Source organism: Rhodococcus erythropolis R138 (assembly GCF_000696675.2).
Lineage (GTDB): Bacteria > Actinomycetota > Actinomycetes > Mycobacteriales > Mycobacteriaceae > Rhodococcus_F > Rhodococcus_F erythropolis.
Map to the genome: position 1 here is coordinate 173,014 of NZ_CP007257.1, position 115,343 is coordinate 288,356.

The 115,343-nt window shown below is 60.8% G+C and carries 93 protein-coding genes and 7 pseudogenes (2 of these 100 only partly in view); 58 read left to right on the forward strand and 42 right to left on the reverse strand.

Translation table 11 applies throughout. The features are described 5' to 3' along the window. The 6 genes from H351_RS29870 to H351_RS29895 all read left to right on the forward strand — a co-directional run. Positions 1 to 550: the 3' portion of a LysR family transcriptional regulator gene (locus H351_RS29870; protein ID WP_029256898.1), read on the forward strand. Its footprint begins 365 nt before the window's first position; the window shows 550 of its 915 coding nt (coding positions 366-915); its start codon lies off the left edge, out of view; it ends in the stop codon at positions 548 to 550. An 81-nt stretch (positions 551 to 631) separates the two neighbouring features. Further along, positions 632 to 2,950 carry an FdhF/YdeP family oxidoreductase gene (locus H351_RS29875; protein WP_029256897.1) on the forward strand — a complete coding sequence of 773 codons (2,319 nt, stop codon included), beginning with the start codon at positions 632 to 634 and terminating at the stop codon, positions 2,948 to 2,950. Beyond that, a complete protein-coding gene (gene fdhD, locus H351_RS29880) occupies positions 2,950 to 3,798 on the forward strand; it encodes a formate dehydrogenase accessory sulfurtransferase FdhD (protein ID WP_029256896.1) in 849 nt (282 codons plus the stop codon). The genes H351_RS29875 and fdhD overlap by 1 nt, the downstream gene beginning before the upstream one ends. A 64-nt stretch (positions 3,799 to 3,862) precedes the next feature. Next, positions 3,863 to 4,177 carry a transposase gene (locus H351_RS29885; protein ID WP_029256895.1) on the forward strand — a complete coding sequence of 105 codons (315 nt, stop codon included), beginning with the start codon at positions 3,863 to 3,865 and terminating at the stop codon, positions 4,175 to 4,177. Further along, entirely contained in the window at positions 4,129 to 5,067 is a 939-nt protein-coding gene (locus H351_RS29890) for an IS3 family transposase (protein WP_144440155.1), read from the forward strand. Before H351_RS29885 ends, H351_RS29890 begins: the two co-directional genes overlap by 49 nt. Before the next feature lie 79 nt (positions 5,068 to 5,146). Further along, a complete protein-coding gene (locus tag H351_RS29895; RefSeq protein ID WP_029256893.1) occupies positions 5,147 to 5,584 on the forward strand; it encodes a CBS domain-containing protein in 438 nt (145 codons plus the stop codon). Positions 5,585 to 6,137: 553 nt separating this feature from the next. Here the strand turns inward: H351_RS29895 and pabB are convergent. From pabB to H351_RS29960, 12 genes are all read right to left on the reverse strand, one after another. After that, complete coding sequence (gene pabB, locus H351_RS31715) at positions 6,138 to 7,916, reverse strand: aminodeoxychorismate synthase component I (RefSeq protein WP_029256892.1); 1,779 nt, start codon at positions 7,914 to 7,916, stop codon at positions 6,138 to 6,140. A gap of 273 nt (positions 7,917 to 8,189) precedes the next feature. Beyond that, positions 8,190 to 8,987 (reverse strand): hypothetical protein, encoded by a 798-nt coding sequence (locus H351_RS29905; protein ID WP_029256891.1) that lies wholly within the window; start codon positions 8,985 to 8,987, stop codon positions 8,190 to 8,192. Then, complete coding sequence (locus H351_RS29910) at positions 8,987 to 10,837, reverse strand: hypothetical protein (protein ID WP_029256890.1); 1,851 nt, start codon at positions 10,835 to 10,837, stop codon at positions 8,987 to 8,989. Before H351_RS29910 ends, H351_RS29905 begins: the two co-directional genes overlap by 1 nt. 28 nt (positions 10,838 to 10,865) lie before the next feature. Beyond that, positions 10,866 to 11,165: a type II toxin-antitoxin system PemK/MazF family toxin gene (locus tag H351_RS29915; protein WP_029256889.1), complete on the reverse strand. Its 300-nt coding sequence runs from the start codon at positions 11,163 to 11,165 to the stop codon at positions 10,866 to 10,868. Beyond that, positions 11,165 to 11,401: a hypothetical protein gene (locus H351_RS29920; RefSeq protein WP_029256888.1), complete on the reverse strand. Its 237-nt coding sequence runs from the start codon at positions 11,399 to 11,401 to the stop codon at positions 11,165 to 11,167. The genes H351_RS29915 and H351_RS29920 overlap by 1 nt, the downstream gene beginning before the upstream one ends. A gap of 457 nt (positions 11,402 to 11,858) precedes the next feature. Further along, positions 11,859 to 12,485, reverse strand: coding sequence for a TetR/AcrR family transcriptional regulator (locus H351_RS29930; RefSeq protein WP_244891533.1), 627 nt, complete (start codon positions 12,483 to 12,485; stop codon positions 11,859 to 11,861). A 106-nt stretch (positions 12,486 to 12,591) separates the two neighbouring features. After that, complete coding sequence (locus H351_RS29935; RefSeq protein ID WP_029256885.1) at positions 12,592 to 13,566, reverse strand: DUF2637 domain-containing protein; 975 nt, start codon at positions 13,564 to 13,566, stop codon at positions 12,592 to 12,594. Positions 13,567 to 14,189: 623 nt separating this feature from the next. Next, on the reverse strand, positions 14,190 to 14,342 hold the full coding sequence (locus H351_RS32685; RefSeq protein ID WP_007733689.1) for a hypothetical protein: 153 nt from the start codon (positions 14,340 to 14,342) through the stop codon (positions 14,190 to 14,192). Positions 14,343 to 14,500: 158 nt separating this feature from the next. Beyond that, a complete protein-coding gene (locus tag H351_RS29945) occupies positions 14,501 to 15,283 on the reverse strand; it encodes a ParA family protein (RefSeq protein WP_029256883.1) in 783 nt (260 codons plus the stop codon). A gap of 4,275 nt (positions 15,284 to 19,558) precedes the next feature. After that, positions 19,559 to 19,816, reverse strand: coding sequence for a hypothetical protein (locus H351_RS29950; protein WP_029256882.1), 258 nt, complete (start codon positions 19,814 to 19,816; stop codon positions 19,559 to 19,561). A 721-nt stretch (positions 19,817 to 20,537) separates the two neighbouring features. Next, a complete protein-coding gene (locus H351_RS29955; protein WP_029256881.1) occupies positions 20,538 to 21,485 on the reverse strand; it encodes a phospholipase D family protein in 948 nt (315 codons plus the stop codon). A gap of 637 nt (positions 21,486 to 22,122) precedes the next feature. Then, complete coding sequence (locus H351_RS29960; protein ID WP_144440156.1) at positions 22,123 to 22,386, reverse strand: hypothetical protein; 264 nt, start codon at positions 22,384 to 22,386, stop codon at positions 22,123 to 22,125. 52 nt (positions 22,387 to 22,438) lie between these two features. Between H351_RS29960 and H351_RS29965 the strand changes: the two genes are divergently transcribed. Beyond that, positions 22,439 to 22,705 carry a hypothetical protein gene (locus tag H351_RS29965; RefSeq protein WP_029256879.1) on the forward strand — a complete coding sequence of 89 codons (267 nt, stop codon included), beginning with the start codon at positions 22,439 to 22,441 and terminating at the stop codon, positions 22,703 to 22,705. 531 nt (positions 22,706 to 23,236) lie between these two features. Here H351_RS29965 and H351_RS32690 read toward each other — a convergent pair. From H351_RS32690 to H351_RS29990, 4 genes are all read right to left on the reverse strand, one after another. Beyond that, entirely contained in the window at positions 23,237 to 23,527 is a 291-nt protein-coding gene (locus H351_RS32690; protein ID WP_029256877.1) for a hypothetical protein, read from the reverse strand. 754 nt (positions 23,528 to 24,281) lie between these two features. Further along, a complete protein-coding gene (locus H351_RS29980) occupies positions 24,282 to 25,097 on the reverse strand; it encodes an adenylate/guanylate cyclase domain-containing protein (protein ID WP_029256876.1) in 816 nt (271 codons plus the stop codon). A gap of 33 nt (positions 25,098 to 25,130) precedes the next feature. Then, entirely contained in the window at positions 25,131 to 25,322 is a 192-nt protein-coding gene (locus H351_RS29985; RefSeq protein ID WP_029256875.1) for a hypothetical protein, read from the reverse strand. Next, the gene (locus tag H351_RS29990; protein WP_029256874.1) at positions 25,319 to 25,882 is read right to left on the reverse strand and encodes a TetR/AcrR family transcriptional regulator; all 564 of its coding nucleotides are present in this window, start codon (positions 25,880 to 25,882) and stop codon (positions 25,319 to 25,321) included. Before H351_RS29990 ends, H351_RS29985 begins: the two co-directional genes overlap by 4 nt. 93 nt (positions 25,883 to 25,975) lie before the next feature. Between H351_RS29990 and H351_RS29995 the strand changes: the two genes are divergently transcribed. Continuing rightward, positions 25,976 to 26,818: an alpha/beta fold hydrolase gene (locus H351_RS29995; RefSeq protein WP_029256873.1), complete on the forward strand. Its 843-nt coding sequence runs from the start codon at positions 25,976 to 25,978 to the stop codon at positions 26,816 to 26,818. A gap of 1,427 nt (positions 26,819 to 28,245) precedes the next feature. Here H351_RS29995 and H351_RS32885 read toward each other — a convergent pair. Beyond that, positions 28,246 to 28,638: a hypothetical protein gene (locus H351_RS32885; RefSeq protein ID WP_338051107.1), complete on the reverse strand. Its 393-nt coding sequence runs from the start codon at positions 28,636 to 28,638 to the stop codon at positions 28,246 to 28,248. A gap of 989 nt (positions 28,639 to 29,627) precedes the next feature. Between H351_RS32885 and H351_RS30010 the strand changes: the two genes are divergently transcribed. Continuing rightward, positions 29,628 to 30,557 (forward strand): trypsin-like serine peptidase, encoded by a 930-nt coding sequence (locus tag H351_RS30010; protein ID WP_158510661.1) that lies wholly within the window; start codon positions 29,628 to 29,630, stop codon positions 30,555 to 30,557. A gap of 522 nt (positions 30,558 to 31,079) precedes the next feature. Here H351_RS30010 and H351_RS30015 read toward each other — a convergent pair. Beyond that, positions 31,080 to 31,652, reverse strand: coding sequence for a TetR/AcrR family transcriptional regulator (locus tag H351_RS30015; protein WP_029256870.1), 573 nt, complete (start codon positions 31,650 to 31,652; stop codon positions 31,080 to 31,082). Positions 31,653 to 31,852: 200 nt separating this feature from the next. Here H351_RS30015 and H351_RS30020 point away from each other — a divergent pair, with 200 nt between their 5' ends. From H351_RS30020 to H351_RS32695, 5 genes and pseudogenes are all read left to right on the forward strand, one after another. Continuing rightward, entirely contained in the window at positions 31,853 to 32,866 is a 1,014-nt protein-coding gene (locus H351_RS30020; protein WP_029256869.1) for an AurF N-oxygenase family protein, read from the forward strand. A gap of 81 nt (positions 32,867 to 32,947) precedes the next feature. Further along, positions 32,948 to 34,198 (forward strand): MCE family protein, encoded by a 1,251-nt coding sequence (locus H351_RS30025; protein WP_059016428.1) that lies wholly within the window; start codon positions 32,948 to 32,950, stop codon positions 34,196 to 34,198. A 141-nt stretch (positions 34,199 to 34,339) separates the two neighbouring features. Further along, positions 34,340 to 36,109, forward strand: a complete 1,770-nt coding sequence (locus tag H351_RS30030) for a phytoene desaturase family protein (protein WP_051636537.1) — start codon at positions 34,340 to 34,342, stop codon at positions 36,107 to 36,109. A gap of 19 nt (positions 36,110 to 36,128) precedes the next feature. Further along, positions 36,129 to 36,422, forward strand: coding sequence for a hypothetical protein (locus tag H351_RS30035; RefSeq protein ID WP_144440157.1), 294 nt, complete (start codon positions 36,129 to 36,131; stop codon positions 36,420 to 36,422). A gap of 33 nt (positions 36,423 to 36,455) precedes the next feature. Next, positions 36,456 to 36,623: pseudogene (locus tag H351_RS32695) on the forward strand (helix-turn-helix domain-containing protein); the annotation flags it as partial. An 88-nt stretch (positions 36,624 to 36,711) separates the two neighbouring features. Here the strand turns inward: H351_RS32695 and H351_RS33010 are convergent. Continuing rightward, positions 36,712 to 37,203: a MerR family transcriptional regulator gene (locus H351_RS33010; RefSeq protein WP_420876505.1), complete on the reverse strand. Its 492-nt coding sequence runs from the start codon at positions 37,201 to 37,203 to the stop codon at positions 36,712 to 36,714. Between H351_RS33010 and H351_RS32005 the strand changes: the two genes are divergently transcribed. The 9 genes and pseudogenes from H351_RS32005 to H351_RS30085 all read left to right on the forward strand — a co-directional run bounded on the left by H351_RS32005 (position 37,105) and on the right by H351_RS30085 (position 42,468). Further along, positions 37,105 to 37,437 carry a hypothetical protein gene (locus H351_RS32005; protein ID WP_162492725.1) on the forward strand — a complete coding sequence of 111 codons (333 nt, stop codon included), beginning with the start codon at positions 37,105 to 37,107 and terminating at the stop codon, positions 37,435 to 37,437. The two genes, H351_RS33010 and H351_RS32005, sit on opposite strands and share 99 nt — an antisense overlap. Positions 37,438 to 37,697: 260 nt before the next feature. Continuing rightward, the gene (locus tag H351_RS30045) at positions 37,698 to 37,955 is read left to right on the forward strand and encodes a hypothetical protein (RefSeq protein ID WP_029256865.1); all 258 of its coding nucleotides are present in this window, start codon (positions 37,698 to 37,700) and stop codon (positions 37,953 to 37,955) included. Positions 37,956 to 38,455: 500 nt separating this feature from the next. Beyond that, positions 38,456 to 38,704 (forward strand): hypothetical protein, encoded by a 249-nt coding sequence (locus H351_RS30050; protein ID WP_244891550.1) that lies wholly within the window; start codon positions 38,456 to 38,458, stop codon positions 38,702 to 38,704. A 55-nt stretch (positions 38,705 to 38,759) separates the two neighbouring features. After that, positions 38,760 to 39,011, forward strand: coding sequence for a hypothetical protein (locus H351_RS30055; RefSeq protein WP_029256863.1), 252 nt, complete (start codon positions 38,760 to 38,762; stop codon positions 39,009 to 39,011). 611 nt (positions 39,012 to 39,622) lie between these two features. Beyond that, positions 39,623 to 39,811 carry a hypothetical protein gene (locus tag H351_RS30065; RefSeq protein ID WP_029256861.1) on the forward strand — a complete coding sequence of 63 codons (189 nt, stop codon included), beginning with the start codon at positions 39,623 to 39,625 and terminating at the stop codon, positions 39,809 to 39,811. Between the two features lie 51 nt (positions 39,812 to 39,862). Beyond that, positions 39,863 to 40,451: pseudogene (locus tag H351_RS30070) on the forward strand (type 1 glutamine amidotransferase domain-containing protein). A 253-nt stretch (positions 40,452 to 40,704) separates the two neighbouring features. Next, complete coding sequence (locus tag H351_RS32395; protein WP_007734736.1) at positions 40,705 to 40,860, forward strand: DUF6131 family protein; 156 nt, start codon at positions 40,705 to 40,707, stop codon at positions 40,858 to 40,860. Between the two features lie 188 nt (positions 40,861 to 41,048). Then, positions 41,049 to 41,678: a hypothetical protein gene (locus H351_RS30080; protein WP_059016431.1), complete on the forward strand. Its 630-nt coding sequence runs from the start codon at positions 41,049 to 41,051 to the stop codon at positions 41,676 to 41,678. A gap of 416 nt (positions 41,679 to 42,094) precedes the next feature. Then, positions 42,095 to 42,468, forward strand: a pseudogene (locus H351_RS30085) (hypothetical protein). Here the strand turns inward: H351_RS30085 and H351_RS30090 are convergent. Then, complete coding sequence (locus H351_RS30090) at positions 42,447 to 42,746, reverse strand: MerR family transcriptional regulator (RefSeq protein ID WP_051636615.1); 300 nt, start codon at positions 42,744 to 42,746, stop codon at positions 42,447 to 42,449. The pseudogene H351_RS30085 and the gene H351_RS30090 overlap by 22 nt on opposite strands. A 363-nt stretch (positions 42,747 to 43,109) precedes the next feature. Here H351_RS30090 and H351_RS32010 point away from each other — a divergent pair, with 363 nt between their 5' ends. The 3 genes from H351_RS32010 (at position 43,110) to H351_RS30105 (ending at position 45,075) form a co-directional block, all read left to right on the forward strand. Next, positions 43,110 to 43,388 (forward strand): hypothetical protein, encoded by a 279-nt coding sequence (locus H351_RS32010; protein WP_144440160.1) that lies wholly within the window; start codon positions 43,110 to 43,112, stop codon positions 43,386 to 43,388. A gap of 139 nt (positions 43,389 to 43,527) precedes the next feature. Beyond that, on the forward strand, positions 43,528 to 44,319 hold the full coding sequence (locus tag H351_RS30100; RefSeq protein ID WP_029256858.1) for a SigB/SigF/SigG family RNA polymerase sigma factor: 792 nt from the start codon (positions 43,528 to 43,530) through the stop codon (positions 44,317 to 44,319). 576 nt (positions 44,320 to 44,895) lie between these two features. Further along, positions 44,896 to 45,075, forward strand: a complete 180-nt coding sequence (locus H351_RS30105) for a hypothetical protein (RefSeq protein ID WP_029256857.1) — start codon at positions 44,896 to 44,898, stop codon at positions 45,073 to 45,075. 371 nt (positions 45,076 to 45,446) lie between these two features. Here H351_RS30105 and H351_RS30110 read toward each other — a convergent pair. From H351_RS30110 to H351_RS30125, 4 genes and pseudogenes are all read right to left on the reverse strand, one after another. Beyond that, positions 45,447 to 46,558 (reverse strand): annotated as a pseudogene (locus H351_RS30110) (IS3 family transposase); the annotation flags it as partial. Beyond that, entirely contained in the window at positions 46,453 to 47,037 is a 585-nt protein-coding gene (locus H351_RS32015; protein ID WP_144440161.1) for a hypothetical protein, read from the reverse strand. The gene H351_RS32015 and the pseudogene H351_RS30110, both read right to left, overlap by 106 nt. Positions 47,038 to 47,054: 17 nt before the next feature. Then, on the reverse strand, positions 47,055 to 49,049 hold the full coding sequence (locus H351_RS30120) for a primary-amine oxidase (protein WP_037119999.1): 1,995 nt from the start codon (positions 49,047 to 49,049) through the stop codon (positions 47,055 to 47,057). Positions 49,050 to 49,277: 228 nt separating this feature from the next. Beyond that, positions 49,278 to 50,036, reverse strand: a complete 759-nt coding sequence (locus H351_RS30125) for an SDR family NAD(P)-dependent oxidoreductase (protein ID WP_029256854.1) — start codon at positions 50,034 to 50,036, stop codon at positions 49,278 to 49,280. Positions 50,037 to 50,501: 465 nt separating this feature from the next. Between H351_RS30125 and H351_RS30130 the strand changes: the two genes are divergently transcribed. The 5 genes and pseudogenes from H351_RS30130 to H351_RS31730 all read left to right on the forward strand — a co-directional run. Beyond that, entirely contained in the window at positions 50,502 to 51,815 is a 1,314-nt protein-coding gene (locus tag H351_RS30130) for an NtaA/DmoA family FMN-dependent monooxygenase (RefSeq protein ID WP_029256853.1), read from the forward strand. Positions 51,816 to 51,886: 71 nt separating this feature from the next. Beyond that, entirely contained in the window at positions 51,887 to 52,648 is a 762-nt protein-coding gene (locus H351_RS30135) for a TetR/AcrR family transcriptional regulator (protein ID WP_144440162.1), read from the forward strand. A 726-nt stretch (positions 52,649 to 53,374) separates the two neighbouring features. Next, positions 53,375 to 53,832: pseudogene (locus H351_RS30140) on the forward strand (NADPH-dependent FMN reductase). Beyond that, entirely contained in the window at positions 53,829 to 54,326 is a 498-nt protein-coding gene (locus H351_RS30145; RefSeq protein WP_029256851.1) for a flavin reductase family protein, read from the forward strand. Before H351_RS30140 ends, H351_RS30145 begins: the two are co-directional and overlap by 4 nt. Next, positions 54,292 to 54,485 (forward strand): annotated as a pseudogene (locus H351_RS31730) (3,4-dihydroxy-2-butanone-4-phosphate synthase); the annotation flags it as partial. The gene H351_RS30145 and the pseudogene H351_RS31730, both read left to right, overlap by 35 nt. A gap of 959 nt (positions 54,486 to 55,444) precedes the next feature. On the opposite strand, the gene H351_RS30150 reads toward H351_RS31730, so the two are convergent. The 7 genes from H351_RS30150 to acs form a co-directional block, all read right to left on the reverse strand. Continuing rightward, positions 55,445 to 56,434: an ABC transporter ATP-binding protein gene (locus tag H351_RS30150; RefSeq protein WP_029256850.1), complete on the reverse strand. Its 990-nt coding sequence runs from the start codon at positions 56,432 to 56,434 to the stop codon at positions 55,445 to 55,447. Next, positions 56,434 to 57,531 carry an ABC transporter ATP-binding protein gene (locus H351_RS30155; RefSeq protein WP_059016408.1) on the reverse strand — a complete coding sequence of 366 codons (1,098 nt, stop codon included), beginning with the start codon at positions 57,529 to 57,531 and terminating at the stop codon, positions 56,434 to 56,436. Before H351_RS30155 ends, H351_RS30150 begins: the two co-directional genes overlap by 1 nt. After that, complete coding sequence (locus H351_RS30160; protein ID WP_003943581.1) at positions 57,528 to 58,628, reverse strand: ABC transporter permease; 1,101 nt, start codon at positions 58,626 to 58,628, stop codon at positions 57,528 to 57,530. Before H351_RS30160 ends, H351_RS30155 begins: the two co-directional genes overlap by 4 nt. Further along, positions 58,615 to 59,571, reverse strand: a complete 957-nt coding sequence (locus tag H351_RS30165) for an ABC transporter permease (RefSeq protein WP_003943571.1) — start codon at positions 59,569 to 59,571, stop codon at positions 58,615 to 58,617. Before H351_RS30165 ends, H351_RS30160 begins: the two co-directional genes overlap by 14 nt. Before the next feature lie 619 nt (positions 59,572 to 60,190). Then, entirely contained in the window at positions 60,191 to 61,003 is an 813-nt protein-coding gene (locus tag H351_RS30170) for an SDR family NAD(P)-dependent oxidoreductase (RefSeq protein ID WP_030003151.1), read from the reverse strand. A 67-nt stretch (positions 61,004 to 61,070) separates the two neighbouring features. Then, positions 61,071 to 62,483, reverse strand: a complete 1,413-nt coding sequence (locus tag H351_RS30175) for an ABC transporter substrate-binding protein (protein WP_244891534.1) — start codon at positions 62,481 to 62,483, stop codon at positions 61,071 to 61,073. A gap of 1,926 nt (positions 62,484 to 64,409) precedes the next feature. Beyond that, a complete protein-coding gene (gene acs, locus H351_RS30185; RefSeq protein WP_059016410.1) occupies positions 64,410 to 66,341 on the reverse strand; it encodes an acetate--CoA ligase in 1,932 nt (643 codons plus the stop codon). Positions 66,342 to 66,600: 259 nt separating this feature from the next. On the opposite strand from acs, the gene H351_RS30190 reads away from it, so the two are divergent. Continuing rightward, positions 66,601 to 68,082, forward strand: a complete 1,482-nt coding sequence (locus H351_RS30190; protein WP_030003148.1) for an aldehyde dehydrogenase — start codon at positions 66,601 to 66,603, stop codon at positions 68,080 to 68,082. A 765-nt stretch (positions 68,083 to 68,847) separates the two neighbouring features. Here H351_RS30190 and H351_RS30195 read toward each other — a convergent pair. Beyond that, a complete protein-coding gene (locus H351_RS30195; RefSeq protein ID WP_051636678.1) occupies positions 68,848 to 70,011 on the reverse strand; it encodes a CaiB/BaiF CoA transferase family protein in 1,164 nt (387 codons plus the stop codon). A gap of 969 nt (positions 70,012 to 70,980) precedes the next feature. On the opposite strand from H351_RS30195, the gene H351_RS30200 reads away from it, so the two are divergent. The 5 genes from H351_RS30200 (at position 70,981) to H351_RS30220 (ending at position 77,064) form a co-directional block, all read left to right on the forward strand. After that, positions 70,981 to 71,328, forward strand: coding sequence for a hypothetical protein (locus tag H351_RS30200; protein ID WP_030003145.1), 348 nt, complete (start codon positions 70,981 to 70,983; stop codon positions 71,326 to 71,328). A gap of 40 nt (positions 71,329 to 71,368) precedes the next feature. Then, positions 71,369 to 71,962, forward strand: a complete 594-nt coding sequence (locus H351_RS30205; protein WP_338051109.1) for a Dabb family protein — start codon at positions 71,369 to 71,371, stop codon at positions 71,960 to 71,962. A gap of 814 nt (positions 71,963 to 72,776) precedes the next feature. Next, on the forward strand, positions 72,777 to 73,886 hold the full coding sequence (locus tag H351_RS30210; RefSeq protein ID WP_030003143.1) for an NDMA-dependent alcohol dehydrogenase: 1,110 nt from the start codon (positions 72,777 to 72,779) through the stop codon (positions 73,884 to 73,886). Positions 73,887 to 74,104: 218 nt separating this feature from the next. Next, positions 74,105 to 74,590: a hypothetical protein gene (locus H351_RS30215; protein ID WP_030003142.1), complete on the forward strand. Its 486-nt coding sequence runs from the start codon at positions 74,105 to 74,107 to the stop codon at positions 74,588 to 74,590. 1,055 nt (positions 74,591 to 75,645) lie between these two features. Then, on the forward strand, positions 75,646 to 77,064 hold the full coding sequence (locus tag H351_RS30220; RefSeq protein WP_051636677.1) for an MFS transporter: 1,419 nt from the start codon (positions 75,646 to 75,648) through the stop codon (positions 77,062 to 77,064). Positions 77,065 to 77,341: 277 nt separating this feature from the next. Here H351_RS30220 and H351_RS30225 read toward each other — a convergent pair whose 3' ends face one another. The 4 genes from H351_RS30225 to H351_RS30240 form a co-directional block, all read right to left on the reverse strand. After that, positions 77,342 to 78,328 carry an alpha/beta hydrolase gene (locus tag H351_RS30225; RefSeq protein ID WP_051636691.1) on the reverse strand — a complete coding sequence of 329 codons (987 nt, stop codon included), beginning with the start codon at positions 78,326 to 78,328 and terminating at the stop codon, positions 77,342 to 77,344. A gap of 809 nt (positions 78,329 to 79,137) precedes the next feature. Beyond that, positions 79,138 to 80,226: an acyl-CoA dehydrogenase family protein gene (locus tag H351_RS30230; RefSeq protein WP_030003140.1), complete on the reverse strand. Its 1,089-nt coding sequence runs from the start codon at positions 80,224 to 80,226 to the stop codon at positions 79,138 to 79,140. Next, the gene (locus H351_RS30235) at positions 80,223 to 81,380 is read right to left on the reverse strand and encodes an acyl-CoA dehydrogenase family protein (protein WP_051636690.1); all 1,158 of its coding nucleotides are present in this window, start codon (positions 81,378 to 81,380) and stop codon (positions 80,223 to 80,225) included. The genes H351_RS30230 and H351_RS30235 overlap by 4 nt, the downstream gene beginning before the upstream one ends. After that, a complete protein-coding gene (locus H351_RS30240; protein ID WP_030003138.1) occupies positions 81,377 to 82,195 on the reverse strand; it encodes an enoyl-CoA hydratase-related protein in 819 nt (272 codons plus the stop codon). Before H351_RS30240 ends, H351_RS30235 begins: the two co-directional genes overlap by 4 nt. 126 nt (positions 82,196 to 82,321) lie before the next feature. On the opposite strand from H351_RS30240, the gene H351_RS30245 reads away from it, so the two are divergent. Further along, positions 82,322 to 83,080: an SDR family NAD(P)-dependent oxidoreductase gene (locus H351_RS30245; RefSeq protein WP_030003137.1), complete on the forward strand. Its 759-nt coding sequence runs from the start codon at positions 82,322 to 82,324 to the stop codon at positions 83,078 to 83,080. Between the two features lie 1,769 nt (positions 83,081 to 84,849). Here the strand turns inward: H351_RS30245 and H351_RS30255 are convergent. Continuing rightward, positions 84,850 to 85,641, reverse strand: coding sequence for an IclR family transcriptional regulator (locus H351_RS30255; RefSeq protein WP_030003135.1), 792 nt, complete (start codon positions 85,639 to 85,641; stop codon positions 84,850 to 84,852). Positions 85,642 to 86,003: 362 nt separating this feature from the next. On the opposite strand from H351_RS30255, the gene H351_RS30260 reads away from it, so the two are divergent. The 10 genes from H351_RS30260 (at position 86,004) to H351_RS30305 (ending at position 98,682) form a co-directional block, all read left to right on the forward strand. Continuing rightward, positions 86,004 to 87,197 carry a 3-ketosteroid-9-alpha-monooxygenase, oxygenase component gene (locus H351_RS30260; protein WP_030003134.1) on the forward strand — a complete coding sequence of 398 codons (1,194 nt, stop codon included), beginning with the start codon at positions 86,004 to 86,006 and terminating at the stop codon, positions 87,195 to 87,197. Positions 87,198 to 87,245: 48 nt separating this feature from the next. Then, positions 87,246 to 88,430, forward strand: coding sequence for an acyl-CoA dehydrogenase family protein (locus tag H351_RS30265; protein WP_030003133.1), 1,185 nt, complete (start codon positions 87,246 to 87,248; stop codon positions 88,428 to 88,430). A gap of 49 nt (positions 88,431 to 88,479) precedes the next feature. Continuing rightward, positions 88,480 to 89,448, forward strand: a complete 969-nt coding sequence (locus H351_RS30270; RefSeq protein ID WP_051636676.1) for a VOC family protein — start codon at positions 88,480 to 88,482, stop codon at positions 89,446 to 89,448. A gap of 157 nt (positions 89,449 to 89,605) precedes the next feature. Next, positions 89,606 to 91,225 carry a flavin-containing monooxygenase gene (locus tag H351_RS30275; protein ID WP_244891536.1) on the forward strand — a complete coding sequence of 540 codons (1,620 nt, stop codon included), beginning with the start codon at positions 89,606 to 89,608 and terminating at the stop codon, positions 91,223 to 91,225. A gap of 1 nt (position 91,226) precedes the next feature. Then, the gene (locus tag H351_RS30280; protein ID WP_030003130.1) at positions 91,227 to 92,189 is read left to right on the forward strand and encodes an alpha/beta hydrolase; all 963 of its coding nucleotides are present in this window, start codon (positions 91,227 to 91,229) and stop codon (positions 92,187 to 92,189) included. Between the two features lie 113 nt (positions 92,190 to 92,302). After that, positions 92,303 to 93,190 (forward strand): SDR family NAD(P)-dependent oxidoreductase, encoded by an 888-nt coding sequence (locus tag H351_RS30285; protein WP_030003129.1) that lies wholly within the window; start codon positions 92,303 to 92,305, stop codon positions 93,188 to 93,190. A 6-nt stretch (positions 93,191 to 93,196) separates the two neighbouring features. After that, a complete protein-coding gene (locus H351_RS30290) occupies positions 93,197 to 94,114 on the forward strand; it encodes an SDR family NAD(P)-dependent oxidoreductase (protein WP_051636675.1) in 918 nt (305 codons plus the stop codon). After that, entirely contained in the window at positions 94,111 to 96,102 is a 1,992-nt protein-coding gene (locus tag H351_RS30295; RefSeq protein ID WP_030003127.1) for a flavin-containing monooxygenase, read from the forward strand. The genes H351_RS30290 and H351_RS30295 overlap by 4 nt, the downstream gene beginning before the upstream one ends. Next, on the forward strand, positions 96,099 to 96,440 hold the full coding sequence (locus H351_RS30300; protein ID WP_030003126.1) for a hypothetical protein: 342 nt from the start codon (positions 96,099 to 96,101) through the stop codon (positions 96,438 to 96,440). The genes H351_RS30295 and H351_RS30300 overlap by 4 nt, the downstream gene beginning before the upstream one ends. 1,405 nt (positions 96,441 to 97,845) lie before the next feature. Then, positions 97,846 to 98,682 carry an SDR family NAD(P)-dependent oxidoreductase gene (locus H351_RS30305; RefSeq protein WP_030003125.1) on the forward strand — a complete coding sequence of 279 codons (837 nt, stop codon included), beginning with the start codon at positions 97,846 to 97,848 and terminating at the stop codon, positions 98,680 to 98,682. Positions 98,683 to 99,206: 524 nt separating this feature from the next. On the opposite strand, the gene H351_RS30310 is transcribed toward H351_RS30305, so the two are convergent. Beyond that, positions 99,207 to 99,842 (reverse strand): TetR/AcrR family transcriptional regulator, encoded by a 636-nt coding sequence (locus H351_RS30310; protein WP_051636674.1) that lies wholly within the window; start codon positions 99,840 to 99,842, stop codon positions 99,207 to 99,209. A 115-nt stretch (positions 99,843 to 99,957) separates the two neighbouring features. Next, positions 99,958 to 100,794 carry an IclR family transcriptional regulator gene (locus H351_RS30315; protein ID WP_037121678.1) on the reverse strand — a complete coding sequence of 279 codons (837 nt, stop codon included), beginning with the start codon at positions 100,792 to 100,794 and terminating at the stop codon, positions 99,958 to 99,960. Between the two features lie 586 nt (positions 100,795 to 101,380). Here H351_RS30315 and H351_RS30320 point away from each other — a divergent pair. Then, positions 101,381 to 102,829, forward strand: a complete 1,449-nt coding sequence (locus H351_RS30320; RefSeq protein WP_030003122.1) for a DHA2 family efflux MFS transporter permease subunit — start codon at positions 101,381 to 101,383, stop codon at positions 102,827 to 102,829. Between the two features lie 77 nt (positions 102,830 to 102,906). On the opposite strand, the gene H351_RS30325 is transcribed toward H351_RS30320, so the two are convergent. After that, positions 102,907 to 103,530, reverse strand: coding sequence for a TetR/AcrR family transcriptional regulator (locus tag H351_RS30325; RefSeq protein ID WP_030003121.1), 624 nt, complete (start codon positions 103,528 to 103,530; stop codon positions 102,907 to 102,909). Between the two features lie 117 nt (positions 103,531 to 103,647). On the opposite strand from H351_RS30325, the gene H351_RS30330 reads away from it, so the two are divergent. Both H351_RS30330 and H351_RS30335 read left to right on the forward strand, forming a co-directional pair. Then, a complete protein-coding gene (locus tag H351_RS30330; protein ID WP_030003120.1) occupies positions 103,648 to 104,433 on the forward strand; it encodes an SDR family NAD(P)-dependent oxidoreductase in 786 nt (261 codons plus the stop codon). Positions 104,434 to 104,617: 184 nt separating this feature from the next. Beyond that, positions 104,618 to 105,499, forward strand: a complete 882-nt coding sequence (locus tag H351_RS30335) for an LLM class flavin-dependent oxidoreductase (protein WP_030003119.1) — start codon at positions 104,618 to 104,620, stop codon at positions 105,497 to 105,499. Between the two features lie 770 nt (positions 105,500 to 106,269). On the opposite strand, the gene H351_RS30345 is transcribed toward H351_RS30335, so the two are convergent. Next, a complete protein-coding gene (locus H351_RS30345; protein ID WP_081051246.1) occupies positions 106,270 to 106,938 on the reverse strand; it encodes a TetR family transcriptional regulator in 669 nt (222 codons plus the stop codon). Positions 106,939 to 107,132: 194 nt separating this feature from the next. Here H351_RS30345 and H351_RS32020 point away from each other — a divergent pair, with 194 nt between their 5' ends. After that, entirely contained in the window at positions 107,133 to 107,318 is a 186-nt protein-coding gene (locus H351_RS32020) for a hypothetical protein (RefSeq protein ID WP_144440164.1), read from the forward strand. Positions 107,319 to 107,667: 349 nt separating this feature from the next. After that, positions 107,668 to 108,348, forward strand: a complete 681-nt coding sequence (locus tag H351_RS30350) for a GntR family transcriptional regulator (protein WP_030003116.1) — start codon at positions 107,668 to 107,670, stop codon at positions 108,346 to 108,348. Positions 108,349 to 108,458: 110 nt separating this feature from the next. Here the strand turns inward: H351_RS30350 and H351_RS33015 are convergent. Then, positions 108,459 to 108,821 (reverse strand): annotated as a pseudogene (locus H351_RS33015) (transposase); the annotation flags it as partial. A gap of 1,180 nt (positions 108,822 to 110,001) precedes the next feature. Here H351_RS33015 and H351_RS30355 point away from each other — a divergent pair. The 5 genes in view from H351_RS30355 to H351_RS30375 are tightly spaced (at most 60 nt apart) and all read left to right on the forward strand, a layout consistent with a single transcriptional unit that may run on beyond the window. Next, positions 110,002 to 111,426: an ABC transporter substrate-binding protein gene (locus H351_RS30355; protein ID WP_030003115.1), complete on the forward strand. Its 1,425-nt coding sequence runs from the start codon at positions 110,002 to 110,004 to the stop codon at positions 111,424 to 111,426. 60 nt (positions 111,427 to 111,486) lie between these two features. Beyond that, positions 111,487 to 113,745, forward strand: coding sequence for an ABC transporter permease (locus H351_RS30360; protein WP_030003114.1), 2,259 nt, complete (start codon positions 111,487 to 111,489; stop codon positions 113,743 to 113,745). Next, the gene (locus H351_RS30365; protein WP_030003113.1) at positions 113,738 to 114,481 is read left to right on the forward strand and encodes an ABC transporter ATP-binding protein; all 744 of its coding nucleotides are present in this window, start codon (positions 113,738 to 113,740) and stop codon (positions 114,479 to 114,481) included. The genes H351_RS30360 and H351_RS30365 overlap by 8 nt, the downstream gene beginning before the upstream one ends. Continuing rightward, positions 114,478 to 115,251, forward strand: coding sequence for an ABC transporter ATP-binding protein (locus H351_RS30370; RefSeq protein ID WP_081051248.1), 774 nt, complete (start codon positions 114,478 to 114,480; stop codon positions 115,249 to 115,251). Before H351_RS30365 ends, H351_RS30370 begins: the two co-directional genes overlap by 4 nt. A 2-nt stretch (positions 115,252 to 115,253) precedes the next feature. After that, positions 115,254 to 115,343, forward strand: partial view of a hypothetical protein gene (locus H351_RS30375; RefSeq protein WP_037121664.1) — the 5' portion only. Its footprint extends 279 nt past the window's final position; only the first 90 of its 369 coding nucleotides appear in the window; the start codon lies at positions 115,254 to 115,256; its stop codon lies beyond the right edge, outside the window.

A 115,343-nucleotide genomic window follows, 5' to 3' on the forward strand; every position in this document is an offset into this window, starting at 1 on the left:
TCTCACTGAGGACCTCGCATCGAGCGACATCACAACCAGAATCGATCGTTTCGAACTCGACGGCGGCATCACCTATCTCGACGACGACATCACCTCGCGCTACCAAATCTTCCCGCTCTACCGCGAGTACTACGCATTGTTAACCGCCGACGATCCCATGCTCCCCCGACGCTCCGACATCTCCTGGCAGGAAGCCTCGAGATTGCCGATGTGCACCTTGCCGTCGATCATGCGAGGCAGACGCATCCTTGACGAATACTTCGCCGACGCCGGAGCTTCTCACACCGCACAAATCGAAACGGACTCGTTTGCCTCTCTTTATGCTCACGTCAAGACCGGTCAGTGGGCTGCAGTGATTCCGCACGTGTGGCTGAAGGTATTCGGCGAGCCGCCAGGTCTTCGATGCACCCGACTTGCCGGGGGCCGAGAAGCTCCGACGATCGGGTTGATCACCCGCGCGGACGGTCCGGCGTCCGTCCTTGTTCAAGCCCTCGAAGCCACTGCGGTGGGCCTCGACCAGACATCATCGGGTACGCCTATCGACCAGTAGGCCCGACGTCTTGGACACAGCTGCCCGGAGTGGGGCACCCTCGTGCAACTGGTTGTATTTTCTGGGAAGGCTTCACTGCGGATGGCTCGTCGAGACACGTACGAATACGACGAGAACGCTGTCGTCGTCACCAAAAACAAGCAGTACGCCGCCGGCGTGCCCGCTGTCCTCGTTTCGTTGCAGCGTGGCATCGAACAGATGGGAGTCGCACGTACTGCACTCTCGCTCGCAAAACTCAATCAGCGCAAGGGGTTCGACTGTCCCGGCTGCGCGTGGCCGGAAACGCCCGGCCACCGCAAACATGCCGAGTTTTGCGAGAACGGCGCCAAAGCCGTCGCCGAGGAAGCCACAAAACGCACCGTCGGTCCCGACTTCTTCGCGGCGCACTCGATCGCGGACCTCCTCGGGCGCACCGAGTACTGGCTCGGACAACAAGGACGCCTCACACACCCCATGGTGCTACAACCCGGCGCCACGCACTACGAACCGATCGACTGGGCCGACGCGAACCGCATCATCGCCGACGAGCTGACCGCACTCGACAGTCCCCACGACGCAATCTTCTATACCTCAGGCCGCACCTCCAACGAAGCAGCGTTCCTATACCAGTTGATGATTCGCGCATACGGCACCAACAACATGCCCGACTGCTCCAACATGTGCCACGAATCATCCGGCAGCGCATTGACCGCATCGATCGGCATCGGCAAAGGCTCGGTATCGATCCCGGACATCGAAAACGCCGACCTCATCCTCATTGCCGGCCAGAACCCGGGCACCAACCACCCCCGCATGCTCTCCACCCTCGAGAAAGCCAAAGAAAATGGCGCCCGAGTGATCGCCGTCAACCCGCTCCCCGAAGCCGGACTTCTGCGATTCAAGGATCCGCAGAAGGTGCACGGAGTCATCGGCGACGGGGCCACAATCTCCGACGACTTCCTGCAAATCCGCATCGGCGGCGACATGGCCCTGTTCCAAGGCCTCGCCAAGATGCTCGTCGACGCAGAAGACGCCGCACCGGGCACCGTGCTCGATCGAGCCTTCATCGACACCCACACCGCCGGGTTCGACGAATGGCTTGATCACATCCGCCGAGTCGACCTGGACATCGTCCTCGAAGCAACCGGACTGAAACTACGCCAGCTGCAAGAGACCGCACGGGCATTGATCGACTCGAACGCCACCATCATCTGCTGGGCGATGGGCCTGACTCAACAGACCCACGGCGTCGCCACCATCGAAGAAGCAGTAAACCTTCTACTGATGCGAGGGATGATCGGCAAACCCGGAGCGGGCGTCTGCCCCGTGCGCGGGCACTCCAACGTCCAAGGCGACCGAACCATGGGCATCTGGGAAAAGATGCCCGAAACATTCCTCTCCGCACTCGACACAGAATTCGGCATCACGTCACCACGCGAACACGGCCTCGACGCCGTCGAAGCGATACGCGCGATGCGTGACCGCCCGGGCACAGTGTTCATGGCCATGGGAGGTAACTTCGTCTCCGCCACCCCGGATACCGGCGTCACCGAAGCGGCACTGCGCGGATGTTCACTGACAGTGCAGGTTTCGACCAAACTGAACCGTAGCCACCTCGTGCACGGACGTACAGCCCTGATCCTCCCCTCGCTCGGCCGCACCGACACAGACATCCAAGCAACCGGAAAACAGTTCGTCACCGTCGAAGATTCGATGTCTATGGTTCACCGATCCCGCGGCGCCCTCACCCCCTCCAGTCCGCACATGCGCTCCGAGGTCGCCATCATCTGCGGCGTTGCCGAGGCGTTGTTCGGCTCGGATCACCTCGTGCCGTGGAACTCGTTCGCCGCCGACTACGACCTGATCCGAGACTCGATCTCACGCGTCGTCCCCGGCTTCGAGAACTTCAACACCAAAGTCCGGCAGAAAGAAGGATTCGGACTCCCCCACCCGCCTCGCGATTCCCGCACCTTCGAAACCAACACCGGAAAAGCGAACTTCGCAGTCAACGACCTTGTGTGGCTGCCGGTACCCGCCGGCCGACTCATGTTGCAAACCATACGAAGTCACGATCAATACAACACCACCATCTACGGCCTCGACGATCGCTACCGCGGCGTCAAAGGCGGTCGTCGCGTGTTGTTTATCAACTCTCGAGACATCGAAGCCCTCGGATACCGCGACGGCGACCACGTCGATCTCATCTCGGAGTGGACACGCCGCGACGGGTCGATCGAAGAACGGCGAGCCGACAATTTCCGGCTCGTCGCCTACCCCACGCCGGTCGGTAACACCGCCGCCTACTACCCGGAAACCAACCCCCTCATCCCCCTCGACCATGTCGCAGACAAGTCCAACACCCCGGTGAGCAAAGCCATCCTGATTCGGATCGAGCCCTGCACCTTCACGAATCGAAATTAATGGGACGCATCACAACCCGGCGGTCTATCGTGCGGGTACGGGGCGGGCACACAACGTCGCGGCCGGACACGCTTGTCGTCGAGGAACCACTCGAGATCCGCGTCAACGGTTCGCCGCTTGCCGTCACCATGCGCACCCCCGGCCACGACGTCGAACTTGCACACGGCTTCCTCCTCACCGAAGGTGTCATCAACAGTGCCGACGACGTCACCGCCGCCCGTTACTGCGAAGGCCTCGACGACGACGGCCTCAACACCTACAACGTCCTCGACGTCACCCTCGCCGAAGGAGTGCCTCCACCGCAAATAGGTGTCGAGCGCAATTTCTACACAACATCCTCGTGCGGAGTGTGCGGAAAAGCATCACTCGACGCGGTCCGAGTCAAAACCTCCCACTCTCCAGCCGACGACCAGGTAACGATCGACGTGCACACGCTGGCGACGCTTCCCGACCAACTACGAACAGCACAGAAAGTCTTCGACGCTACAGGCGGCTTGCACGCAGCCGCACTCTTCGACAGCAGTGGCCGGCTATTGGTTCTCCGCGAAGACGTCGGCCGGCACAACGCCGTCGACAAAGTCATCGGCTGGGCTACCGCCGCGTACCGAATACCCTTGGCAGGCATCATTCTGATGGTCAGCGGGCGAGCCTCGTTCGAGCTCGTACAAAAAGCAGTCATGGCCGGGATCCCGATACTGTCCGCTGTCTCCGCTCCCTCGTCACTCGCCGTCGACCTCGCCTCCGAAACGGGGCTCACACTGATCGGCTTTCTCCGCGGAACAAACATGAACCTCTACACCCACGACCATCGCGTACGACCAGAGTCGGTGGAGCCAACACGCGAGTGAGGTTCACCCCGGATGGTGGACACCGAGATAGCGGGACCGAGGGTCCCGCTGGAAGGATGTCCTCATGTCCCGCACGCGCAGATCGTTCACGACCGAGTACAAGGTCGAGGCTGCCCACAGGGTGATCGATTCCGGCCGCACTATCGCCGAGGTCGCCCGCGAGCTGGGTATCAACGAAGCACTCCTCGGCCGGTGGGTCGCTGACGAACGACGACGTATCGAGGTCGCGACAGTGTCCGGTGATCAACCGCTCACCGCCGCCGAACGTGCCGAACGTGCCGAACTCGCCCGCTTACGCAAGCAGGTCACCGAGCAGGAGAAAGACCTCGCATTCCTGAAAAAAGCGTCCGCGTACTTCGCAGCCAATCAACAAAAGTAGAGCTCTACGCGTTGATGGCCGTGGAGTGCGCGAACTCCGCCGTTCACCGGATGGCACGTCTACTCGAGGTGTCGACCTCCGGCTTCTACAAACACCAAGGTCGCAGTGTGACAACTCGATTGGGGGAACGGAAGCAACGCAGAGTAGATCTGGAGGTGAAGATCCTCGCGATCCACCACGAGTCGAAAGGCGTCTACGGGGCGCCGCGGATCACCGCTGAGCTCCACGGCCGCGGTGAAGTGATCACCGAGAAAACAGTTGCGAAGATCATGCGATCACTCGGTGTCGTCGGGATCAGTCCGCGCACGTTCAAGGTCCGCACCACCGTCGTCGACCCGTTTGCGTCCTTTCCTGACGATCTGGTGCAGCGACGCTTCGATCAGGGGCGCCTCGATGCGGTCTGGACATCTGACATCACCTATCTAACCTGCGGTGACGGCGACATGTACCTGTGCGCGATCAAGGATGAGCACTCGAAAAAGGTTCTGGGATGGTCGGTTGCGGATCACATGCGCACCGAACTGGTCATCGCAGCCTTGGTCATGGCTGTCGCAGCTCGCGGCGGTGACGTAGCCGGCACAATCATGCACTCGGACAGAGGAACTCAATACACCGCGGAGATCATGAAGCAGGCATGCGAACGGTTCGGGCTGCGTCGCTCTATGGGGGATACCGGGATATGCTGGGACAACGCCGGTGCCGAGAGTCTGTGGTCGACGTTCAAACACGAGTACTACTACCGTCACACTTTCGCATGCGCCACTGATTTGGTTGCTGCAGTTGACAACTGGATGAGCTTCTACAACACTCGCCGCAGGCACTCCACGATCGGGATGCTCAGCCCCACCAATTACGAACAGTCACTGACCGCGCCCCAAATGGCCGCGTAACCACTGTCCACTTTTCGGGGTGAACCTCAGAGTGACGCTTACCCCGTACAGGTAGAGACGAAAGACCAGGACACCACAGGTGAAGGCGAATCGAAAGGCCCGAGACGAAAACTATTTGGCGGGCAAGCAAGTTCGCGATGTCATGATCAACTACCCCAAGCGCGTCGACTCGACGATCACCATAGGGCAGGCGGAAGAACTCTTCACCGACGAGCACGTGCACATGCTGCTATTGGTAGAAAATCAACAGCTCGTAGGAACCCTGCTCAGGACCGACTTACACAACACGCCCTTGCCTGCGGAACTTCCGGCCAAACCTTTCTCCGTCCTGAACGGACGCTGGATTCATGCAGATCACGATGCGGTCGACCTGTTGGCATGGATGTCCACTCAAAGGATCCGTCGTCTCGCAGTCGCCGACGAGACGCTCAACCTGAAAGGCTTGGTATGCCTCAAACGCACCGGCACAGGATTCTGTAGTAACGCAGACGTGCAAGGGCGGGCTTCCTCCGCCTAAAGGTGCGAACCGAGGCCAGGAGGAAGTTCACCTTCGAGCGGTCAGACCCGACAAGGATCCCGTCCTCGGCATCTTCTTTTCGCGTCTGCCCATGGTGGATCAAGTGCCCCGCACCCCAGTCCCACTCAGCAATGAGAGACTTGACTGAATCATGCAGCAGACCCACGGGTTTCACCGAGGTGTTGTACTGCGCGGCCCCTACACAGCTCTTGTCTCGACAGATCGATGCATCCGATGACTCACGCGAAATGCCCATTGTCGAGATTCGGATAGACCGAGACACTGATTCAATCAGATCCAGACGAACCTCGATTCTCCGTTTGAAGTGGACTTCGATCGCGAACCTGAGCTGCAAACGGATCCGGCCGCCCTGGCAGAACGCCGAGATGCGGATCGAGGAGGAATGCGCCCATCCAGTGCTCGACGTTCCGCTCCAAGCGCCATCTCACCTTGGGACAATATGGGTGGCGCGCCTCCATGATTGTGGGAGTGCCTGTGCGGAGCGACGTAGTGGATGTGAGGGGCAGCATCTTTATCAAGGGATCAAGCGAGGTCACCCGTTCACAGGCTTCTGGGCAACCACGAAAGCTGAGCGCCACCCGCGTAGCGAGTTGATCACCGCCACTCTCGTAGCCTGATGCAAGTCTTCGTCGGTCATCGTCTGCTCGCGCAGGGTTCCATTGTCCAACAACCGAAGTCGCTCAACTCCCGGCAGGCATCCGCTGTCGAGTGGCGGCGTGACCCAGACATCGTCGACCATGACCGCGAGGTTCCCTGTACAAGTTTCCATGATTTCACCGCGTTCATTCTGCAGTATGACATCGTCGAAGTCCGGTAACGCTGCCTTGCGCTGGGTGTACGGCTCACGGCGGCTGGTCTTGTGTCTGGACCAGCAGGTCGCCGTGTCGATCGGGTCTGGGTGCAGCGCCAGCCGCAGGGGCTGGGAGTCGAGATCGGGGAGTGCAGATTCGTCGATGACGAACTCGCCATCTCTGAACAGCAGCAGTCGAATACGTGACGCAGCGGACCTTCCCACCAACCGGATTGTGATCGCGTCCCGTATTCGGGCCGGGTCGAAGTCGAATCCGAAATAGTGGGCGGAGCCCTCGGCTCGCGCAAGATGCGCATCCAAGGACTTGACGACACCTCGACCGTGGTGACGCATTGTCTCGATCAGGTGGAAGTCTCTCGGTCGCGCATTCAGCACTTCCGCTTTGGTCAATAGTTCCACGTACTCATCGTGTGCACACGACCCCCAAGTGATTCCGCCCCCAGCGCCGTAGACGGCAATGTCGGTCGTGTGATCGATTACCGCCGTGCGAATGGCAACAGAGAATTGGGCTCTGAACTCTTCTCCTGCAGGTGCGATTACACCTATTGCCCCACAATAGATCCCGCGCGGTCCGACTTCGAGTTCACTGATCAGTTCCATAGTGCGTTGTTTGGGTGCTCCGGTGATCGATCCGCACGGAAACAGCGCTCGGAAAATATCGGATAACCGCGTGCCGGCTTCGATCTCGGCGGTCACGTCCGAGGTGAGCTGGTGGACAGTCTCGTAGCGTTCGGTTCTGAACAGGGTGGGTACGCAGACGCTACCAGCGCGAGCGATACGGGCTATATCGTTGCGCACCAAATCCACGATCATGACATTCTCGGCCCGCTCCTTCTCGCTTGCGAGGAGTGCGGCGACGGCAGCATCATCTTCGGCCGACGTGCGTCCACGGCCGGCCGTGCCCTTCATCGGCCTCATACTCAGGTGCGTACCTCCGAGTTGAAAGAACAGTTCGGGGCTGGCGCTAACTATCGAGTGAGTGCCGATATCGAGGTACGCGTTGTAACGGCCTTTTTGGCCGAGCGCAAGATCTCGGTACATATCTGCCGCATCACCTTCGACGTGCGCGGTCAGCTTAGTAGTGAGGTTGCATTGATACGTTTCACCGTCGGCAATCCGATCACGGACTGTGTCCACTGCCCGTTTGTGCTGTTGCTCGCTCCAGTTCGGTGTCCAGGGGCCACTGATGTAATTTCGCTGATCAGCGGGTTGTACAGGGAGTGTGCGGGTAGGGCAATGTGAGATGCCGAACCACGCCAACGGCAGGTTCGGATCCGGCCGGGCGGTCACCAACCGTGGGTCGAGACCGGACGCTGCCTCATACGCAACGAAACCGAAAGCCCAGTAGCCCTCGTCCGAGAGCCGCTGCGCCTGGTCGAGAACTGCAGCGACGTCATCATGTCGCCAGGCCACCAATTCACACAACACACTGTCGAAGGACATTGCGGCGCCGGCGACCAAATCATCGAAGCGAGCATAAGACATGGTTTTTTCCGTCATATTTGCTTCCTTTCGACAACGTCGTGGATCGGAGCGCGGTCGACGCTGTTTCATAGTAACGATTACCCGTACGGAACTGTGCCACGCGAACCCTGTCCCTTGGACCGGTCAGTCTCCAAGACGCACAACTGGTCTTCACCAGACTTGCTCAGCAGTGCGCCGCTACCGACTCTGGCCGGCACTTGTGAATGAATATCAGAGACGAATGGTTTCCGACAATTCACGATCGACCAGAGACACCGCGTAACACAAATGCTCATTTAGTTTGAGCCGCTATGTCCAGTCGATGTGGACGGATTCGATGGAATCGAAGTGAAATCCGAAAGTGTCGCCGTACTGGTCGAATCCCTTGTTTTCAGGGTAATCCATCGTGGCGTGACGTTCGAGGATGGCAACCACTCGGGCATGATCGTCGCCTGCCAAAGCCATGGCGAGTTCTCGTGTTTCGTCGAGACTGAAGGGGCTGTCGGAGTTCGCGAAGTCGAGGGTACGCACTCGATAGTCGTAACCTTCTTCGGAACCGTTGCGGACGGACACTCCCCCGCGGACTCGGATGGTGGCCTTTTTGGGTTGTCCGTCGGGTCGTAGGACGCCGGCGCGGTCCATGATGTCGCGTGCTTTGACGTTTTTGAGTTTCTTTTTCGCGTCAGCGCGCAGTTCGTTCGTTTCGCCGGAACGGTAGCGAGAGACCGCTGATCGTGAACGGCCGATTTTCTTGGCGACAGCGTCGATTCCGCCGAGGCGTTCGATGGCGGCTCGCCGTTGTGCGCGTTCGGTGACGTCGGGGTGTGGGATTCGTCCTTGCTGCGCCCAGCGGCGCAGTGTTCGGTCCGAGGGGGGCTTTCTTCCGGCGTCGACAGCTGCTTGCCGTAGGCCTTCTTTGCCGATTTCGGTACGGATCTGGCGTACGGAGACTTTGCTGGTGAGTCCGGCTAATCCCCCACTTTTGACTGATTTCGATTTTTCGACACCATTGGTTGCTGCTGTCGAGACGGATACGTTGAGTCCGTCCAAGCCGACGGTCTTCTGTGCGGATTTGGTAGATCGCGGTTTCGGAAGATGCAGGGCCACTATATGTTTCCTTCATCTTCGTCGGTGAACGCAGCTTTGAGTGCGAGGTTGATCTCGTGGGTGTCGCGTGCGTCGGTCAGCATGACGGTTACGTTTTCGGTGAGCGGGGCGCTCTTTTCCAGAGTCATTTTCCCGAGTGCGTCACTGTTGTCTGCGATGTCGATGCCCGCGGGCAGGGGGTAGACCCAGGAGTCGGTGACGGTGCGCAGTGGCCAACGCCCGGTTTCGCGTGCGATACGCATCGCGACGCGGCGGCCTCGCCAGCGGCAGTGCGCGATGATCGCTGCTCGCCAGAGCGGTTGGTGGTGGTGTTGCATTTGTTTGGCGGTCCACATGTCGGGGTTGACCATTCGGCCGATGTAACCCTTGTAGCAGGCGCCGATGAAACGTTTCATTGCTGTGTCGCCGGTGTCGACGGCAACTTTGCGGGCTTCACGGAGGATTTTCGCCCACTTGTCGAGGGCTCGACCCTGTTCGGGGTAGACCCACGCTTCTGCGATGTCGAGGTCGTCGAGTTCTGCGCCGATCCCGCCATCGGCGATGGACGTTTGCAGTGCATCGAGGCTGACGGTGGTGACCCACGTCTGCACAGGTTGGTCGGCGAGCATGTGAGGGTGAGGCAACGGCAGCGCGGGTGGCAGCGCCAGCATGTCACCCGGTGGGAGGGTTACACGCCAGAGTCCGAACGGGGTTTTCGATTGCCCAGCCGCGTCGAGCGCGTCCTCGCCGCGAAGATGTCGAGGTTTTCCGTAACCGAATTCGAGCATGCCAGCGGAAGCGAGGTACGCCGCTCGTTGGTCTATCGAAACCAGTTGTGTTGCGCCCTCGAGTTCTTCGAGGTCCGGGATGCGGGTCCACCCGACCGCAGGCTCGAGATCTCCGCGAGGTTCGCCGTCCAACGGTGGGACCGGTCCACCGACAGTGACGACGATTCCTTTACCGCTGCGGGTGCGATCGCGTTTGATCTTGTCGACGATCGCGGCGCCGGTGCGCGCGGGGGTGGGGCCGGGTAGCACGCCGAGGTGTTGTGCGCACCAGGCGAGTCGGCGTCCCAGTTCCTGCGCAGCGGAGAGGTCGTCGTCGGGGAGGTAGGTTCCGGCGGCCGGTGACCCGAGGATCCCCATATCCCCCACGCGATTGCCCCATCCGAAGTCCTTGTTCCAGTAGGTCCACACGTAGGGTTCGATGAAGATGTCGACCATGGATGTGAAGTTCCCGGTGGTGCGGGAGAGGTGAACGACGTGGCCGGGTTCTCCGCGCAGTTCCCATCCTGCGGTCAGCATCGGGGTCAGCGTGGCGTGGAGGATCGTGGTGAGTTCTTCGGCAGCGCGGGTGCGCAGGATTTCCATGTCGTCGACGTCGTCTTCGCTGCCCGGGTCGATGATCCATCCGAGCATCTCGCACGCTTCGATTCCAACTATCCAAATCTGTGCCGGCGCGCCCAGAGGCGTCAGCGTTGCCCATCTGATGAGTTTGTCGAGTTTTTCGATGGAATCTACTGGGCCGGTGAGCGTGTGGCCCGATGGTGTGTAGGTGCCGGCTGCCGTGACAATGACAGCGTGGCCGTCTGCTGACTCGCCGGCGGGAGGAAGGGCGACCGGTTCGGTTGCGCCCCGTTCGGACACCTGGGTGGGTTCCGGTTCCGCTTCGCTCGAGCGCTCATCCGGCGGGTCGACGATGTCGTCGGTTCGGGGGCGCTCCGCAGCGCCGGAATCCGTTTCGAGACAGGCGGTTTCGTCAACGTCAAACAAAGAAGGCTGGTCTGGTTCGGGAACTTCGTCCGAACGAGTAGCGGATTCTGATGTTTCGAGCTCGAATAGCGCGAACTGCTCCCCTTTCTTCAGCGCCATGATTCATCCTTTCCGTTCACTGTCGTCCTCATTCGAGATCGAATGCGGCGCGCACGGCTATGGACAGTGATTCTTCTTGTGCTGGCAGCAGATAACCGATGATGTTGCCGAGTGCACTGACGGGAATAGTGGTGATGTGGTCGCAACTGACCACCGCGTCGGCGGACATTCCGTTCGCGGCACTGACGGACACCTCAGTGGACAGTCCTCGGATCTCATCGGTGATGGGCGCTACCGTGACGGTCCCGAGGTGTGGACGGACCACCTCTCGGGTGAGTACGAGGACCAGCCGGACTGTGTCGAGGCTGGCTTCGTGAATTGGTCGCATCAGGTCAAGCCTGTTGGCTGTCGATTCACCGCGTGGTGCGCGAGAGAACTCAGATCATGTTCGGATGTTGCGGCCGAGAGGATCTCCGCGTCTCGTACGGCAATCTGACGGCGACGTTCCCGTTCGAGAGCGCGCAACACTACCGAGGCGCGCGAGGTGGCGCGATGTTCCCTGACTTCGACATCGAGAAATTCCACGATCTCGTCCGGTAGTCGTACCGCGATCTGCGTGCTCATATGCCAATGGTACCGAAGTGGGATTCGTTTTGGTACCACCCTCGTCTGCGAGTTGTGGACCCGATCATTTCAACGCGAGGCGAGAGTCGATGAAGTACTCAGCGACCCCGATACTGCACACCTTCCCACGCACACGGTTTCCGCTGCCTTCATCGGGTCGATCTAAATCTAGTGTTCTCCATTCTCAGTGACGGTCCCGTCTATGGTCGTGGCTTCACATCGACGCAGCTCGGATCGGATCGGATCGGATCGGATCGGATCGGTGAAATGTTCGCTGAGAGACAAAGCGCTTCGGGATTCGACTCTCGATGTCTGGCACGTTGCCTCCCCTCGCGACGACGCGACTGCCTCGCTGCCGTCGAGGATCTAGGGGAACACCGTGTACACGGTTGGCGACGTCGCCGCGAGGATTGAGTCCGGTTCCTCTCCCCTACCCACGACCCCGCCAGCGCGCGGACTACGTATCTGAGATCAAATACGCGTTCACTAAGTCGTCGATGCGCGAAGTGAAATCTCCAGGGTCGCCGAGTACCTGGATAACTTGGACTGCGCCGATAAATCCCGCGCATAGATTCACTGCCAGGCGCTGGGCGGCGGAGGCAGGGAGCTGTCCGTCTGCTATCGCAGTATCGACGAGTCTGCTGACGAGTTCCACCCACGTGCGGAATGCGGGTGGGGCGGTATCAAGACCTGCTTCTGTGGTGAGCCTGAGGCCGGCTCGGGCCAGGGCATCGTCAGCTATCAGTGCCGCTGAACCGTTGAAGAAGGCCGCCAATTGCTCGATCGCTGGTATTGCTGATTCGTCGGTTGATTGTCGGATTCCGCGGAGCGCGGTCAACCAGTGGTTGATGAGTTCTCGCGCGATGGCTTCCTTGGAGTCGAAGTGGAAGTACACGGCTCCTTTCGTGGAGGCAGCCTCCGCAACAATGTCGTTCATGGCGGTGGCGGCGTACCCATCGATCGAGAAGGAGCGTGCAGCTGCTTTGAGGATCTTTGCCTTTGTGTCGTGCGCTCGCTGTTGTCGTGGTCGCTGGTGCGGTTCGGGTGGAAAGATCACGTGGTGTCGGTCGTCTGGGTCGATCAATGCGGGTTCCTTACCTGAAATCTGTGGGGACTCTGCTGTGTCCACCCTCCAGGATGACGCGATTCCTGACGCTCGGAGACCTTGCGTTGGCGGGTGGCGGCGCTACTCACGTTGTAGTGACGAGTTGGTCGGCGAACTGGGTGTCGGAGGCTCGCATGTCGATAAGCGGTGGGTTGTCGAAGCCAGCTGCTCGGGCCGCGGTATCGAACTTTTCGTATCGGCGCCACGAGGTCGATGTTGCAACAGGAGGGTTGGACGTCTGGGCGATCATCTCCCAGGTGAGAGTCGGGTCTGCAAGCTTGCGTCGTGCGGTGTCCTTGACAGCGTCGGGCAGGTCCGATGTGGCAATGAACCATTCGAGTTCGGCGTGCGCCGCTGCCTCTACGTTCGACGGCTCCGGGTCCACTGAGGACTCCGTTTGTTTGCAGGGGCTCGGATACGGAGCGCTTTCCGGCGCGTCATACGTTTCTACGACGCCTAATGAGTGCTGGACGCCTTCACCTGTTTCGTTTCGCATGACGACGCGTTGGGTATCGACCGCACCCACACCTGCAGCAGCATTGTCGATCTCGATCTTGTAGTCGGAATATGCAATACCCGTTGCTTTGATCAGGATTCCCAGTCCGTGCGTGAAGGCGAGTACGAGCACCGGCGGAATGACCGCGATCATGGCAGCAACGGCCGGGTCGAGAGGCGTGTAGCCGATACTCTGACCTGCCTCAACGACTTGTTGCGCAACTGTTGCGGAGTGGAACGCATGGTAGGCGTTGCCAAGGATGCTGATCGCGACCACTGAAACAGCAACAGCAACGTAGAAGTACTTGTCGCGTCGATGCATCTTGAGTTTGCTCAGAATGACGATGGCTACGGTGGATCCGAAGATTGCACTGTCAACGATGACGGGAAAGATCCATGCGAGGTTTTCGGGGATGGTTCCTTGGCGCGCGAGGTCCCGCTGGACTGCGAAGGAGAGGACAAATGCGCCAGCGGTGATCCCGATCGCGATGAAGATCGCGATGAGAAGTGCGGCGATCAGAGCTCCAAGCTGGATCCGCGCGGCGCGCAGACTAAAATCACCCATGATCGGGTTTTCCTTCCTGCAAGGGGTGTTCTCGGTCTGGAGCCTCGCCGGTTGCCGCCGGCGGGGCTCCTCTTGTTTTCGGAAGATTTCTTGTGGTGCAACTCCTGTGTTTGGCCCGCTTTGCGTGCGGTGTGGGCTCATAGCGATTTGTGGCGGTCACATGCGAGAGCGACTGATGTTGTTTTGCGTGGTACACGAAGCACGTCGGCGATGTCGTGCCAACTGCCCGCCTGTTGATTCCAGATGCATGTCGGGCGATCTGCGGTTTTGCGTGACTGCAGCGGACTGCTCACGCAAATTGCTCGCCGCTTTGCGCTGCCATAGCTTTCAAGAGCTCCAGAGCGGAATGTCAGCAGATGAAAGAAACATGGCATTGCACGCCCCAGCAAGGTCTTTCTCACTCCGGGGCGGGTTCGCCGTGTGCCCGCACCCGCCGGCTGACGACTCGAAATTCTGAAGTCCGCGGAAGGCTTCCCGGGCGCAAAACCATTCGGCGGGCGTGCTAAACGCCGCTGCGTAGGTCTTCCAGCCGAAGCACAAGATGCCCTTGCCCTCGACCGAAATTCACAATCAGGACAATCCTTCGAGTGCATGCACGCAGTGCATGCCGTGCACGCGTCGTTCTACAATCCTCTGGCCTTCAAATATTCGTCTAGCGCAGCCTCGGTCATCGACGCCTCGCTGATTTCGCGATCGCCTGTCTCGTACCGCAATTTGTCGACACCGCGCCGGAGGCGATCCTTGGTCGAAGGTTTGATGCGCGTGTTGTGCGTCATCGACAGCTTCTCCTCCTCATCTTTGCGGCCGCCGACGTCCGCTGAAGGCGACGATGGTGCAGGTGCAGGTGTCACAGGAGTCGCATCTCCCCTGGGCGGACGTTCCGGGATGAGTTCAGCCGGGTGGGTCTTACGAATGGCAGGTTCCCGCTTCACGCTCATGCCGGCGCTCCGATCACGATAGGCAACTCAGCGAGCAAGTCGCTGTATGCAAGTTGCAGTGTCAGGGCCTTCCCGCCCTTGAACTGGTGAATCGGAGTGCGATTCGAATGCGCATCCTGACGAGCCGCGAGTTCCGGGATCGACGTCTTGGCGACGAGGGCTCCGTAGGTCTCCCGTAACTCGCTCTCTCGGAACTCATGTTCGCCGGTGGAGCGTTTACGACTGATCACGATCTTGTCGAACGCCAGCTTGGGATTTGCGCGTTTACGAACGGTGTCGATCGTCTCTTCGAGCTTCTGAACGCCACCGACGCTGTCGATTGTGGGTTCGGTGATGGCGACAACGCCATCGGCTGCGATGAGAACTGCGAACAGCACCTTGCCCATATTGGGAGGGCAGTCGAACAGCACGGCGTCGTAAGGAGAAAGGTCGAGCCCTTCGAACGCAACGTCTAGCCGAAACACCAGGTCATTCGACCCATCCGATTCGATTTTTCCGAGCTCTTCGTCCGCGGGAATGAGGTCGACGCCATCCCATGGGGTAGCGATGATCGCCTCCGCTGCAATGCCTTCCCTGGTCTGGTTCATGAGGTGGTAGGCCGTCATCATGCCCTCTTCGAGCGTGACGCCGAGGCCGCCGGTTGTATTGCCCTGCTGGTCCATGTCGACGACAAGCACTTTTCCGCCGACCGCGGTGATGGCGCTGGCGAGCCCGAGCGTGGAGGCTGTCTTGCCTACGCCACCCTTCTGGTTGCCGAGTGCGATTTTGCGTGGCTGCATTGCGGACCTTTCGTCGAGAGCATTGACGCTTGCGAGGCGTGCAGTGCGCGTGGATCACGCGCTGCATGCAATATGTGCACTGCTTGCCGTGTGCGCAATCCACGCTGTACGTGGATTGCATGCAGGCTGTGCGTCACACGCGATCTGAGCATCGCATGCATTGCATGCTTTAGCTGCCCTGCCCGCTAGACACGCACACTGTGCATTACGTGCGCGCGTAGCATAACACGCATGTCTTGCACGCCGTTCACGCCTTGCGCTCTGCGCGTGTCATGCATTTCATGCACACCTTGCGTTACGTGCACACCGTGCGGTCAACGCACTCCATGCAAGCTCTGCATGTCATGCGTGCGACGCTAGACACGCTCTTCTTGCATTCCTCGCAATACACGCTTGAATCGCTTGCAACGCATTCATCGCTCCGTTTGCAAACCTCGCAACCTTTGCACGGCCTGCCCTGCGTGCGCAGGTTGCGATGCTCTCACAGCACGCACACTTCGCAGTGCATGCTCACCACGCACTGCGTGCATGCAACGCGTCCCACGATGTGCGTGAACTACATGCACGTCATGCAGAGCATGTCCCACATGCACTGCATAGTGAGCACGTTATGCACGCTGTGCATACTCTGCGTGCATGGCACGCAGTGCATGCACGCGCAAAATGCCAGGTCAAGCGCTTGCGGGTATCGAATAAATCAAGATAATCCGCCACGAATATCAGACTTTGGTGGAAAAGTTCGAAGGCCAAGAGCAGCTTGACTGCCGCCATTCCCTGCCCACGAAATGTCACAGACACCGAATTGAACCGGGAGGCAGATGGCTGCCGTGAGATTGTCATGGAAATCGAACTGAAATTCCTCGGATGCCAACGGGTCCAAGGCCCGAAATCAGGGAAGATTCGACAATTTTCGGTGTGGGCAGCATGGATTGTTCAGCAGCCGCGAGGGGGGCATATCCAGCCATCCGTACCCGGCCCACCATTTCGAGGCCGGAGGGAACGGACTGCCACATCAGAAACTCTCTGACACATCCCGCCGGCGCGTGCATGCCAACAGCTGCACATGCTGTCTTTCGAAGCCAAAATACATTTCATCTCATCGGACGCCGAGGACCGAGGACCGAGGACGCAAGAAGCACACAAATGAACTGCATGAGTGCACTCAAGGTGGAGTCCGGCACGCGGGGGGGAGGGGGCAACCACACTGAATCCCCCCATTTTGGGTGGAGGGAGGGAAACCTAAGCCCATTGAGAATTGCAGCTACAGCTGATTTCACTGCCAAGCGACGTTGTCATCTGACTCGCGAACAACATTTTCGAAACATCTCAGGCACCGCGGGCCCGTGCCCAACGAAACTTCCGCGCGAAATGCACGTCGAGTGTGTGAATCCGGAGGTACGAGGCAAGCGACATACAGAGATCCGAATGGGGTCCGAAGTTCGGTCGAGGCGTAGGCATCGAAGCAAATCCCGGCCGGCATCGACCTACGTCACAGTGACGAAACAAGGTAAGGGAACGGGGTGGGAACGATCAGCACTGTCAGGGCCGATTTCGCTGCTGTGCGACCAGAATTTCGCGTTGCGGGTAATCACACGCAGCGGGTAGTTCACTACGCCCAAACATGCAATCTTTCGACCGAGTGGGGGAGCGGTGGCGATGGAGACATGCATCCGGGCTCTACAAGGAGCCCATGCAGTATGCCTACTCTGGCGTGTCGGCGGATATGAACGTCACAAGGTGGCCCACAGTTTCCCGCCACAGCAGCGCCTTACGTGCCATGCATGCCTTGCAACGCACGCATTGCGTGTATGGCATGCGCGACCAGAATGCCTCGCAACGCGTGCGTCACATGCAGTGATCGCATGGCGTTTCTTCCGCGCAACAGGGCCTCTACCTGCGAAAATCAAGTTGCGGGGGTCAGACGCACCGCACCGCAGCATTGCGGGAGGCACGGCAGTCCATCCCGCCTGCGGACGCGTCGACATTGTGTGACGACAGTCGTTCGATCACCTTCCCAGACACAGAACTGGAACCAACGCCCACTTTTCGACCAGACGGGGCCACTATGCACTAATTTGGGCGGGGACAGTTCTTCGAAAACAGGGGTCGAGAGCAGTGCATAGACCCAAATACCGTCCTCCTGATTCTTAGTGCACGATCAACTACCCCATGTGTATTCAGACCAGGGGCTGTATCCGAGCGCAATCCTTCTCGCCAGCGGTCGTCGCCCTCCATGCGCACGGTCCTGGAGGTGCATTGCAGCCTTGGATTGGACCGCGCAGGCTCAACGCTGAAGCTTGCTCAGGTGCGCACGAATGCTGGCGAGAATCTTCGCGCGGTGGTCCGGGTCCGCTGCCATTTTCGTGCGGTGTACGTGTGAGTTTTCAAGTAGTTGTTGTTCCCTCTTTCGCGCCAGGTCAGCCGACTTACGCTGTTCGCTGGGGGATTCTCCGGACCAGTCGATGCCATCGAGCCTTCGTCTGAGGTACCCCAACGGCGAACTCAGGCTCGATTTCGTCGGCCAGATCCATCCCCGGTCTGCTGTGTCTCGGGAGAGTGCCAGTGCGATGTCACGGCCGGTCCACCGCGTCGTATCGATTTTGACATCGCAGAGAAGGTCGCAGATCGCCCCGATATGTCCGGGTGGTCTGAGGGCCGGGGCATGGGTGACGAGTTCAGCCGCAGTCCTTTGAAGTGCCAGAGGTCTTGGTGTGCTCCGGGAGGTGCTTCGCTTTTTTGGTGTGGACTCAGTTCGCGCGTGTACGCGTTGGTGAGTTCTTCCTAACGGAAGAACTTCAGAAGATAAAAAACCAACACTAGATAGGGTGTCAGCCCCTATCGGCCCTGGTCGACCGCTGTGGGGCCGGTTGACTCGGTTGATGCCGTCCTTCAGAGGGCCCCGAGCCCTACGGCGGGGAGCCCTTTCAGAGGCACGAGGCAGCCGTGTCTTGGCGACCTTCCGAGGTGGTGTCGTTGCTACGACTGTTCGAGGAGACGACAGTGACCAAGTCGATGCAGCGCGGTGCTGTTGACCCCCGTGGTGGGCCTCAGCAGCGAGAAATTCCAGGGTTCTGAGGTTTCGCCCCCGGACGTGTTCGATGCCCATTCCAAGAGCGATGAGCACTCTCCTGGCGCGGTTGACCGAGGATTCGCTGACTTTGGCCCGGGCAGCGATTGTTGATTTTGCTGCGCAGACCCCGCGTCCTGTGTGGGATTCGGCGAAATGTGCGTGAGCTTGTGCCACGACGTAAGCCTTGTCGGGCCTGATCAGGTTGCGCGCGCACAATGCCTTGCCGGCCGGAGTGGTGGTGTGGTGCCGGAACTGGCGGAGCCATTCCCTGCGTGACGTCCAGACCGGAACGCGTGCTTGTTCCTTTGGTTCGACGGGTAGGGACCAAGAGCGTCCACGCTGGTCAGTGCGCTCGTTGAGTTGTCGTGCAGCGGCTTCGATACGAGCCACACGTGCGAGAGCGCCGTCGACTGCTGCTTGCCATTCGTCGACTTCTGTCGACTGAAGGACAGGAGATCGTGTGCCGATGCGCGACACGCCGACGGTTGATGATATGGAATGAGTTGGGGTGTATTCAGGGTATGCGCTACCCTGAGACATACCTGCCATAGGTAAGTCCCTTCCAGGGGATGCAGTACGAGCAGAGAAAGCGCCAACTTTCAAAGCTCACCTCTCGAGAATGTTCGAGAACAGATGTCGGAGAACCTGCCAGTTCTCACTCGACGTCAAGGACCTGCCAGTCCTATTTCGCCGCGATGCGGTCCGCTCCCAATCACCCCCTTCGGGGGCCTTTGTACTTTTCAAGAGGTCTGCGCTGTTTAGTTAGGTATCGGGGTACTTCTCTCGCTGCCGGCTAGGGGCGCCCTCCCCATCTGCGGATCCGCTGTACGCGCGTCGCGGCCGCGGTCGTTCGAGAGGTCTGTTCGACCCGGCGGCCGCACATCGGTACCGCTATGGGTACGGTGCTGGCCTGCTCGGATGGGACATTCGGGACGCAGAAGTGTGATCCTGGCATCGCGAAAGCTGAAATGTGATCTGGACGTGCCAGAAATGACACCGAGAACACGTCCGCGGGTATGGCGGAATTGCGTTTCTGCGATATCATCGAGTAAGCACCGCCTCTTCCTTTCGAGGTAGTGGTGGTCACCGCCTCTTCCTTCACTGGGTTAGTGGTGGTCAGGAAGCTGGGAAGCTTCCACAACCGCATAAACGGACAGCCCCCGATGCCGCCAAGCCCTGGGGGTTGTTCGCTGTCTAGGGATAGTTCATGCGCCGACCGCAAGCTGCTCGATGCGACGCAACGATCCGGCCGCTTCGACTTCGAGAAGTCTTAGCTGCTCCGGATGCAGCTTGTCGCTGATGTAGTCCGGTATGTCCAGTCCGTGTGTGATGGCCAGTATGAGCACGGAGTAGTCCCCAGCAGGGATTCCGAGTTCGGCGGCCCGATCCTCGTACACCTTGTGCTGCTTGAGGGGAGCACGAGTCGCGATGTGTCCGCGAGGTCCCTTGTTGTGCTGTGCCATGAGGAAAGACTAGAACCAATCTGTAACTGATACGGGTAGGCGCGCTTGTTCGGTGTGTCGCGTGTGGTTGATGTTGCCATGGAGTTCTGTGGGATTTTGCGGCGGCCCGCGTCACAGGTCGAGGCCGGCCAGTCCAGCGACGAGCTCGACGGGGTGTTTCTAGGGCTTCGCCGAAGGCGGATCCTGGGTGGGTCGGCGCTTGTTCGTTCGATGATCTCGTGTCGGAGCCGGTTCGAAACTCGAGGAGCGGATGGAGAGATGCTTAGCTCTCATGCTGTGAAATGCCGGGTGCAATCATGTGTGTTTGAACGTGGGGGAGCGGTTGGGCAGCCCACGCGTGGGCTACTGCTTCTGCAGTGCACTGTCGTGTGACGCGGAGAGTGGCCCGTAAACCTTGGACGTGTGAGAGGAGCGTCGGAGAGATCCGGAAAGCAACCTTGAGATGACCTCTCGCCGAACATGCCTCTCGAAGGAGAACTTGACATTCTGTGTTCGCGGGCGAGTCGTGACGGGACTTCGGTTGGGGCGGGGTTCATCTGCGTGCGATGTCACGGTTGACACTCTTCATCGCAGTTACGCAATGGATTTCGTTCGACAGGTGGAGCGGCAGAGTCGCGTGTTCTGCGACTTCCGCTAGTGCAATGTTCGGATCGACATATCGGGAGCGAAGTGCTCCTGCGTCCGAAGGGGTGCTGTGCGTTTCGTCAATTGTTCCCCAGGGTCAATGGCTCCACACCGCCAAGAGTTCGGCCCGAAGGCTGGGCGAGCGAACATAGTGGTTAGACCTCAGTTGCGCGCTGGGATGCCCAACGTCGGCGAGACGCTTTTCGACGTCTGCGACAGGAAGCGGCACTAGATCGTTGCAAACGAGGAGAAAGCAGTGAAATTGCCTGGGGGAGAGGGGTATTCTTTCCTGATTGGATATCACGACAGCGGGTGGCAGTAGCAATTCGTTATCCATGGAGATGCGGATGATTACGTCCCCGCGTGCAATGCTGCGTGGCTTTTCGATAGTGAGCGTTTCGAGTCGGTATCTCGCAGTCGGATCAACCGAAAGCTCCTTCCTTGAAGGCTTTTTCACAGCTGTGGTGCGTATGTGAGGATGGTTCTCGCGTTCGCTGTCTTGCCTGATGAATATTCTGTTGGTCGGAGTTGGAAGAAAGTCGTTGTCGAGGACCTGCGTTCGTCCTGTGATGCCGGGGATGGGTACGGCTCGCCCGATTGCCCATTCACGTTCAGCGTTCTCGATGAATATCTGGTCCACCGCGGTGGTTTCGTCGATATTGTTGATGAATGCGCGACTGTCGGCGACCACTTGAGGGTCATCGGAAATGATGACTGCTTCATGGGTGAATAAAGAGTTTTCAGAAGCATTCGCCGAGCCGATTACAGCTCGTTGGTTCGTCACGATGACCTTGGCGTGCAGTGCTGACGACGAGAGGATGCGAACGCCCTTGCTGAGGTAGTGCGAAAGAACGACAGGTGAAGTGGCGTGGGCACGGACCGCCGCGGTAGAAGCATTGACGACCAGAAGGTCTCCACTGCGAAGTGGAAGTAGTTCAGGCGCCAGGTGTCCCAGAAAGGGGACGGCGGCATAGCGCGGGCCTCGCGTGCGGATCGCGCGAGTGATATGTGGCCACGGGTTCGGTCCGTGGAAGCTGGTCCCCATAATCTAGAACGGTAGCGCGAATCGAGCCCGGTTTCTGGCGCCTGAGTGAAGCTGCTGTTGTTCTGCGTCACCTCCGAAGCAAAGCATCGCCCGGGTATCTGTCGTGGAGGTAGAAGAACGGTGTGGCGATCACCCCCGCCGGGCCAGACGACGTGATTTTCCAGTGGTACTGCAGCGCTGTCGATTCGGCGTGCGAATCCGATACGGGACAGTGGCAGTAATAGGGCTGGATGTGCGGGGGAAAGCGTCTGCCGCCCGTTCGAACAGCGCCCTGCGCAGTTCACCGGAAACTCTCCGCCGTAAGCGATCCCGCCGAGGTGAGGGTGGGTGTGGTGGATCGTGGGGCCCACGCACGGAGGAGACGAGTGGCCTGAGATCGTTGACGCTTCACCGTGTGGATACACGGTGACTGATGAAGATCGCCGGCGGATCGAGTCGACTCGCGATGGTGCTCGAAAAAGGAACGTGCAGAGAGCTTCTCAAGGTTCAAGTGCAGATTGGGTGGTGTGGTCTTCACGAGTTGGTGAACCCATGCGTTGCGTCGGGAAGCCGGTTTGCTGGCTTGAAGTTGGGGCTCGCCTGCCGTTCTTGGGTGGTCTCTAGTTTCGAGCTCACGTGAGGTGGCGGCTGGGAGGCGTCAGCGTGGCTTAGGCGCCATCAGGTAGAAGGCGATAGTGGCCGGCGTGATGGTTGCGAGCGCAACGTAGGACATGGCACTGATTGGAGACGGTGCGGGGAAGAAGATTCCGTTGAGATAGATCCATGAGGTTGCGACGGCACCGGCGATCAGTGCTGCGATTGTCACGGCGGTGGCTGCGCGCTCACGGAAAAGGAGCATCACGGCGCCGATGCTGATGACGACGTATAGGCTCACCCAGAAATAGACGACCAGAGTTGACACTGCGTTATAGATAGAAGGCAGTGGGCCAGCGGCGCCGATCACCATAGTGCAAATGCACCACGGTGGCGGTAACAACTCGTCCGAAGCGCCACGGACCGGCTTGACGATGGCATTCGACCTTGCCTGTTTACATCAGGAAGAGAACCAATACCTGTCAATCCCGAGTGAAAAACTGCTTGATCTTTCCGAAGAGGTACAGCGACTTCTCGGCTGGGGGTCCGGAGCGAACCTGATGGGTTACGTCGAACGGGGCGGTCAGATGATCGACGCACGCGTTCTCCTCGAAAATGGTGCCGTCGAACTCCCGACTGCCCGCTGACCCTCGATCCTGCACGTCGCTTACCATCCGCAACCCAACTCGCACAGTAGATTCTGGGTTTCGAATCGAGAAACGATCTGTAGCGTGGCCGTCCGGGTGCCGGGCGTGGACTTGTGGGTGGTCGAGCAGATGCGGGAAGGCTGGGGATTTCGGGCCACGGCGAAGCGACTTGTGGCGAGAGAGCTCGAGATGCCCGCGGAGTGTTTTTGCCGGTACCAGAACAAGACATCCCGCCCGCTCGTGGGTCGTCGAACTGGCGCCAGCGACCTCGTTGCCCGCCTTCTTGTCTGCAAAGGGGGCGCTCGGAGCCCCGACGCTGCATGATCGAGTCGGGGCGGTCGAACGCCGTCAGCGTCGAGCACACAACGCCGACGACCCACTGTCCGTGCGAGGCCAACATCATGCGGGACCGCGCATCTGCAACCATAAACAGTACGATTGGTATGAAAGAAGGTTTGCTCTGTTCGATACCAAGTAGTGACACTTGACGGGTTGAGGCAAGCGGCAAGGTGACTTGAGCCTCGATTGGGGTCACGTGCCTGGTTCGTTGTCGCTGTTGTCGGAGATCGGCGTTGATGCGGCAGGCTGGAGCAAGGCGATACCGGCTGCGCCCAGTTCGCGGGCACGGGAGACGGAGCGTAGTTGATAGCGCGAGGAGCGGCGGTGCCCGCCGTCGGGGCGTTCCCAGGCGAGGTGTTTCGCGGCGTCGGGGCTGTGCGGGAGGCAGGGCGGCGCAAAGGCAGCGCGGTGATGCGATCTGTGCGCGTCGAGTTGCTTTCGGCCTGTGCGCAGGCGGGGGAGAACATGAACGATGCTGTGCATCCACAGGACTGAGGATGGCGGCGATGTCGGAGGCGGAAGTGATTGTGGGCGCCACCGATCGGTTCGACCGCTGCCTGAAGTCCTGCGGGTCCTGGACTTCATTCCGTCCGAGTGGCTCGATCAACGCGTCAAGCGCAGTGTGATTCAAAACTGTTTTCGCAGTGTTTTTCAAGCCTGGATATTTTGTACCGATTATCTGATTCAGAAAAGCGCGCCCTATGCCCGTCGAGTGCGCTCCGGTAGATAACTGCTCGCAGCGGAAAGTCGGTCGGTGGCGCCCGGTGCAAAGGAAGTTCGGTAGCGGCAGCTTTCATATTTACGGGATAGGACTCGTAGTTGATCGTTCACCTCAATGTTGTTGAGACTGCCTGTGTTTCTGACGGTTGGCGCATGGGTAAGTGGGGGCATGACGCGGTAGACCGCTGCGGCTAGTTCGTGCGCGTGCGCGGAAGGCGTAAACGAGGTTTGCGTGCGCTGGCTGCGCGATACCTTGCTCCCTGGGTCGACAGCCTCCGCATGCGCCGTCCGAGTGGGCGGGACGCCCCCGGCGCGCGCACAACTGCTCGAGTTCGTCCGTGTGCGAGTGCGCATGGCGGGTACCGAATTTGGGTGAAGTCGGCTGACCAAAACTGTCGAGTCCGCGCGGATCGAGGTGACATGTAGCGCTGTTCTGCGCGTGCGAGATGAATCTCGTCGGTGTCGGTGTCGGTGTCGGTGCCGGTGAAGTCGGGGTCGGACGGTTGGGTCAGTTCGATTATGAGAGTGAGCTTTCCGTAGGTTTCTGGACGGGATACAGGGGATGAGTGCCGGTGATGCCTTTGAGTTGGAGGGTGCGTGGTGGTCCGAGGGTGATGTCGTCGATGTGGATGGTTGCGTCGCGGACGGATTCGCTGACGAGGATTTCGCCTCCGTGGGCTTGGCCGGCAACTCGGGCGGCCATGGCTACGTTGAGTCCGAAGAGGTCGTCGCCTCGTCGTACGGATGTGCCTTGGTGGATGCCTATGCGTATCCGGATCTGGTTCCATCGTTCGGGGTTATCGCTGAGGGCGTGTTGGATGCGTAGCCCGCATCGTATGGCTTGGGCGGGGTCGGTGAATGCGATCATGAAGCCGTCACCTTGGTTTTTCACGATGTGGCCGCCGTGAGTTTCGGCGTGTGTGGTGATGAGCTTGTTGTGTCGTTCAAGTAGTTTGAGCCATTGCCGATCGCCGAGTTCTTCGTTGCGGGCTGTGGATCCTTCGATGTCGGAGAACGCGATGACGATGTGGCCGTCGGCGGTCATGCGTGCGAGGTCGGGGCGTTCGATTCTGGCCCAGCCGGCGAGGTCTTCGATGGAGTTGCGCACGGTGGCGCCGAGTCCTTTGTTGAGCAGTGAGTCCGCTGTGTGGAATGCGGTTTCGATGGCGCGCGGGGCAATTCCGCGTCGACGTCGGGGACGGTCAGAGTTGCGGCGTGCTCGTTGGAGTGCGTTTCGTGTGTCTTTCAGCCTCTTGGTCGAGATGAGGAGGAGGATGCCGAGCACAACGATCACGGCGAGTTCGACTCCGGCTGTAATTATCCACGTGGTCACACGCCTATTTTGTCCCTTGACTTTCGGACAGTGTCAATTTCGTTCGAGATTTTTCGGGAACGCGCCGGCCCTGCTGGCGATGACGGGTGTTGGTGGTGTTTGTCGGCGCCAGTGTGTGCGAAGGTCGTCATCGATCATGTCGTAGGCCCACGGGGGCTCGATTTGCTGGTTACCATCGGCGCCGACCGCATCACCTGCCAGTGACAGCGCGCCGCTGACGGTCATCGTGCGAGTGCGGCGCCGATCAGTACTTCGGCTGCAGCGCGTGCTTGTGTGGCCACGCGCGGATCGGCGGAGATGGCAGCTGTGGTTTGCGCTCCCTCCGCGAGTATCGACAGCTGCGCTGCCAGCAGTTCTGAGCCTCCGATGTCGGCAACGAGTCCGTTCATATAGCTCTGGAAAGCGGCCTTGTGCTCCCGAATAATTTGCGCGATGGCCGGGTTCGTGCCCCCTAGTTCGCCGAAAGCGTTGATGAAAGCGCAGCCGCGAAACCCGTCGCTGCAGAACCAGTCTTCGAGGTAGCCGTAGACAGTGAGGAGTCGCTCGCGGACGTCGTTGCCGGCCGCCGCGACAGCCTGCGTCAGGCCGTGTTCCCATTCGGTGTGTTTGCGTGCCAGCACCGCCGTGACGATGTCGGTCTTGGACGGGTACAGGCCATACAGCCGCCGTAGCGACACATCGGCCGCGGTCCGTAGCTCGTCCATGCCGACCGCGGCAAATCCCTTGCGGTAGTAGAGCTTCTCGGCGGCGGCGAGGATGCGCTCGTTCGCCTCTCGATTGTCCATGACGCAATTCTACTTGACTTGAGAACGTCCGTTCTCTAATGTCGAAAACACTGGCGAGAACGATCGTTCTCGCCACTTTCGAAGGGAACCAACATGGGATTCGTCACCGTCGGCAACGAGAACAGCACCCCCGTCGAGCTCTACTACGAGGATCAGGGCGAGGGACAGCCGGTCGTTCTGATTCACGGCTACCCGCTCGACGGCCACAGCTGGGAGCGCCAGACTCGCGAACTCCTGGCTCAGGGATATCGGGTAATCACCTACGATCGCCGCGGTTTCGGACAGTCGTCGAAGGTGAACACCGGTTACAACTACGACACGTTCGCCGCCGACCTCAACACGGTGCTCGAAACGCTCGAACTGCACGACGTCGTACTCGTCGGCTTCTCGATGGGAACAGGAGAGCTCGCCCGCTACATCGCCCGCTACGGGCATGAGCGTGTCGCGAAGCTCGCCTTCCTCGCCTCGCTCGAGCCGTTCCTCGTGCAGCGCGACGACAACCCCGAAGGCGTCCCGCAGGACGTCTTCGACGGCATCACCGCCGCCGCGAAGGGAGATCGTTACGCCTGGTTCACGCAGTTCTACCGGGATTTCTACAACCTCGATGAAAACCTGGGTGCCCGCATCAGCCAGGAGGTGGTGACAGCCAACTGGAACCTCGCGGTCACCAGCGCCCCGGTGGCCGCCTACGCGGTCGTTCCCGCGTGGCTCGAGGACTTCCGCGGCGACGTCGAGGCCGTCCGCGCTGCAGGAAAGCCGACGCTCATCCTGCACGGTACGAAGGACAATATCCTCCCCATCGACGCGACTGCCCGACGATTCCACCAAGCAGTACCCGAAGCTGACTACGTCGAGGTAGACGGCGCACCGCACGGTCTGCTCTGGACGCACGCCGAGGAGGTCAACACCGCCTTGACGGCATTCCTGGCGATGTAGTCGAATCAGAGCTGCTTCTGTGAGCCGCTGAACGAAGTGACCCACACTTTCGGACATGGACGATCCAGCGCTGGACCGAGAATGGTCGAGACTACTTCTGCATGTGTTGCATACCTCGAAGACCGCTGGTGGACATCGGGATTTCCGAGGGCGTCGTCGAATTGGCGGCAAGCATGTTCGGGCTCGCTGCAGATGCGGCATGGGAACACTCGACACAATTTTGGGAGGTCGCACAGTCGACCACCTGGCGGCCGTCCTACAGCCCGGGGTTGGGTCGGCCGAAAGAGGGTAGTGCAGCAACGAGCACCCAGAGTTCTTCGGCGTCGGGGCTCGCACCTCGGCGCCGACGAACCTCCCTAACTTCCGTTTGCGAGAACGCTTGAACTGAGCCGAAGGCAAGGCGTGGACCTTCCGTCTGAGTACGGTCTCGAGTTGGGAGTGGACCTCAGGCCACCGGGATGGCAGTGCTGGCGAAGTACGTACCGGCTGCGTGGCAGGGGAATGCCGCAGCTCCTGCGACATTGACAGGTTTGCCGATTCTTGAAGTGGAATATGTTGTGTTACATCGGTTTCACCGGTTGTGACTCCGTTTTTCGTCGTCTTCGATTCGAACGCGTTCCGATGTTTTCGATAACGTTCGCATGATGGTGGCTGCGGAAGCGTTGCTGATCTGCTCGTCGAGTGTGGTGATCTCGCAATCGAGGCTGAGAAGTTGCCGTGCGAGGCAGGTCGCACGCTGGCCGGTGGTCGACGTATCTTGCCCAGCACCCGGTCTCCGTAGCATGCCTTTGGTCAGCACACCGTGCATTGTCGGACGACGGACCCGCAGGCTGGCGGATGATCTCGTCGAGCCGTCGTGGTCGAGGTCACTGCAGCTAACCGAGTCCAGAAAATTGCCCAGGGGTGCGCTCGTCGACGTCAGTCCGTGAAAATGTAGTGCGGCGTGTCATGGGTAAGTACATCGTGAGTGCCAATGTGTGCGGGCACGGTTTGTGCGTAGTTGGGACGCCATCGTGCGTGGTTCCCCAAAGATGGTGTGCTGGTCGGTTCGTGCGAGCGGGCCGGGTGGGGGCACGAACGCCCGCTGCACGGGAGAAATCGACGTCGAGCGCTCGGTGTTGCGGTGTCGAGTCCCGTTCCCGTGCCGGGGCACCGGTGGCGATGTCGGGGGTTCGGGCGGTGGTTCTGGAGGTTTCAATGGCGTTGGGGTGGAGCGTTTATGCTGCGGTGTGATTGGGTTGGTGCGGCGCGAGGATGTGGTCGACCGGCGCGGTGTTGGCAGTATCGTCTCGTTCGAGGGTTCCGCCGGTGCGTAGGTGTTTCGGACACGCGGGGTCGGGGTAACTGCGTTGCGGTGCCGAATTCCTTTGATGCGGACATCAGGCGCCGAGCCTCGGCAGTTCGGACTTGGGCTGCCGGGGCTGTTATCAACTCGCAGGATGTTCATCGCTGAGCGTGTACAAGGCGTTGGTGGCCTCATCGCCACCCTGGATCCCGGCGAAGACTCGGTGCAACTTCGGGTCAGACGCGCGGGTTGCCTGAGTCATTGCGCCTGGCTGTCGTTGTTGGCGTTGGGTGTTGAGTTGGCGGGTTTCGGCGAGTTGGACATCGAGGATGATGATGCGGCAGGCTGCGTCGAGGACGGTGCCGGCGGTGACGAGTTCGAGGGCGTTCGGCGATGCGTAGTTGGTAGCGCGAGAAGCGGCGGTGCCCGCCTCCGGTGCGATGCGTTTTGTGGTGTCGCGGCTGGCCGGAATCGTTGCCGGATACCGAGGATCTCGGCGGCGTGGCCCATGCCTGTAGGGGGTAGTTTTCGTCATCGAGCTTGCGGGACAGCGTGCCGGTGGCTTTGTCTGCCGTGATGGCGGTCGTCTTTCGCTGGAATGGTCGAGGCCCCGGCGCGGGGGAGCGCCGGGGGCCGGATGGGGGTTCAACTCTTTCACTGAACCAACAACTGCATTCTTTCTCAGCTTCCGGACTCACGCGCCAAGTCAGGCAGCCACGTTGCCGGGGTGACGGGTCCTGAACTGCACGCTCACAGAACTACTTTCGTTCTTGGCACGTCCTGCGGTACTGCTTGCGGTGGTTCGACTCTTCTGCACGTTTGAATTCGTTCCTTGCTTGTAAGCCGCAATCGGGAGATATCGAGCCAGCGACAGACCTCGAGTTGGCGGTGCTGCGCGTTGTCGAAGAAAGGGCCCGGAACACCCCAAAGCCTCTCAAACGAACGACTGCGCTTCGCATTCGAGTTGACCGACTATTGGTGCCAGATCTGCGAAACGCTCTTGCGGCAGACTGTTTGTTCTATTAGTCTCCTTTTTGTTGCTTCTGGTCGTAACAGGCAGTTTCGCGAGGGGAGAACGATGGTGGACAAGCCGCGTAAGACTTCGCGTTTTTCGGCGATTCCGACAAATCCCGTGTGTGCGCAGAAGGGGTCGCGCCTCCATCCGTAGGGGTTGGTGCACAGCACATCAACCCCACCCCGCCTCATTCGTGAATCTGATTTTACGTTGTCGCCTCCTCTAGTTGCCCGGGCTCCGCCGTATCCGGCGGGTTCGAGCAAGGGGTCGTCGTGCGCTTGATTCGGCGGGATTTGCCTCTTGGCGTCGTCAGACCTCGTCGAGTGAACGGCTTATTCCCTGCAAGGAGGTCGACCCTCCGACGTGGTGCTTCCGAAACTCCAAGAGCGCAAACATGTTCAGTAAACAACGCGCACAGTCGTTGAAGCATCGGACAATGCCAGCCCCATGCGCGGGCCGCGACCCTGCGGTGTGTGCACTCAAGCTCTTGCACGGAGAGGAATCCTCTGTTGTCGCGCAAAACCGTTCTCCACCGAGCCTGTTCGCAACTCTGCCGCTCGGGCGCAATCGGAGTGACCGTTGCCGGGATCATCGGCGCAACCGCACTCACCGCGCTGCCGGCCCACGCAGACATCCGTCCGCAACCCGATCCGACCGGATCAGTTTTGGACGGTCGACTGACCGGCCCGAACGACAACGGCGCATATTTTGTCGATGCTCCGTACACCGCTGCAGCTGCGTCCCGCGCGGTCGGGCAACTCGTATGGGATTACCTGTGCACCGGTTCGGTGATCAACAGCAACAAGCGCACACTGGTGATCACTGCCGCGCACTGTATCGGAACAAACGCAGGTGGCGGGTATGAAATCAGCCCAGAATTCCGCGCAGCGTTGGCGCAGGGTCGCGTGGAATTCACACCGGCATTCGACGGGAGAAAAACACCGGAGGACCGTCCATTCGGGACATGGAACGTCGCCGATGCATGGGTTCTTCCAGCCTCGAACGCCGATGTCGCCGTCTTGGAGGTCGAACCGAACGGTCGTGGACAGTTGATCCAGGACGCAGTGGGTGGCGGGTTCGATATCCACGCGCCGATCGCAGCCGGCGAACGCGTCCGTGCCACCCTGGTGGGATATCCCGACCCGGAACCGTTTCTGTCCATCGCTCAGTCCGCATGCGTGGGTGACTACACGCTCTATCCGGGGGGAGGGAACAGCTCGATACGTCGAGTGGCGGAACAGCAAGAATGCTGGGTCGGAGGCGGATCGAGCGGGGGTCCCTATATTTCGGCTCCGGCCACGGTGGGCGGTTCACCACAGGTATTGACCGTTCTCAACAGCAACGGTGGAGCTGACGTGCCCTCCGTCGCGGGAGAGCTTCTCGCGCTGGCGGACATCCCCGCGGTTGAAGCACCGGCAATCCCCGGCCTCGGCTCCTGATCGCGTACCCGTGATCGGATTGTCTAACTGCCTTGAAAGCTTCTGTCCCCTAGAATTTTATCGCCACATCGGCGTTGCCAGGGTGGACGTGTCCACCTCGTGGTGGATGTCGGATCGGGCGGGTGATGCGCGTGTTCAAGAATGTGCCGCAACGCCTTTCGGGTAGTTGGCAGCTTCCGGTCAAGCCCCCGGCGTCGCGCGGGAAACCAGATGCGTTTCGCTCCTGATTCGGCAGGTAGGCACAATTCGGGCCGAGGGCGAGATGGAGGTCCTCCGGGGAGGTGCCTGCGGTTAAGCAGTCAGCCGCAGGCGCCGTCTCAACCACAGTCCAGCGGTTTGGGAATAGTCGGTCTTCGCCGTCGTCACATGCGGGAGAAGTCACCCGCAAGGACAGTATCGGGGGCGGAGTATTTGCTACCCGGACGTGAAATTCTCGAGCCGAGTGCAGGGTGCTGCACTCTGCCGCTTGCGTGCATTTGGGCAGGGGATGACCGCCGCGTGCTCCTTGTGAATCCGATTCTTCTACGCCTGCTTGTTGAGATGTGCTTCGAGGAGGTCTTCGAGGTGCTTGCCGACACGATCGAGTGGCTTGGTGGAACGTGTCGCGACCGACATGATGACAGCACCCTCGATCGATGCGATCGTCATCGTTGCGAGAGAATGCGCGAGAGAGTCGTCCATGCCTGATGCGTGAAAATTGTTGGCTAGCAGCCGTTCCCACTCGTCAAATGCGATATTTGCCGCGTCGACGGCGCCTGGCACTTGATGACCGCCAAACGTGGCAGCGGCGATCGGGCATCCGGCTGTGTAGTCGCTGGATTCGATTGTCGACTTCCAGTAATCCAGGAATGTCTGTAGTGCTTTCAATGGGGGGTCGAAGCAGAGTTGTTCGATCATCGCGCTGATCCACGATCCGGCTGTTCGGGCCGATTCTTCGATCAGCTGGTTTTTACCTTGCGGAAAGTGTGTGTAGATCGATTGACGTGCGGTCCCACTGCGGTCGAGTAATTCGGCCACGCCTACACCGGAGACTCCTTGGCTTCGGAGGAGCTCGATGGTGGTGTGGACAAGCCGTTCTCGCGGAGCGGTAGCCATGTGCGTGCCCCCCTTGGTTGTCGACCTCTTGATTACCAAATCTATCAGCCGGAGTGGGGCGGGTTTTTCGCTGTATTTCGTACGGGGACCTTCAGACCATTGCCATAGACTGTTTGTTCTATTAGCGTGTCTGTCTGTAACTCCTAGTCATAGGTATCGACTGGGTGGATCCCCTCATTGCCGGAAAGGTCGCCCCCGTCATGACCATCGTTGAAACGGAACATTCCGATGCCCTGAGCAGCGAAACGTACGAGGACATGCTCAATCGACTCTCGGACGCGTCTGTGCACAGGAGCTTCAGCCCTTATGTCGACATCGACTGGGAGGCACCGGAATTTCAGGTCGTGGACAACGATCCGCGATGGATTCTTCCCGAGGTGGAACTACTGGGAACGCATCCCTGGTATCTCTCTCAAACCCGCGAGCAACAGATCGCGATAGGGCAGTACCGGCAGGCCAACGTGGCCAAGGTGGGACTGCTGTTCGAACAAGTGCTCATCCGCGGCTTCATGCAATACGTCTCCATGTTGCCCAACCGATCCGCGGAGTTCCGGTACGCCACCCACGAGGTCATCGAGGAGTGCAACCACACCCTCATGTTCCAAGAATTGGTGAATCGGTCTGGCGTGGACGTGCCCGGCTTCGGTCCGGTGATGCGACGTGTCATGCCATTTCTCGGCCTCGCCGCCTGGCCGTTTCCATCGATCTTCTTCATGGGTGTGTTGGCGGGCGAAGAGCCCATCGACCATATTCAAAAGAGCTATCTCCGCAGCGAGAGCAACTATCACCCGATCGTCCGAGGAGTGATGCGCATTCACGTCGCCGAAGAGGCCCGGCACATCTCGTTCGCGCACGAGTTTCTTCGGCAACACGTGCGCGAGAACGGTCCGGTGGGTAAGTTCTTTCTCTCCCTGGTTTTCCCGATCATCATGCGGGTCCTGTGCGACGTGATCGCCGTTCCTCCGAAGTCGTTCTTCGAAACCTTCGAGATCCCGAAATCAGTGAAGAAGGAGCTGTTCTGGGAACTCCCGGCCTCGCGGCAAGCGCTGAGTGGATACTTCGGTGACGTCCGACTGCTCGCCGACGAACTCGGCCTGATGAACCGGGTCTCGCGAGTTCTGTGGAAGGCCCTCAAGATCGACGGGAAGCCCTCCCGCTTCCGGAGCGAGCCCGATCGGGCACTCGTGACCGGTTCCGGCGATGCTCATGCGTGATTCGGCATTGACAGGCTTCCGGAACCCGGGCTCTGCGACGCGGGTGCGGCGATCAGTCGAGTCAACACGCGGCATGCAATGGTGATGTCGAGGCTCGCCAAATGGCAGCTGGTCGCTCTCGTCGCCGTCGCGCTACTCGGGTTGCTCTTCGTCGGTGCGAAATATGTACGGCTGGACAATCTTCTGGGATTCGGCCAGTACACGGTCAAGACCGAACTGGCGACGTCCGGTGGCATCTTCACCAATGCCGAAGTGACCTACCGCGGTGTGCCCGTCGGACGCGTCGGTGACATGTCGCTCACGTCCGAGGGAATCGAAGTCGACCTGTTGATCGACAGCAGCGCTCCCCAGATTCCCGCATCCGCGCGGGCCGTGGTGGCCAATCGCTCCGCCATCGGCGAGCAGTACGTCGACCTGCAGCCCGATACCGACCAGGCTCCGTTCCTCGAAGACGGCTCGGTGATCGCCGTGGGCGACACCACCACGCCGATCCCGATCGAGAACGTCTTGACCAGCGCCGACGGTCTGGTGCACTCCGTTCCGGTCGACGCACTGCACACCGTCGCGAAGGAACTCGGCGCGGCATTCAACGGCAAGGGCGAAGATCTGCAGGTACTTGCCGACTCGCTGTCGGGGATTTCCCAGTCGGGCCTCGATACCCTTCCCCAGACCCTCGGACTGATCCGCGACAGCCAGACGGTGCTCACGACCCAGTCCGATCAATCGTCGGCGATCAAGCAGTTCAGCACCGACCTCGACGCACTGACGGCGCAGTTGCGCACCAGCGACCCCGACATCCGACGCGTGATCGACAACGGCATACCGGCCAGCGACCAAGTCGGCGCACTCGTCCGAGACGGGGGTCCGAGTCTTACGACAGACCTGAGCAACCTTGCGTCCGCGGCGCGAACATTCGCTCCGCGCACTATGGCACTCCAGCCGCTCCTGATCTTCATGCCCGGCCTTGCCGCCGGCATACCCTCCGCGATCGGGTCGGACGGACCTGCCCAGCGCCAAGGGCTTGTCCTCGAGACCAATACCCCGTTTCCCTGCACGGTCGGATACGAAGGGACCATGGCGATCCTCGACGAGATGAAGCGCAAAGACCCGAACTTCGACGACACTCAGCAGGATTTCCCGGTCAACACCGCAGCCAACTGCCTGGCGCCGCAAGGCAGTGAAACGGGTGTCCGCAGCGCCAACCGTGTCGCCTACGCAGACCCGAACATCCCGCAACCGTGGGACAGCAAGCCCAAAGTGGACCCCGACAAGCTCAACCTCAATCCGATCGCCACACAACTTGCCCCAGTACTCGGCGCCACCCCGAAGTAACGAATTCCACAGGTGCCACTTCGCGGAAACACCGCGACCCGTCCGTGATGCGGCGCGAACCGGAAATCGTCACGACACCCACTGCAGCTCCGGATCCTCCAACCCCATTCGAACGAACCACACGAAACGAAGGTGCTTAACGTGGAAACGCCGCACACGTCGAACACCAACCTTGACGCAATCGTCATCGGATCCGGACTGGGCGGACTGTCTGCGGCCGCCTACCTCGCTGCAGCAGGTAAACGAGTGCTGCTTCTCGAACGCTATTCGGCTCTCGGAGGCTCCTCACATGTGTTCCGTCGCCGTGGTTCGTGGGAATTCGACTGCGGAGTGCACTACGTCGGCGACGGTGGGCCAGACGGAATAGTGCGCACAATGATGCGTGGTCTCGCTCTCGATGACCGAATTCAATGGCTGCCGCTGGAAGCCGGCGCTTTCGATCGCATCATCGCACCAGATTTCGCGCTGAACGTGCCATTCGGGTGGGACGCCTTCCTGACAGAGTTACTCGCAGCTTTTCCCGACGAGCACAAAGCCGTTCGACGATTCCACGCGATCATGCATAAACTCGCTGAAGGACTCGACAGGCGAGGTAATCCGGGTCCTGTTGCGCTGATGGCGCAGTGGGTCTCCGGATCAAGCTGGGCAGCACCGTTTCTCGCGATGCCCTATGCCGCGATGCTCGTCTCCTGTGGTTTCTCCACTCGTGCAGTCCTGGCGCTATCGGTTCAATGCGGTGCACTCGCATCCAGCTCACTGTCGATTCCCACCGCAGCGATGGCTGGTTTCTATCAGGACTATGTCGGCGGCGGCGCCTACTACCCGCGCGGTGGTGGACAGATCCTCGCGGCCGGATTCGCCGACGTCATCACCACGCACGGTGGGCACGTCCGGACGAATGCCGAGGTTTCTCGCATACTCGTCGAGGATCGGCGCGTAACCGGCGTGCGTCTCGCCGACGGTGAAATCCTCTCGGCCCCTGTCGTGATCTCCGACGCCGACATCATCAAGACGTACACCGAACTCGTCGGTGTCGAACACCTACCGTTCCCACAACGTCAGCAGGTGCGTCGGTGGAAGATGTCACACCCCCTGATCAACGGGTTCTTCGGGGTCGAGTTCGATACGAATAGTCAACCCAACAGCAACTACTTCGCGATCCCGAATTGGGACTCAGCAAGCTCCCTGCTGTCTCTGGCTCAGTTCTCTCGCCGAGTGATCGACGGCAAAGGTTTCGACAACGCGCAGGACTGGGCGAAGGCAATGGCCGGCGGGCAACCGATGTTCCTGCAATCGTCCTCACGCCGCGATCCCGAACATCGCGCCGCGGCCCCGCAGGGGCATTCCACCATCGAGGTTCAGACCATCACCCCGTCAGACCCGAAACTATGGGGGTATACCGACCACGACGTGGACACAGGTGCGTATCGGAAATCCCGTACCTACAACGAGGTCAAGAAGATTGTGCTCGACGGGATGCTCGAACGCATGGAGCAGGCATACCCAGGATCGTCGACTCGGGTGCGTCTGTCCGAACTCGGATCCCCCGCTACCCAGACCCGGTTTGTGGGTAACACCGACGGGGCGCCTTTCGGGCTTGCCCTCCGCCTCGACCAGGCAGGACCGCTGCGTCCCAGAAACCGCACCGCGATCGATGGATTGCTGATGGTCGGCACTAGTACCGCGTGGGGACCCGGGACCGTCGGATCGATGCTCAGCGGCGTGCACGCCGCCGGTGCGGTGACCGGACGTGACCTTGTCCGTGAGATCAGGGCGGGAAGGGTTGTCGCCGATGAAAGTCGACTTTCACTCTGGGACAATGAATTCGACGCACTCGGCTTGACCCGCGGGTTCTCGGCCCATCCCTCGCGCGCAGAGCAATGGAGCGGAAACGAAGGAGCCGGCGAGTAGGACAGTGCACAGTTTCCTCGTGGACCCCATGGCGTTCGTGCCGACCGAAGCCCCCAGAGGACTCGGCGCACCGACAGCTCATTCGATTGCGCTGTTGATCGGCCGCCGACTTACTCGATCACGAGCGGGATCCGGGACGAACACTCGACAGATTCTTGCACTCTCGGGTGTGGGCACCGGAGTGCTTTCTGTGGTGTTCCAGATATCTGCCCTCGTCGGCGGTTGTCGAGAAGAGTGTGATCGGCTCGTCCGTGCTGCCGAAGGGACCGCAGTACTAGCGCTCGCGCTGCTGGTAGCGGCGGCAATTGCATGAACGTAGGAGCGAGCAGCAGGCGCGGAACAGTGGTTGACCCCCGGGCAAGTGGCCGTGCTGTTCGATGTCAACCCGAAGACGATCACGAGATGGGCGCGAGGGGGAAAGATCGGATTTACAACAACGGTCGGAGGGCACCGCCGATATCGCAGCAGCGAAATCTATGTACTCCTTCGGGCCTCGCAATTTGTCGGCGAGGATCTAGCGGGTGCCGACGATGGGACCGCCCACCTGCACCCAAAAGACACGAGATCCCTACCTGCAGAAGGGGCGAACGGTAGGCATGGAATTAGAGGGATTCAACCTGCGGAATAGGGCGCGAAAGCCGACTTGTGCGCAGCAACCTCTTGATTCGCAAACGGGTGTCAGAGCTTGCAATTGTCAGAAGTGCTCGGCCGATGTGAACACGAAACGAATACTGCGATCGTCTGCGCCAACCGGGGATCGCCATCCGCCTATGCACGCCGTAGATGCCACGGGCGACCGCTTGAGCCGAAGTTAAGTGCCGGGTGCCAGTTCGGTGTTGCGTTGCCGCTGTTGGAGTTCGGTGTGGAGGCATCGGGCCTTCGGCGAGTTGGTCTTCGAGGAAGATGATGCGGCAGGCCGCGTCGAGTGCGGTGCCCGCGGTGACGAGTTCGTGGGCTCGTGCGGCGATGCGTAGTTGGTTGCGGGAGTAGCGGCGGTGTCCGCCTTCGGAGCGCCCGGGGGCGAGGAGTTCCGCGGCGTCGAGGCTGCGGAGGAATCGTTGCGGGACGCCGAGGATTTCGGCGGCGTGGCCCATGCTGTAGGAGGGATAGTCTTCGTTGTCGAGCTTGCCGGACAGTTCGCCGACGGGCCGCTCTGCCGTGATGGCGGTCTTCTCTCACTGGAATGGACGGGGCCCCCGGCGCGGGGGTGCGCCGGGGGCCGGATGGGGGTTGAACTGACTTCACTGAACAACAAACTGCATTCTCTCGAACTACCGGACTCGCACAGCATGTCCGGTAGCCGCTTGGAAGAGGGTGCCGGGGCCTGATCGACACATTCACAATAACTTTCAGCCCCGGCACGTCCCTGCCCTGCGGTACTGCTTGCGGGTAGTTCGTCTCCCGCACCTCTGGATTCGTTCCTTGCTACGAGATACAAGTTACAACAGCTTCGGGAGAATATCTACTGTGGGTGCGGTAGATATTCTTCTGTGAGTGTGACGGTTCGGTGTGTGGTGATAGTTGCCTGCTGGGCGGGGGTGAGCCAGGAGGTCGTGGCCTGTATTAATGGTTCTGGGAGGACGTTCTGATGCGAAATACGTCGAAGGCGCAGTCTTTGCTTCGCGCGCAGGATGAGCGGGAGCAACGCGCCGCTTCCGCCTCGGGCGACGGGGAGCCGATTCGAGCTGAGGGTTCGGCGTTGCCTGAGTCGGGGGAGCGCGGTCGCGGTGCGGCGGTGCGATCCGCCCGTGCGGAACTCTCCACGCATGCCCGCGCTGTGGAAAACATGAACGAGGCTGTGGCATTCGCCGGACTGAGTGCGAGGGCTATTAGTGGCGAGGAATGATCGACACCGGACATGGAGAGGTTTAGCTGCAGGCAGGGCCGTCCGGTTTTCGACTCCGTTCCTTCCTGGCCGTTTCGATATTCGCGTACAGAGCTGTTCGATTCAAACCCGTTTTCTTGCAAAAGGTTTCGTTTTTGAACCGCTGCTCACCGTATATCAGCGGCAGGGTGGGCGCGTTCTTCGGTGGCGAGTTCGTGCTGACGGCCTTTCATCTTGCCCATTGCGACCGCCGCAACAGCATCACGTGGCAGGCTTCGGATCATTGGGTGCGATTTGCGTGTCATTGTGCAGGGACCGAACCGACGTCCTCTGCGTGCTCGTGCCGCCTATCTTGAACAGTATTAGCGATAAATATCGCCAGCAGTCAGTCTGGATCCTGTCGTTGTGGCCGACGTCCCGAGGCGGTTGCCGGGAGTTGCTCTGTCGGAATCGGGCAGATGATCGACATAGGATCGAAAGGAGGCGACGTGACGCAGGGGGTTTCCGCCTGCGGTTTCACGATGCCCAGCTCCGGTGCTGTTGAAAGCCGGACATGTGCGGGTGTGGTGATCGAGGATTACGCGGACCTGGTCATCGACCGGGGTTGGGCGGGGCGGGACTGGGCTCCGGTGCGGCGGTGGGCGATCGCACTCGACGGCGGGCGCCTGGTCTTTGCGAACGACGAAGACCTGACGTCGCAGTTGAGGGTTCATCGGGAGACTCTGACGCCGGTCCAGGCAGGAAGGACCGACCGCGGCCGACTGAGGTAGGAAAATCGAACCCCCTGTCTACGAGGAGTTTTCCCATTGAAACGACGGTAACGTGATGGAGCGATTCAAGATGACGCTCGCGGACGGATCGGGCGGCGACGAATTCTTCAGTCCGGCAACCAGGCGATTCTGGCTGCAATCGCCGCCAACGGCGGAAGCAGTCAAGGGCCGCATGTGCAACGCTACGACGATCGTGGGCGATTGCTGCCCACGTAACTGCCTCGGGCCCGGCGGGCATCGCGCAACCCGATGCTTTCGCGCCCACACTCGGGACGCCGCCGGAACTGCGTTGACCCGCCGCGCGTGAAGTCACGTTTCGTCAATGCATGAGCTGGGTAACAAGTCGAGTGTCGGTGAAGGAGGACTTGTGGTGGACGTCGTGGTGTGGACGGAATCCGAAGATCGCGAAAGGTGGTGGCGCGAGATCTTGGGAATCGGGTCTACTGGATCCCGTTGTTTAGCAAGGAATGTCGGAGAGTTGCCGCGTGCCAAGATTTCCACGGCCTCGGCAATGCGCGAATCGACACCCACCGCGCTTCGCGGCGTGACCGCAGCCTGACACCGGACCCGGACAGAAGGATGGAAATACGGTGCTAAATGTTGTTCTGTTGCTAGTGATGCTCAGTATCGGCATGTGTGTTGTGATGTGTCTCGACTTCCGATGGCTTCGCCCCTCCGTGCGACATGATCGCCGACGGTTTGCGTATCGCCGACATGCAGGGATCACCAAGTCGTAGATCTGTTTCTCCCGGCTCAGGTCGCCCATCAGCGACAATCCCCGAACCCTCAAGGCGAACCGGGCAGTCGGAGTAAAGACGCATCCTGCCGGCGGCCTGGCGCACATGGTGCCGACGCGGGTTGATTCGTCGTCCTCGCGGTCGATGATTGAAGAAACGTCCGCTGGGGAAGTCGGCCCGAATGGCTAATTACAGAGTGATCAATCCTTCAGGCGACGTCACCGCGACGCGCGGCATCGAGAGCGCTGACGATGCACATGCTTGGTTCGTAGACGCCCGCGCCGACAACTCAGAACTGGGATGGCGCATGGAAGTTCACCATGATGGCGAATGGTCGTTCTTCGACGACACCGAGGGCGCATCCAGCTGAGCAGATGTCAGAAGAGGTGATGAGGATGAGGATGAGGATGGACGTTCAAGCATGAGCCAGTTACTCGAAGGAAAGAAAGTTGCATTCCTCGTGGCGACGGAGGGAGTCGAACAGATCGAGTTGACGGACCCGTGGGATGCATTGGTTGCCGAACACGCTCAGCCATCGATTGTTTCGACAGAATCCGGAACCATCCAGGCATTCAACCATCTCGACAAGGCTGACATCTTCGACGTGGACGCGGTGGTCGAAGCGACGGCATCGTCGGAATACGACGCGCTTGTACTTCCCGGTGGTGTAGCCAACCCCGATCTCCTCCGCATGAATCCCGAGGCCGTGGCCATTCGCCCGGAGTCTCTTCGATGCAGGCAAGCCTGTTGCAGTGATCTGCCACGGCCCCTGGACACTGGTCGAAGCTGGCGTGGTGGCCGGTCGCACACTGACGTCATGGCCTAGCGTGCGTACCGATATCACGAACGCCGGCGGCACGTGGGTAGACGAAGAAGTGGTCGTCTGTACTTCAGGACCGAATACCTTGATATCGAGCCGCAAACCCGATGATTTGCCGGCGTTCTGCGCGACACTGACCGACACTCTCCGGCAGTCCGAGGCATCGACGAGGACTCTCGAAGGAAGCTGACGAGTGAGGTAGATCGTGGCTTCTCGCCGGGTCGTTCGCGATAACGCTTAAGCGTCGGCCTCGTACAGGTGCTCCCCGTCGGTCACGAACAAACCGGAAAACAGGGCGCCTTATGTCATCACCCTAAAACAGTCGAGTGAGGAGTCGGTCGCATCGGCCACCACCTACCCGCGCGCAGTCCATCCATCTTGTTTGAGGGCTTTGACCAGCGGGTACGTCGATCTCTATGGGTGATCGGCTGAAGGAGGATGCCATGATCATTCTTGGAATTGTTTTGTTGATCGTCGGTTTCTTGACTGGGATCTCGATTCTGTGGACGATCGGAATCATTCTTGTGGTCGTTGGAGTCGTTCTGTTCGCGCTTGGTGCCGCCGGACATGCTGTAGGTGGTCGGCGGCACTACTACTGACCCGGCGTCTGGATGCTGGGGGCCGGTCTCGAAAACCCGATCTGTCTGGCTGCGAGGTGAACTGCCGAAGCTAGGGAGGGTGTCGCAGCTCGTGGCCGCGGCGCACAAGCGATCCGCAGTCGGCGGTCCCGGTCGTCGCACTTCCCACGTCCATGCGTATCTCACTTGTCACGGCTGAGGAGTGGAACATGTTTGATCGGAACGCATCTCGAAAAGATGGTGAGGACGTTCGCATCGACGATGCCGGAGGTCGAGAACGCGTGGTCGGAACGGTTCACGATGTGAGACCGCCCGGACGGATGTGGGTGCCGCGCAGCCGGGGCGCTGTCAGCGGTATCTTGCTGATTGTGCTCGGACTCTGGGGAGCGCTCATTCCCTTTGTGGGACCGTACTTCTCGTTCGCTTTCGTGCCGGATCAAGCATGGACTTGGAGCTCCGGTAGGGGTTGGCTCGAAGTGCTCCCCGGGTTGGTCACCGTGATCGGCGGGATTTTGCTGTTGCTGAGTGCGAATCGCGCTGTCGCCAGCCTCGGGGCGTGGTTGGCGGTCGTCGGTGGCGCATGGTTCATTGTGGGCCCGGTCCTGGCGCCGGTGCTGCATCTCGGGGAGGCGGGGGCGCCGGCGGCGACCGAACCTGCGATGAGGGCTGTGCAGCAGTTGGCGTTCTTCGAGGGCCTCGGTGCGGTGATTTTGTTCCTCGGAGCGGCAGCGGTCGGACGGTTATCGCTGCGCAGTCATCGTGATGTTTTGCGCGCACAACGTGAGGTAGGAAACGACAACGGGTCTGCTGTAGCTGGGGCAGCGCCGCCCACCCCCTGAACTCGGGCAGGCTCGCCTATAGAGTTCTCGGCAGTCGCCGTTACCGAACTACGTTTGCTGCCAGGGTTCCGTGTCCACCGGCGAATTTCGTTGTGTCCTTCGACGAATTCGACCGAAAATTACTTGTTCTCGTTCGGACACTGCTATCAGTGCCGACCGGAGGTTTCGTGGTTAGCGCCGACGCCACGCGCATACCATGACCTGCATCTTCGTACAGGCTGCCGTCGAAGCCACTAGTCAACGAGGAACCGAAGGAAGCCAGATGATGGCCGGGTGAGGCTCACCGACTGGGACGCTCCGAGTGGCGTGGGCTGCTCAGAGGTAGGATGCATTTCAGTTCCTGGTCGATGCCGGGGCAAAAGGTTGTCTTTACGCCTCGCCTGGTGCGTGGCGGTGTTCCGCACGGGTAGGACGGCATGCCTCTCACGAAGAAATTTTCCGAGATGTACGACGACGCGCTGACTGCACTTGCCGCGGCGTCCCAACGGCCCGCCAACGTCGTCAATGTGGAAGGCCACTACGCCATTCGCGTCGACCTCGAGTACAACCGCTACGTCCTGGCCACGAACGCTCCGCGAGGATTGTGGGACGAACCTGACGCCAGCAATCCTGGTCGGTGCGTATCTTTCAAGCCGGTGAAGACGACACGGACACGCTACTCGCCGAGGTGAAGAAACCGTGGCTCATCGACGCCTTCGATTCCGCAGTCGAATACCTTGAAGCTTGCGGAAATATCATCGTTGCCGACGCGGAATTCGGCAGCCTTCGTCATACCGGCGAACTGGGCTGAACAGCCTCGGGCGTAACTTCCGGTTGTGCTTCCCCAGACGTTTCGCTTAGCTGAGCAATCCGCGCAGCAAGGACAGCGTTCTCGGTTTCCAATGAGAGAATGACACCGATTCCGGCCAAGTTGATTCCCTCGCCGATCAACGCGGTAATGCGGCGGAGTTTGTCGAGGTTCGCCGCGCTGTAGCGCCGCGTTCCTCCGCTGGTGCGTGCAGGGGTCAATAGTCCCCGACGTTCGTAGAGTCTCAAGGTTTGTGGGCCGACTCCGGACAGTTCCGACATCACGGAGATTCCGTAGACCCCTCTGTTGGCGTGCGCTGCATCCTTCAATGCCCCAGCACTCTCCTTCAATGCCGCCGAATATTTCTCGACTTTAACATGTCGGTGCGCCGTTCCCTTCGCTCGCGGTAACTCAAATCTGATGCTCGTTGATACAGATTTCTTTCACCCGCGAGACCATTTTGCGCGGGGGAGATGGTCGTAAGGCTGATTTCAGGTGTTCGTGGGCTCTATGGACTCGGCCGTTCGACTTTCGTTCCTTCGATCACTGCCCCACGTGTTGCCCTTTATCTGTATCGACTGATATAGATTTACGACGGCGAATAACTCAGATGCACGTTGAGCACTCGCACGTCGGGAGCACGAATGACCACTGCCATGTCCTCCACCCACGGTGGCCTGAGCATCACCTGCTCGGCGAGGGGAACCGCGGAGCTCACAGGGCGTATCCCCGTGATGCTCCGCGTCATCCGCATGTCGTGGCGGGCGGTGACGATCGATGTCGTCGTGATGATGGTCATTGCCGTGATCTTGGGCGGAATAGTCGATTCAGCGCTCGCCGGTCCACTCTCCGGGGCTGTGTTCGCTCTGGCGGCGGCGATGGTTTTCCGGAGCGTTCGCCAGTCGATCAACACCCGAGAATGAAAATGAAGGAGACGACGATGTCGGCAACACGATGCGTACGCCGTTTCGGCACCTCGACGGTGTCTTCACTTCAGCGAGGATCTACTGTTCCGCGGCGTTCCTCGCAGGTGATCGCCAGGGGAGAGGGGTTGGCATTCTCATGAGCACCCACACGCGAGACGCCGACTACACGCACCTTGCGGCCCTATTCGAACAGATGGCTTCAACACCGAACGATGACGAACGCTGCGAACGTCTACGCACGCAGATCATCGAGTCGTGTCTACCGCTGACCCGAAACATCGCATTGCGATACCGTGGCCGCGGACAAGCCCACGAAGAGCTTGTACAGGCCGCCAGCGTTGGTCTGGTCAGTGCGGTGCACCGCTTCGATCTCGCCAAGGGCAAGGATTTTCTCGCCTTCGCGATTCCGACGATGGTAGGTGAAGTGCGCAAACACTTCCGGGACCGCGGCTGGGACGTTCGTGTTCCGCGCTCGCTGCAGGAAAACTATCTCGCGCTCAACAAGGCCCGGTCTTCCCTCACTCAAGCCCTCGGACGCGAACCAACCGTGCCGGAACTGGCAAAAGAACTCGCAGTGGAACCTGCCGAGATCGCCGAGATCGTCGCCGCCGGAGGTTCCTATCACGCAGCGTCCCTCGATGCGGCAACCATCAACGACGGACGTTCGATCGCAGACACCCTGGGAGACTTCGACTCTGCCCTCGAAGGCATCGACAACCATGAAACTCTCCGACCGGCGCTACTTGCACTTCCTGAACGAGAACGCACCATCGTGCTCTACCGATTCTTCGGCGAACTGACCCAAGCGGAAATCGCTGAGAAGGTCGGTCTGTCCCAAATGCACGTCTCCCGACTGCTCGCACAATCACTCCAAGCACTCCGAAAGACACAGTCCCTCGCAGCGCTCGAGACCGCCGTCGCAGCGTGAGCTAGTTGCCAAGAATTGCGGATTCGTGCCTAAACCGGGTACGAAACAGTTCGTGATCGGAAGCGTCGTCGATTACGGCGTCCAGACAGCGGACAGGCCGGTGACGTCCGTGTACCCGTTGACCTGCCGGGCAGGCGGCAGGATCACGAACCTGCCTGGAGCACCTTGGTCAATGTGATCGTCACAGCCCAGTTCTCCTCGGGTGGGCCGGCGGGACGTCCTCTCGAGGTCCACTACGTCGGCCAGGGTCCCCAGGAAATGCCATCCGAAGCAGGAAGTGCTCTGGTGATCTGACCCTTTGTTGCCCCAGCGCGGCTCACCCGTATAGCGGCGGTACCGTCGCCGTCGAATGCGCATGTCAGGGCGCTGGAGGGGAGGGCGAGACCGGGGGGGGGGGGCGCTACCTGCGATTGATTCCATCGTATCGGTCGATCCACTGTTGATCGGTGAGCTTAGGGACCCCGGCGGCCTTCGCTGGTATCGCAGGCGTCTCCTGAACTGGCACACCGGACGTCACAACCTCGGAGTCGAAGAAGTGAAGGTGCCGGAAACGACCTGCAACGTAGAATTCAGCGCATGGATGCAGTACACACGGTGGCATTGATGGCGGTGATCCCCATGGCAGGGGTCGCGGTGTTCGCCATCGGGGGCGCCCTGCTGGGGAGGCGAGCGCGTTCACTGCGTCGTCAGGGCAGATTGCACTATTCGGCGCGAACGACGCCGGGATCGGATGTCTCCAGCAACCTCAGCATGTAGACAGAGGGCAGCTTCAGCCCTCACGCGTCCGAATGTGTTAGAACAGCACCGGTCGGCTCGGACGGACTGCGCGCCGCAGCGGTCTCGGAGACCTGGATGTTATTGGCCGGCAGCGACGCGGAAGACGATGATGGACCAGTTCTCCTCCGCCGTTCACGGCGCCGCATTGCTGTTACAGATCGTGTGGCCGACGGCGTTATCTCAGGGACTGCGATGTTCTCCAGTTAACGCGGTTGAAATCGTCCGGTATATGGATGGGCAAACGCACCCTTAAACCCGCAGGAAGCCGCTGAGGCAGTATGAAGCATCCCGGCGAGTCCGGAGACTTACTGATTTGAGAACTCCGCAATTCGCGTCGTTCTGTGTTCACCCTAGTAGAACGCCTCGAGTTCAGCCGGCGGCACATCGCCGCAGTGCTCGTAGAGACGTCGGTGGTTGAACCAGTCCACCCATTCCTACGTGGCGATTTCCACATGTTCGACCGTTCGCCACGGCCCGCGAGGTTTGATCAGTTCGGTCTTGTAGAGCCCATTGATTGTCTCGGCGAGAGCGTTGTCGTAGCTCGACCCGGTAGACCCGATCGAGGCATCGATACCCTCCTCAATGAGTTTGTCGGTGAACGTAATTGACGTGTTCTGCGACCCTCGGTCGTTGTGGTGAATGAGCCCCGACAGATCCGTAATCTCCTCTCGGCGTCGGGTCCAGATCGCGTGCTCGATGGCATCGAGCACCAACGGTGTCGTCATCGTCGTCGCGGTTCGCCACCCGAGGATTCGGCGTGAGTACGCGTCGAAGACGAACGCGAAGTACACCCAACCCGACCATGTCGAAACGTAGGTAAAGTCGGCTACCCACAACATGTTCGGTGCGATCGGGTTGAACTTTCGTTGCACCAGATCGTCCGCGCGATGTCCTTGTGGATCGGCGATGGTGGTGCGTTTGGTCTTGCCTCGACGGGCACCTTCGAGCCCGAGAACACCCTTCAACCGTTCGACCGCGCACCGCGCGACCTCGATGCCCTCTCGACGCATTTCTAGCCACACCTTGCGTGCGCCGTAGACCGAATAATTCTCGGCATGCACACGGCTGACCTCGATCTTCAGCTCTTCGTCGCGCACGGCCCGCCGCGACGCAGTACGGTTGCGGGCCTCGTAGTAGGTGGACGGCGCAATTGAACAGCCGTGCTCGCTGAGCACCCTGCACATCGGCTCGACGCCGTACTCACTCTTGTATCGGTTGATGTAGTCGAGGATCACTTGTTGTTGCGGTCGAGCTCCGCTGCGAAGAAAACCGACGCCGACTTCAGAATCTCGTTGGCATGCTTGAGTTCCCGATTCTCAGCGCGAAGCTTGCGCATCTCCGCCGCCATTTCGCTCGTCACACCAGGCCGCTCGCCGGCATCAGTTTGTGCGCTCCGAATCCAATTGAGCAGCGTCTGCACTGTTCCGATACCGAGTTTGTCGGCGACGGATTCGACCGCGGCTCCTCATGCTCGGTCTGCTTCTCCGAATGACACCATCGGCCGTGAGATGTCGATACCCACAACCCGATCATCCCCAGGGCCAGTTCGGTGACTGTCAGGATCAGCGAAGCCTGCATGGGAACATTGGGGCTGATCGGGCCCACATCACCGCCCGCAACAATGTCCATATGGTGATGACCGGAGTCGTGCGATCCGGGCAGGTGTACCGCGACCATTCCCACGGACATCAGCGACGTCATTGCCCAAGCGCCCGCCGATGCGCGTCGCACCAGATGCACGCCGCAGGCAATACACGCCAATGTCATCGCGGCCCACAATGCCGATTGGACGAAAGGCATCGTGCCCAGCATCGAGCCGTGTATTGCCGCATTGGCGAGCGCGATGGTGAAGGCGCCTAACCGCGCGGCCCGTCCGAAAGACCAACCAACTGTCGGTTCCCGGACCGGCCGCGGCGCAGGACCGTCCCATTTGGTTGACATTGGGCCCGGCCTGTAACTCAGGACTTGTGGCAGTTCGCAGCGCTGTCTCCGCCGCAGTCGTCTTGACCGACCGCCGGCGGCGGTACGTTCAAAGTGGGGTTTTTGTCGAAGAAGTTGTAAGGGCGGAGACTGAATTTTGCGTAGTCCATGGGCATGATGGGCCAATCCTCAACACGGGGAAAGTGCGTCAGTCCGAAGGTGTGCCACAGGACCAAGTCCTTTCCGACCAGGGGAGCGTCGCCCGAAATGAAGTCCGGGATGCCCTGGCCGCCAGGACTGTTCGTCACGAAATCACCTGCGGCATAACGCTCGGCCGGGTCGTACTCGGTCACGAAGAGGTGTTTGGTGGCGAATGCGGCACGGGAGCTGACGGACGACGAGGCGTCGGCCATCAAGGTCGGGCTGTCAGTCGGATGCAAGACATATGAAGTCGGATACCCGAGTCTGTTCGTTGCTTCGGTCGACGCGATCTGCCACACTCGTCCCTTGCTGCCGTCGGATGTACGACCGGAAACTTGCTCCGAAACGATCGGAGTGACGGACTTGGTGAACGCGTTCCCGTGCGGATTGGTCGGAGAAACTGGAAGTCTCACTGCATCGATCTCGTTGACCACATTCGCAGTCCCGTCCACGCTCAGGTCCAGGCGCGCGCCGAAGAGGTGCTGGTGATACGGGGCGCCCAGGCCAGGAGCGACCTCGGATGCGAATGCGTACTTCTCGCCGTTCTCGTCGTCACCCGGATACGCAGAGGTGAAGAGGATGCCCGTTAGTTTCGCTTCGCATTCGATGGTCCCGTCCAGATAGAGGTACCAGAAGAATCCGTAATCGTAGTTGCCGACATTGGTGAAGAACGAGATCACCAGCCGGCGTGCTCGACGGACCTCGTGGGCTCCGGTAAACGGATCGGTATGCTTCCAGAGCGAACCATAATCCTCCTCGTGCATGCAGATGGCATTCGGAATAAGGCGTGGCACTCCAGACTCGTCAGCGAAAACCCCATCAAAGTACTTGATCTCGCCAACGCAGTCGCAGCCGAGCGTAAGCGAGTTCGTAAAGCGCCCATAGATGATCTCACCGGCATCAAAATAGTTCTGCCAGAAACGATTAGGGCCCGGATCGCCGTACGGAACGACCATCTCACTGATCGATCCACGATACATGACGGGGCGCTGGACACCCTTATCTGTGAAGCTCACTTGGTGAAGGACGAGACCTTCGCGCACGTCGAATCCGATACGCAGTTTCCAATTCGCCCATGTGACATGCTCACCGTCCACCGAAAAGCTCGCCCCGTCGGGCTGAGTGATCTTGATCGGCTTGAGTCCTTCCAGCGGCGGACCCTGCACTTCGGGATCGTCGTAGTTTCCGCCCTCGGCTGGCACCGCGAACTCGTGCACGTCGAGGATTTTCAGGATGGCTCCAGTATCGACATCGGCATATGCCGACAGGCCGTCCACAGGGTGCGCCCAGGGGTGATCCTTGGGATGGTCCTGCTTGAAGGCCAGGCATCTCACGATGCGCTTGCCGTCTTCGTCTTCGTATCCGAAGTTTCCGGCCGGAAGCGGGATTACCGTCACATCCGCCGGCGTCAAGTTGCGGGAGCTCAGAGCCTTTGTCCACGCAGCGTTCTCGGCGAGGATCGTCATGATCTTGCCCTGTTCCGAGTCGAGGACCGGCAGTCGGCCTTTCGAGCCGTCGACGGCAGCCGATTTGACCACGCTGCTCGATGACAGTGAGACCACTCGGTCGACGGACAATCCCGTGCTGGGATCCAGCAACCAGACCCGGGCCTGCCTGTCCGGCAGTGGACCGCCACTGGCCTCCCACGCCAGGTAATCGGCCTTCACGGGTTCCTCGAGACCCACGTAGGCGAATCGAGTGCTCTCTGTGAAGTCGGGTGTTCTTTCGACTATTCCACGGATGGCGTCGATCTCAGTTCCGCTGAGTGATGCGAGAGGATGGACGCTGGCCACTGGTCGCATCGACGTGGAAGCCGGTTCGGTGAGGGACATGGAACAAATCTCCTTGGATGTTGGCTCTGAGACTCGATACGCGAGTGGTCCAGACGCGGCAAGCGGACCGATTACTCAGACTGTTCACAGATTGATGAAAGTAGAAGCAGTGCTCGATTCCAGACGGGCTCGAGATATGTTGCAGCCAGGCATATTTCAGATCCTGGGTCGAGCGCTGCCCTGGGCCCCCGCGGCAGGGACGGGGCGACGAGGACAGGGCTCACGCCGTCAGCGCGTTTGGGAACCGCCGTTCAGATCGATTGTCTGTCCGGTGAGGCCGCCGGATTCGTCGGATGCCAGGTAGACGCACGCTGCGCCGATCTCTTCGGGCTCGCCCAGTCGTCCGATCGGAATTGCCGCCAGGATGTGTTCGATGACCTCTGGCGGCATGACGTCAGCGAGGTTCCTCTGCTCGCCCAGGGCGAGGATGTTCGCGGTGACGCCATACTGGCCTGTCTCCGCCGCGAGATGTCGCACGAATCCCTCTATGCCACTTTTTCCGGTCGCGTACATGGAGACGTTGATGTTCTCACCCGCACGCGCCGACCCGGATGAGATCTGTACAACTCGTCCCCATCCTCCCTCGCACATCCCGTCGATGACTGCTTTGGTGCAGTTCAATGAGCCGTAGATGTTCAGGTCGATGGGCAGTCGCCACAGATCCGGCGTCAGTTCACGGAAGGGCAGGTTCCACCGCCCCTCCGCTATGCCGGCATTGTTGACCAAGATGTCGACATGGCCACCGAGTTCGGTCTCGGCGGCGCGAATGTGTTCGATCGTCGCTTCGTAATCGGTTACGTCCCAGGCGGATGCGAGCGCGCGATTGCCCTCCGAGGTGATCTTCGCTGCAACCGACTCTGCCCTGTCCGCGTGCAAGTCGTTCACGATTACCGATGCGCCCTGTCGAGCCAGCACTGTAGCGATGCCCGCGCCCACACTTTGTCCGGCTCCTGTGACCAGCGCTGTATGCCCATGTAGATCGAACACAGGTAACTCCCTTCGAGTAGGCGATTGTGACTACTGAAGGATTCCCCAGCAGCGCGACACGGCCAGTGTCTACACGGGACCTCGGCCGGTGTCACCGAAATCGATAGGTGACGACGTCGTATTGAGCAACACTACGACAGGGCGGATGCCAAACAAGTAATAATTTGTTACGGCCATGTTACGTATATTCGTCCCAGGCGATCGGGGCGCCGGACCCGAGGGCCTTGAATTCCAGTGGCCTGAACCAGATAAATACACGTTTAAACAGGTGGTATGTCGATCGATCGTTCACTGTCGAGGGTAGTCTGCAACGGGAGGTTGATGCGTGTGACCGAAAAACTCTCGACGAAGTTAACGATAACGCGACACAAATGTCACAAAAAATTGCTAGCGTGATTTTATCGCTTCACGCCGCATCGTGAGCGATTCCTCAGCCTTCCTCAGCCTCTTGTAGGGACAACTTGTATGACGAATACCAAATTTCACCTGGGCTACTTCACCAAGTTCGGCAAGCCCGCGTGGGCTCTCGACACCGAGAAGTCGATTGGGGCGAATTGGCCCGATGGGTCCTACCACGTCGATCTTGCCAAGAAGTTGGAAGCCGCAAAGTTCGACTTCGTCCTCTTCGAGGACACGACCGTTGTCGCTGACAAGTTCGGTGACACGATGGAACTGGATCTCAAGCATGCGGTTCTCGCGCCGAAGCATGATCCACTCCCGTTGCTGCCCTTGATGGCTCACGAGACATCGAATATCGGTCTCATTTCGACTGCCTCCACGACGTTTTACGAACCGTTTGTGCTTGCACGCTTGTTCTCCACGCTCGACTCCCTCACGGGTGGTCGTGTCGGCTGGAACATCGTCACCTCGAGTGAGACCAACGCAGCCAAGAACATCGGTCTCGATGCACTGCCGCCCCACGCGGAGCGTTACGCGATCGCTGACGAGTATGTCGAACTTGCCGTCAAGTTGTGGGAATCTTGGGAAGAGGGAGCCCTCGTTGCGGACGAAGAGACCGGCGTTTACGTCGACTTCACCAAGGTCCACACAGTCGATCACGTCGGCAAGTACTTCAAGTCGCGGGGCCCCCTCAACACATTGAGGTCTCCTCAAGTCGCACCGTTCCTCAGTCAGGCAGGAGCGTCAGATCGTGGACGTAGTTTCGCGGCCAAGAATGCGGAGATGGTCATCGGTCTTACGGCCGGCGGACTCGAAGGAATGAGGGAGCTGCGCAAGGATATTCGTGGGCGCGCCGAGTCGTTCGGCCGCAACCCCGACGACATCAAGATCATCTACCTTGCCAACGGGCTTCACTTTGCCGGAACTGCACCCGTACTCGATGAGGCTACGCAGCAACGTATGGACCAAGCGTCGTTCGAGTACGCGATCACCATGGGTGCGTCGACGATGGATGTCGACTTCTCGCAGTACGACCTCGATGGCCCTATGGATCAGAACATGACTGCCGGTGGTCACACCTCAGCGCTGGATTTCGTGAAGCAAGCCGGCGCCCAGGGAGCGACGCTCCGCCAGGTCTTCTCCAGCGGCATGAGAGCCGAGGGCGGCTTGGATCTCACCGGAACCCCTGAGGAAATCGCGGAAAAGATGGCGGATGCCATCAACGAGGTTGGAGGCGACGGCTTCCTCCTTGAGGGGGGTGATCTGGCCAGCAGCATCGACGTCATCACTGACGAGCTCGTTCCCGCTCTGCAGCGTCTGGGAGCCGTGCGCTCCGAGTATCAGGGTCGAACCCTCAGGGACAACATGCTCGAGTTCTGAGCGGATTCGTCTGTGCCACTCATATCGGGCAGGGGTGGCGTCAGACCGGCTGACGCGCACGCTCTTGCAGGGTGAGGAACCTTTGGCGCCGCCGGACCGCAGCCTCTTTCGCATACGCGGTCCCGATTGCCGCTTCGCGAGCGCAGCTATACTGCTATGGCGCTGTCGCAGAGTATGGCGGCGTATTTTGTGTGGGTTGGGAAGGCGGTCCGGCAGTGATGCCGAAGAGTGTGTTCGTGCCGAAGGTTGAGGTACGTGGTCCGGATCGTCGCCGCAAACTGATCGAGGCCACGGTGCGGCTGCTGATTCGCGACGGTATCGCGGGCATCAGTCATCGCGCAGTCTCCGACGAAGCGGGCCTGCCGATTTCGGCCACGACATACTACTTCTCGACCCTGGACGCACTCCTGTCGGCGACATTCCGTGCGTTGTTCGAAGCGTTCATTCTGGATCCTGCGACCCGACCTCATGTGGCGAAGGGTTCCTTGGATGACGAGATCGAAAACGTCGTGAACGGCTTCTTCGGTACGGTCCCGGAGCGGGCCGAGTCCTACCGAGTTCTGTTCGAACTGCAGTTGGTCGCCAGTCGTCGGTCGGATTGGCGTGGCCATTCGTCGATCTACTGGGAGGGCCTGCTACAGGGCGTCGAAGCGCAACTGGGGGTTTCCTCGAACACCGCACGTGCGGTAATTGCGCTGTTCGACGGATACATCGTGGCTTTTCTCAGTACCGGGTTCATTCCCACGCGTGAGCAGTTTCGCTCCCTCGTGACCATTATCGTTAGCAACGATAGTGGTGCGAAGACTGAAAATTACGAGAGTCGCCCTCGGTAAGATCCGCGGTAGTTTGAGATCGACATGATCCGCTGCGCGACCTTGGCCAGGCGTAGCGCGGCGCCGTCCCTCGGTCTGCACGTCTTCTACTGCTTCACTGCGGGTAGCCGGAAGTTGTCGGCGTGTCCGCGTGGAATGACAGCAGGTCGGGACGGTTGCGATTTCGTCGCGGCCGGATACTGCACTCCTCTCATTCGTATCCTGTCGAGGAGGGGTGGTAGCTGGACCCGCCTCGGATGCACGTCTGGTGGCGTAACGAAATTTCGAGCAATTGAGCTGGTGTGAGGCGTACGAAGTCCACTACGAGCTGAAGCCCCTGCTGTCCTAGGGATAGTCATTCTTGTACAACGGTTTTCGGTATTCGCTCCGGTCTGCCATGGAGATCGCCGCCGATCGGAGTGATCGCCGAATTTCACCCTCATGCACTATCCAGGACCGAACACCCGAATGAGACCTTTCGAGGACTGCATGGGCGGCGACATCAAGGAACTCGGTCCAGACTTGATGGCGGAGCCGTCGAGGTTTCCGCTTCGGGCAGTTCGACGATGTGGCCGACAGATGACGCATCGGCGCAGGCGCCGAGTGTAGCGAGGTAGGACGGCACATTCGTGAACCCGTTCACAGGAGAACCAACCGGGCCTCCGGGCCCAACCTTTCAACTTCGAAGGGAACCAAATTATGAAATTGACTGTCGTGGCATGAAACCCGAAGCCCGGCTCGCGGACATTGGATGCGGCCTCGACTCTTTCTCGAGCACTGACTGGTTCGGAGCCCGATGCGGTAGTGGACGTGATCGCGTTGGGATCCGGGCTGTTGGAGTGGGGAGACAATGCGGTGAAGGGTGCGGTGGAGTCGGTGTCGTCGTCAGATCTGGTGGTGGTGGCATCGCCGACATTCAAGGCCACGTACACGGGGTGCTGAAGGTGTTCCTGGACCAGTTCGCCGGCGGTGAAGGATTGCGGGATGTGGTGGTGCCGGTGATGTTGGGGGCGGGTCCAGGCCATACGATGGCCCCGGATGTTTTTTTGAAGCCGGTGTTGGTGGAACTGGGTGCAACGGTGCCGGCCCCTGGTTTGTATCTCATCGATTCGACATATTCGACGGATTCGCTCATCGCTGACTATGTGGAGCGGTGGGGCAAGATCCTGCTGGCCGCTACGACCACCGGGACGGAAGCACGATGACTCTCACCCAGACGGGTCTCGATTCGGCCACGCTGCGTCATGCGTTTGGGCAGTTCCCCAGTGGGGTCGTGGCGATCTGTGCTGCGTTCGACGGCGAGCCGATGGGGCTCGCGGCGAGTAGCTTCGTCGGTGTGTCGCTGGATCCGCCCCTGGTCGCGTTCTGTGTGCAGGACACCTCGACAACGTGGCCGAAGTTGCGCACTGGGGAGCGACTTGGCGTCAGTGTGCTTGGGGAGGTGCACGAGGGCGCGGTGCGGACCCTGGCGGCGAAGACCGGCAACAGGTTCGACGGGTTGGCGACCACGACTACGGATGAGGGTGCCATGTTCGTGGACGGGGCGTGCGCGTGGCTGGATACAACGGTGACCCAGGAGGTACCTGCAGGGGATCACGTCATCGTGCTGATGCGGGTGAACTGGCTAGAGATGCGGGATGCCATGCCGATCGTGTTTCACCGCAGTGGGTTCAGTCGACTTCAGCTGTGCGCGGAATGAGTGCCGTCGAGGCGGCCTCGCAGCCTTGCGTGCCAGTTGTCCAGCGCTGGTGGCGGACGACCGCGTCGGGAGAACGAAGGCGATGTAATCCTCGCTGCCGGTGACGTATCGCAGGAGTGGGACGCCTGGATGGTGCGGTACACCTCGGGACTGCTCTGTGTTACGACCGTGAACTCACCGAAGATGCAACTATTGTCTTCGCGAAAATGACTGTGCTGGATAGTATTGCAGCTCTGATCGGGAGTGCCGGTGATGGCTACGACAGGCGCGATTGCTTCTGAATCATCCAAGTGGAACTTGCCCTCCGATGTAGTAGGACGACATTGCGGCCGCAATCAAAATGCACACGGGGGTACAGGCAATCATGTACCCGGTTCCGAAGCGGCGTGAGCGAGAACGTCCCATGCCCATTGGTGAGGGAAGCAGACATACAACCCACCCGCCCCACCAGCTGATCCAGAAAGATGCCGCCGTCTGGTGCAGGTCTGTCCAAAGCGTGAGTGGCGGTATCGGTTCCGGTGTAGGTACACCGAAGATGTTCTGGCCGAGAGAAGTTAGCGGAAGGTAGAGGAACACGCTGACCATAAATCCGGTGAAACTCCTATGTCAACACTCTGTTGGGGACGATCTGGACTGGAATTGGTCATATTTAGGTTATTTCGGCCCACGACTGCGCTGAGCCCAAGCCGTGTATCGGGGGGTTCTTTGTGAGCCGGGGGCGTAGTTTTGGCGCGCGCACTCGAAGTTGATGTTTCCGTACTCGACGTGCGGTTTCGCGAAGTCGTTCATGTGGCGCACCTGTGTCTCGGGATGAAATCTCTGTGATGGTTGACAGCGCTTCCTGGTTGATCGGTCGATGCGGTTGTCAGAGGGCTGGCATGTTGGCGCACGGTTGGACGTGATCCCTGGTTCCCTGTTGTGGTCCATCGAAAGGGGCATCGCAGATCCTCGTCCGCACCGACATGACAGCTCCATGGTGCCGACGGACGGCGCGCCAACGGTGGATCGTCGTCTTCGCACCCCACCCTGAAACATCTGAGCAGACTTGGTCATAGGCACCGTTTCTTGAGAGGCTGCCCCGCGGGGTGAGTGTTGCGTGACGATGGGTCTAGTTCATCTCATACGTGGTGGCACGCCACCTGGTGTCCGCCCTCGACGAGACGAAGTTCGGGAACTTCCTCGGCGCAGAGATCGGTGGCCAGCGGGCACCGCGTGCGGAAGCGGCAGCCACTGGGCGGATTGAGCGGCGAGGGCAGTTCGATGACCTTCTGCTCGACGTTCTGCGCCGCGGTGACGGTGGCGTCGGGATCGGGAATCGACGACAGCAGTAGCTGCGTGTACGGGTGCAGCGCGCGGTTCTGCATGTCTTCTGCGGGAACGATTTCGCAGACGCGGCCCAAGTACATGATCATCACGCGGTCGCTGATGTTCTTCACGACGGCCATGTTGTGCGCGATGAACAGCAAAGACAGCCCGTGACGCTTCTTCGCGTCCTCGAGCAGGTTCAGAATCTGCGCCTGCACGGAGACGTCGAGGCTCGAGACCGGCTCGTCACAGATCAGGACCTTGGGGTCGAGCATCAATGCGCGGGCGATGCACACGCGCTGGCACTGACCACCCGAGAGTTCGCGCGGGGTTCGGTCCCACACCATGTCCGGGTCCAGCCCGACCTCGGCAAGAACCTCGCGCGCCCGAGCTTCGATGGCGGCCTTGTCTTTTCCGCCCCAGATCGACGGACCCTCGGTGATGAGAGCTTTGACCTTGCGTCGCGGGTTCAGGGAGGAGATCGGGTCCTGGAAGATCATCTGCAACTGAGTGCGGCTGCGACGCAATTCCTCCGCGCCCAGTGCCGTCATTTCCGTCTCACCCAGGCGAATGGAGCCCGACGTCGGTGAGGGCAGCTGCATGATCGCCCGGCCCGCCGTGGACTTGCCACAGCCGGATTCACCGACCACGCCCAAGGTTTCGCCCGGAGCGACGGTGAAGCTGATTCCGGACACGGCGTGAACGGTCTGGCCCTTGCCGACGTTGAATTCGACGACCAGGTCCTCGACCGTCAGGGCCGCGTCCACCGTCTCTGGCTTTCTGGTATCGGTTGCTGCAGTCATCAGACCATCTCCTTCACCGCGAGCGTCAGGCCCGCTGCGGTAGTGCCGGCCTTCTCGTTGGCGACCAATGCCGTTGTGCCTTCCGGGGTGTCGACCGGGTAGTGGCACGCGAACGTGTGGCTTTCGGTTGTGTTGTCTCCCGGACCGCCGGGTGCCAGGGCCGGGTCGCCGGTCAGGCAGTCGTCCTGGGCGTAACGGCAGCGGGCGGCGAAGCGGCAGCCGGTGATCGGCTTCGTCATGTCCGGGAGACCGCCCGGAATTGTCTGCAGCACTGTGTGCGTCGGTGATTCGAGTCGCGGAATCGCGGCCATCAGCGCTTCGGTGTACGGGTGGCGAGGACGAGTGAACAACTCTTCGGTTGCCGACGTTTCCACGACGGAACCGGCGTACATGACCGCAACACGGTCCGATCGACCCGAGACCACACCGAGGTCGTGGCTGATCAGGATGACGGCCATGTTGAGCTTGTCGTTGAGTGAGGCGAGCAGATCGAGAATCTGCTTCTGCACCGTCACGTCGAGGGCGGTGGTCGGCTCGTCGGCGATCAGCAGTTTCGGCTCGCAGGCCAGGGCCATCGCGATGACCACGCGCTGTCGCATACCGCCCGACAGTTCGTGTGGGTACTGATCGAGCCGACGCTTCGGCTCGGGGATGCCCACCATCGACAGGAGTTCCGCTGCGCGATCGCGGGCCGCGTCCTTCTTCAGACCCAGGTGGAACTTCAAGGATTCGGTGATGTGGGTACCGATGCGCTTGAACGGATTGAGCGAGGTCATCGGATCCTGGAAGACCATGGCGATCTCGGGTCCCCAGAAGTGCTTCATCTCCGACTTCTTCATCGTCGACATGTCGCGGCCGGCAAACGTCACCGTTCCGGTGATGTCGAGAGCCGGACCCTTCTGGAGCAATCCCATGATGGTGCGTCCGAGAACCGACTTGCCGGAACCGGATTCACCGACGATGCCGAGAGTCTCGCCGGCGGAGACGTGGATCGAGACGCCGTCGACTGCTCGCAACTGGCCACGGGGAGTGGCGAATACGGTTCTGATGTTGTCCGCCTGCAGCAGCGGAACGCCGTGCTGAGCTGAAGTGGTCACAGCTTACTCCGATACTTCTCGCCGATGAGGTTGAAGGAGAACACCGTCAGGAAGAGGAAGACGCCTGGTACCAGGACGATGAACGGATGCTTCTCCACGATCCCGCCCTGACCTTCCGCAATCATGTTGCCCCACGTCGGATCAGGTTGTGCGATACCGAGTCCGAGGAAGCTGAGTGACGCTTCCGCGACGATCAGGCCGGAGACGGCCACCAGGCCGAGCGCGGCGACGGGGACGAGGACGTTGGGAACCAGCTCGCGCCAGATGACGCGCCATTTGGTGGCGCCCATCGCCCTCGCGGCAAGCACGAACTCCCGTTGGGCGACGACGATGGTGTTGGCCCTGGCGATTCGAACCATGCTGGGAATGCAGAGAATCGAAAGTGCAAGGGTGATGTTGCGCAGGTTCGACGTGAGCACCGCCGCCAGTGCGATCAACAGCACCAGGGAAGGAATGGCCAGCAGGGAGTTGGTCAGGATTCCGACGACTGCGTCGACCTTGCCGCGGAAGTAACCGGCCATGACGCCGATGGTGCCCCCGATGATCATGCCGATCAGTACGGCGCAGATTGCCACGGTCAAGGATGCTCGAGCACCGAACAAAGCGCGGGCAAGCAGGTCGAGACCGAAGTTGTTGGTACCCAACGGGTGATCTGACAGCAGGCTCGGCGAGGCGAAGCCCGGCTCGGCCAAGGTCTTGACCGTGTCCTTGTACTCACCGAGCGGCAGCAGCGGTGCGAAGATCGCGGCCAGGATCAGTGCGACCAGCCAGATGCACGCCAGCCAGTACGAGAGATCGAACTGACTGCCCCACTTGGACGTACCGAGTTTGCCGAGACCTTTGAAGAGGAAAACCAGGGCAACGAGCGCGAGCACGATGCGGACGGTCATCATGATGGCCGAACCGAAGAGTGCGGTGCCGAGCAGCGCAACGCCGACCACCGTGAGAATCGATCCGATCAGGACCAGATTCTTGGGCTGTTCCAACGTCTCGACGGGACCGGGAGCCAGCAGGACTGTCTGCTGCCGGTATGTCATCACCTCGGACGGGGCCGGCGACGGGGCCGCTCCGTCTGGCGTCACTTCAGACATGGACACGACGACTCCTCGGGTCAAGATAGGTGTACAGAACATCGATCGCACTGTTGACGAGGACGTAGATGACCGCGATCACGACCACCGCGCCCAGCAGCATCGGTGAATCACCCTGCTGCGCTGCGCGGACGATGAGCGTGCCCATTCCGGGCAGCGAGAACAGCGTCTCGACGATCACGGTGCTGCCGATCATGCCGCCGAGAGCCAGACCCATCATCGTGATGAGCGAGAACGACGACGGGCGAAGCGCGTCACTGAAAAGCACTCGCAGCGTGGGCATTCCCTTGGCCTTCGACGCGAGGATGTAATCCTCACGGAGCGTCGTCACCAGGTCGGAGCGGAGAACGCGAGTGAACATCGCCATCTCGAGGAGGCTGATGGTGATCGCGGGAAGTATTGCGTGTGAGAGGTTTCCGGACAGGCTGTCTCCGATGCGCACCCACTGTGATCGCGGGAACCAGCCGAGCCAGTTGACGGTGACCATGATCAGCAACAGACCGGCGAGGAAGCTCGGGACGGACAGAACACCGAACGTCGCGGCGCTGATGACGCGGTCGATGACGCCACCCTCGTGGTGCGCCGACCAGAGTGCGAGCGGAACTGCGACGACGAGGGCGATGACCAGACCCATCACTGCCAACTGAACGCTGACGGGGAGAGCGGAACTGATCGCGGTGAGGACGTCCTGCTGCGGGGGAACGAGCGAGTTGCCGAGGTCGCCCTGGAGAGCGCTGGTCAGCCAGTCCCAATAGCGAACCAGGAGTGGATCGTTGAGCCCGAGCTGCTGCCGAACCTCCTCGTACTCGGCAGGCGTTCGGCCTTCACCGAGAACGGAGACAGCGGGATCGCCGGGGATCAGTGATGCCAGCACGAAGGTTCCGAAGCTGACGATCAGGATCACAATGACGAGCTGGCCCAATTTCTTACCTATTGCGCCGATGTTCATCGATTTCGTCTCCTTCGGACAGCGAGCTCGCAATACACAGCAGTTCCTCTGATTTCAGGTCTTCGTTCGACTCGGTTAACGTGTCTAGTTTCGAGGGAATAATTGCGGAACTGGACACGCATTGATGTATTTACCTGATCTGTCCCGATTCTTCTTTGCGGCAAGGGGTTACTGTCCGCGGCTTCGTCACACCAGGATCATGGTGGCGGCAGTTGGCGCCACCCGTGCACGACTTTCTGCCAAGTGACGGAAGTCATCAACGCACTTGTCGAAACATTGGGAGCTGTCTCCTTCCGCGGAGTCTGGATTTCCCCGATGACCCGCCGGAACGCAGTCTCGTCCCCGAAAGCCTGCGACAGCACCAGAAATGCACCCGTCAAGTTCGACCATCCGAGTCCGAAACGCGGGGTCTATGCCGCAATGTTGCGATTAACTTGCTCCAATGTCTGTGCGAAGGAAGTGTTTCTCGGCAAGGATCCATCTGCCGAGATATTGCTTGGGGGATCGGGAAGATCCCGAGCTCACAGATTGGCCTGAAACCGGCATGCACCGGAACGAACGAATCCTCCGATGTCGACGGTGTCGCCAGCCGTCGCCACCGTCTCTGACACATAATCCGTCAGACCTTTGTCAGCATCCCTCCGTCGCACACAAAAGAGGCTGCCGTGATGTACTGCGCCGCATCTGATGCGAGAAACGCAGTCAGTTCGCCAGCGTCATCAGGGGTCCCTATGCGACCGAGAGGCACCCTCGACTTCAGATTTTCTTGCAGTTCTTCCACGTCGAGCGCCTGTCCGAGTTGGACGCGACGTGCGAACGACGCCCGAAGCAGTGGCGTATCGATCATTCCGACATGGATCGAGTTCACCCGAACTTTGTGCGGACCCAACTCGCGAGCGGCGCACATCGTTAGCATGCGCGCGGCTGCTTTGGAAACGCTGTAGGGAAGATTACTCGGGTCACCGGTGTAAGCACCGATCGACGAATTGTTGATCACAGTGGTGCCGCCAGCCCAATAGGTAGACCGCTTTACAAGAATATTTCGAAACGTCTTGAGCCCCAGAAACTGACTCTCGAAGTTTACCGCCATGCAGCGTTGGAGGTGCTCAAGCTCGACGGTCTCCAAGGTACCTGCGAAGCTTGAGCCAGCGTTATTGACCAAGATGTCGAGGCCCTCAAAACGTGCGACGATTTCTTCCCGCACGCGCACCCAGTCCTGCTCGGACGACACATCGTGGTGAAGGTAGTGGGTGCGACCTTGTCCGTGTTCACGGTCCAAGATTTCGAGGGAGCGGAGGGCAGCGTCATCGTCGACGTCAGAGAAAATCACATCAGCACCTGCCCGCAACAATGCACCTACGATCCCCTGCCCGATGCCCTCGGGATGCGCTGCGCCAGTTACTAGGGCTTTGCGTCCCGTCAAGTCTGCCACGTTGTCATCCTTCGCTTGGTGAACCAATCTGGATCGGCTCCTACGGAAAATTGCGTGTCGACATTTGTCACTGCGAGGAATCGTTTGATAGCCAAGTCTTTCCGAACAACATGATGCCGTCCGCACTTGGCGTGACTCCATGGACGTTCTTGCTCCAGGGGATGAAGAGTTTAGCTGCGCTGAGGGGAACCGATGGCACGGTTTCGTTGACTAGTGTCTGGATCTTCTCAAGCACCATTCGGCGCTCGCTCTCGGATGGAGCGGTCTGCAGCTTGCCGAGCAAAGTGTCCATCTCGGGGTTCTGGTATCCGAGTACGTTAGACGGAGATTCGCTGTAGAAGTTGCCGTACATTCGCACGTACGGCGATTCGTCGAGGATGTTGAACCCGCTGTTGCCGATGTCGTAGTCATGCTGGGCATACATGCGTTTGACCAGATCGTTGATGCTTGTGGCGTAGACGATGTCGACGGTGAAACCTACTGCCTGCAGCATCGATTGGACGGCCAATGCGCTCTGTTGGGTGCCTGGGTCGTTGAGGCCGACGTACGTGAGCTTGCCGTCATATCCGTCTGCCTTGGCCTCGGCGAGTAGCTTCTTCGCCGCCTCGGGGTCGTAACCGGGGCCTGCGATTTCGCCGTGCCATCGCGACCACGACTGGAACATTTCGGTGCCCGGGCTTCCGAAGCCGGCTTGGGCCCGCTGAAGGAAAATTTCTGGGTTGGAGGCCGCAGCAATAGCTTTTCGGACTCGTACATCAGACGTCGCCCGTCCTGGCCGCTGATTGATAGCTAAGTTGTCACCCATGCTCGCGGAGTAGACGTAACCAACGTCCCCAGCGGCAAGGGCGTTGTGCACCACTTCGGCGCCACGTAGGTACGCGGCCTGAATGCCGCCGGTGTGCAGTGCGTCGAGCTTCGCCTGCTCGCTGACTATGGCGGGGAAGCGCAGCTTGTCCAGATTTGGTTTGCCGTTCCAATACTGCGGGTTCGCTGCCAGTACTAATTCGTCTTGGGATGCGAACTTCTCAACTGTGAAGGGACCGGCACCGATCGGGGCGAACGTCCCGGATGCCATCGACGACGGCGCCACGACCATGCCAGGGCCCGTGGTGAACATGATGGGGAACTCGTTCCAGGGTTGCCTAAGGGTGAAAATTACCGTGGCCGGGTCCGAGGACTGTATGTCCGCGACCGTTCCCTTCCACACCTGCGAGTGTGTGGCTTTCTTGTCGAGGTAGTGGTTGATACTCCACTGCACCGCCGCTGCATCCACCGCGGTGCCGTCGCTGAAGGTCGCGTTCGGACGCAGCTTCAAAGTCCATATGGTGTTGTCGCTGTTCGCCTCCAACGACTGCGCCAGTTGCGGCTGGTACTCCTGGGTCTGTGCGTCGTACCGGATGAGGAGATCGTAGATGGATGCCATTTCACTGCCACCGGTGGCGCCGCCGTCCTGACGGTCTGCCGGATCCAGACTGCTCACACCATTGAATGTTGCGAACGACAGCGTGCCACCCGCGATAGGTTCGCCACCGTCGGACTGCTCACCGACCAGTCCGGTTGATATTCCCGTACTGTCGGTTCCGGAACTGGTACCAGAGCCAGCGCAACTGGTCAGGGCCACTACTGCGGCGGCTGAAAGCAGCAGTGCCCCAGTGGAAGTAAAGACGGTGTGTTTCAATGCGATTTCCTTTCGGGGAATCTGCGAGGCGTTGCGGCAAGCGGCGTAGTGACTTCCTGCGACTTCTCGTAAGTGGGGTTCCTGGGCTGTGCAGGGTATGTCGGGCTTGGGATCGCTGATATTCATAACCGCGGCCATGTCGCGTACGATGCTCAATCATGTTCTGCAGGAACGGATTTCAGATCAACATCTGCGTCGGCACATCGGGGCTTGAGACCAGGATCGTCGCGCATGAGGATCGTCGTGTGACGATGAACGCTCGCTGGTATTGACGCTGAGTGTTCGCCGGTGAGGCGCTCTCGGGCGATGTCGGGTCCAGTCCGACCAGTAGCAACAATTCACGCCGGAGCGAGACAATGGTTTTGATGCGGCCCCACGTGCGAGGTTCGGCGATAATAAGAACTTTGACCTGGCGGCACGGGTTCGGCGACGAGATCGGGTTTGCATGGTTGTCTGCCTCTGCGCGCGGGTCTCGCGCAGCGTGTGTGTGGTCATCGTAGCGAGCTCGATGCCGTCAATCTTGACGTTGTCCGATTTAGGTGCCGAAAGTTGCAGGTTGGAGCGGTCGGAGCTGGCAGTCTCCCCAACCGGATTCGCCGACGTTCCCGAGGGTGTTGCTGCGAAGAAGGTCGAAATTGATGTGTTCGGCATTATATGCAACATGGGGCCCGCGTTAGTCGGGAACTTCACGACGAGGTTCGCGAACGCAGGCCTCTCGTCTTTAGGTGGGTGCGCAATGCCAGTTCCGGCCATTAGATAGTCTCACTTCCGGCTCATTCGGGCCCGATCCAGGCAGTGGCAGCTGCTCGAAAGTGCCGCATCAGAACTCGAATTACTATGCACTGCTGGATGATCGCAGTATCACCATACAGAACTCAATATGAGATGCAACACTTGATCCGGAATTGGATCCAAAAATGCATCGGAATATTGACATCCGTCTTGATCGCAGTTCAAAGACGAATGACCGAACACAGGTGTCATGAAGTCCTTCATCCTGCATGCCTTGAAGCACTAACCGAACTTGGACTTTCATGGTCGTCGCGGGTAAGTCAGTGGTGTTGGCAGGTGAACGGGACCAAGGTGAGGGGAGTCGCGTTGCCACCTCCCTGGTGCTGCGCAAAGCGTCGCGCAGCTCGGTTTGGGCCGGCTGGTCGCTTCCTTGTGAAGGCGAAGGTGATGTGACAGTTGCCAACAGTGCCGGGGGCTCAAAGCGTATGGGTCGAGAGCCGACGCCTCAAGGCGATGTGCAAACCCTCAAAATGGTTGTACTAACGCCGACTCAGCCCAAAGGTTGGCGGGGTCATTTCAATCGCCCTGCGCGAGAAGGCTCCGTGTTGTGGAACTAGTTGGCAGAGGTAGGCAATGAGACTACCCGCTTACCTCAGAACACACGCCACGCACGCGTCCATCATTGCCGTGGAGTTGCCTCTTCCGCGCCACAACCCGAAGCAGGATTCGAGTGCCTCGGCGACCAGATCATGTGCCCAATCCGGTTCGGAGATGATCCCACTCTCGTAGAGCTTGCATGGCAGTCCGTGTCGATTAGCGGGACCGCGATTTCCTCAAAATCGCTTCGGCGTCGATACGGAGACCACGAACCTCAGGAACGTTGAGCAAGACCACACTCACGCCGCTGCGACGAGAACGACTCCCACGTCAAACGCGATTCAACCTGTATGAGTCTGCCGCGCTCCCCCTGGCTACGTGCTGCCGTTGAAACTGGCCCTATTTGCCGCGTATTGCGTCGAATACCTTGGGGTCGACCAGGGTTGAGGTGTCTCCGAGGTCTCGGCCTTCGGCTACGTCGCGCAGGAGGCGGCGCATGATCTTGCCGGATCGGGTTTTGGGCAGTTCCGGCACGATCGTGATTTGACGCGGTTTGGCGATGGGGCTGATGTCGGTGGAGACCTGCGCCTTGAGCTCGGCGATGAGGACCTCGCCCGTGTTCTCGACGCCTTCGCGCAGGATCACGAACGCGACGATGCCTTGTCCGGTGGTCTCGTCGGCGGCGCCGACGACGGCGGCTTCTGCGACGCCGTGATGGTTCACCAGTGCTGATTCCACTTCGGAGGTGGAGATGCGGTGACCGGAGACATTCATGACGTCGTCGACGCGGCCGAGGACCCAGAGTGCGCCGTCGTCGTCGTACTTGGCGCCGTCACCGGCGAAGTACCAGCCTTCTTCGGCGTAGCGGGACCAGTAGGTGTCGCGGTAACGGTCCATGTCGCCCCAGATGCCGCGCAGCATCGCCGGCCACGGCTCGTCGAGGACGAGGTAGCCGTTGCCGCCGGGGCCGAGGGGCTTGGCGTCGTCGTCGACGATCTTCGCGGAAATACCGGGCAGGGGTGCCATGGCGGATCCGGGCTTGGTGGCGGTGATACCGGGGAGCGGGGAGATCATGATCGCTCCGGTCTCGGTCTGCCACCAGGTGTCGACGATGGGTGCTTTGTTGCCGCCGATGACCTCGCGGAACCAGCGCCACGCTTCGGGGTTGATGGGCTCGCCCACAGATCCGAGGAGGCGGATCGAGGACAGGTCGTGGGCGTCGGGGATCTCGCGGCCCCACTTCATGAAGGTGCGCACGAGGGTGGGTGCGGTGTAGTAGATGGAGACGCCGTACTTCTCGATGATGTCGAAGTGGCGGTGCTCGTTCGGGGAGTTGGGGGTGCCTTCGTAGACGACCTGGGTGACGCCGTTCGAGAGGGGGCCGTAGACGATGTAGGAGTGTCCGGTGACCCAGCCGATGTCGGCGGTGCACCAGTAGACGTCTTGTCCGGCTTTGTGATCGAAGACGTTGTGGTGGGTGTAGGAGGCTTGGGTGAGGTAGCCGCCGGAGGTGTGGATGATGCCCTTGGGCTTACCGGTGGTGCCGGAGGTGTAGAGGATGAACAGGGGATGTTCGGCGTCGAAGGCCTGCGCCTCGTGCTCGGGTGAGGCTTGTGCGACGGTTTCGTGCCACCACAGGTCGCGGCCGTCGGTCCAGTCGACGTCGATGCCGGTCCGGTTGACCACCAACACGTTCTGGACGGAGTCGGCGCCGTCGACGGATTCGTCGACCGCGGTTTTGATGGGTGCTGCGGCGCCGCGTCGCCACTGGCCGTCGACGGTGACGACGAGTTTGGCTTGGGCGTCGTCGATGCGTGAGCGTAGGGCGGTGGCGGAGAATCCGGCGAAGACGACCGAGTGGGTCAGTCCGAGGCGGGCGCAGGCGAGCATGGTGACGATCGCTTCGGGGATCATCGGCATGTAGATTGCGACGCGGTCACCGGCGACGAGGCCGAGGTCGGTGAAAGTGTTTGCGGCGCGGCTGACTTCGGCGAGGAGGTCGTTGTAGGTCAGATCGCGGGAATCGCCGGGTTCGCCTTCGAAGTGAATGGCGACGCGGTCGCCGTTGCCGGCGAGGACGTGGCGGTCGACGCAGTTGTAGGCGACGTTGAGTTTTCCGCCGACGAACCACTTGGCGACGGGGGCGTCGGTCCAGTCGAGGACGTCGGTCCATTTCTCGTGCCAGTGAAGGCGCTCAGCCTGATTCGCCCAGAAAGCGAGGCGGTCGGTATCTGCGGCAGCCTGCAACTCCGGTCCCGCGTTGGCGGCCGCAGCGAACTCTGCGCTCGGCGGATATGCCTGGGGGACGTCTGTTTCGACGGAACTCGCCACAGTGCGTGTGCCTTTCTGTTGGTGAGTAGTGAGACAGCAGGGCCTGTCATCGGTTAAGGAGTGCTGTCGGCAGGAAGCTAGTGTCGCGATTCTGTGGCGTGTGTGGATTGAAGTTTCCCGCGTAGTGGACATTCCTGCGATTATGACCGCGAATGAGCGCCACTGTAATGGGGCTGGGTCGACATGTAGACCGAGTTGCCAAGCAGGCTCCCCGCATCAATTCGGCGGAGAGTCACAGTATTCCGACAGAGGCGGTGTGATGACAGATCTGAACTTCACGAGAACCGAGTTGTTCATTGGTGGCCGGTGGTGTGCCCCGATTTCTACCGATTCGTACGAGTTGGTGGAAGCGTCGACGGGGAAGCCTCTCGGATCGGTTCCGCTTGGCGCCCGCGGCGACATCGACGCGGCGGTCGCTGCTGCGCGAGCCGCGTTTGACGACGGGCCGTGGGGGCGGACGACGCCCGCGGAAAGGGCTGAGATGTTGCGTCGGTTTGCAGCCGAACTCCAGTCACGTGGTGAGGCGACCGCAGAGTTGATCAGTCGCGAGAACGGCTCACCGCTCGCGACTTCCTACGGTGCGAATGTATCCGTCCCTGTTGCCACCCTCAACCAGTATGCTGCGATGGCGGAATCGGGTTGGTTCGAAGACCTTCGGGACACCTATCTGGGGGCGACAGTCGTCCGCAAGGTTCCGGTCGGCGTCGTTGCGGCCATCATCCCCTGGAATTTTCCGCACCTCATCGCGATGGCAAAACTCGCGCCGGCACTCGCCGCCGGATGCACAGTTGTCGTTAAGCCCTCTCCAGAGACTGCCTTGGATGCGTTCGTGCTCGCAGACGCGGCAGAGGCGGCCGGTCTGCCAGCCGGTGTAATCAATGTCGTGCCTGCAGATCGCGACGTCAGCGCCGCGCTCGTGGCGCATCCCGACGTCGATAAGGTCACCTTCACCGGCAGCACGGCCGCGGGCCGTCTCATCAGCGAAGTCTGTGGACGGCTGATGCGGCCGGTCACTCTCGAATTGGGCGGGAAGTCGGCGTCGATCGTTCTTGAGGACGCGGACCTGGACGTGTTCGAGGCGAATCTGGCCGCGACGTCGTTCGTCAACAACGGGCAGGCATGTGTCCTGCTCTCGAGGATCCTGGCTCCGCGGTCTCGCTACGACCAGGTCGTTGACGTGGTCGCACGGGTCGCGAAGAGTCTGGTAGTCGGTGACGCGCTCGATCCCGCCGTGACTTGCGGGCCGATGGCAGGCCGTGTCCACCGCGATCGCGTTCTCGGCTACATCGAGGAGGCCAAGACCTCTGGCGCACGGCTCGTGACGGGCGGTGGCGTGCCGGAAGGCCTGGAGGACGGATGGTTCGTCGAGCCGACAGTCTTCGCTGACGTGGACAACACGAGCCGACTGGCCCAGGAGGAGGTGTTCGGGCCGGTGATCGCGGTCATCGCGTACGACGACCTGGATGAGGCGGTGGCCATCGCAAACGACAGCGACTACGGCCTCGCCGGGGCGGTCTGGACTGCCGACGAGCGTCGTGGCGTCGATGTCGCTCGGCGCATCCGCACCGGCACCGTCGGCGTGAATTACTACCAAATGGACCTCGGCGCGCCTTTCGGTGGAGTCAAGGCTAGTGGACTCGGCCGCGAGTTCGGTGTTGAGGGAATGACGCCTTACATCGAGTACCAGTCGGTCTACGTAAGTGCAGATTACAAGGCAGGAGAGCCGCAATTGAATCTCTGAACACCGCCGACGATGGTCACGTTCGAGTATAAGGATGCCTGGCGCAACTGCTGTGAAGCGGCAGAAAGAGTCGACAGGATCGAGCCGGGCGAGCCGCGGATCAGCGAGGTGCTGGTCCGCAACTCGTCACCACCGGCAGTGAGGTCGAGAAACCTATTCGCCACCACAGCCGCGCCGTCGAGTTGCGAGCCCGAACCCGACGGCTCATCGACCGCGGCGCGGGGTGGTCGCCGGCCAACCGGCCGCCACCGCTCGCCGTCGACCCTCTGATTCGCCACTGCCATCATCGCGTGAGCACCCTCGCTCCAGAGACTCGCTCGTGGCTGTTCCCCGGTGACGTCGGGTCCCCGGACGCTCGTGTCGACCTCGAAAGCTCCCGAGGAATTCGCGCCTCTGTCGCCCGGGCGCCCGACTTGATCTGCCTGCTCACGTCGCAGCCTTGGCCTCACGCAAATCGCTGACCTGGATTTCACCCCGTCCGACCAGCTGCACATCAACGCTGCCACCTCCCTGCCTCACGGCAACTCTGGGACGCCAGGGTATGGGCGCGATGGAGGACACGCTCGGGTGGACGAACGGTGAGAGTGAAGAGCATCTGCACGGCTGCGGCCGCCACCACGAGGAGCGCCGAAAGGGAAACGGGCGCTTATTGAATAGCCAGCGCAGCCTGTCTCGGCTTCGCGTCGACGCACCACTGAACATCTCGACCCACCATGACGCGCCGTAACGGAGCGCGACCCTGTGACCCCTACCCCCGGTCGCAACTCAGTCGGCAAGCCAGCGATCGATCTTCGCTTGATTGGTTCCCGTCCTGCCGAGTGCACCCGTTTGCGCGGGCGAGGGCGGCGGAGTGCCATGGAAGCGAGTCGCGGTCCGCGCAACGAGATACCGGCCGCCGGTTGCGTCGTCGATTTCCTGAAAGAAGTTCACCGCCTGCAGGTGGGGGTCGTCGAAAAGCTCGTCGGTGGTGTTCACCGTCGTCGCGGGGATGTCGAGATCGTCGAGGATTTTCAGCCACTCGGCAGTCGACCGCCCGGCGAGGATCTCTTCGAGGATGATGTACAGCTCGTCGATGTGCTGGTTCCGTGAATGGGCCGTCCGGAACCGGTCCTCTTCGAGAACATCTACGCGGCCGACAAAGTCGAGGAACCTGCGCCAATGCCCTTCGTGGTAGACCACCACCGAAATCATGCCGTCCGACGTCTCATAGGGACGGCGATGGATCGATCTCATGCGCGCGTAGCCGGTGGGCCCCTCGGCAGGGATAAAGGCGCGGCCGCCCCACTGCTCCATCATAGTAAAGCTAACCATCGTCTCGAACATCGGGATTTCGACTGCCTGACCTTCGCCGCTTCGTTCACGTCGTAGGAGTGCCGCAAGGATGGCGTTGGCTGCGGCCTGACCGCTGACTTTGTCCGCGATCGCCGATGCTACATACGAGGGCTTGCCTACCACGTTCGACTGAAGCCAGGACATGCCAGATGCAGCTTGGATGCAGTCGTCGTACGCGGGGCGGCCGGAGTACGGACCGTCGCTTCCGTATCCCGTGATAGCGGCGTGAACCAGCCGCGGGTTAACCGCGAGTGCTGTTTCAGGACCGATGCCCAGCTTCTCTGCGGCGGGCAGCCGCATGTTGTGCACCAGGCAGTCAGCTCGTTTGATGAGGCCGAGGATAGTGTCCCGCGTCGCCTCCACCTTGAGATCCAGCTCGATGCTGTTCTTGTTGTGATTTCCCGCGATGTAGACACTGGCTGGCCCGAGCCCGCGGGAGGCGCCGAGACTTCGCGTGATGTCTCCTCCCGGAGCCTCCACCTTGATGACATCCGCGCCGAGTTCGGCGAGCAGGAGCGTGCAATACGGGCCCGAAAAAGTCGTGGTGAAGTCGAGGATTCGGATTCCTGCTAGAGGTCCGGCTGGAGTGTCTGCCATTTGTGTGCTCCTTCTTGAGGGGCCCGGTGATTCCGGGTTCTCGGCAAGCTGTCTTCAACTCTAACAAGATAGGATCCAATAACGGATTCAGAACCAGTATCCGGAATCGAGCGCGGGTTCGGATAGCACAAGACTTGGCGAAACCTGTCCCCGAAGACGGACGACCTCGATGCCCGGAATGCGCGGTGCGACTCATTGGCTGTTCTCCCGCTGCCGCGAACGCAAACCGGGGGTTGGTGACGTTCTTCGAGAACAGAAAAGCGATGTCGATGCGGAGTGGATCCGACGCCGCGACGTCCGCGCGTGGGGTCGACGCTCAACATTGTCCCGCCAGTTCTGGATTCGCTCGACGACGGGCGGAGGCAGACTGGTGGGGGCGAGCCGAGGCGACCGACCTGGGGACGTCGTCGGCCCTCCGAATTATGGGTCGGCAGTGGATGCTGAGACTATCAACGACGAGCACCGATGTGGCCTCAGCCGGAAAACCTTCGAGTACATTGACGCAACAGTTCAACGGACGGCGAAACATTCGCTCGTCGTGTAAATGTGAACACTGCGTCCCGGAACTCTTCGCGCCACCCTCGCTCTCGGGGTTTCATCTTCGATACGTGGCAATTTCGCACAATCCCGTCGGCATTCGCACCCCCGGCGCCCAGGAGTGTCAACCGATGAACCTTTCACGGGAAACCCGGCTCGATGGGCCGATTGACAGGACTAGTGAAAACGCCGGAGGGATTGTGATGGTCCTCGAGCGTTTTTCGCTGTCAGCGTCGCCGTGGCGTCAGTAACCCTGTCGCCGTCGCTATCCCCTGAGACTATGGCGCATACCGGGTGTAATTCGCGGCCGCCTGATCTTCTTCATGGTGTGCTGGGGATGGCCACCTGCTTCGCCGGTGACGCCGAGGATCTGGCTCCCGGTCAACGGGAAGGCGGGCGTAGCCGGGTGGCGCTTGGACCTAGCGTGGATGCATGACCGGCCACACGATTTTCATCGTCGATCGCATCCTCGTCGAGCCGGGCAAAGCTCGTGCATTCGTCGACGCGTACAGGGTCGACTACGTACCTCGTGCGCAGAGGTTGGGGATGGCTCTGGACGGAATACTCCTCAGCCCACCGGTGTGGTTCGAGGATGATTCCAACGTGGTGACGGTGACGTGGGCGGTGTCCGGCTCCGCAGAATGGTGGCAGACGGCCATCGGTCGCAGGTTCGACCCGGTCGTCACGGCATTCTGGACCCAGGTCGAACCGATGGTCAAGGAGCGTAGTCGAACCATGGCGGCGCGGATCGAGGACGTCGAGGAGATGTGTGATGTATAAAGTTACGCGTTTGATTCACCTCGAACGTCCGGAAGGTCAGGTGGCAGACGCCGTGGCGCGGGTGCGGCTTGCGGCGGACACGAGCCGGGCGACCCGGGCGCTCGTCTCTCCGACCCTGGCGGGCGCGCGCAACGGGGGCGATGTCCTTGTGCACCTAGAGTTCCCGACTCAGGACGAGTGGTGTGTCGCGCGCGATATCATCGACGAAGCCGTCCGAGGTGATGACACGCGCCACGTCGACGGGGTGGAATACTGGGGGGGCAGTACCGACCCTTCCTGGACGGGTGCGCGCCCCCGTGCCGACGAGGCATCGGTGTATCGGGCGCTCCTCCTCAAGGTCGACGACAGCGCGGCGCGATCGCTTGTGGAGAAATTCGAGAAAGAACTGCTGAGGATGCCGCCGTATATCGATTCGATGATGTCCTGGCAGCTCAGCCGCGTCGGCGCCTCTCAGGGCGCGAGTGAGTGGACGCACGTGTGGGAACAGTCGTTCACAGATCTGGACGGACTGCTCGGCCCGTACATGCACCATCCGGTGCACTGGGGCTATGTGGACAGGTGGTTCGACCCCGAGTGTCCCGACCAGATTGTGAAGGAACGCGTGTGCCACAGCTTCTGTGCCATCGCACCGTGAGTCGGCCGGCCATACGCGTCACCGGCACGTTGCGGGCCGAGGCGCGCTCCACCGAGAACCGAGTACCCGGTCCTCGGCTACGCACCAGCGTCGGAACACCGCACGAATTTGATACAGCGCCAAGCGATTCTGCGCGGGGACGTCACTCGCTGCGTAGACAGGCTCAGCAGACGGCGTGGTCGCGTCGGCGACCGATTCACTCCCGAACAATCCGGCGAGGAATCTCGCCGCTACACCGTCATTCTGGCGGCGCGCACGATGTCGGAGGGCGACGATGTTCGTCAGCGACAACGTCTCAAATCAGAGTGCTTGCGAGGTTTCTTGGACATGTGGTCTTCGGAGATTGTGGATCCGATTGCTCCCCGTCGCTCAATAACTGTCCGCGCAGTGGGCAATCGATATGCGTCACGGGGTGCGAAGCGGCAAATTGAGCCTTGATGGAGGTGCGTCGTGACGCTTTCAGACCCGGCCCAGGTGGACTAACGAGAACCGACGTGTTCATCGGACGCTTGGAGGGTGTACCAATCGGCCGACCGGTACGAAGTGGTGGAGACATCGTCAGGCCCCTAGGTGCCGTCCCTATCGCCGGATCGAGGATGTGAATGCTGTGGTAACTGTAGCCAGGCATGCCGTTATCAGACGGATCTCGCCGCCGGTACGGCGGTGCCTCATCCAGCGGGCTCGGTTAGGAATTCGGGCCGTGGTCTCGCGACCTTCATTGATTAACAAAGCGTTTCGCCCGTTCGGGTCAGTTGCTGGCTCGGATCAACTGAGTAGAAACACGGCATTCGAGGGAGAAAGAGATGGATCGAAAATGAGGACACGTGCAGCAGTGTTATGGGCGCCAGGTGAGCCATGGTCGGTTGAATCGATCGAACTCGACGAGCCCCGATACGGTGAAGTATTGGTACGGCTGGTCGCGACCGGCCTGTGTCATTCGGATGAGCACATGCGTGACGGAACGAACGTGATGAAGTATCCGTTCATCGGTGGGCACGAGGGTTCTGGCGTTGTCGAGCGAGTGGGTCCGGGCGTGCACGACCTGGAGCAGGGGGACCACGTCGTCTTCAGTTTTATTCCCGCTTGTGGCCGGTGCAGGGCCTGTTCGAAGGGAATGTCGAGCGTGTGCGACATGGGGGCGCATCTGGGTATCGGTCTTCAAATCAGTGACGGTACAGCTCGGCACCGTGCCCGCGACAAGGATGCGCACCTGATGTGTGTGACAGGGACCTTTGCCGAACACACTGTCGTGCACGAGTCCTCATGCATCAAGATCACAACGGACGTTCCACTGGACAAGGCAGCCCTGGTCGGGTGCGGCGTCACCACCGGGTGGGGATCCTCGGTTTATGTCGGCGAGGTGACGGCTGGAGATTCGGTGGTGATCCTGGGGATGGGCGGCGTCGGTTGTGGCGCGGTGCAGGGAGCAGCGCAGGCCGGTGCGAGGCACGTCGTGGTGGTCGACCCGTCAGAGTTCAAGCGTTCCGAAGCCAAGCGATTCGGTGCGACCCATGTCGCCGAATCCGCCGAGGAAGCGCTGGATCTTCTGCGGGAGTTGACCTGGGGTGCAATGGCTGACGTTGTGGTAGTCACTGTTGACAAGATGACCGGCCAGCACGTGGCGCCTGCTATGGCATTGCTGGGCAAGGGCGGCATTTGCGTGCAGGTGTCGGTCGGCGATCCCACGGAAACCAGTATCGACATCAGCCTCATCGATCTTACGTCGATGAGAAAGTCGATTCGCGGGTCGTGGTACGGCAATGCAAATCCGCGATCCGATGTCCCACTACTCCTCCGCTTGTACATGGAAGGAAAGCTTCGTCTCGACGAGATGATCACCAAGACATACACGTTGGATGAGATCAATGACGGTTTCGAGGACATGAGGCGGGCCGAGATCATCCGAGGAGTGATCGTCTTCTGACCGCTCTCGCCGAGAAAAGACCCTCGCGCTGATTCTCTGCTCACGTCGCCGAGTGGCCGCTCCCCGGGCCCATATCGGAGGTCTAGCGCGCAATAACTTCTGAGCTGGGAACGTGTCAGCTGAGTGAGACGCGAGGTGTCGCACGGATGCACCACGCGGCATCGTGTGAGGACGCATACGTGCCATACGAAGCTGGTCAAGAGCGAGGAGTTCATTTCATGACGTCGCATGTCGGTGAAGGATCCCGCGATAGCAGCAAGCTGAGCCAGTTGGTCAACGGATGGTGGTTTCACTACGACGAGTGGTGTCCAGAGGCGCTGCGAGCGCTGATCGCCGACGACTTCAACTTCCGCTGCAGGAGTGACACGGGCGCAACCGCGTACGAAGACTTCATTCGCGTTGACTTGACGGGGGCGGACGAGGTGATGGCATGGCAGGAAACGCACCGTCTCGCCAGTCCGTACCCTTTGCGCCACCACTGCAGCAACATCTTGTTCACGTCACATCGTGACGGGGTCACTGAGTTCTGCGCCTACATATTCGTAACGAAGGTCGTTGACGGTCGTCCGCACGCACTGTCTAGTGGAATCGTGCACGGTGCGGCACAGGAGTCCGGAGGACAACTGGTGCTTGCGAAGCTCCAGGTCGTGCTCGACACCAGGGAATCCGTTGCGTACTCGGACCTGCCTACGATCGCGCCCTGAGAGCTGTTTGGACTGTATGCGGGCCTAGCCATTTGGTGCCAGAGAAAGGAGGTCACAACAATGACGATCAATGAACACGAAGTCGCCACAGAACATCCCGTTTTCCACGTTCACCTCTGTCCTTGCTGACCAGCATCGAGTTTGACGCCACCCTGCGTATCGTGGCGCTCTGCCAGACTTCACGACCAACACACCGAGTTGGGTGCGACTGTGTCGGCGAGATCAAGTACTTCGATGACATGTTTGCTGACGAGCTCTGCGTGCCGCGGATTGTCCCGCGACGGTGAACGTGCCGCCTCGACTCCTTCAAATGAAAAGGATTGTGGAGCAGTCGATGACGCGGCTGGCAACTGCCAGGAGCGATAAGGTGACGCCTGGATGGGGCGCCACGGTCGGAAGGCCTGTGAGGAGGCAGCGCCCGACTGTCAGGGGAGCGGATCGTAGCTTGCGCGCTCTTTCTTGTTTTGCTCTACGGCGGGGCTCATCTCGGGTGCTGAGGCACATGGCCCGTGTTCTGGCTGGTCGTGGCGGCAGCGTGTGTCGGGTGCGGAGTGCACCTGGTCGGAAGTCCATCCGCACGGGGGCTGGCAATCACTGAGCTCATGTCCGTCGCGATGATAGCGGTACATTCGACCCCATCTGACCCATCGACTCATGATCATGTCGGATCCGCGTCAGCCGTCAGCCGTCAGCCGTCAGACTCGATTCGGCCGGCATGTCCCATTCGATGAAGATGTCGATTGCCTTCACCGCGAGCGAGCTGGTCCTCGCGCGCACAGCATTGTCGGCGAGTATTTCCGAGTCCTGCTAACAGGAACGAGCCTGCTACACCCAAAAGCGCGCTCCGACGGCCATCGATAGGGCTTGGTGGTCGATACGGGGTCGCGACTCGACACAAAGTAGAAAATATCAGAATCATGACTGCCGCCGAGCCAACGGCGGGGGAGCGAGCACCGTTGCGTACCAATGTAGATCCTTCAACGCCGAGGCCGATAGATGGCGCCGAGAAGGTAGGGGCGTCCTCCTCGGTGACGGTCCGAGGTGCTCGCAGGACGATGATCGGCATCATTGTGTTGTGCACGTCGGGGATAGCAATGTCCCTCACTCAAACGCTCATCATGCCGTTGATCCCAACCTTGCCGCGAATACTCGACACGTCGGCGTCGAATGCCTCGTGGGCGGTCACCGCGACGATGGCGGTCGGAGCAATGGTGACGCCGATCGTGGGACGCCTCGGGGATATGTACGGGAAACGTCGTCTCCTGCTTATCTGCGTCGCAGCGGTAGCGGTGGGCTCACTGATCTGTGCTGTCGCGCCAGGACTCACGGTGTTCCTCGTCGGTCGTGCACTGCAAGGACTGGGCGTGGCCTTCGTGTCGGTTGGAATCAGCGTGATGCGGGAATTCGTCCCGGCGGCGAAACTCGGGACTGCCGTCGGAATGATGAGCTCGTCATTAGCTGTGGGAGGTGCGCTCGGGCTGCCTCTTTCTGCTTTCGTGGCAGAGGTCTACAGCTGGCGACTGTTGTTCTTCCTGGCCGTCGGGGGGTCGGTGGCTTGCTACGTTGGCATCTACAGCCTCGTTCCTCCGAGCGTGATCCGGACTGGCGGGCGGTTCGACCTCGTCGGTGCGGTCGGCCTGAGTGCCCTGCTCCTCACACTCTTGCTACCACTGAGCAAGGGCCCTGACTGGGGTTGGATTAGTCCGATCACCATGTCGCTGGGCGGATCGGCAATCGTCATTTTCGTGGGTCTTGTGTACTACGAACTGCGGCGGCCAAATCCGCTTCTAGATCTACGCATCGCAGCACGGCGAGACGTGCTGCTTGCAAACATCGTTGGCGTTATGGCGGCCTTCGCCTTCTACGGGATGGAACTCGTTCCTATCCAGATGTTGATGGCGCCATCTTCGGCACCACACGGACTCGGGGTATCCATGATGGCTGCTGGTCTGCTTATGGCTCCGGCCGGACTGGCGGCATTCGTGTCGTCAAACATCGGTGCACGCATGGTGACGGGTTTCGGGGCTCGCAGCACGCTCCTGACCGCGGGTGTACTGCTAATTACCGCTGTGGCAGCGATGTTGGTTGCACTCGTGATTGAGTGGCAGTTCCCTATAGCCTTCTTGGTCGGCGTCACCTGCGTGATAGGGACGTCTGTGGGCATGTCGTATGCGACACTGCCGACTCTCATCATGGAGGCAACTCCGATCGAACAGACCGGAGAAGCCAACGGTCTGAACGCGCTGATGCGGATCATAGGGCTCGCTGCGGCCGCCGCAGTGGTGGGAATGATTCTGGCGAACAATGTCACCGATGCTGCCGGCACCAGTTTCGTAGTGCCATCTTCCTCGGGATACATTGGGGCTACTGTCACCACGTTGGTCGCTGGTGTAGTTGCGACCGTCGCAGCGATATTCTTGTCGCGGAAGCAACATGCAATGGCTGCGGATGTCCCGCGACAGTACGGGCGGTGAGCGAACGTCCGAGATGAAGTGCCGTACACGACAGTGCCCCCGAGTGTTGACTGGTTCCTGGTTCTGGCTTTGTTCGATTGTCACGATGTCGATCAGAGGCACGGGGCAGAGGCACCTTCGGACGGACATTACCTCGACCGTATTTCGACGTGTTCCGTGGCCCAGGTGCTCGTCGATTTAGACAAGAGGTGCTGACCGCGAGTGAGGTTCTCGGGGCGGCACAGACCCGCGAACCGTTTCGTTCATCGGCTCGAACCGGGACCACAGACTCGCCCAGTCAGGGGGTGAACGCAAACCGTGCCGCGACCAGTGCTCCGACTTCGCGGACCGCGGCCCGTGCCCGGATCACCGTCGGTACCTGCATAGCGAAACCGTGTCCGACACCGGGATATCTCAATTGCGCGGTGGGAACGCCCGCGTCTCGAAGGCGATCGCCGTACTCTTCGACGCCGTCGCGGAGTGGGTCAGCGTAGCCCACGGCGATGACCGAAGGCGGAAGACCCGCGAGAGATGTCGCCAGCGCGGGTACCCCGTATTCGTCATCGACCGACGGATCATCACCCAGGTACAGGCTCTTCATCCAGTCGATGTCTTCGGCGACGAGAAAAGGACTGTCGCCGAACTCCCGCATCGAGGGCCGGTCACGGCGCCGCTCGAGGCCGGGATAGAACAACACCTGCTGGGCAATGGCCGGCCCGCCTTCGTTCCGTGCCCGCAACGCGGTCGACGCGGCGAGCCCGCCGCCCGCGCTGTCACCACCCAATCCGATCTGTGTGTTGTCCAAGCCGATTTCCTCGGCGGATTCGTGGGCCCAACACAGCGCCGCATACGCCTCGTCGTTCCCGACCGGGTAGCGATGTTCTGGCGCGAGCCGATAGTCGACGTTGATTAAGACAGCTCCGGTAGCGGAGGCGACGTCGCGAGCGAGCCGGTCGAAAGAGTCCAGTGTCCCCATGATCATGCCGCCGCCGTGGAACCACACGAGTCCGGGAGCGCCGATAGCGGGGACCCCGACCGGTCGGTAAATTCGCACCGGGACAGTTCCATGTGGACCGCCGAACTGAGTCGTCACCACCGACTCCATATCGGGCCCGGCGGGGCGGATGATCGCCTCGAGGTTGCGCCGCACCGCTTCGACACCGGCAACCCGCGCAGGCGGCAAGTTGGCCGCGACAATCCGGTCGACGATGACGGCGACGTCCGGATCCCAGACCCCACCACACGAAGGGGTGATCGGTGATTCAGGGGAAGTGCTCGAGCTCATGGTCTGACTCCTTGATCTCTTCATTTGATCGTCGTGGCGAGAGTGGGTACGCCTCACCGAGTGCGTTTGGCTGTTGTGGGACAACACTCCCTCGCGTCGCTCACCGCCGCGACGATGTTCGTCCATCAGATTGCCAAGTCGATCGTCGTCGTTCCGGCGAGGGCATCATCATCGCCTCGTGCCCTGCTACGACCCTGTCGCGCGCCTGCCAAAGTCGTAGAGATTAGGTTTAGCGGTAAGGAATGGCAAGCTTCCACAGGCGCCGCAGTTCCGCGACAACCAGACTCAGCGGCGACGGCTCGGACATGGCGAAGTGAAAGTCCCAGTTGGCCAGGCGCATCGGAGGAACTCGGCTCAGTCCGTCGCGGAGGTGACTGGGTCCGCCTCACGGCGAGGCTGATAGCGTCGAACACCGGAAATTTCGCCAGCACCTTGCCTTCGAGCACCGCGCGCGAAGTATGTCCGAGCGAACTCCGCCCCTGTGCAAGGCGGGCCGCGCATAACCAATATTGTGCCTGTGTTCGACGATGCCCTGGGACGCGAACTCACGTAAACCCCCTGGATCGGCAGCCGACCTCGAAGTTCTCGATTACGACGTCGGCGCCTCCGAACGGATGCCCGACTGCAACACGGCCAGGCCCGGCCCGCAGGTCGAGACAGAATCGTTATTATCGTTGAGCCTCCGGTAGTGCGTGTTGCTCCGGCGGTTGGCCACGAAGGGCGGCTCTGCGCGCTATGCGGGCCCGCTACGCTGCGCGATCATCGATTGCGTGGATGGCGCCCAGACATGGCGTCGCCCTCGCTGGCGGTCACGCCTGCTCCGCAGTCGTCGTCCCGGGCACCCCTGTGACGAGATCCCAGATGTCGATTCCGTCATCGAGAACTTGGCCTGCCAGGACGCCTGCCCAGTACTGCTCCGTTCCGTGCCGGTCACGCCAACTCCACAGCGAGGTGCTATACCGCCCCAGAGCGTGTTCGGATGTGAAACCGATCGCGCCGTGGATCTGGTGTCCACTCGCGGCGACCGGGTGAGCCGACCGCGACGTCACCACCTTGGCGGCAGCGACGGCAGTCAGTGCCGTGCGACGGTCGGCGGATTCGTATGCCGATGCCGCTTCGCGTGCCGAGATGTCCATGAGGGTCGTCAGGGCCGCCATGCTCGCGAGTCGCTGCTGGACGGCCTGGAACTGGGTCAGTGGCCTGCCGAACTGGGAACGCTCGGTGGCGTAAAGCAGCGTGTGGTCGCGGACGGACGCGGCCACCGCTGCGGCCGCTATGGCATAGGCGAGTGCACCGCGCTCGATCACATCATCGGCGGTGATCGCCGTGGGACCGTCGAACAGCACCGGTGCGCCGTCGAAGGTGATGGTGGCGAGCGAGACACCGACAAGGTCGGTTTCCGCCGACACGTGCACTCCCGGGGCATCGGTTCGTATCGAAGCCAGCCTCGCACCCGACGAGCCGTGTTCGGCAGGCAAGACGATCAGTACGGTGTCGCAGTCGGCGGCGAAGGCGACGTCTGTGACAGTTCCGTCGAGGGCCGTCTGCTCACCGTTTCGAGTAAGAAGGCACGCGGCGTCGCCGATCGCGATAGTCGCTGACGTGGATTCGAGTGCGTACCCGGCGTCAGCGGCCAGCCACAGGGCCAGGATGCCGTGTTCGATGAGGGGTGTGAGTGCACCCTTCCCCGCTGCCGTCGACACGACGGCCAAAGCATCGCTCAACGCCGCTCCGCCGCCCCCGACCTCCTCGGGCGCCCCGACGGTGGCGAAACCGCCTTCGTGTAGCTGTTCCCAGATCGCCGTGTCCACCGCGCGCGCGGGGGTCTGATGATCGACCCCGATGCGATCGATGACGGATGCAGTGACCGCCGTCAGTTCCGCGGTGAAGTCACTCATCGAACCCCCAGTCCACGCGCGACGATGCCGCGCAGAATCTCGTTGGTGCCGCCGCGAAGCGTGAACACCGGTGTGTGCAGAGTGCTGTGTGCAAGAAGTGTCGCGAACGGGTCGTTCCCGCCGAGCTTGGCCACCGCGAGGCTCGAGGAGCGCACCGCGTCGCCGAGGTCGCCTTCGAATATCGATCCGAGATCCTTGACCATAGCGGCCAGGACATCGGGATTGCGACCCGCGGATAGTTCGGCCGCGACCTGCAGCGACATCCGGCGAAGACCCCACGCCTGTGCGGTGAGGGAGCCCAGAGTGTCCCGCTGTTCGGGCGTGGCGCCCGTCCGGGCGAGAAGTGACGCCCACGCACGCAGCAGCGGCATCGTGCTGAGATACCGCTCGGGTCCCGAACGCTCGAACGCGAGCTCATTCATTACCTGGGCCCAGCCACCGCCGCGCTGACCGAGCAGCGCGCTCGCGGGAACCGTGGCGTCGTGGAAGATCACTTCGTTGAAGTGCGCTTGCCCGTCGATGCTCCGGATCGGGCGGATCTCGATATCCGGGTGGGGGATATCGACGACGAACTGCGACAGCCCGGTCTGACGGTCGCTTGGCTGTCCATCGGTGCGGGCGAGCAGGACCATGGCATGCGCCGTGTGTGCGCCGGTCGTCCACACTTTGGTGCCGCTGATCGTCCACGAGTCACCGTTGTCCACGGCGCGGGTGCGCACCGACGCAAGGTCGGAGCCGGCGTCGGGTTCACTCATGCCGATCGCGAAAAAGGTCGTACCCGAGGCGATCCCGGGGAGGTAACGCTGCCTCTGTTCGGCCGAACCGTGCGCGAGGATGCTCGGCGCCATCTGACGGTCCGCGATCCAGTGCGATGCCACTGGCGCGCCCGCGGCGAGCAGTTCTTCGTTGACTACGAATCGTTCCAGCGGGGTGCGGCCGTGACCGCCGTACTCGGCGGGTACGGTCATTCCCAACCAGCCCTGCGCCGCTAGCCGAGCACTGAACTCGGCGTCGAATCCGGTCATCCAACTGTCCACAGCAGGGGTGAAGGTGCTGGCAACAAGCTCGTCGGCGAGGAATCGCCGAACCTCGGCCCGCAGGTTGTCGAGACCGGATGGACTGGCAGAAGGCACGTCTGTCATGGAGTCGGTCATGAGGCGCTCGGTCCCCGGGACGACCATGCCGCATTGCCCTTGCGTGACATCGACCACATCTGCACACCGCGTTCGATCTCGACCGCAGACGACCAGCTGACGGCCGGGGGTCCCAGTTCCAGACGTGCGCTGGCCTTGACTCTCCTCGTCAACTGCGGATCCGCCGCTGCGGTACGGACCAGAGCGTCGACGAACTGCGAGATCTCGCTCGCTTCGACTGCCGCGTAGGCGAGACCCTTCGCCGCAGCCTCGGCGCCCGTGAGTGACTGCCCGCACGCTGCCAGTGCAATCGTGTCCGCCCATCGCAGCGAACGGCCGAGCAACGACAGATGGCCGCCGCCAGGATGGATACTCCGGGCAAGGAAGCCGCTCTCTAGTTGGGCGTCCGGCGTCACCACCATGATGTCGGCGGCCATCGCTAGGTTGAGCCCGGCACCGACAGCGCCACCGGAGACAACCGCGATGGTCGGGACTGGAAGACTGCCAACGCGGACAAAAGCGCCGTAGATGGCGCTGGTGCGGGCCACCGCGTCGGGTGAGGCAGGGTCGGACGACGACGACGCGAGATCCCGAGTATCGGCCCCGCTACAGAAGTAGCTGCCCCGCGCGTCGACCACTACCGCCCCGATGGTGTCGTCTTCCTCGACCCGATCACAGAACCGCACAATAGCGGCTGCCATATGGAGCGTGATCGCGTTTTTTCGGCGCGGGTTGTCGAGGGTGAGCCGGGCGACGCCTCCATTGAACGACGTGAGTGTTGCCGGGGCTCCGTCGACCTTCTCTGCAGTTTCGGTACCGAGACCGTTTTCAGTCATGGCGTGACGGTAGCAGATTGGATCCAAAATAGTTACCAATGTGTTGACAAAATCAGTTTCCCTGCAGTGCACTGGATCTGCACCAAGGGCAGCCGCACTGGGCGGAAGCCACAGAGAGGAGCAGGCGTGTTCGACTTGAGTGGAAGAATCGCACTGGTCACCGGCGCAGGACAGAGTGTGGGCGAAGGAATCGCGAAAGTCCTTGCACAACAGGGTGCTGCGGTGATAGTCAACGACTTGCGCGGCGACCGGGCACGGAAGGTGGCTGCGGGTATCGTCGGGTCGGGTGGTCGTGCGGTCGCGGCCCCGTTCGATGTCACGGACTATGACGCCACGCTCAGTCATGTTCGCGCCGCGGAGACCGCACTCGGCGGTCCTGTCGACGTCGTCGTCAACAACGCCGGCGTCGCCGAAGGGCGTGTCATCAAGCCATTCCGGGAGTTGTCTCCCACGGAGTGGCGTGCTCCCATCGACCTCAACGTCTTCGGCGCTATGAACTGCATCAAGGTTGCCATCGATGGTATGTGCGAGGCAGGCTGGGGGCGAATTGTTCAGATCTCGTCGGGCTCGGCCCGCACCGGCCAGAACATCAATCAGACGATGTACGCCACAGGCAAGAGTGGAATCGAGGGCTTTATTCGGCACCTCGCGGCCGAAACCGGACAGTTCGGTGTCACTGCCAACAACGTGGCGCTCGGACACCAGGAGAACCTCCGGGACAAGATGAGCCCGGAGATGATCCAGCAGATCCTCACCACCATCCCGATCGGACGGTTCGGCGATCCGTTCGAGGTTGGAGCGTTCTGTGCCTATTTAGCGTCAGACGAGGCCGGTGGAATCACCGGTCAGACATTGGACTTCAACGGAGGATCGCAAACTCGCTGAACGAGGTTCCCTCCACCGTGATGTCGCGGATACCCATTCGTGCGTCAGATCTCGGACGCTGCGTCGAGATCTACACGTAGGGAGACGAATTCACGCATGGCAGGGATCCGAACACGCTCCTTTGGTGCATTCGTCAACGTGATGGGACGGCAGAGTAGGCGGTTGTCAGTCCGATTCACGGAAGAGCGGAGACGCACGTCGACCACCGCAACAGTTCATCAAAATTGTGGTCAGTATTGACGGCGTCGAGGGCAGGATGACAAGTGCGTGTGTACATGAGGCGTCGAAGTCACACCTTTAACTCCCAGGGCGAACTAGGGCACGACCATCGGAAGTGTGCGTGATCCGAGCACGACGGCGTGAACAACTCTGTTCACCATGGATTCACCTATTTTCGCTCTGTGGTCGGGTCCCGAATTCTGAGGACCCGCAGCGCGCTGATCTAGAGACTGGCCCGACGGGGGCGTCGACTTTCTCGAGTGGTCGGCAGGTATTGCCCCTCGAGCATCGTCCTTTCCCGGATGAATTCGATGCCGCGGGGCGTACTGGAAACGGGCGCAGCGTGTTTGAAAATGCGATCACCTGGAGCGAACTGGCGATCGGGTGAAGCGCATTTACCCTTCGGTCCCGGCGGATCCGTTCGGTATCGGGGGGCGCGCCGTCCCGATGGTGGGCACGCGGGGGTGGCGCGAATCGTTCAGGTCCGCGATCGATCCGGCGTTGCCCGCCTGATGTCAACACTGCCGCCGAGGAACTTGTCCCGGAGGAGGCGGAAAGGGTGACCGGCCTGATCGTTCGTCGAGCAGGAGAAGGGAGCGGGTCAGGATAGGTGCGAACCTTGGTGTCTAGTCGCGGGGTCGGCTTCGAGGGAGATGCCCCAGCTACGGCGAGAGTGGGAGGCCACGCTTACCTCGGACTGGTCGTCCTCGTATCCGGTCACAGGATCCGGTGACTCGCTAACAAGGCTGCGTGTCCGGGCTGAACTCGACTTGGTCGATCAGTCATGGTTTGCTCCGCGACGCTGTTCCCGAACGGCGATACCGTGTTCCGCCCTCGGTGTCCGTGCCGGGACTACTGGGGACGAGACTGTAAGTCGATTCGCCAACGAGATGCCCCCGTTAGATGAGATGGGTCTTGCGATGCGGGAACCCATGAACGCAGGCGCCGGTGATGGCTTCTGGTTGGTGTTGGACGACAGTGCCGGAGGCTGGCCAATTGCCGGCCATCTGTGTATCTACTTCCGCAGGCGAACTCCGAAACTCAAGCCTGTGGCACACGGCTTCGAGTATCGCAGGACGCGATTCCGCGATCGCTGTTGATCCGGACACCCTGCGATCCACCATCAGTCGATGCGGCGAGTTCGCCAAGGCCTGGTATTACGATGACCGCCAGCGTGGAGGGATTCGTCTGCGGCACAGTACCTTCAAGCTTTGGAGGGTTCGTAGTTCCACGCTGTTCGCCTCATGCTGGGCGGTCTCAGGACCGAGGGAGGCACGATGATTGATTCCTTCGGGGCAGTCCGGCGAAGTGACGGTTCAACTGTCCCCGGTGTGTAGGCGGCCGACAATTCGCTGGCCTCAGCTACTGGTGAGACCTGCCCAGGGTCCGGCATCCACCGGGATCGGGCATCGCCATTGGCTAAGTGCCATCTCACACGGGGCGGGCGGCATCACTGCACGCCAGCATGCCTCCGCGGCTGCCTAATCTAGCAATTGAGGGGTACTGCAACCGACCGAATCCGTGCCGCAAGACGCTCACTCAGAGCGGAGTCAGTGGCTAGCAAGGTCAGCCGCCACACACCTGTCCCAAATGTCGCGTGCGGTCGAGCGTAGGGGGCCGATCATCTTCTGGTGATCTAGTGAGCCTATCGAGGCACAAATCGACAACCCGGCCATATTGCCGTAAACGTGGTCGGGGGGGCCGATCGATACTCCGACGCAGCCGATTCCGGGAAATGCATCGCCGCGATCGAACGCGGCGCCCTTCTCGCGAACCTGGGCAAACTCCCGGGCAAACTGGCTTGATGTCGCATGAGCGAAGTTTTTACGTGGTGACGTCGGCGAGTTCTTATGACGACCGCCCAGCGAGTACGACTTCGCAACGGTTGCGTTCGCCATGATCACCTTGCCCACCGCAGTCAGGTGCGCGGGCACGCGTTGGCCGACAGCAGTCGGGGTCGAACCCGAGGCACGTCCATTGACCTTGGCGAGGTACACGGTGTCGGCTACATCTACCACCGCGAGTTGGATTGTGTAGCCCGTCCGCTGGGCGAATGCGTGTAAAACCGGACGTGCATGTTGGAGCAAGCGATTCTGGTTCAGCGCAGCCTGTCCCATTTCGTAGGCCTTGACGCCCAGTTCATAGGTTTGCTCGGGCGATCGTGCCAACCAGCCGACCGAAGCCAACTGTTCGAGCAATCGGTGCGCTGAGGACCGTGGAATGCCGGTCTTTTGCGTCACTTGGGCGAGGGTGAGAGGGCCTGCGGAGTTGAAGGTTTCCAGAACCAGCGAAACCCGTCCGACCGCGGACACCGGGGGGCCTTCGGTGGGTGATGTGCTCAACCGTTCCTCCTGACAGATCCTGCCAACGTGACACACGTCACGGTACCTTCCCTATGCTGCGTGCATCAAATGCGGCCGGTGACGGCTGCCATCCGTGGTTCGACTTCGTCGTGAATTGCCTCCCGCTACACGAGCGGATTCGCTTGTGCACGCGGCCCCGCGATGATCCACCGCAACCTTTGTCGGAGGTCAGGCGTGCCGACCGGTTCGAAGGTGGTCCTGCCGTAGGGGATCTGAATGTGTTCCCGTTCTGCGGGAGACCCATGTCACCGAGCTGTCCATAGTTGCCAAGCTGTTCAAAACGCGACGGGCCCAGTTGATGGGTGACCAGTTGTCGTGCCCAGTCCGATCAGGAGGCAAAAGTGAATTCTGCAGAGACCGAACAGGTTCGCGTCATCGATACCGGGGCGCCCCCCGAGAGGTATGCACGCGGATGGCACTGTCTGGGACTGCTCGGGGATTTCGCGGACGGCAAGCCCCACCAGGTGTCGGCCTTCGGGACCGAGTTGGTGGTCTTCGCGGGTGAGGACGGAAAGATCAGCGTCCTCGACGCGTTCTGCCGTCACATGGGCGGCAACCTTGCGCTCGGCACCGTCAAGGGGAACTCCATTGCCTGCCCGTTCCATGATTGGCGGTGGCGAGGTGATGGGAAGTGCTCGGGAATACCTTATGCGCGCCGTGTCCCGCCGCTCGCAAGGACAAGGGCTTGGGTGACTTCCGAGGTCAACGGACAGCTTTTCGTATGGCATGACCCCCAGGGGTCCAAGCCTTCAAGCGACCTCGCGATCCCTGTCATCGCGGAGTACGGCGATCCGGAATGGACCGATTGGGTTTGGAACTCGATCGTGGTCGAGGGATCGCACTGCCGTGAGCTCGTCGACAACATCGTCGACATGGCCCACTTCTTTTACGTGCACTACGGAATGCCGACCTTCTTCCGCAACGTGTTCGAGGGACATACGGCGACTCAGGCGATGCGTTCCCTCCCGCGTCCCGACGCGACCGGTGTCAGACTCAGTGAGAGCACCAACTACTCCACGGAAAGTCAGTCCGATGCAACGTACTTCGGACCTTCGTACATGATCGACAAGCTGTGGACGGGCGGTACGGATCCCGAAGCCGATCCGAATATCTACCTGATCAACTGCCACTATCCGATCTCGCCCACCTCGTTCCGCCTCCAATACGGGGTGATCGCGAAGAAGCCGTCCGGCGTACCCGATGAGCAGGCACAGACGATCGCCGAGATGATCGCCAAGGGCGTTGCAATCGGGTTTGAGCAGGACGTGAAGATCTGGAAGAGCAAGTCTCGGATCGACAACCCTCTGCTGTGCGAGGAGGACGGCCCGGTTTACCAGTTGCGCCGCTGGTACGAGCAGTTCTACGTGGACATCGAGGATGTCCAGCCGGAGATGGTCAACAGGTTCGAGTACGAGATCGACACTGAGCGAGCCCTGACAAGTTGGCAAGCAGAGGTCGACGAGAACCTCGCCGCCGGCCGGACCGCATTCGGAACCATGATCGAAAACACGGCGCAAGCTGACGTCCCCTCCTGACCCATCGGTAGTCACGTCGGCCCGGCCACATTCCTCAGAAAGAGACACATGAGTTACGAAGCGCTCGACTACATCGTCGCCAATGCCGACGCATTGCGCGACGGCGCGCAGGAATCCGACTCGATTGGCAGGCTTACAGATGACACCGCCGATGTGTTGCGGCAGTCCGGAATCATCCGTCTGTTGCAGCGCAAGAAATACAACGGTTTCGAAGCCCACCCTCGCGAGTTCTCCGAAAGTGTGATGAAGCTGGCCAGCGTCTACGGATCAGCTGGTTGGGTGGGTGGCATCGTCGGTGTGCATCCTTGGCAGCTCGCCTTCGCGGATCCGAAGGTTCAGGACGAGGTATTGGGCGAGAACTCGGACACCTGGCAGGCCTCGCCTTACATGCCGGGCGGAATCGCGGTGCCGGTAGAGGGTGGTTACCGGATGAACGGCCGTTGGCAGTTTTCCTCCGGCACCGACCACTGCGACTGGATCTTCCTCGGCGCGATAGTCGGGGACGAGGACGGACAGCCTCTGATGCCGCCGGTGGGTCTGCACGTTATCCTGCCGCGTTCGGATTACCAGATCGTCGAAGATTCCTGGGAGGTTATGGGACTCCGTGGTACGGGAAGCAAGGACATCGTGGTAAAAGATGCCTTCATCCCCGACTATCGGGTGATGAATGCGCAGGATGTCATCGACGGCACTGCGGCCCAGAAATACGGCGTGACGGAGACGCTGTACAAGATGCCCTGGTCGACGATGTTCCCGCTCGGAATCACCTCCGCCACAATCGGCATCTGTGAAGGTGTGCTCGCGGCAGGGATTGCCTACCAGCGCGAGCGCATCGGTTCGACCGGAACGCCGGTCCGGGACGATCCGTACGTGCTGCATGCGCTGGGGGAGGCCGCGGCCGAGATCGACGCTGCGCGACAACAGTTGCTGAGTAATGTCGACCGCATCTGGGATCTCGTGGACGCGGGCAAGGAGATCGACTTCGAGTTGCGTGCTCAGGTACGACGCAACCAGGTTCGTTCGGCCTGGCGAGCCGTCCGAGCTGCGGACGAGGTCTTCGACAGGGCGGGTGGCAACGCTCTGCGGCTGGACAACCCGTTGCAGCGATTCTGGCGGGACGCGCACTGCGGGCTCCACCACGCGATCCACGTCTCCAGCACGCCCTACCATGGTTCGGCCATGGCTTCGCTGGGCGTTGACGTGCCCAACGGTCCACTGCGCGTGATGATCTGATGATCGGGTCCGGCTGGTGCTTGTTGAATCTACGAAAGGACGCTTGACAATGACGGAAATCAAAGGACTCGGTTATGTGCGCGTCCTGGCTACGGATATGGACCGATGGCGCGAGCTCGGCTTCGAGGTGCTCGGCTTCGCGCCGGGGGTCGGAGACGAAGAAGATGCGCTGCATTTCCGGATGGACGAGCGACCCTCGAGAATCACCGTGGTGCACGGGGAGGTTGACAGGGTGACCGCAGTCGGTTGGGAGGTGCGCGACGCATTTGCGCTGCGCCGGCTCGCGGCACAACTCGACACCGTCGGATACGAGTACGAGACGATGCCGTTCGACCTGTGCGAGAGCCGGAAGATCGAGGGTGGCCTGTCGTTGAGAGATCCGGGAGGTACCCCTCTGGAGATTTTTTACGGGCCGGTTCTGGAGCACAGCCCAGTGGTCACCAAGTACGGGCAGAAGTTCATCACTGGGGCGCAGGGTCTCGGCCACGTGGTGATGCCGACGGCGAACTTCGACGAGTCGTACCGCTTCTACACGGAGGTTCTCGCATTCCTCCCGCGTGGTGCCTTCCGGATGCCAGCCCCTCCCGAGGTGGGACCGCAACGGATCCGGTTCCTCGGTGTGAACCAGCGTCACCACAGTCTCGCCATCATGCCGACGCTGGAGGGACGTGACCCGGGCCTCATCCACGTCATGGTGGAGGTCGACGAACTTGACGCCGTCGGTCGGGCTTTCGACCAAGTGCAAACGCGAGATTTCCCCGTCTCGTCGACGCTAGGTCGTCACACCAACGACAAGATGATCTCGTTCTACGTCGGTGTACCTGGGGGATGGGATATCGAATACGGCACCGCAGGGGAGCTGGTGGACGAGTCGTACTACACGGCGGAGGAGATCACGGCCGACAGCTACTGGGGCCACGAATGGTTATGGGCTAAGGAGATGAAGGCCGCGGCACAAGCGGAGGCCGACCGTGTTGCCAGCAACTCGTTGGTCACGAAGGCTGACGCCGCACATTGATTCGTCATGCCCTGACAGCCCAGTCCCGGGTCGTCGGGCGTGGTCGCTGAACAAACTCCAGCTGTCGGTTTTGCCACCCGCATCGAGGTAACGGTGAGGACGCACCCGACCCACAATCCAAAGACCCGAGATGGTCCTCAGCAAGGAAGTGAATAGAGTGGATACGCAGAGTGACGCGTCCGATGTCGTCGTGATCGGCGCCGGCATCTCCGGGCTGTATGCAGTGCACAAGTTCCGGCAACGTGGAATGAACGTCCACGGATTCGAATCCGCCGCGGGCGTCGGTGGCACCTGGTTCCACAACCGCTACCCCGGCGCCAGATGCGATGTCGAGAGTATCGACTATTCCTACTCGTTCGACGAGGACCTCCAGCAGGAATGGACGTGGTCGGAGCGTTTCGCCACCCAGGAGGAGATCCTTGCCTACCTCGAGCACGTTGCAGACAGGTTCGATCTGCGCAGCGCGTATGACTTTCTCACCAGGGTCGTCTCCACCGTCTACGATGAAGAAGCGGCATTGTGGACTGTGACCACCGACACCGGAAAGTCCGTGACCGCGCGCTTCTGCGTGATGGCGACCGGCGTCCTGTCTGCGACCAACCGTCCTGCGATCGCAGGTAGGGATTCCTTCGCTGGAGAGAGCTACCACACCGGTGAATGGCCGCATGAGCCCGTTGATTTCGTGGGTAAGCGTGTCGGCGTGATCGGTACCGGGTCGTCCGGAATCCAGTCAATTCCAGAGATAGCGAAGGATGCCGCTCAGGTCGTGGTGTTCCAGCGGAGCCCCAATTACTCAATCCCCGCAGGCAATCGGCCGCTGACCGAGGAACTGATCGCGCAGGTGAAAGCCGGATACCCCGAGCGGCGGCGTCTCGCCCGCCTCAGCGGTGGTGGTACCCCGTTTACGCCCTATCCCAAGGGCGCGATGGAGGTCGAGGAGCAGGAGCGCACGCGGATCTACGACGAGTGGTGGCAGCGCGGCGGTTACCTGTTCGCCAAGGCATTCCCCGATCAGACCACCAACCTCGAGGCTAACGACACCGCACGCAAGTACGTCGAGGCCAAGATTCGTGACATGGTGAACGATCCGGAACTCGCCGATCAGCTGATCCCGAACGACCATCCCATCGGCACGAAGCGCATCGTCACGGACAGCGGCTACTTCGAGGCATATAACCGCGACAACGTCACACTGGTCAACTTGCGGCAGACCCCAATCACCGAGATCACCGAGAACGGTGTCCTAGTCGGCGACCAGCTGCACGAGCTGGACATGCTCATATTCGCCACCGGATTCGACGCAATGACCGGCGCGCTCTCGCGTATCGACATCGTGGGTCGCGGTGGCCGCACCCTGAACGAGGATTGGGCCGCCGGACCACGCACCTACCTAGGGCTTTCGTCCGCCGGATTCCCCAACCTGTTCAACATGGTAGGACCTGGCAGCCCGAGCGTGCTCGCGAATATGGTGCTCATGGCTGAACTGCAGATCGACTGGATCGCGAAGTGCTTCGACTACCTGGACGAGCACAACGCGGTGTCGATCGAGGCGACACAACAAGCAGTGGACGAGTGGGTCGCCGAGTGCAACGCCAAGGCTGCGGCCACCCTGTTCCCAACCGCGAACTCATGGTATTTGGGCTCGAACATCCCCGGCAAGCCACGGGTGTTCATGCCGTACATAGGAGGATTCGCGAACTACGGGAGCATCTGCGCCGAGGTTGCGGAGGCCGGTTACAAGGGGTTCGAGATCGTCACATCTACGGAGGAAGCCTGAAATGACGGGCGCACGCAGGACCGATCTGCATCCTGACGTCGAGGCAATGCTCGCGGCGCTCGAGTCCGGATTTCCGGATGTGACAGCGTATTCGGCGACCGAGGTTCGCGAGATCATTCTGTCCCGGCGGTCTCCGCTCACTCGGACGCCGGACATGAAGCGGGTGAAGAATGTCACGATCGACGGTCCGGGAGGTGGTCTCCCTCTGCGGGTCTATACGCCACATTCCGTCGGCTCGTCGCCAGCACCCGTCGTCGTCTTCGCGCACGGCGGTGGATTCGTCTTCTGCGATCTAGACAGCCATGACGAGCTCTGCCGATCGATGGCGGACGCACTCGGCGTCGTTGTAGTGTCCGTCGACTATCGGCGCGCGCCGGAACACCCGGCACCTGCGGCGGTGGAGGACGTGTACGCGGCGGTGTGCTGGACGGCAGATACAATCGCCGAGTACCAGGGAGACCCGAGACGAATCGCGGTCGTCGGTGACAGCGCGGGCGGCAATCTCGCCGCGACCGTATCAATCGCGGCGAGAGACCGTGGCGGGCCACGGATCACGGCGCAGATCCTGATCTACCCGCTCATTGACAACGACTTCACCACCGAGTCGTACGAAAAGTACGGTGTTGGCTATTACAACACCGCCAAAGCGATGAGGTGGTACTGGGATCAGTACGCACCGGACGGTACCGACAGCGAACTCATCGTCCCCACTCGCGCTGCATCGCTGACGGGACTCCCCGCGGCACTCGTCGCGACCGCTGAACTCGATCCGCCCTGTTCAGCGGGGGACGACTACGCGAAGAAACTCGCCGCTGCGGGTGTTCCCGTCCTCTCGCACCGCTTCGACGGGTTGTTCCACGGCTTCCTTACCTTCCCGCAGCTTTCCCTCACCGGGCCGGCTCGAACAGAACTGTGGGAGTTGATGCGGCAAGTGTTGGCGTTAGGTGGCGAATCACCCACATGAGCCTCGAATTTCGCTTTCCATCCAGCGGTCGATTCGGTGTCGCCGCCCGCCGATGCGTTCGACCATGAGTCACCACCGGTGTGAATCCGGCCGCACGCACAGTAGAGGAAGCCATGAACTACCGATTGACAGGGATGACCGCCCTCGTGACGGGCAGTAGCCGAGGGATTGGACGAGGCATCGCGCAACGTCTTGCAAGCGAGGACGCCACCGTCGTCGTCACCGCTCGCTCCAACACCCCGGTACAGTCGATTCGCAACGGCGAGAGCCAGATCATCGAGGGCTCGCTTGACGAGACGGTCGACCTGATCGAGAAGGCAGGCGGCAGGGCGATCGCCATTCCCGCCGACTTGGAGGACGCCGAGCAGCGGAGTCGGCTTGTCGAGGCCGTGGTCAAGGCGACCGGTGGCATCGACATCCTTGTCAATAATGCGGGCTTCGCGGACTACAGTTCCATCGAGAAGATGAATCTGGAGATGTTCGACCGAACCGTCGAGCACTATCTCAGGGTGCCATTCCTGTTGTCGCAGGCCGCGATTCCACACATGCGCAAGGCAGGCGCTGGGTGGATCGTCAATATCGGGTCGTCGACCGGCTTGAGCCCCATCCGTCCGTTCCGGGAGTACAACAAGACCTCCGGCGACGTCATCTATGCATCGGTTAAAGCCGCACTGCATCGGTTCTCTGAGGGGCTCGCCGCGGAGGTGCAGGACGACAACATCGCGGTAAACGTCGTCGGTCCCTCCACGGCAGTCCGGACCCCGGGTGCTGCGGCGCTGCTGCCCGAGGGTTACGAGGCCGAGCCGGTCGAATACCTGGCTCAGACGGTGCTGGAGATGTGCACGGTGCCGGCGGCCGAGCGTACCGGACTGGTGGCCTTCAGCCTCCACTACCCGTGGTCGAAGGAGATTCCGGTGATGACGCTGGACGGCCTCGAGGTTCTCCCGAGGCTGGAGCCGCCCGAGTGGGCGAACCCCAGCATTAAGCCGGCAGGTGTTTGAGCCGCGATGACTAAGGAAACCGACCAGGCTTCGGCCAACTCGACGGTCGTCGCACCCACTCGTTTCGCGGACGGCGTCGCTGTCGTCACGGGCGCCGCGGCGGGCATCGGAGCGGGACTCGTCCGTCACCTCGCGCATCTCGGCATGCTGGTGATCGTCGCCGACGTCGACGAACCGGGCGCGAAGCAGATCGCCACGGAGATCGTGGCCAAGGGTGGACGCGCCGAGCCGTATCGCGTGGACGTCAGCGACCCGGACGACGTCGAGGGCATGGCGGCGTTCGTCTTCGAATCCCACGGCGGGGTGGACCTGCTTATCAACAACGCAGGTGTCGAGTCGGCCGGTCTGCTGTGGGAGATCGACCGTGATCGCTGGCAGCGGGTGATGCAGATCAACGTCGACGGCGTGTTCTTCTGTCTGCGGTCGTTCGTCCCGCGGATGATCCAGGCGGGTACCCCGTCGTACATCGCGAACCTGTCCTCCGTGGGTGGACTGAACAGTGCCGCCGTCCAGTCCCCCTACATCGTGAGCAAGCATGCGGTTCAAGCGATGACCGAGAGCCTGTACCAGGACCTCGCAGTGGTCGACGCGCCGATCCAGGTCAGCGCGGTGATCCCGCATTCGATCCGGAGCGACATCTTCACGTCGGCTCAACGTGAGGCCCCGACGGGTAACGAAACGGCGAACGAGGTGTTCGCCGCGATGCAGCGGGACAACGTCGAGAAGGGGCTGGACCCCCTCGTTGCTGCCGAGCACATGATCGAGCAGATTGCGCGCGGAGACTTCTGGATCTACTCCGACGACGAGATCTGCATTGCCTCAGCACAGCGACGCGGTAGCCAGCTGCTCGATCTCAGACCACCGGCCGACCCACGCGAGATGTTGCTCCGCATGGGTGTGCCCCTTCCGAAAGGTGAACAATGACCGAGACGATAGCCGCAGATGTGGCGGAAAACGTGCCCGGTGGTGACCGCGAGGTTGAGCTGCACGCAGCGATCGACAGCTGTGATCCCGCGCCGTTGCTGATGTCTCTCGTACACGTGACCGGCGACCCGAGCCTCCTCGAAGAGTTCAGGTCGCGGTTGACGATCACAGAGCCGGGCAACCACTACAAGACAGGTATCAAGCCCACCGCTCCTCCCGGGCAGTACCCGGCAGACGTGATTGCCGACATTCGATCCCGCGCGCACGAGCTGCTGTCCGTAGACATGATGGACCGTCTCGGTACACCCGACCGGGAACTATTCGGCCGCATGGCGACTGTCGCGACCTCGGAGCGGGTCGACGTCGAATTCTTGCCGATCCTGCTTGAGCAGGCGGGTTTCTCGCCAAGCGAACGCAAGGTGCCGGTGACGGTCGCGCCCCCGGCCGAGTTCTCGGTGATCGTGATCGGCGCGGGCATTGTCGGCATCAACGCCGCGATCAAACTCGGCGAGGCGGGCTTCTCGTATCGGGTGTTCGAGTCCCGCAACGAGATCGGCGGAACCTGGTCGCGCAACACCTATCCGGGAGCTGCGGTCGACACGCCGAGCCACTACTACTCTTACTCGTTCGAGCTGAATCCGAATTGGTCGAAGTACTACCCCTCCGGCGTCGAGTATCAGAAGTATCTTCGTGGCGTCGTCGACGCCTACGGGATCGTCGACAACATCTCGTTCAACACCCGCGTGCTTTCCGTCATCTGGCTGGAGAGTGAGAACGTGTGGGAGGTGACGACAGAGACAGCCGACGGCACCCGTGAGGTGCAGAGGGCCGCCGCGGTGGTCACGGCGCTTGGCATGCTCAACTCACCGAACATCCCGGACATCGAGGGCCTGAACTCGTTTGGTGGCACAGTGATTCACACCGCCGAGTGGGACGAGAACCTGGACCTGACGGACAAGCGGGTGGTCGTGCTCGGCACAGGCTGCACCTCCGTGCAGGTGGTCGCGAACATCGTTGAGCAAGTTCGGTCGATGGACGTGGTAGTGCGGTCGCCGCACTGGATTGTGCCCGAGAAGACCGTCGTTCACGAGGTCTCGGACGGCGAGCGGTGGGCGATGGCGAACATTCCGCGCTTCAACGAGTGGTTCCGGCTACGGTCTTACTGGTTCGCATCGGACAATCTGTACGTGTTGCCCCGCATCGACGAGGAGTGGGCGCAGACGCACTTCTCGGCCTCCGCTGCCAACGAGATGGTGCTCAAAACGGCGACTGAATACCTGCAGAAGAGCTTCGCGGACCGCCCCGACCTGATCGAGAAGCTGACGCCCGACTTCCGGCCGTATGGCAAGCGGATCGTGAAGGACCCTGGGTTCTTCAAGGCGTTGACCCGTGACCACGTGAACCTGCACCGGGCATCGTTCCAACGCGTCGACCACGACGGGGTGCTTACCACTGAGGGCGAGTACATCCCCGCGGATGTCATCATCCTGGCGACGGGTTTTCAGCTGGAGTTCACCACTTCGATCGAAATCGCCGGCCGCGACGGCCGAACCCTCGCGGACGTGTGGGAGGGCGGTGACAACCCGCGCGCCTACCTCGGTATTCAGGTGGCCGGATTCCCGAACTTGTTCGTGACCGCAGGCCCGAACTCGGCGCCAAACCACGGCGCCGGCCACAACATCCTGAGCGAGGAGCACGTCCATTATGTGATCGAGTGCCTCCAGTACCTGCTGGAGAACGATCACGCCGCGATGGACGTCAAGCAGGAGGTGCTCGACGACTACAACCGCCGGGTCGACGAGGCACTCGACAAGACGGTCTGGGTGCATCCCGGTGCCACGGTGAACGGCTACTACCGCAACAGCCAGGGGCGCGCAATTGTGCCCTGCCCGTGGCGACTGGTCGACTACTGGACGCTCTTGCGGGAACCCAACCCGGTCGACTTCGAGTTCATCGACGGCGCCGGAGCGAAGGGAGACAACGCATGATCGCCACCACCACCATGTCGGTTGATGTCATGACGAGCGACGGGCTCGTCGGGTCTGGGCACGGCGCAGGCGGCCCACGAGACGAGACTCTCGACACTGGTCACGGAGAAGCCCGAGTACGTCGGAGACCCACCGCCCGCACCGGCGGAACGGGCTCGATCCCGAGCAACCTGCTGCGCGAAGCTGACACCATCCAACACGGTCACGGACGCCGCACACTGCCTGCAGTCCCTGGCTGTAGGCAGCTCAAGCGAGGAGCGCCACGAATGCTTTTTCGCGTCAGGCGGGCAGCCGTCGAGAAGCTCAGGGACTCGCCTACGGCCAATTCGCTTGCGTGACACCGTAACTTCCGCCTCCTGGCCGAGGTGGAATCGGGGCCGCGGGCGCCCTCCCGGTGGTCGGGATGGCAACCGCGGCGCTGCCGCCTCAGCGGTTAGGTTCGCTCTCGTATAAGTTCGGAGAGGAGCATTCGATGACGATGCAAGCATTGGGTTGCGACACTTGTGGCCGGAAGGTCCTGGTGGAGAAATTCAGCCAAGCCCACACCTCCATCCAATGGACGACGGATGCATCAGAGTGCCCGCTTATCTCGGCCTCCTCGACCCGGGTGGGCGATCCACGGCGTGGATGCCCGTCTCTTCGGAAGAGTATCGACGAGGCGGTCCGCTCAGCTGAACTGGGCGAGTCTTGTCTAGAGCTTCCCGTCGGGGCAGGCATTCCGCGACTTCATTGAGACCGCTAACCAGCAAGTCGGCGCCAGTCAATGCCGAGGGACCGAGTAGCATTCGGCCGGATTGCCCAGCGTTCCGGCTGAGTGTTGCGCACGGTGGTCCGCGAGTGTGAGGCAGCGTGTTGCGCGAAGATTGTTGCCACCCGGGACTGACGCGTCGTACCGTCGGGCAGTGAGATACGGGATTTACGATGCCGTGCTTATCGTCTCCGACGGCGGTACCAATCGGGTGCCGCAGCCAAGGACGCATGAGTCGCCGTGGCGGCCGCACAGGCGAAGTCGGATCTCGCGGCAAGGCACAGAGCGCGGTGTCTTGCCTCATTCAGGTCGCCCGGGCGAAGTCACTCCCCGCGGTCGATGCGAATCCAGGTTTGAGGAACAGCTGGAACACCCTCTCGTCATTTGCTTCGAGGTTCGACTCCCCAAGGTCGTCTGAGCCTCGATGTCGGGTCGGAAGATCCTGGCGCCGAACCGAGAATTACGTGCCCTTTCATCCTGTGAGAGTTTGCAGACTTCCACTGGAGTTCGGTTGTCTAGGGGCACGGAAGCTGCTGAGTGCACTTCAGGGACGAGACCTGGCCGCGCTCGGCGTCTCGCCTAGGCGCGTGCACTTTCGGAGGTTTCTGCACCAACTCGGCTGAAGTCGCACGTCGATCCGCCGGTGTACGGCCACGACGATGCTCGTCTCGGACTTGTCGGTTACGGACAGATATCCCGGTTGGTGGGAAGGGTAGAGGACTCATTGAAAATGTCGGCAGACAATAACGAAAATTCTGAAAGCACTGCTTGAAGGAAGGACAAGCTACCAAAATAGGTCCGTTACCCGGCGGCCACATGGACGTGATCACCGATCGCTGGATTCTGGACGGCCTGCGCCGCGTTGATCGCGCCGGCCGCGGACATTGCCGAGACCAAACGGATACAAACTCGGTTCCCGATGGCTCAATTCTTCGAAAGGTATTGGCGCGCAACGGGTACCGGTATTGAACCGAAGCCTCAACAGGAGCTATCTTATGAGAGAATTGCGTGATCGAATCGCCGTTGTGACAGGGGCGGCCCAGGGCATCGGATACGGCTTGTCGGTTCGGTTTCTCCAGGAAGGTATGAAGGTTGTCCTTGCCGACAAGGACGCCCAACGACTGGAGTTGGCGGCACAAGAACTGTCGGCGCTGGGCGAGATTCTGGCAGTCGAAACCGACGTCGCAGACGCTCGATCGGTCGAAGGGCTGCGCGATGCGGCCGTTGACCGGTTCGGAGCCGTCCACGTGCTGTGTAACAACGCGGGCGTCGGCGGAATACAGCGCTTCAGCACCATCAGTGAGATGACGTGGGAATGGACTGTCGGTGTAAACCTGTGGGGTGTCATTCACGGCTGCAGGATTTTTCTGCCGGTGCTTGCGGAACAAGATGAAGCCTACATCGTCAACACTGCCTCGATGGCGGGCTTTACAACTGGCCCTTACCAGGCCGACTACAAGGTTACCAAGGCAGGCGTCGTGGCGTTGTCAGAGGCGCTCTCCAATGAATTCGCCGTGGAGCACCCCAACGTAAGTGTCGCGGTACTGTGCCCGGCCTATACCGCCACGGCAATCCGGCACGAAGAGCGCAACGCCCCAGAGGGGCATGTACCGCGCGCACAGGCCGATCCCAAGATCGCGGAGCTGCGTGAGAAGGTGTACCGGGCAATTGAGCAAGAGGGCATCTCGCCCGAAGTAGTTGCGGAGATGGTGGTCAAGGCGATGGCGGCGCGGCGAACTCATGTCTTCCCTCATCCGGAATGGCTCGACACGTGGCAGCAGCGCGTCGACCTGGTCAAGATGCAAGCCGCGCCCTTCACCATGACGGGCTGACCCGACATTCGAACGCGCTGTACGAAAGCACTTCGCAATGGCGAGTCGACGCTGGGGCTCTTGTAAGCGCGTGAGGAAGTTCCCGCACTACGCCGGATCGGAGTAACTGCTGTCCGGGCCCACGCGTTACCTTGGCACGCCGCTGGTCGGCGTGAAGCTACATCCCACAATGGCGGAATCGGCCCACGTGACTGGGGGAGCGGAAACAGCAGCATCCCGTGAAGCGGCTCGCGTGATCCTGATTCATGAGGCGGCGCGATCACACGCGAGGGGGTGAGGTGTTGCGCGAACTGCTGATCTCCGTCGATTGGCGTTCGCCTCTGGCCCGGACCTTCGTGCCAGGCACACTCCGCGTTCGCCGTCAGTGACGTTGAGCCGCCCGTGGCTCCCGACGCGTCACGTAGTCACGATAATCTCCGAAGGGCTTCATTGGGGTTGAAGTGGCCGATCGCTCGTAGGTCCAGGGAGCCAGTCCCCGGTGCACGCCAGCGTTGTAAGTCTGACTTCTTGGGTGCTCTTCGCAATCATGATCGTTTGCTCTCTGTAGTTGGATCAGTCTCCGGCAACCACGGTCGCGCGAGCGCCGTGAACGACTTGGTGTGCAGGGCTCGCAGACCGTTGATCCCGCCGGAGCGGCCGTTGTCCGTCCATTCCATGTAGGAGGCGCGAGAGGCAGTCATGATGGTCAGAGCCGTGACACGGCGGGTGAAGTGCTCTTGAGGATGCACGGACCACCTTACTAGCCATTCACTTATTGCATCGATGAGATTTCGATCAGTGCTTTCCCATCGCAATCGATATTCGGGCGTGGCCATGAGCAACTCGAGCAACTCGGCGTGCTGAGCGGGACCTGCAGCGACTTCTCTTGTGAAGAGCTCGACCAACGTGTCGACGATGTCGCACATGCCAGGATCGGACTCACTGAGGGAGCAGATCAACGAACGGTTGGAGCGTTCGAACAGCGGTGAGATCAGATCGGCCTTCGACGGGAAATGCCGGTAGAAAGTCCGTTCAGAAACTTCGGCCCGTTGCGCTATGGATTCGACTGTGACGGCGGTGGAACGGCACTCAAGGAACAGGTCCCGCGCAGCGAGCGCAACCGTGAGCCGAACGTCCTCAAAGCGGCGTTCGAGGAGCCTGCTGCTGCGAGCACTGCTCATGTCTCCTCCTGGTTCGAATGGGGCGATGGTACCGGTTGCAGATGCGGCGGCCGACCTCTCGGTTGCCCGCGCCGGATGAAGATTTCAGTAGGGGTTCTGGGACCGTGTCCGTTGCTCACCCCACCCGTGGCTCATCCTCGAACATGGAGGCGGAATATCGGGTTCGTTCGGACCGCTGGGCCCCTGAAGGCGGCGATGCCGGCCGCCGGGTGGGACCACGTTGTGCAGCCCTCCAGATCGCGCGCCCGGTCTGCCGCAGATGCATTTCGATGCCGGGCTTCTGCACGAATTCGGATGGACCCCAAACTGACAACGCGGTCGACGCGTCTTCCGGCGGGCCGATCTGTACCGCCAAGGAAGTCGAACCGAGCAGGAATTCCTCTCGGTTCAGCGCCACACCCGAATCTCGAATCGCAGCCAATGCCCGATCCAGCTCGATCTGCGACCTGATGCTGTGGCGCGTCTTAGCGTGGATGCCGCTGAAGTCGATCCCGGGTCTGCGCTCGGGTAGCAGGCATGCGAGGAGCATCTTGCCACTCGCGGTCATATGCGCAGGATGAACGATGCCACGGCGCAGCGGTGCCGCCCAGTCGGTCCACACATTGTCGATGTACACGACATCGGAACCCGAGAGCGCGGCGAGGTAGACACTCATACCAGTGGTTCGGCTAAGTCTGGCCATGTGAGGCATCGCCACACGGTGAACGCTGTGCTGCGTGACCGCAGCGCTGCCCAACTCGTAGAGCTTGACACCTACTTGGTAGTCGAAGCCGTCGCGAGTCACGACGCCGAGGTCGACCAACTGCTGGAGCAGGCGATGCACAGAGGAGCGGGGGAGGCCGGTCTGCCGCGCGATTCGGGACGACGTGAGGGTGGTTGCGCCAGAGAAAGCGCTCAAGACCGCGATCACCCGGTCAACGACGGCATTCGGGGTCTCGTCGCGGAACGTCATGGTGAACATCCTTCACTGAGCTGGTATCTGTCTACATGGCAGATGCTGTCACACGGTGACGGCAATCACAACTGCCCCGGTGTGATCTCTCCTCCACAGCTGAAGGCCTGGACGCATCAGGTTGGGACAAACTGCGCTGAATCCGTCAACGTGGTGCTGTCGCTCGGGTAACGGGAGGGCGTCATCGCGCAATCGCGTAGGTTCGATTGGCACCATCGGTCAACGAGCTAATATGAAGCGGAGCAGAGGGCGAATCAAGCGATTTGCCTGCACGCATGTCATCAATGAGCGCGCTCAGCGCGATGTCGACCACGAAATCGTTGGTGTGGTTTAGATTTGGCCTCAGATCCGCTCGATCTTCGCGAATTCGGTTGGATTTCCAATAGCTTGTGTCGATCGCAAGGATCGTTGGCCACGCCGCGACGAAACATCTTCTCGTTGTCCGTGAGGAGTCCGCTGCTGGCGTCGGAGTATCGAGGAAAGTCGACGCCAACCTCGTCATGTGTTGCTCACCCTTGCAACACGTCTCATACCTTCAATTATTTAGAGCAATTTTCCTTCGAAACAGAGAGTCCGTGATCGCGGTATGCACATTCAAGAAACACAGGCTCCCACAGGCACCGCGCAACCGGAAGCCCTGGACAAGGGCAGCAAATTATTGATCGGCGTGCTGGTTGTTTCCGCGTTCGTGATGATCCTCAACGAGACGATCATGGGCGTGGCATTGCCGCGGCTGATGGTGGACCTCGACATCACTGCCAGCACAGCGCAGTGGCTGACCACCGGCTTCCTACTCACCATGGCCGTGATCATCCCGACTACGGGCTATCTGTTCCAACGCTTCACCCTCCGGCAAGTCTTCGCAGCAGCGATGACGCTCTTCAGCATCGGCACGCTCCTCGCGGCATCTGCACCCGGATTCGAACTTCTGCTGGCTGGACGAGTGATCCAAGCCGGTGGCACCGCGATCATGCTCCCACTGTTGATGACCACAGTCTTGCGTGTGGTTCCCGTGGACAAGCGTGGATCGATGATGGGGGTGATCTCCATCGTGATCGCCGTCGCCCCGGCGATCGGCCCTACCCTCTCGGGTGTGATCCTGCGCTCGCTGGACTGGCGGTGGATGTTCTGGATCGTGTTGCCGATCGCCCTGGTCGCGTTTGCCGTCGGTTCGGCGTTGGTCAGGAACCTCACCACGATCGGCGCGGCTCCGTTCGACGGGTTGTCGGTCCTATTGTCCGCGTTCGCATTCGGGGGAATCGTGTACGGGCTCGGCAGCCTCGGGCACTCGGCCGAGGGATCCGGGGTGCCGGTGTGGGTATCGCTCGGCGTCGGCGTCGCCGCGCTGGCGGTGTTCGTGCTGCGTCAGTTGTCGCGACAAGAGGACGGACGTGCGCTGCTGGATCTGCGGCCGTTCCTGACTCCGACGTTCAGCATCGGGCTGGTGATGTTGGCGATCAGCATGATGGCGTTGTTCGGTGCGCTGATTCTGCTTCCGCTGTACTTGCAGAATGTGCTCGGCTTGGACACGTTGAAGACAGGTCTGGTGCTTTTGCCCGGCGGTCTGCTCATGGGAGTTCTGGCGCCGTTCGTCGGGCGGGTGTTCGACCGTGTCGGTCCCCGCCCTCTGGTTATCCCGGGTGCTGTGGTGGTCAGTGGCGCGTTGTGGCTGATGACATTCCTGGACACGGAAACCGGGTTGCCTGTGGTGGTCGGGATACATTCGCTGCTGATGGCGGGTTTGGCGTTGGTGATGACACCGCTGATGACGTCCTCGCTCGGATCGGTTCCGGCGGAGTTGTATTCGCATGGCAGCGCCATTTTCAATACTGGTCAGCAGTTGGCTGGTGCGGCGGGTACAGCGCTGTTCGTGACGATCATGTCGAACACTGCTGCCTCCCGCCTCTCCGAGGGCGCGGCTGACGTCGCTGCTCAGCAGTCAGGTATTCACACGGCATTCGTGTGGGGTGGCGTTATATCTTTGATGGCGGTGGCGGGATCGTTCTTCATCAAGAAACAGGGCGTCCGACGATAATGCCCACTTTCCGCAGCGTGCAATTTACGCTGGCGCATCAGGCAAGAAAAGGCAGAACGTAGTTGTGCGTTATGATTTCAGCCGGGTAGTACGCCACCGCTCAATTTGTGAAAACAGCGCACCGCCACTGCGGCCGGTCCGTGCGGACCCTTAGCAGTCGCGTCGGTTTCGGCCCAACTCTCGAATGCGATGCGTATCGCAGCGGTCGCCGCAGCCGCGACAATGCGTATCGTCAGGGCGTTTTCTCTTGGAATGACCACTTGTGCCAGAACTTTTCGAAGTTGAGCTTCGGAGTCACCGTTGACGCGATTCCACACTGCCGCGAGGGAGGGGTTTCGCGCAACCACTCGGAGTAACTGTCTCATCTGTTCCGAGTCTGACTCGACGGACGTTTCTGGATCGAGTGCAGCTTTGATTGCATCTTCTATTGCTCTCAGCGGTCCGTTCTCTGCGGCAGCGGAACTCGCCACCAGCCATTGCCACTGGTCGGCACCAGCGGAAAGAAGTGGACCAATTGCGTCTTCCTTCGTCGAAAAATAGCGATAGAACGTCCGAGGCGAGACACCTGCCCGTCTTGAGATGTCCGCCGCGGTAACTCGCGAGAAGTCCTGCTCAAAGCACAGTTCGGTGGCGGCGTGGGCGATCGCCAGCTCCGTCTCGGCCTTGCGCTTGTCCATCAAAGAGACGGTTATGTCCGACATCGACCCATGGTATCTGTCGGTCCCTGTCAGTCCGCATCCGGATTGATGGCAATTTGTGCCAGAATGTCATAGAATGCCACGTATTCAGAATTTTCTCATCGACGACAGGATGTCAAAATGGATCGTTTCGAAGGACGCAGAGTTCTCGTCACCGGTGGCGGGTCAGGAATCGGACAGGCAACCGTGCTGAGGATCCTCGCCGAGGGCGGTTCGGTCGTGGCGGCCGATATCAGTGAGGCTGGATTGGCAGACACCGTGGAGAAGCACGCTCACGGCTCCGATTGCCTGAAAACTCAGGTTCTCGACGTCTCGGACGAGCAATCGGTGATCGCCGGCGTCCGCAGCGCGGTCCAGGTTCTCGGGGGCCTTGACGTGCTGGTGAATGCCGCTGGGATTCTTCGCTCATCGCATACTGCTGCGACATCCTTGTCGGCTTTCGAGCAAGTGATCCGCATCAATCTCACGGGCACGTTTTTGGTCATCCGGGAAGCGCTCCCTGCATTGCTGGAGGGCACCAAGTCGGCCGTCGTGAATTTCAGTTCGACGTCCGCCAATTTTGCGCATCCCTACATGTCTGCTTATGCCGCCAGTAAAGGTGGGATTCAGTCGATGACACACGCACTTGCTGCTGAGTATTCGCAGGAGGGTATTCGATTCAACTCGGTTCAGCCGGGGTCGATTTCCTCTGGAATGACCGACGCGAGCGGTAAGAGTCGCCAGAGCGTAGGGCCAGGCATACCGGAGGACGCCGATTACCGGGTGTTCTCCAAGTTGGTGCCCGCCTTGGGGGAGGGATTCGCCGAGCCGTCCGCGGTTGCAGGCGTCGTGGCGATGCTCGCCAGTGACGATGCCGCATTCATTACCGGTACCGAGGTACGTATCGATGGTGGTACACATTTCTGAACTCGATCCGCGCTGAGGATGCGTCGGCGGAATCGGCACCGGAGTGCCCGCTGACGCTCACTCGCTGGCAGCGGGGGCCGCAGGTTGTTGTGAATGTGGCGGATCCCAGTTCTCGACATCGAGCACGATAGTGCCTCGGTGGCACAGCGCTCGAAACGGGGCATAAACGAAGGGAGCAATCGGAATGGATCTATCAATGGGGCTTCCGTCTTTCATTCCTCACGGACGCAATGAAGAACTCACATGGTGCCGGAAGATCGACGAGGGACCGTGGGACGGCCTGGCGATCTGCGATCGATTGGTCTACGACAGTTGGGCATTGACTGTTCAGCTCGCCGCTGCCGCGGCTGTGACCGAGCGCGTGAAACTGTGGACTGCAATCGCAACACTTCCGACGCGGAATGCCGTCCATTTTGCCAAGGAGATGGCAACGATAGACCAGCTTTCAGCGGGTCGCCTGACACTAGGTGTTGGGATAGGGGGCCAAGGTGAGGATTACGCCGCGACTGGAACCGAAACTTCTTTTCGCCGAAGGCAAATGGATGAACATGTAGCTGCGATGAAGGATGTCTGGTCTCAGAAGCCACCGGTGGAAGGTTACGGTCCGGTCGGCCCCCGTCCGTATAGGGGCAGCACAGTGCCCCTCGTCGCAGGCGTGTCCGGCCCGAAAGCGCTTGCGCGCGCTGCGCAGTGGGCTGATGGTGTCAATGATCCCAACCAGACTATCCAGCTCGACGGACAGAACCTGTCCGACCAAAGGAAACTGGTCGTCAAAGCATGGGCCGATGCCGGGCGCGACGAAGTCCCGCATTTCTCGGCGTGTATGTGGTTCGCCCTCGGACCCGACCCTGAGGAGCAGTTCACTCGACACTTGGGCGAGTTCTTCCAGTCCTACGGGGCAGATGTATCAGCGAAATACTCGCGGGCTTCTCCCAACTTCGGCGCCACGGGTCTGTTGAACGCTGTAAGTGGTGCGCGGGAAGCGGGGGTCGACGACTTGATTCTCATTCCCACCACCTCGGACCCTTCGGAGATCGACCGGGCTCGGGAAGTACTGGGGATCTAGTGCCGTTCGTTCACGCCCACGAGCGACCGTTTCATTGTTATCGGTTAGTAAACCATTCTTTCTTCCATTGACGACTCTCCGAGGCGAACGTATTCTCGAACGAGAGTCGGACATACGTCCCACTCTGGCGGTTGTCGTAACGTCGCTCATCGATGCCTGTGATACCGAGGATTCCAGGCAGACGACCGACGCGTGTTGGCGCGTAGACATATCAGGCATGAGCTAATGGCAATTCCGTCCTGTTCTCGACGCGTCGAGGGTTCCGCAACCGCCACCGCCTCAACCATCAAAAGGGCTGGTGCATTGTGAATACTGCTCTTCGCATCGCTACATGTATCGGAGACACATGGATCGAGGCGGGCGCGCCCGATGACGAAGCCTCGCCAGGCGAAATCGTTCGTATCCAGGCGGAAGACCTTCGCGAAGCGCAGCGCCGCACGTCGGGAATACGGGCAGATGCACGTGCGGGAAACCGCGATGTTGCAGTGTTCTTGGACATCGAGTCGTATACAGCGGTCGATGCACGCACAGCCAGGTCTGAACTTGCCTCGATCTGTTCGGACGAACCAACGTCGGTTCGATACGTCGGAACTGAAGCGGGACTTCTTAGTCTCATCTCCGACATCACGGCTGCCGGCGTGGCTGACGGTGTCACTATCCTTCGATTAGGTCCGTCCAAGGACGCGATGATGGGCAGGGGATAGTGCAGCCCAGCGCTTGTCGGTACCGTTCCAGCAGTAATGGGAATTACCACCTCGTCATTGTGGCCGTCAGTCTGTACAGGATGAAATGAGGCCAGCTGAAATTCGGTCCACTCGATCCCGATTGCTCCCGACGGAATTGCCTGACATAGTTTGCAGGAACAGGCCGTCGATCATTGCAGCGACTACTTGAGACAGGGCCTCCGCATTGACGCCAGGGTATTCATACGATTTCAAAAATGTTTCAATGCTAAAGATCGCAGGTGAGTAATCGGTTACGTCGTTGTCGCCGCCATCTGGAATTCGAGACGCCCACAGGTAAAGCTCGTATTGCGCGCGCTGGGCATTCTCGATATGTGCCCGTGATTCCGATGATGACTGTGGAGTGATCGGCTGTTCACCTCCGACGAATGCAAGGATCAGCGTCGATACCGCACCGTGTAGGGTCTTTGGCCGAGAATCGATGACCTCTTCGACGATCTGGAACACGAGTTGATGGGAACGGTCCCAGGCGTCTCTGAGAAGATCCTGCTTGCTTGGGTAAACATGGTTGAGGCTCGACAGCGGTACGTCTGCTTCTTGCGCGATTCTTCGCAACGAGGCTGCAGCTATGCCGTCACGGCTGATCACTCGTATTGCTGCGTCAGAGGTAAGCGTTCGCCGTACTGGCTCCCGCATGTAATGCGAGTGTTTCAACTTCAGGACTTCCTTCCTCACTCCCCGTACCCTCTGCCGCATCGCCTGGGTGTGCTCAGCGTAGCGCGGTCACGGAGTGCATGGGGTTCGTGACCCGTCGGTGGAGCAAGGATGTTCGCGCTGCCCGGTCCGGAACCGTACGGCCCGGAACGAGGGCGCAGACGAACTGCCACTTCGACGCCAACTAATTGATTAATTCACTTCTGGCCTGCAGTGGATGTGACCATAATCTGGGAGTGATTCAGAATCAGCATTCGAGGAAGGATTTGGGGTGGGTGGTGCCGGATCACATGCACACCGAACTGGTCCTCGAAGTGCTGGAATTGGCGGTCGACGCAGGCGACGTCGCAGGCTCGATCACGTACTCGGGCAGGATGGAGATCACGAAGCAGACGTGCGCACGGTACGGGTGTGGCGCCTGATGCCGTAGTAACGGCACGTGGTGGCGACCTGCCACTGACCTTATCGGCATGTGTAGCACTGCGAGTTTAAGTTTTGCTCAGCGTTTGAGTGCTCGTGGTGAATGGAATCTCCCGCTCGTCGGAACTCCAACGGTCAACAACCTCTACGAGTTTTAGACCTGGCGGCGACGAGATGTAGCTGAGAGGCAAGGCAGCAGACGCGGGTGATGCAACAATGGTGTATCCGAGATTGACGCCGATTGCCACGTGGAGTTTCGGAACTGCCAAGAAGACTTTGCTAGAGGAGAAATTCGTGTCCCGCAGATCGAAAGCGCGCCAGCCCGAGACAGTGTCAACTTTGACCGGACGAGTGGAAGTTCAGGGGCGATCGGTCTCGGAGCAGGCAGCGTCTCGAGTCGTTGCGGAGATCGAGCGAATGATCATCAGCGGGGAATTGCTCCCAGGACAGCAGATTCGGCAGGAAACCATGGCGGAGCGCCTGGGTGTCAGCCGACTGCCCATTCGGGAGGGACTGCGGCAACTTACGTCGGAGGGCCTTGTTCGGCACGTACACAATGTCGGGTACGCAGTAGCCCGGTTGGAAAAGTCGGAGTTCGACCAGATCTACCTCATGCGAGCTGCGCTCGAGAAGGAAGTGCTGCTGTCGTTACCGGTTTTTGACGACGCGGCTCTGGCGGAAGTCAAAGATCTGGCCGTCGAGATTGCTGCAGCCGCCGATTCGGAGGATTACCTGATGATGCGGATGCGAAATCGGGAGTTTCATTTCTCGATGTTCGACCGGTCGTCGCTGCAGTTGATCGTTTCGGAGCTACGTCGATTGTGGACGCTTGCCATGCCTTACCATGCCGTATATCTGTACGATCCCGAAGGGCGTGCGCGAGTGGTGCGCGAGCACGACGAAATGATCGCAGCATTGTCAGTGGGCGACAACGAGCAGCTCGTGAATTTGATGAATGCGCACCGCACCGGGGGTGAAGCCAGTACCAGTCTGATGCTTCGAGCCGGGGGAGTGACACCGCTGGCGCACTAACACACTGCCTTGCCGCATTCGGTGAATGGAGAGAACGCCTTTCATCACCTTCTCGGATTCCACTTTCTGGATTCATATTCTTTCCGCTCGTGCCAACGGAATTCGCTGGGTCAGGTGGGTGCCGGCATTGCCTCCGGCCTGGAGGATGCCGGGGTGATAAAACCGGACCTGTGCCCGCACCGATAGCCGCAGGTGCGTCTTCCGGGCATGACGGGGTACGACCGGCGATCGAAAACGACCTTCGGCCAGGTCGTTTCGGCTCTTTCTGGATGCAACGCTGCTGTTCAGGGTTAGCATTTGCATGAAGGCTGTCAGTTCAGAGGCGAGCGTAACGATCCCCAGCCAGATTTGATTCTGCGCCAAACCATGTGAAGTTGGGTTCTTCAGACCGCATCCTTGGATGTGCGAATTCGGTCCTCGCAACGGGCCCGACGACGGTGTCGTAGCTCCCAGGTTTGTAGGGTCCCGACGAGTTTGGTCAGGCCGGATTTTCGGCGGTGCGGATCAAGATGATCGCGCCAGATTGCGACACGAGTGCGCTCGCAGTGGCGTCGACAGAGAGTTTCGGGTAGCAGGACGTATGGTTACCCACCAATCTCTGTTGGTGACACGAGTCTACCGCGAATTCCTTTGAAGGCCTGAGGATAACCTTCAGGCAGCGGATCCGAATCCTGTTGTTGCGCGCCAGTACGTGATAGGCGAATGACGCTTCACCACCGGTAATCTCCGTCGATTACTGTAGGCAGCGAGGGGTGCAACGCGTCGCCTGTGGGCGCGATGGAGTCGATACCCGCGCGTCGGTGCCAGATGTTCCTCCGGTGCGCCAGGGCGATGCGCAGGTCACTCGGGAACTGCTTGTCGACGATTTCGACGTGTTCGCACGCTTAGCAGATCGAAGTAAGCGGAGGTTACTCCAAATTACTGCCACTGTGGGAACAAAATCGTTTGTATCGTCGAAGTCAGTTTTACTCGCCTCAAGTCTCACCTGCCAGGTATCCTAATCGCTGTCCGCGGCGCCGAAACGGCCTGAATCAGTGCTGAAATCATGGCGGAGCGTTTCGGATACGAGAACGAGATTCCCGAACCGTGAATTGCACGTCAGTGTTTGTAGCAACTGGCCCGGGGTGGCCACTACAAACGCTCACAAGCGATTCAGAGTGACTATTATTTGGCGCTCGGATTGTTAGTAAAAGTGACCGAATCCAGCAAATTGACCTCTCGGATAGACGCTCGGCTGCATACCACCGAAGAGTGTGGGGGCACTCCGGGTGGGAGAGACTCACGCGCTTCGCCGCAAGGTAAGGCTGTTTTGCTATCGGTAGTCCGAGGACTGCTTGCGCTAGGCGGTCGACAGGCGGTCGACACAGAACGTGAGCCAGCGGTATGCGGAAACGCGAGAGCGGTGAGTGTAGAAGGTGAGGATTTCCGGGCGCCGTTGCAAGTCATCGCCTCGGTGCACAGGGTATGAGCGACGACGCGATTGGACAACACTCTGCCGAGCATGTGATGCCACTCACTTTTCTTCCCGATGGGCGGGAGGATCGCAAATTCGGACGCGCGCACTTGAATACGCTCGCCGGACTGCAGACCCAAGCTGACTTGGCGCCCCGGTAAAACTGGATCCGAGTCGGACAACGAGGAGAGCGACCAACTGTGAAGCCCAACAAGTCCACGAAGCTGATCGTGGCACTCGCCGCGACCGCCGTTCTGGCGTCAGCCTGCGCATCGAATCGTGGTGACGATCCCTACGCCGTCGCTGTCGGCGGATCCGGCGTCGGCGCCGACCTTGCGTCGAGCACCTCCGATGCGAAGTTCGGCACCCTCGATTCGCCGTGTGGCGAAGGCGACGCCACCGGCGCAACCGATCAAGGCGTCAGCGACACCGAGATCAAGATCGGGTTCGGTGACGACCGCGGGTACGTGAAGTCACCGGGGCTGAACAAGGAAATGAGCGATGCCGTCAACGCGCTCATCTCTTGGTGCAACGATCAGGGCGGCATCAACGGCCGCAAGGTCGTCGGTACCGACTACGACGCCGCTTTAATGCAGGCCAACTCGGTCATGCAGGAAGCGTGCGGGAGTCAGTTCATGATGGTCGGGTACGGCTTCGCGATGGATCAGACCGCCGAGCAGACGCGTGTCGCCTGCAACCTGGTGTCAGTGCCAGGCTTCACCGTCTCGCCGGACGCCGCGAACGGACCCATGACGTTCCAGGGAGTTCCGTTCCCGGCTGATTACGCCAATGCCGCGGCTTGGTTCCAATTGGCGGAGCTACATCCGGACGCAGTTAGTGACTTCGATATCCTTAACAGCACCATTCCAGCCACCATTACCGCGTCTGCGAAGTCGCGGGAGATGGCCGAGGCGGCCGGTTTCAGTCTGAAGGATTGCGGCGTCACGCTGAACTACGAGGGCGAGGCGAGTTATCTCCCGTTTGCCGAGAAGTTCAAGGAGTGCGGGGCGAAGGGTATCTGGACGTCGCGTTCGCCGGTGCCCGCCGAACTGAATTTCATCAAATCGCTGGGTCAGGTCGGCATTGATCCCGTCTTCGCCGGTGAAGCCACGTGGTACGACTCCGGAGTCGCGACCTGGAACAAGGACACCGGACTGCTCGACAACCTCAACGCGGGCTCGATCTTCCAGATGCTCGAGAACGCGGACAAGGTGCCCGCAGTGAAGAAGTACGTGGATCTGGTCTCCGAGCAGGGTGGCAAGACGGCGCTCCTCGGGATGCAGGCGGCGTCGTCGTTCCTGCTGTGGGCGGCCGCCGCGGACGAGTGCGGCAGCGATCTGACGCGTCAGTGCATGGTGAACGAACTCTCGAACATTCACGAGTGGGACGGCGGCGGATTGCATGCCGTCACCGATCCCGGCAAGAACATGCCGGCCTCGTGCGGGCTGATTGTCGGTCTGACCGGAGGGACCTACTCGCAGGCGTTCCCGTCCACCGCGGGCGAATTCAAGTGCGACCCCAAGTACCTCGTCGCGACCGACAAGAGCACCTGGGGAACCGAACTCGGCGCTGACCGCGTGTCGACGAAGTACCAGAACGCCAACGTCATCAAGCCGCAGTCCTGATTCTTCCGACTCGGGCGGCGCGCGCCAACCGCCGCCCGAGTCCCTAACGAGGGTTCAGCCATGAACACTTTTGTCACTTTCACGATCCTGGGCCTGGTCCTGGGGTCGGTGTACGCGATCGCCGCCTCCGGGTTGGTGCTCACGTACAACACGTCAGGCATCTTCAACTTCGCACACGGTGCACAGGCAATGCTCGGTGCGTTCATCTACTGGCAGTTGCGCTACGGCTGGGAACTTCCCACCGTCGTCGCCTTGCTGATTTCACTGGTCCTCGTCGGTCCATTGATGGGTCTCGGGCTCTACGTCCTGATCATGAAGGGCCTGCGCGATACTGCCGAGGTCACCAAAATCGTTGTGACGGTCTCGATCCTGCTCGGGATGCTCTCGATTTCGCACTGGTTCTGGCATCCCGAGACCGCCCGAACGATGCAGATGTTCTTCGGCGACCAGTCCAAGATCACGGTGTTCGGAGCGAGCATCCGCTACCACGAGTTGATCTGCATCCTCGTTGCGATCGCAATCGCAGTCGGCCTGCGGGTTCTTTTCACACGCACCCGCGCCGGTGTTGCGATGCGCGGCGTCGTCGACGATCCGGAACTACTGCGCCTCAACGGCCACAACCCGGAGCGTCTCGCGGCACTGTCCTGGGCGATGGGTTCGACGCTCGCAGTGCTCGCCGGCATCCTGATCACCCCGATCAGCGGCGGCACACTCGAGGCGAACATGTTGACGCTCTTGGTGATCGACGCGTTTGCCGCGGCCATGTTCGGCCGGTTGCGCAGCATTCCGCGCACGTTTGTCGGCGCCGTGGTTCTCGGCCTTGCCGGTACGTACGTGTTGGCGTACTTCCCGACCAGTTGGAGTTGGACGTCGAACTTCCGTGTCTCCCTGCCGATGATCGCGCTGTTCGTCGTACTCATCGTCCTACCTCAGGACCGGCTTCGCGGTGCGGTCACTCGTACCCGTGAGCGCTACCACGTGCCGAGCGTGCGCAAGGCCGTCGTCTGGGGCGTGGCGCTGATCGTCATCGTGTACCTGATCCGTCTGCTGATGGTGACGTCCGCCGTCACGACACTGACCATCGGAATGACGTTCGCGATAATCGCGCTCTCGCTCACACTCCTCACCGGCTACGCGGGTGAATTGAACTTGGCGCCGGTGTCTTTCGGTGCTATCGCCACCATCGTGGCCTTTCACTTCGGGATCTCCGGTTCCGGGTTGGCTGCGCACCTCAACCTGTGGGGCATCGTCGTCGGAGTCCTGGTCACCGCAGTCATCGGCGGCCTCGTCGCCCTGCCGGCGCTGCGGCTCAGAGGGCTGTATCTTGCGCTTGCAACCATGGCCTTCGGAGTGTTCCTCTCCAACATGGTCCTTCGTGACACCACCGAACACGAGATGTTCGGCATGAAGTATTCGCTGTTCAAAGACGGCAACATCGCTCTCCCGCCGCTGAAGATCGGCCCGCTCGATCTGAGCAACGAGACGGTGTTCCTGATGACCGTGACCGCGCTGTTCTCGGTACTCGGCGTCGGCGTCATCGCGTTGCGTAACAGCGGCTACGGGCGCCGACTCGCTGCGATGAAGGACAGCCCGGCCGGTTCGGCCATGCTCGGCCAGAGCCTGGTTCGGCTCAAGCTGAGCGTCTTCATGATCTCTTCGGGGATCGCCGGTCTCGGCGGCATTCTGATGTCGAGCGCGATGGGTTCGGTCTCGGGTGAGAGCTTTGCCATCATGGTCAGCCTCTCGCTGCTCATGCTGACCGTCGTCGCGGGCATCGGATACGTCACCGGCGCACTGTTCGGTGGGCTCATGGCCGGAATCGGTTTTGCCGTCATCATGGTCTCGTTCACCAATCTGGCTTCGGCGCAACCGGAGTTGGAGGGAATGTGGCTGCTGCTGGGCAACATCGCCGCGGTGAGCCCGGCGCTGATCGGTATCGGTGTCGGCGCGAACCCCAGTGGCACCGTGCACAGCGTGATCGAGGGCTACCGACGGCTCGCCGATGCCAAGCCGGTTCTGATCGGCGGCGCCGCGGTCGTTCTGCTGACCTACGTCCTTGCTCTGACCGGCGTTTTGGGCAACTGGTGGTTCGCGTCCATCACGATCGCGGTGGTGTTCATGCTGCCGGTGATCGGTGAGATGGTGATGCCCCGTGCGGTTCTCACTCCGGAAGAATTGGCTGCCAAGGCGACAGTCGTTCCCGAAGACGTCGGGATCGACGTCCCGTACAGCCCCGAGATCCGTGACGAGATCGACCGCGAACTGGGGATTCCTCAGTACCAGGGCGGCTCGCCGAAGGAGTTGACCGCCCATGTCTGACACACCTCTTCTCGAAACACGCGGTGTGAGCGTTCGTTTCGGTGGGCACGTCGCGGTCAAGGACGTTTCGCTCACCGTGCAACCCGGAACCGTGACGGGACTGATCGGACCGAATGGTGCGGGCAAGACGACGCTCTTCAACACCATCACCGGGCTGCAGAAACCCACGTCAGGTCAGGTGTTTCTCGGCGGCGTCGACGTGACGAAGCTACCGCCGCACAAGCGGGCAGGTCGCGGGCTTGCACGTACCTTCCAGCGGCTCGAACTGTTCGTCTCGCTGTCGGTACGTGACAACCTGCGTGTCGCCGGAGACATCCACAAGGCGAACGGCCGCAACAAGATCGACGTGGACAGCGAGACGGATCGTCTGCTGGAGCTGACCGGGCTGACGGATGTCGCGGACAAGGACGTCGCGGACATCCCCACCGGACGCGCCCGCGTTGTCGAAGTTGCACGGGCGCTCATGACCGACCCGCGAGTGCTGCTGCTCGACGAACCGGCCTCGGGCCAGACTGAGCAGGAAACCGAGGTCTTTGCCGAGATGCTCACCGAGCTAGCGACGGGTGGACTTGGAATCTGTCTGGTGGAGCACGACATTCCGCTGGTGATGAAGGTGTGCTCGACCATTCACGTGCTCGACTACGGCGCAGTCCTCGCCTCGGGTGATCCGGAGAAGATCCGGACGGATCCGGAAGTGATCGCGGCCTACATCGGGACCGAGGAGGAGGCGGTATGACTTCAGCGAAAATTGGCGAGGCGAAAATTGGCGCGGTGAAAATCGACGAGGGATTACGCGGCGCCGACCGCCCCGAACCGCTGCTCGAACTCTCCGGTGTCCGTGCCGGTTACGGATCCATCGAGGTTCTGCACGGGGTCGATCTGGTTCTCGAACCCGGCGCCGTGGTGGCGCTACTCGGACCCAACGGTGGTGGCAAGACGTCGACGCTCAAGATCTGCTCGGGGGTCCTTCCGGTCACCCGCGGCGAGTTCCGGCTCGCGGGCCAGGTCGTGAACGGCGTCGAGCCTTCGGAGTTGGCTCGGCTGGGGGTCTGCTCCATCCCCGAGGGACGCGGGATCTTCGCCAACCTCACTGTGCGGGAAAATCTGTGGATCGCGACCGGAACGGGCGTCGGCTTGGCCGAACTCGAAGAGGTTGCGTACGGCAGGTTCCCGATCCTGGGGGAGCGGCGTGGTCAGTTGGCGGGATCGATGTCCGGTGGCGAGCAGCAGATGCTGGCGCTGTCTCGGGCACTCGGCACTCACCCGACGGTGCTCCTGCTCGACGAGCTGTCGATGGGTCTCGCACCTCGAATCGTCTCGCAGATGTACGACGTCGTCGGCTCGCTTGCAGCCGAAGGCATTTCCATTCTGGTTGCCGAGCAGTTCGCACGAGCGGTGCTCCCCATCGCGACCTCGGCCGCACTGATGTTGCAGGGACGCGTCGTGAAGACCGGCGATCCACACGACATCGAAAACGAACTTTCTACCAGTTATCTAGGAGGATGACGATGACTACTCTCGCCGAAGATCGCCGTGAGGAATTCAAGAAGAACATCGCAGAGTTGAAGCTGGACAAGAAGCAGGCAGGCGGCGACGCG

Excerpts from the sequence above, each read along its gene's own strand:
- H351_RS29875 (WP_029256897.1), top strand. The coding sequence starts at position 632 with ATGGCTCGTCGAGACACGTACGAATACGACGAGAACGCTGTCGTCGTC.
- fdhD (WP_029256896.1), top strand. The coding sequence starts at position 2,950 with ATGGGACGCATCACAACCCGGCGGTCTATCGTGCGGGTACGGGGCGGG.
- H351_RS29885 (WP_029256895.1), top strand. The coding sequence starts at position 3,863 with ATGTCCCGCACGCGCAGATCGTTCACGACCGAGTACAAGGTCGAGGCT.
- pabB (WP_029256892.1), bottom strand. The coding sequence starts at position 7,916 with ATGACGGAAAAAACCATGTCTTATGCTCGCTTCGATGATTTGGTCGCC.
- H351_RS29910 (WP_029256890.1), bottom strand. The coding sequence starts at position 10,837 with ATGGCGCTGAAGAAAGGGGAGCAGTTCGCGCTATTCGAGCTCGAAACA.
- H351_RS29915 (WP_029256889.1), bottom strand. The coding sequence starts at position 11,165 with ATGCGACCAATTCACGAAGCCAGCCTCGACACAGTCCGGCTGGTCCTC.
- H351_RS29920 (WP_029256888.1), bottom strand. The coding sequence starts at position 11,401 with ATGAGCACGCAGATCGCGGTACGACTACCGGACGAGATCGTGGAATTT.
- H351_RS29935 (WP_029256885.1), bottom strand. The coding sequence starts at position 13,566 with ATGGGTGATTTTAGTCTGCGCGCCGCGCGGATCCAGCTTGGAGCTCTG.
- H351_RS32685 (WP_007733689.1), bottom strand. The coding sequence starts at position 14,342 with ATGACGCACAACACGCGCATCAAACCTTCGACCAAGGATCGCCTCCGG.
- H351_RS29945 (WP_029256883.1), bottom strand. The coding sequence starts at position 15,283 with ATGCAGCCACGCAAAATCGCACTCGGCAACCAGAAGGGTGGCGTAGGC.
- H351_RS29950 (WP_029256882.1), bottom strand. The coding sequence starts at position 19,816 with ATGGCACAGCACAACAAGGGACCTCGCGGACACATCGCGACTCGTGCT.
- H351_RS29955 (WP_029256881.1), bottom strand. The coding sequence starts at position 21,485 with ATGGGGACCAGCTTCCACGGACCGAACCCGTGGCCACATATCACTCGC.
- H351_RS29965 (WP_029256879.1), top strand. The coding sequence starts at position 22,439 with ATGCACCACGGTGGCGGTAACAACTCGTCCGAAGCGCCACGGACCGGC.
- H351_RS32690 (WP_029256877.1), bottom strand. The coding sequence starts at position 23,527 with ATGCACAGCATCGTTCATGTTCTCCCCCGCCTGCGCACAGGCCGAAAG.
- H351_RS29985 (WP_029256875.1), bottom strand. The coding sequence starts at position 25,322 with ATGACCGTCAGCGGCGCGCTGTCACTGGCAGGTGATGCGGTCGGCGCC.
- H351_RS29990 (WP_029256874.1), bottom strand. The coding sequence starts at position 25,882 with ATGGACAATCGAGAGGCGAACGAGCGCATCCTCGCCGCCGCCGAGAAG.
- H351_RS29995 (WP_029256873.1), top strand. The coding sequence starts at position 25,976 with ATGGGATTCGTCACCGTCGGCAACGAGAACAGCACCCCCGTCGAGCTC.
- H351_RS32885 (WP_338051107.1), bottom strand. The coding sequence starts at position 28,638 with ATGACGAAAACTACCCCCTACAGGCATGGGCCACGCCGCCGAGATCCT.
- H351_RS30015 (WP_029256870.1), bottom strand. The coding sequence starts at position 31,652 with ATGGCTACCGCTCCGCGAGAACGGCTTGTCCACACCACCATCGAGCTC.
- H351_RS30020 (WP_029256869.1), top strand. The coding sequence starts at position 31,853 with ATGACCATCGTTGAAACGGAACATTCCGATGCCCTGAGCAGCGAAACG.
- H351_RS33010 (WP_420876505.1), bottom strand. The coding sequence starts at position 37,203 with ATGGGCCACGCCGCCGAAATCCTCGGCGTCCCGCAACGATTCCTCCGC.
- H351_RS30045 (WP_029256865.1), top strand. The coding sequence starts at position 37,698 with ATGCGAAATACGTCGAAGGCGCAGTCTTTGCTTCGCGCGCAGGATGAG.
- H351_RS30050 (WP_244891550.1), top strand. The coding sequence starts at position 38,456 with ATGCCCAGCTCCGGTGCTGTTGAAAGCCGGACATGTGCGGGTGTGGTG.
- H351_RS30055 (WP_029256863.1), top strand. The coding sequence starts at position 38,760 with ATGGAGCGATTCAAGATGACGCTCGCGGACGGATCGGGCGGCGACGAA.
- H351_RS30065 (WP_029256861.1), top strand. The coding sequence starts at position 39,623 with ATGGCTAATTACAGAGTGATCAATCCTTCAGGCGACGTCACCGCGACG.
- H351_RS32395 (WP_007734736.1), top strand. The coding sequence starts at position 40,705 with ATGATCATTCTTGGAATTGTTTTGTTGATCGTCGGTTTCTTGACTGGG.
- H351_RS30080 (WP_059016431.1), top strand. The coding sequence starts at position 41,049 with ATGTTTGATCGGAACGCATCTCGAAAAGATGGTGAGGACGTTCGCATC.
- H351_RS30090 (WP_051636615.1), bottom strand. The coding sequence starts at position 42,746 with ATGTCGGAACTGTCCGGAGTCGGCCCACAAACCTTGAGACTCTACGAA.
- H351_RS32010 (WP_144440160.1), top strand. The coding sequence starts at position 43,110 with ATGACCACTGCCATGTCCTCCACCCACGGTGGCCTGAGCATCACCTGC.
- H351_RS30100 (WP_029256858.1), top strand. The coding sequence starts at position 43,528 with ATGAGCACCCACACGCGAGACGCCGACTACACGCACCTTGCGGCCCTA.
- H351_RS30105 (WP_029256857.1), top strand. The coding sequence starts at position 44,896 with ATGGATGCAGTACACACGGTGGCATTGATGGCGGTGATCCCCATGGCA.
- H351_RS32015 (WP_144440161.1), bottom strand. The coding sequence starts at position 47,037 with ATGTCAACCAAATGGGACGGTCCTGCGCCGCGGCCGGTCCGGGAACCG.
- H351_RS30120 (WP_037119999.1), bottom strand. The coding sequence starts at position 49,049 with ATGTCCCTCACCGAACCGGCTTCCACGTCGATGCGACCAGTGGCCAGC.
- H351_RS30130 (WP_029256853.1), top strand. The coding sequence starts at position 50,502 with ATGACGAATACCAAATTTCACCTGGGCTACTTCACCAAGTTCGGCAAG.
- H351_RS30145 (WP_029256851.1), top strand. The coding sequence starts at position 53,829 with ATGACTCTCACCCAGACGGGTCTCGATTCGGCCACGCTGCGTCATGCG.
- H351_RS30150 (WP_029256850.1), bottom strand. The coding sequence starts at position 56,434 with ATGACTGCAGCAACCGATACCAGAAAGCCAGAGACGGTGGACGCGGCC.
- H351_RS30165 (WP_003943571.1), bottom strand. The coding sequence starts at position 59,571 with ATGAACATCGGCGCAATAGGTAAGAAATTGGGCCAGCTCGTCATTGTG.
- H351_RS30190 (WP_030003148.1), top strand. The coding sequence starts at position 66,601 with ATGACAGATCTGAACTTCACGAGAACCGAGTTGTTCATTGGTGGCCGG.
- H351_RS30195 (WP_051636678.1), bottom strand. The coding sequence starts at position 70,011 with ATGGCAGACACTCCAGCCGGACCTCTAGCAGGAATCCGAATCCTCGAC.
- H351_RS30200 (WP_030003145.1), top strand. The coding sequence starts at position 70,981 with ATGACCGGCCACACGATTTTCATCGTCGATCGCATCCTCGTCGAGCCG.
- H351_RS30210 (WP_030003143.1), top strand. The coding sequence starts at position 72,777 with ATGAGGACACGTGCAGCAGTGTTATGGGCGCCAGGTGAGCCATGGTCG.
- H351_RS30215 (WP_030003142.1), top strand. The coding sequence starts at position 74,105 with ATGACGTCGCATGTCGGTGAAGGATCCCGCGATAGCAGCAAGCTGAGC.
- H351_RS30220 (WP_051636677.1), top strand. The coding sequence starts at position 75,646 with ATGATCGGCATCATTGTGTTGTGCACGTCGGGGATAGCAATGTCCCTC.
- H351_RS30225 (WP_051636691.1), bottom strand. The coding sequence starts at position 78,328 with ATGAGCTCGAGCACTTCCCCTGAATCACCGATCACCCCTTCGTGTGGT.
- H351_RS30230 (WP_030003140.1), bottom strand. The coding sequence starts at position 80,226 with ATGAGTGACTTCACCGCGGAACTGACGGCGGTCACTGCATCCGTCATC.
- H351_RS30235 (WP_051636690.1), bottom strand. The coding sequence starts at position 81,380 with ATGACCGACTCCATGACAGACGTGCCTTCTGCCAGTCCATCCGGTCTC.
- H351_RS30240 (WP_030003138.1), bottom strand. The coding sequence starts at position 82,195 with ATGACTGAAAACGGTCTCGGTACCGAAACTGCAGAGAAGGTCGACGGA.
- H351_RS30265 (WP_030003133.1), top strand. The coding sequence starts at position 87,246 with ATGAGTTACGAAGCGCTCGACTACATCGTCGCCAATGCCGACGCATTG.
- H351_RS30270 (WP_051636676.1), top strand. The coding sequence starts at position 88,480 with ATGACGGAAATCAAAGGACTCGGTTATGTGCGCGTCCTGGCTACGGAT.
- H351_RS30280 (WP_030003130.1), top strand. The coding sequence starts at position 91,227 with ATGACGGGCGCACGCAGGACCGATCTGCATCCTGACGTCGAGGCAATG.
- H351_RS30285 (WP_030003129.1), top strand. The coding sequence starts at position 92,303 with ATGAACTACCGATTGACAGGGATGACCGCCCTCGTGACGGGCAGTAGC.
- H351_RS30290 (WP_051636675.1), top strand. The coding sequence starts at position 93,197 with ATGACTAAGGAAACCGACCAGGCTTCGGCCAACTCGACGGTCGTCGCA.
- H351_RS30295 (WP_030003127.1), top strand. The coding sequence starts at position 94,111 with ATGACCGAGACGATAGCCGCAGATGTGGCGGAAAACGTGCCCGGTGGT.
- H351_RS30300 (WP_030003126.1), top strand. The coding sequence starts at position 96,099 with ATGATCGCCACCACCACCATGTCGGTTGATGTCATGACGAGCGACGGG.
- H351_RS30305 (WP_030003125.1), top strand. The coding sequence starts at position 97,846 with ATGAGAGAATTGCGTGATCGAATCGCCGTTGTGACAGGGGCGGCCCAG.
- H351_RS30310 (WP_051636674.1), bottom strand. The coding sequence starts at position 99,842 with ATGAGCAGTGCTCGCAGCAGCAGGCTCCTCGAACGCCGCTTTGAGGAC.
- H351_RS30315 (WP_037121678.1), bottom strand. The coding sequence starts at position 100,794 with ATGACGTTCCGCGACGAGACCCCGAATGCCGTCGTTGACCGGGTGATC.
- H351_RS30320 (WP_030003122.1), top strand. The coding sequence starts at position 101,381 with ATGCACATTCAAGAAACACAGGCTCCCACAGGCACCGCGCAACCGGAA.
- H351_RS30325 (WP_030003121.1), bottom strand. The coding sequence starts at position 103,530 with ATGTCGGACATAACCGTCTCTTTGATGGACAAGCGCAAGGCCGAGACG.
- H351_RS30330 (WP_030003120.1), top strand. The coding sequence starts at position 103,648 with ATGGATCGTTTCGAAGGACGCAGAGTTCTCGTCACCGGTGGCGGGTCA.
- H351_RS30335 (WP_030003119.1), top strand. The coding sequence starts at position 104,618 with ATGGATCTATCAATGGGGCTTCCGTCTTTCATTCCTCACGGACGCAAT.
- H351_RS30345 (WP_081051246.1), bottom strand. The coding sequence starts at position 106,938 with ATGCGGCAGAGGGTACGGGGAGTGAGGAAGGAAGTCCTGAAGTTGAAA.
- H351_RS30360 (WP_030003114.1), top strand. The coding sequence starts at position 111,487 with ATGAACACTTTTGTCACTTTCACGATCCTGGGCCTGGTCCTGGGGTCG.
- H351_RS30365 (WP_030003113.1), top strand. The coding sequence starts at position 113,738 with ATGTCTGACACACCTCTTCTCGAAACACGCGGTGTGAGCGTTCGTTTC.
- H351_RS30370 (WP_081051248.1), top strand. The coding sequence starts at position 114,478 with ATGACTTCAGCGAAAATTGGCGAGGCGAAAATTGGCGCGGTGAAAATC.